101 protein-coding genes and 2 pseudogenes are annotated in these 111,708 nt (G+C 60.8%); 40 read left to right on the forward strand and 63 right to left on the reverse strand.

Annotated elements, in window-relative coordinates:
* Window positions 1–183 precede the first annotated feature (183 nt).
* A complete protein-coding gene (locus M0D64_RS30890; protein ID WP_266260574.1) occupies window positions 184–990 on the forward strand; it encodes a DUF72 domain-containing protein in 807 nt (268 codons plus the stop codon).
* Between the two features lie 114 nt (window positions 991–1,104).
* Window positions 1,105–2,223 carry a 3-deoxy-7-phosphoheptulonate synthase gene (locus M0D64_RS30895; RefSeq protein WP_301717698.1) on the forward strand — a complete coding sequence of 373 codons (1,119 nt, stop codon included), beginning with the start codon at window positions 1,105–1,107 and terminating at the stop codon, window positions 2,221–2,223.
* A 265-nt stretch (window positions 2,224–2,488) separates the two neighbouring features.
* Here M0D64_RS30895 and M0D64_RS30900 read toward each other — a convergent pair whose 3' ends face one another.
* Entirely contained in the window at window positions 2,489–2,767 is a 279-nt protein-coding gene (locus M0D64_RS30900; RefSeq protein WP_006049832.1) for an HU family DNA-binding protein, read from the reverse strand.
* Window positions 2,768–3,489: 722 nt separating this feature from the next.
* On the opposite strand from M0D64_RS30900, the gene M0D64_RS30905 reads away from it, so the two are divergent.
* The gene (locus M0D64_RS30905) at window positions 3,490–5,457 is read left to right on the forward strand and encodes a bifunctional diguanylate cyclase/phosphodiesterase (protein ID WP_266260575.1); all 1,968 of its coding nucleotides are present in this window, start codon (window positions 3,490–3,492) and stop codon (window positions 5,455–5,457) included.
* A gap of 70 nt (window positions 5,458–5,527) precedes the next feature.
* On the opposite strand, the gene M0D64_RS30910 is transcribed toward M0D64_RS30905, so the two are convergent.
* On the reverse strand, window positions 5,528–6,256 hold the full coding sequence (locus M0D64_RS30910) for a DUF899 family protein (RefSeq protein ID WP_266260576.1): 729 nt from the start codon (window positions 6,254–6,256) through the stop codon (window positions 5,528–5,530).
* 268 nt (window positions 6,257–6,524) lie between these two features.
* Between M0D64_RS30910 and M0D64_RS30915 the strand changes: the two genes are divergently transcribed.
* Both M0D64_RS30915 and M0D64_RS30920 read left to right on the forward strand, forming a co-directional pair.
* Window positions 6,525–7,487, forward strand: a complete 963-nt coding sequence (locus tag M0D64_RS30915) for a LysR substrate-binding domain-containing protein (protein WP_266260577.1) — start codon at window positions 6,525–6,527, stop codon at window positions 7,485–7,487.
* A 113-nt stretch (window positions 7,488–7,600) separates the two neighbouring features.
* Window positions 7,601–8,851: an MFS transporter gene (locus M0D64_RS30920; RefSeq protein WP_266260578.1), complete on the forward strand. Its 1,251-nt coding sequence runs from the start codon at window positions 7,601–7,603 to the stop codon at window positions 8,849–8,851.
* 70 nt (window positions 8,852–8,921) lie between these two features.
* On the opposite strand, the gene M0D64_RS30925 is transcribed toward M0D64_RS30920, so the two are convergent.
* Complete coding sequence (locus M0D64_RS30925) at window positions 8,922–9,527, reverse strand: peroxidase-related enzyme (protein ID WP_266260579.1); 606 nt, start codon at window positions 9,525–9,527, stop codon at window positions 8,922–8,924.
* Window positions 9,528–9,901: 374 nt separating this feature from the next.
* Between M0D64_RS30925 and M0D64_RS30930 the strand changes: the two genes are divergently transcribed.
* From M0D64_RS30930 to M0D64_RS30940, 3 genes are all read left to right on the forward strand, one after another.
* Window positions 9,902–10,921 (forward strand): VTT domain-containing protein, encoded by a 1,020-nt coding sequence (locus M0D64_RS30930; protein ID WP_266260580.1) that lies wholly within the window; start codon window positions 9,902–9,904, stop codon window positions 10,919–10,921.
* 119 nt (window positions 10,922–11,040) lie between these two features.
* Complete coding sequence (locus M0D64_RS30935) at window positions 11,041–11,574, forward strand: MarR family winged helix-turn-helix transcriptional regulator (protein WP_266260581.1); 534 nt, start codon at window positions 11,041–11,043, stop codon at window positions 11,572–11,574.
* Complete coding sequence (locus tag M0D64_RS30940) at window positions 11,571–12,785, forward strand: MFS transporter (protein ID WP_266260583.1); 1,215 nt, start codon at window positions 11,571–11,573, stop codon at window positions 12,783–12,785. Before M0D64_RS30935 ends, M0D64_RS30940 begins: the two co-directional genes overlap by 4 nt.
* Before the next feature lie 33 nt (window positions 12,786–12,818).
* On the opposite strand, the gene speB is transcribed toward M0D64_RS30940, so the two are convergent.
* From speB to M0D64_RS30955, 3 genes are all read right to left on the reverse strand, one after another.
* Window positions 12,819–13,781, reverse strand: a complete 963-nt coding sequence (gene speB, locus M0D64_RS30945; protein WP_266260584.1) for an agmatinase — start codon at window positions 13,779–13,781, stop codon at window positions 12,819–12,821.
* 136 nt (window positions 13,782–13,917) lie between these two features.
* Window positions 13,918–15,411 carry an aldehyde dehydrogenase gene (locus M0D64_RS30950; protein WP_266260585.1) on the reverse strand — a complete coding sequence of 498 codons (1,494 nt, stop codon included), beginning with the start codon at window positions 15,409–15,411 and terminating at the stop codon, window positions 13,918–13,920.
* Window positions 15,412–15,500: 89 nt separating this feature from the next.
* Window positions 15,501–16,052: a cupin domain-containing protein gene (locus tag M0D64_RS30955; protein ID WP_054042828.1), complete on the reverse strand. Its 552-nt coding sequence runs from the start codon at window positions 16,050–16,052 to the stop codon at window positions 15,501–15,503.
* Between the two features lie 940 nt (window positions 16,053–16,992).
* On the opposite strand from M0D64_RS30955, the gene M0D64_RS30960 reads away from it, so the two are divergent.
* The 10 genes from M0D64_RS30960 to M0D64_RS31005 all read left to right on the forward strand — a co-directional run bounded on the left by M0D64_RS30960 (window position 16,993) and on the right by M0D64_RS31005 (window position 29,407).
* Window positions 16,993–17,787: a gamma-glutamyl-gamma-aminobutyrate hydrolase family protein gene (locus M0D64_RS30960; protein ID WP_200620380.1), complete on the forward strand. Its 795-nt coding sequence runs from the start codon at window positions 16,993–16,995 to the stop codon at window positions 17,785–17,787.
* A gap of 32 nt (window positions 17,788–17,819) precedes the next feature.
* Window positions 17,820–19,154: a glutamine synthetase family protein gene (locus tag M0D64_RS30965; protein WP_154565606.1), complete on the forward strand. Its 1,335-nt coding sequence runs from the start codon at window positions 17,820–17,822 to the stop codon at window positions 19,152–19,154.
* Window positions 19,155–19,203: 49 nt separating this feature from the next.
* Complete coding sequence (locus M0D64_RS30970) at window positions 19,204–20,643, forward strand: aspartate aminotransferase family protein (protein WP_266240513.1); 1,440 nt, start codon at window positions 19,204–19,206, stop codon at window positions 20,641–20,643.
* 73 nt (window positions 20,644–20,716) lie between these two features.
* Entirely contained in the window at window positions 20,717–21,838 is a 1,122-nt protein-coding gene (locus tag M0D64_RS30975) for a polyamine ABC transporter substrate-binding protein (protein WP_266260586.1), read from the forward strand.
* 252 nt (window positions 21,839–22,090) lie between these two features.
* Window positions 22,091–23,212 (forward strand): ABC transporter ATP-binding protein, encoded by a 1,122-nt coding sequence (locus M0D64_RS30980; RefSeq protein ID WP_154565624.1) that lies wholly within the window; start codon window positions 22,091–22,093, stop codon window positions 23,210–23,212.
* The gene (locus tag M0D64_RS30985; RefSeq protein ID WP_154565609.1) at window positions 23,209–24,183 is read left to right on the forward strand and encodes an ABC transporter permease subunit; all 975 of its coding nucleotides are present in this window, start codon (window positions 23,209–23,211) and stop codon (window positions 24,181–24,183) included. Before M0D64_RS30980 ends, M0D64_RS30985 begins: the two co-directional genes overlap by 4 nt.
* Window positions 24,180–25,091 carry an ABC transporter permease subunit gene (locus M0D64_RS30990; RefSeq protein ID WP_097396186.1) on the forward strand — a complete coding sequence of 304 codons (912 nt, stop codon included), beginning with the start codon at window positions 24,180–24,182 and terminating at the stop codon, window positions 25,089–25,091. The genes M0D64_RS30985 and M0D64_RS30990 overlap by 4 nt, the downstream gene beginning before the upstream one ends.
* Window positions 25,092–25,129: 38 nt before the next feature.
* Window positions 25,130–26,719: a DUF3138 family protein gene (locus M0D64_RS30995; RefSeq protein WP_266260587.1), complete on the forward strand. Its 1,590-nt coding sequence runs from the start codon at window positions 25,130–25,132 to the stop codon at window positions 26,717–26,719.
* 73 nt (window positions 26,720–26,792) lie between these two features.
* Window positions 26,793–28,085 carry an FAD-binding oxidoreductase gene (locus M0D64_RS31000; protein ID WP_266260588.1) on the forward strand — a complete coding sequence of 431 codons (1,293 nt, stop codon included), beginning with the start codon at window positions 26,793–26,795 and terminating at the stop codon, window positions 28,083–28,085.
* On the forward strand, window positions 28,085–29,407 hold the full coding sequence (locus tag M0D64_RS31005) for an FAD-binding oxidoreductase (RefSeq protein ID WP_266260589.1): 1,323 nt from the start codon (window positions 28,085–28,087) through the stop codon (window positions 29,405–29,407). The genes M0D64_RS31000 and M0D64_RS31005 overlap by 1 nt, the downstream gene beginning before the upstream one ends.
* Window positions 29,408–29,444: 37 nt before the next feature.
* On the opposite strand, the gene M0D64_RS31010 is transcribed toward M0D64_RS31005, so the two are convergent.
* The 5 genes from M0D64_RS31010 to gabT form a co-directional block, all read right to left on the reverse strand.
* Window positions 29,445–30,434 carry a GTP-binding protein gene (locus M0D64_RS31010; RefSeq protein ID WP_266260590.1) on the reverse strand — a complete coding sequence of 330 codons (990 nt, stop codon included), beginning with the start codon at window positions 30,432–30,434 and terminating at the stop codon, window positions 29,445–29,447.
* 5 nt (window positions 30,435–30,439) lie between these two features.
* On the reverse strand, window positions 30,440–32,053 hold the full coding sequence (locus tag M0D64_RS31015; RefSeq protein WP_266260591.1) for an amidohydrolase family protein: 1,614 nt from the start codon (window positions 32,051–32,053) through the stop codon (window positions 30,440–30,442).
* Window positions 32,054–32,128: 75 nt separating this feature from the next.
* Window positions 32,129–32,467 carry a tRNA-binding protein gene (locus M0D64_RS31020; protein ID WP_171926156.1) on the reverse strand — a complete coding sequence of 113 codons (339 nt, stop codon included), beginning with the start codon at window positions 32,465–32,467 and terminating at the stop codon, window positions 32,129–32,131.
* Complete coding sequence (locus M0D64_RS31025; RefSeq protein WP_266260593.1) at window positions 32,467–33,915, reverse strand: aldehyde dehydrogenase family protein; 1,449 nt, start codon at window positions 33,913–33,915, stop codon at window positions 32,467–32,469. Before M0D64_RS31025 ends, M0D64_RS31020 begins: the two co-directional genes overlap by 1 nt.
* 12 nt (window positions 33,916–33,927) lie before the next feature.
* The gene (gabT, locus tag M0D64_RS31030) at window positions 33,928–35,229 is read right to left on the reverse strand and encodes a 4-aminobutyrate--2-oxoglutarate transaminase (protein ID WP_266240505.1); all 1,302 of its coding nucleotides are present in this window, start codon (window positions 35,227–35,229) and stop codon (window positions 33,928–33,930) included.
* Between the two features lie 263 nt (window positions 35,230–35,492).
* Between gabT and M0D64_RS31035 the strand changes: the two genes are divergently transcribed.
* Together M0D64_RS31035 and M0D64_RS31040 are read left to right on the forward strand one after the other, a co-directional pair.
* Window positions 35,493–36,782, forward strand: coding sequence for an MFS transporter (locus M0D64_RS31035; RefSeq protein WP_171926153.1), 1,290 nt, complete (start codon window positions 35,493–35,495; stop codon window positions 36,780–36,782).
* 49 nt (window positions 36,783–36,831) lie between these two features.
* Complete coding sequence (locus tag M0D64_RS31040) at window positions 36,832–38,403, forward strand: PucR family transcriptional regulator (RefSeq protein ID WP_266260594.1); 1,572 nt, start codon at window positions 36,832–36,834, stop codon at window positions 38,401–38,403.
* Window positions 38,404–38,500: 97 nt separating this feature from the next.
* On the opposite strand, the gene M0D64_RS31045 is transcribed toward M0D64_RS31040, so the two are convergent.
* The 5 genes from M0D64_RS31045 to M0D64_RS31065 all read right to left on the reverse strand — a co-directional run bounded on the left by M0D64_RS31045 (window position 38,501) and on the right by M0D64_RS31065 (window position 43,551).
* Window positions 38,501–38,995, reverse strand: a complete 495-nt coding sequence (locus tag M0D64_RS31045; RefSeq protein WP_266240503.1) for an Lrp/AsnC family transcriptional regulator — start codon at window positions 38,993–38,995, stop codon at window positions 38,501–38,503.
* Between the two features lie 41 nt (window positions 38,996–39,036).
* Window positions 39,037–39,762, reverse strand: coding sequence for a haloacid dehalogenase type II (locus M0D64_RS31050; RefSeq protein ID WP_266260595.1), 726 nt, complete (start codon window positions 39,760–39,762; stop codon window positions 39,037–39,039).
* A 104-nt stretch (window positions 39,763–39,866) separates the two neighbouring features.
* The gene (locus M0D64_RS31055; protein ID WP_266260596.1) at window positions 39,867–40,592 is read right to left on the reverse strand and encodes a haloacid dehalogenase type II; all 726 of its coding nucleotides are present in this window, start codon (window positions 40,590–40,592) and stop codon (window positions 39,867–39,869) included.
* 284 nt (window positions 40,593–40,876) lie between these two features.
* Window positions 40,877–41,998, reverse strand: a complete 1,122-nt coding sequence (locus M0D64_RS31060; protein ID WP_266240500.1) for a branched-chain amino acid ABC transporter substrate-binding protein — start codon at window positions 41,996–41,998, stop codon at window positions 40,877–40,879.
* A 305-nt stretch (window positions 41,999–42,303) separates the two neighbouring features.
* Window positions 42,304–43,551: a D-amino acid dehydrogenase gene (locus tag M0D64_RS31065; protein ID WP_266260597.1), complete on the reverse strand. Its 1,248-nt coding sequence runs from the start codon at window positions 43,549–43,551 to the stop codon at window positions 42,304–42,306.
* Between the two features lie 544 nt (window positions 43,552–44,095).
* Here M0D64_RS31065 and M0D64_RS31070 point away from each other — a divergent pair.
* The 3 genes from M0D64_RS31070 to M0D64_RS31080 all read left to right on the forward strand — a co-directional run bounded on the left by M0D64_RS31070 (window position 44,096) and on the right by M0D64_RS31080 (window position 45,887).
* The gene (locus tag M0D64_RS31070; protein WP_171926147.1) at window positions 44,096–44,458 is read left to right on the forward strand and encodes a RidA family protein; all 363 of its coding nucleotides are present in this window, start codon (window positions 44,096–44,098) and stop codon (window positions 44,456–44,458) included.
* An 84-nt stretch (window positions 44,459–44,542) separates the two neighbouring features.
* Window positions 44,543–45,451 (forward strand): NAD(P)-dependent oxidoreductase, encoded by a 909-nt coding sequence (locus tag M0D64_RS31075; RefSeq protein WP_266240498.1) that lies wholly within the window; start codon window positions 44,543–44,545, stop codon window positions 45,449–45,451.
* Window positions 45,452–45,464: 13 nt separating this feature from the next.
* Window positions 45,465–45,887 (forward strand): hypothetical protein, encoded by a 423-nt coding sequence (locus M0D64_RS31080; protein ID WP_266240497.1) that lies wholly within the window; start codon window positions 45,465–45,467, stop codon window positions 45,885–45,887.
* 1 nt (window position 45,888) lies between these two features.
* Here M0D64_RS31080 and M0D64_RS31085 read toward each other — a convergent pair.
* Window positions 45,889–46,029 (reverse strand): annotated as a pseudogene (locus tag M0D64_RS31085) (LysR family transcriptional regulator); the annotation flags it as partial.
* A 195-nt stretch (window positions 46,030–46,224) separates the two neighbouring features.
* Here M0D64_RS31085 and M0D64_RS31090 point away from each other — a divergent pair.
* A complete protein-coding gene (locus M0D64_RS31090) occupies window positions 46,225–47,448 on the forward strand; it encodes an amidohydrolase family protein (protein ID WP_266260642.1) in 1,224 nt (407 codons plus the stop codon).
* On the opposite strand, the gene M0D64_RS31095 is transcribed toward M0D64_RS31090, so the two are convergent.
* The gene (locus tag M0D64_RS31095; RefSeq protein ID WP_266260598.1) at window positions 47,417–48,634 is read right to left on the reverse strand and encodes an amidohydrolase family protein; all 1,218 of its coding nucleotides are present in this window, start codon (window positions 48,632–48,634) and stop codon (window positions 47,417–47,419) included. The genes M0D64_RS31090 and M0D64_RS31095 overlap by 32 nt on opposite strands.
* Window positions 48,635–48,836: 202 nt before the next feature.
* On the opposite strand from M0D64_RS31095, the gene M0D64_RS31100 reads away from it, so the two are divergent.
* The gene (locus M0D64_RS31100) at window positions 48,837–48,989 is read left to right on the forward strand and encodes a DUF979 family protein (protein ID WP_266240494.1); all 153 of its coding nucleotides are present in this window, start codon (window positions 48,837–48,839) and stop codon (window positions 48,987–48,989) included.
* 10 nt (window positions 48,990–48,999) lie between these two features.
* Window positions 49,000–50,010 (forward strand): DUF2891 domain-containing protein, encoded by a 1,011-nt coding sequence (locus M0D64_RS31105; protein ID WP_154565616.1) that lies wholly within the window; start codon window positions 49,000–49,002, stop codon window positions 50,008–50,010.
* A 194-nt stretch (window positions 50,011–50,204) separates the two neighbouring features.
* Here M0D64_RS31105 and M0D64_RS31110 read toward each other — a convergent pair whose 3' ends face one another.
* Window positions 50,205–50,630, reverse strand: coding sequence for a PRC-barrel domain-containing protein (locus M0D64_RS31110; RefSeq protein WP_266260599.1), 426 nt, complete (start codon window positions 50,628–50,630; stop codon window positions 50,205–50,207).
* Window positions 50,631–50,848: 218 nt separating this feature from the next.
* Here M0D64_RS31110 and M0D64_RS31115 point away from each other — a divergent pair, with 218 nt between their 5' ends.
* Together M0D64_RS31115 and M0D64_RS31120 are read left to right on the forward strand one after the other, a co-directional pair.
* Window positions 50,849–53,215, forward strand: coding sequence for a DNA polymerase II (locus M0D64_RS31115; protein ID WP_266260600.1), 2,367 nt, complete (start codon window positions 50,849–50,851; stop codon window positions 53,213–53,215).
* A 160-nt stretch (window positions 53,216–53,375) separates the two neighbouring features.
* On the forward strand, window positions 53,376–53,579 hold the full coding sequence (locus M0D64_RS31120) for a hypothetical protein (protein WP_266240491.1): 204 nt from the start codon (window positions 53,376–53,378) through the stop codon (window positions 53,577–53,579).
* A 24-nt stretch (window positions 53,580–53,603) separates the two neighbouring features.
* On the opposite strand, the gene M0D64_RS31125 is transcribed toward M0D64_RS31120, so the two are convergent.
* Window positions 53,604–54,701 carry an alpha/beta fold hydrolase gene (locus M0D64_RS31125; RefSeq protein WP_266260601.1) on the reverse strand — a complete coding sequence of 366 codons (1,098 nt, stop codon included), beginning with the start codon at window positions 54,699–54,701 and terminating at the stop codon, window positions 53,604–53,606.
* Between the two features lie 17 nt (window positions 54,702–54,718).
* Between M0D64_RS31125 and M0D64_RS31130 the strand changes: the two genes are divergently transcribed.
* The gene (locus M0D64_RS31130; protein ID WP_266260602.1) at window positions 54,719–55,585 is read left to right on the forward strand and encodes an AraC family transcriptional regulator; all 867 of its coding nucleotides are present in this window, start codon (window positions 54,719–54,721) and stop codon (window positions 55,583–55,585) included.
* Between the two features lie 65 nt (window positions 55,586–55,650).
* Here M0D64_RS31130 and M0D64_RS31135 read toward each other — a convergent pair whose 3' ends face one another.
* The 11 genes from M0D64_RS31135 to M0D64_RS31185 all read right to left on the reverse strand — a co-directional run bounded on the left by M0D64_RS31135 (window position 55,651) and on the right by M0D64_RS31185 (window position 68,073).
* Complete coding sequence (locus tag M0D64_RS31135; protein ID WP_266260603.1) at window positions 55,651–56,610, reverse strand: fumarylacetoacetate hydrolase family protein; 960 nt, start codon at window positions 56,608–56,610, stop codon at window positions 55,651–55,653.
* Between the two features lie 163 nt (window positions 56,611–56,773).
* The gene (locus M0D64_RS31140) at window positions 56,774–58,063 is read right to left on the reverse strand and encodes an MFS transporter (protein ID WP_266260604.1); all 1,290 of its coding nucleotides are present in this window, start codon (window positions 58,061–58,063) and stop codon (window positions 56,774–56,776) included.
* A gap of 102 nt (window positions 58,064–58,165) precedes the next feature.
* On the reverse strand, window positions 58,166–59,368 hold the full coding sequence (locus M0D64_RS31145; RefSeq protein WP_266260605.1) for an acetamidase/formamidase family protein: 1,203 nt from the start codon (window positions 59,366–59,368) through the stop codon (window positions 58,166–58,168).
* 39 nt (window positions 59,369–59,407) lie between these two features.
* Window positions 59,408–59,971 carry a heme-binding protein gene (locus M0D64_RS31150; protein ID WP_266260606.1) on the reverse strand — a complete coding sequence of 188 codons (564 nt, stop codon included), beginning with the start codon at window positions 59,969–59,971 and terminating at the stop codon, window positions 59,408–59,410.
* Window positions 59,972–60,144: 173 nt separating this feature from the next.
* Window positions 60,145–60,474, reverse strand: coding sequence for a hypothetical protein (locus M0D64_RS31155; RefSeq protein ID WP_266260607.1), 330 nt, complete (start codon window positions 60,472–60,474; stop codon window positions 60,145–60,147).
* A gap of 139 nt (window positions 60,475–60,613) precedes the next feature.
* Window positions 60,614–61,744 (reverse strand): YncE family protein, encoded by a 1,131-nt coding sequence (locus M0D64_RS31160; RefSeq protein ID WP_266260608.1) that lies wholly within the window; start codon window positions 61,742–61,744, stop codon window positions 60,614–60,616.
* 108 nt (window positions 61,745–61,852) lie between these two features.
* On the reverse strand, window positions 61,853–62,971 hold the full coding sequence (locus M0D64_RS31165; RefSeq protein ID WP_154566103.1) for a porin: 1,119 nt from the start codon (window positions 62,969–62,971) through the stop codon (window positions 61,853–61,855).
* 516 nt (window positions 62,972–63,487) lie between these two features.
* Complete coding sequence (locus tag M0D64_RS31170) at window positions 63,488–64,495, reverse strand: ABC transporter permease (RefSeq protein WP_171928604.1); 1,008 nt, start codon at window positions 64,493–64,495, stop codon at window positions 63,488–63,490.
* Entirely contained in the window at window positions 64,492–65,463 is a 972-nt protein-coding gene (locus M0D64_RS31175) for an ABC transporter permease (protein WP_266260609.1), read from the reverse strand. Before M0D64_RS31175 ends, M0D64_RS31170 begins: the two co-directional genes overlap by 4 nt.
* Before the next feature lie 3 nt (window positions 65,464–65,466).
* A complete protein-coding gene (locus tag M0D64_RS31180; protein ID WP_308102522.1) occupies window positions 65,467–66,978 on the reverse strand; it encodes a sugar ABC transporter ATP-binding protein in 1,512 nt (503 codons plus the stop codon).
* A 96-nt stretch (window positions 66,979–67,074) separates the two neighbouring features.
* A complete protein-coding gene (locus tag M0D64_RS31185; protein WP_154566107.1) occupies window positions 67,075–68,073 on the reverse strand; it encodes a sugar ABC transporter substrate-binding protein in 999 nt (332 codons plus the stop codon).
* Between the two features lie 327 nt (window positions 68,074–68,400).
* Between M0D64_RS31185 and M0D64_RS31190 the strand changes: the two genes are divergently transcribed.
* Window positions 68,401–69,489, forward strand: coding sequence for a LacI family DNA-binding transcriptional regulator (locus M0D64_RS31190; protein WP_154566108.1), 1,089 nt, complete (start codon window positions 68,401–68,403; stop codon window positions 69,487–69,489).
* 29 nt (window positions 69,490–69,518) lie between these two features.
* Here M0D64_RS31190 and M0D64_RS31195 read toward each other — a convergent pair whose 3' ends face one another.
* The 21 genes from M0D64_RS31195 to M0D64_RS31295 form a co-directional block, all read right to left on the reverse strand.
* Window positions 69,519–70,286, reverse strand: coding sequence for an AraC family transcriptional regulator (locus M0D64_RS31195; RefSeq protein WP_266260610.1), 768 nt, complete (start codon window positions 70,284–70,286; stop codon window positions 69,519–69,521).
* Window positions 70,287–70,343: 57 nt separating this feature from the next.
* Window positions 70,344–70,697 carry a cupin domain-containing protein gene (locus M0D64_RS31200; protein ID WP_154566110.1) on the reverse strand — a complete coding sequence of 118 codons (354 nt, stop codon included), beginning with the start codon at window positions 70,695–70,697 and terminating at the stop codon, window positions 70,344–70,346.
* Window positions 70,694–71,671, reverse strand: a complete 978-nt coding sequence (locus tag M0D64_RS31205) for a zinc-binding alcohol dehydrogenase family protein (protein WP_154566111.1) — start codon at window positions 71,669–71,671, stop codon at window positions 70,694–70,696. Before M0D64_RS31205 ends, M0D64_RS31200 begins: the two co-directional genes overlap by 4 nt.
* Before the next feature lie 65 nt (window positions 71,672–71,736).
* Window positions 71,737–72,618, reverse strand: a complete 882-nt coding sequence (locus M0D64_RS31210; protein ID WP_266260611.1) for a 3-keto-5-aminohexanoate cleavage protein — start codon at window positions 72,616–72,618, stop codon at window positions 71,737–71,739.
* A 17-nt stretch (window positions 72,619–72,635) separates the two neighbouring features.
* A complete protein-coding gene (locus tag M0D64_RS31215; protein ID WP_266260612.1) occupies window positions 72,636–73,385 on the reverse strand; it encodes an SDR family NAD(P)-dependent oxidoreductase in 750 nt (249 codons plus the stop codon).
* Between the two features lie 14 nt (window positions 73,386–73,399).
* The gene (locus M0D64_RS31220; RefSeq protein ID WP_266260613.1) at window positions 73,400–74,314 is read right to left on the reverse strand and encodes a dioxygenase; all 915 of its coding nucleotides are present in this window, start codon (window positions 74,312–74,314) and stop codon (window positions 73,400–73,402) included.
* Window positions 74,315–74,512: 198 nt separating this feature from the next.
* Window positions 74,513–75,634 carry a porin gene (locus M0D64_RS31225; protein WP_266260614.1) on the reverse strand — a complete coding sequence of 374 codons (1,122 nt, stop codon included), beginning with the start codon at window positions 75,632–75,634 and terminating at the stop codon, window positions 74,513–74,515.
* A gap of 11 nt (window positions 75,635–75,645) precedes the next feature.
* Window positions 75,646–75,999: a Rieske 2Fe-2S domain-containing protein gene (locus M0D64_RS31230; RefSeq protein ID WP_266260615.1), complete on the reverse strand. Its 354-nt coding sequence runs from the start codon at window positions 75,997–75,999 to the stop codon at window positions 75,646–75,648.
* A gap of 12 nt (window positions 76,000–76,011) precedes the next feature.
* Window positions 76,012–76,875 (reverse strand): intradiol ring-cleavage dioxygenase, encoded by an 864-nt coding sequence (locus M0D64_RS31235; RefSeq protein WP_266260616.1) that lies wholly within the window; start codon window positions 76,873–76,875, stop codon window positions 76,012–76,014.
* An 8-nt stretch (window positions 76,876–76,883) separates the two neighbouring features.
* On the reverse strand, window positions 76,884–77,990 hold the full coding sequence (locus M0D64_RS31240) for a branched-chain amino acid ABC transporter permease (RefSeq protein WP_266260617.1): 1,107 nt from the start codon (window positions 77,988–77,990) through the stop codon (window positions 76,884–76,886).
* Window positions 77,991–77,999: 9 nt separating this feature from the next.
* A complete protein-coding gene (locus tag M0D64_RS31245) occupies window positions 78,000–78,866 on the reverse strand; it encodes a branched-chain amino acid ABC transporter permease (protein WP_054041271.1) in 867 nt (288 codons plus the stop codon).
* Window positions 78,863–79,573, reverse strand: coding sequence for an ABC transporter ATP-binding protein (locus M0D64_RS31250; RefSeq protein WP_266260618.1), 711 nt, complete (start codon window positions 79,571–79,573; stop codon window positions 78,863–78,865). The genes M0D64_RS31245 and M0D64_RS31250 overlap by 4 nt, the downstream gene beginning before the upstream one ends.
* A gap of 2 nt (window positions 79,574–79,575) precedes the next feature.
* On the reverse strand, window positions 79,576–80,298 hold the full coding sequence (locus M0D64_RS31255) for an ABC transporter ATP-binding protein (protein ID WP_097396162.1): 723 nt from the start codon (window positions 80,296–80,298) through the stop codon (window positions 79,576–79,578).
* A gap of 20 nt (window positions 80,299–80,318) precedes the next feature.
* Window positions 80,319–81,608 carry an ABC transporter substrate-binding protein gene (locus M0D64_RS31260; RefSeq protein WP_266260620.1) on the reverse strand — a complete coding sequence of 430 codons (1,290 nt, stop codon included), beginning with the start codon at window positions 81,606–81,608 and terminating at the stop codon, window positions 80,319–80,321.
* A 43-nt stretch (window positions 81,609–81,651) separates the two neighbouring features.
* Entirely contained in the window at window positions 81,652–82,710 is a 1,059-nt protein-coding gene (locus M0D64_RS31265; RefSeq protein WP_266260621.1) for a maleylacetate reductase, read from the reverse strand.
* Between the two features lie 6 nt (window positions 82,711–82,716).
* Window positions 82,717–84,180, reverse strand: coding sequence for an aldehyde dehydrogenase family protein (locus tag M0D64_RS31270; protein WP_171928591.1), 1,464 nt, complete (start codon window positions 84,178–84,180; stop codon window positions 82,717–82,719).
* 96 nt (window positions 84,181–84,276) lie between these two features.
* Complete coding sequence (locus M0D64_RS31275) at window positions 84,277–85,269, reverse strand: hydroxyquinol 1,2-dioxygenase (protein ID WP_154566121.1); 993 nt, start codon at window positions 85,267–85,269, stop codon at window positions 84,277–84,279.
* 37 nt (window positions 85,270–85,306) lie between these two features.
* Entirely contained in the window at window positions 85,307–85,798 is a 492-nt protein-coding gene (locus M0D64_RS31280; protein WP_154566122.1) for a hydroxyquinol 1,2-dioxygenase, read from the reverse strand.
* Window positions 85,799–85,981: 183 nt separating this feature from the next.
* Complete coding sequence (locus M0D64_RS31285; RefSeq protein ID WP_093645125.1) at window positions 85,982–86,947, reverse strand: LysR family transcriptional regulator; 966 nt, start codon at window positions 86,945–86,947, stop codon at window positions 85,982–85,984.
* 14 nt (window positions 86,948–86,961) lie between these two features.
* Entirely contained in the window at window positions 86,962–88,017 is a 1,056-nt protein-coding gene (locus tag M0D64_RS31290) for a 3-hydroxybutyryl-CoA dehydrogenase (RefSeq protein WP_266260622.1), read from the reverse strand.
* Window positions 88,014–89,120 (reverse strand): NAD/NADP-dependent octopine/nopaline dehydrogenase family protein, encoded by a 1,107-nt coding sequence (locus M0D64_RS31295; RefSeq protein ID WP_266260623.1) that lies wholly within the window; start codon window positions 89,118–89,120, stop codon window positions 88,014–88,016. Before M0D64_RS31295 ends, M0D64_RS31290 begins: the two co-directional genes overlap by 4 nt.
* Before the next feature lie 215 nt (window positions 89,121–89,335).
* Between M0D64_RS31295 and M0D64_RS31300 the strand changes: the two genes are divergently transcribed.
* The gene (locus M0D64_RS31300) at window positions 89,336–90,319 is read left to right on the forward strand and encodes an AraC family transcriptional regulator (protein ID WP_266260624.1); all 984 of its coding nucleotides are present in this window, start codon (window positions 89,336–89,338) and stop codon (window positions 90,317–90,319) included.
* Window positions 90,320–90,324: 5 nt separating this feature from the next.
* Window positions 90,325–91,398, forward strand: a complete 1,074-nt coding sequence (locus M0D64_RS31305) for a LysR family transcriptional regulator (RefSeq protein ID WP_266260625.1) — start codon at window positions 90,325–90,327, stop codon at window positions 91,396–91,398.
* A gap of 52 nt (window positions 91,399–91,450) precedes the next feature.
* Here M0D64_RS31305 and M0D64_RS31310 read toward each other — a convergent pair whose 3' ends face one another.
* Complete coding sequence (locus M0D64_RS31310; RefSeq protein WP_266260626.1) at window positions 91,451–92,545, reverse strand: porin; 1,095 nt, start codon at window positions 92,543–92,545, stop codon at window positions 91,451–91,453.
* Window positions 92,546–92,940: 395 nt separating this feature from the next.
* On the opposite strand from M0D64_RS31310, the gene M0D64_RS31315 reads away from it, so the two are divergent.
* Window positions 92,941–94,365, forward strand: a complete 1,425-nt coding sequence (locus tag M0D64_RS31315) for an MFS transporter (protein ID WP_266260627.1) — start codon at window positions 92,941–92,943, stop codon at window positions 94,363–94,365.
* 125 nt (window positions 94,366–94,490) lie between these two features.
* Here the strand turns inward: M0D64_RS31315 and M0D64_RS31320 are convergent, their stop codons facing one another.
* From M0D64_RS31320 to M0D64_RS31345, 6 genes are all read right to left on the reverse strand, one after another.
* Window positions 94,491–94,964, reverse strand: coding sequence for a hypothetical protein (locus M0D64_RS31320; RefSeq protein WP_266260628.1), 474 nt, complete (start codon window positions 94,962–94,964; stop codon window positions 94,491–94,493).
* Between the two features lie 706 nt (window positions 94,965–95,670).
* Entirely contained in the window at window positions 95,671–97,242 is a 1,572-nt protein-coding gene (locus M0D64_RS31325) for a UxaA family hydrolase (RefSeq protein ID WP_266260629.1), read from the reverse strand.
* 101 nt (window positions 97,243–97,343) lie between these two features.
* On the reverse strand, window positions 97,344–98,039 hold the full coding sequence (locus M0D64_RS31330; protein ID WP_154562594.1) for a hypothetical protein: 696 nt from the start codon (window positions 98,037–98,039) through the stop codon (window positions 97,344–97,346).
* A gap of 29 nt (window positions 98,040–98,068) precedes the next feature.
* Window positions 98,069–98,962, reverse strand: coding sequence for a fumarylacetoacetate hydrolase family protein (locus M0D64_RS31335; RefSeq protein ID WP_266260630.1), 894 nt, complete (start codon window positions 98,960–98,962; stop codon window positions 98,069–98,071).
* A 12-nt stretch (window positions 98,963–98,974) separates the two neighbouring features.
* Window positions 98,975–99,778, reverse strand: a complete 804-nt coding sequence (locus M0D64_RS31340; RefSeq protein WP_154562590.1) for a 2-keto-4-pentenoate hydratase — start codon at window positions 99,776–99,778, stop codon at window positions 98,975–98,977.
* A 1-nt stretch (window position 99,779) separates the two neighbouring features.
* Window positions 99,780–100,586: an IclR family transcriptional regulator gene (locus tag M0D64_RS31345; RefSeq protein WP_171927816.1), complete on the reverse strand. Its 807-nt coding sequence runs from the start codon at window positions 100,584–100,586 to the stop codon at window positions 99,780–99,782.
* 86 nt (window positions 100,587–100,672) lie between these two features.
* On the opposite strand from M0D64_RS31345, the gene M0D64_RS31350 reads away from it, so the two are divergent.
* The 7 genes from M0D64_RS31350 to M0D64_RS31380 all read left to right on the forward strand — a co-directional run bounded on the left by M0D64_RS31350 (window position 100,673) and on the right by M0D64_RS31380 (window position 109,084).
* Window positions 100,673–102,106, forward strand: a complete 1,434-nt coding sequence (locus M0D64_RS31350) for an MFS transporter (RefSeq protein WP_266260631.1) — start codon at window positions 100,673–100,675, stop codon at window positions 102,104–102,106.
* Between the two features lie 120 nt (window positions 102,107–102,226).
* Window positions 102,227–102,679: a cupin domain-containing protein gene (locus M0D64_RS31355; RefSeq protein ID WP_266260632.1), complete on the forward strand. Its 453-nt coding sequence runs from the start codon at window positions 102,227–102,229 to the stop codon at window positions 102,677–102,679.
* A gap of 150 nt (window positions 102,680–102,829) precedes the next feature.
* A complete protein-coding gene (locus M0D64_RS31360; protein WP_266260633.1) occupies window positions 102,830–103,753 on the forward strand; it encodes a shikimate dehydrogenase in 924 nt (307 codons plus the stop codon).
* A gap of 21 nt (window positions 103,754–103,774) precedes the next feature.
* Window positions 103,775–104,791 (forward strand): Gfo/Idh/MocA family protein, encoded by a 1,017-nt coding sequence (locus M0D64_RS31365; protein WP_266260634.1) that lies wholly within the window; start codon window positions 103,775–103,777, stop codon window positions 104,789–104,791.
* A gap of 331 nt (window positions 104,792–105,122) precedes the next feature.
* Window positions 105,123–106,355: a porin gene (locus M0D64_RS31370; protein WP_266260635.1), complete on the forward strand. Its 1,233-nt coding sequence runs from the start codon at window positions 105,123–105,125 to the stop codon at window positions 106,353–106,355.
* Between the two features lie 68 nt (window positions 106,356–106,423).
* Entirely contained in the window at window positions 106,424–107,608 is a 1,185-nt protein-coding gene (locus M0D64_RS31375; RefSeq protein WP_266260637.1) for a fumarylacetoacetate hydrolase family protein, read from the forward strand.
* 33 nt (window positions 107,609–107,641) lie between these two features.
* Entirely contained in the window at window positions 107,642–109,084 is a 1,443-nt protein-coding gene (locus tag M0D64_RS31380; RefSeq protein WP_266260638.1) for an aldehyde dehydrogenase family protein, read from the forward strand.
* A gap of 412 nt (window positions 109,085–109,496) precedes the next feature.
* Here the strand turns inward: M0D64_RS31380 and M0D64_RS31385 are convergent, their stop codons facing one another.
* From M0D64_RS31385 to M0D64_RS31400, 4 genes and pseudogenes are all read right to left on the reverse strand, one after another.
* Complete coding sequence (locus M0D64_RS31385; protein WP_097391515.1) at window positions 109,497–109,748, reverse strand: hypothetical protein; 252 nt, start codon at window positions 109,746–109,748, stop codon at window positions 109,497–109,499.
* Between the two features lie 32 nt (window positions 109,749–109,780).
* A pseudogene (locus M0D64_RS31390) lies at window positions 109,781–109,980 on the reverse strand (DsbA family protein); the annotation flags it as partial.
* 356 nt (window positions 109,981–110,336) lie between these two features.
* Window positions 110,337–110,513, reverse strand: coding sequence for a hypothetical protein (locus M0D64_RS31395; protein ID WP_179839262.1), 177 nt, complete (start codon window positions 110,511–110,513; stop codon window positions 110,337–110,339).
* Between the two features lie 446 nt (window positions 110,514–110,959).
* Entirely contained in the window at window positions 110,960–111,574 is a 615-nt protein-coding gene (locus M0D64_RS31400; RefSeq protein WP_266260640.1) for a hypothetical protein, read from the reverse strand.
* Between the last annotated feature and the right edge of the window lie 134 nt (window positions 111,575–111,708).

Genomic DNA, 111,708 nt, shown 5'->3' on the forward strand with positions numbered 1-111,708 from the left:
TAGACCACTAACAATGCAAGGAAAGGCACGAAAGCCAGAACAAGGAAAGGCCAAAACCCCAGGCACACAGACAAACAAGCGCCGCGCAGGCAAAACAAAAAAACCGCCACGAAGGCAAAAAACCTCAGCCAGATGCGCTAACCTACCTCTCCCGGCGAAGCCGCCCAAACAGGCTCAAAAAAAATGCCATCCCCGAAACCCGGCAAAATCCGAATCGGCATAGGCGGCTGGACCTACGCCCCTTGGCGAGGCACGTTTTACCCGTCGGATCTGACACAAAGCCGCGAGCTCCAACACGCGAGCCAAAATCTCACATCGATAGAAATCAACGGCACCTTCTACGGCTTGCAAAAACCTTCAAGCTACGAAAAGTGGTATCAGGAAACCCCCGAAGATTTCGTCTTCTCGCTCAAAGCCCCCCGCTACGCAACAAACCGAAAAGTCCTGGCGGACGCCAACGAAACCATCGAACGCTTCTTCGCCAGCGGCGTGCTACTGCTAAAACAGAAGCTAGGCCCGATCAACTGGCAATTCGCCACTACCAAAAAGTTCGACCCGGAAGACTTCGAAGCCTTCCTGAAACTGCTGCCCGCGAGCATCGAAGGGCAAAAACTGAGGCACGCCATCGAAGTCCGTAACGACACCTTCAAGACCCCCGAATTCATCGCGCTAGCCAGAAAGTACAAAGTCGCCATCGTGCTGGCAGCCGACAGCGACTACCCGCAAATCGCCGACATCACCGCGCCATTCGTCTACGCCCGCATCATGGGTACAAGCGACAAGGAAGCCAAAGGCTATTCGACCAAGGCCCTCGACGCCTGGGTCGAACGCGCCCGCCAACTCGCTGCAGGCACAACGCCGGACGACCTGGAAACATCCGCCGCGGCCCCCGCAAAAACCGCGGCACACGACGTCTACCTCTACGTCATCAGCGGCTTCAAGGAACGCAATCCGGCCGCCGCCATGGCGCTGATCAAACGCCTCGAATGACGGTCATCCGGCCCGCACGCGCGAGTGTCATAATCCCGGCAGCGAATCAACGCACCGACACTCAGCCGCTCAGGCGGTGAGGCCACCCCAACATCCAAGGTCCGGGAGACTATTTTGAGCGCCATCGACAATCCTTTGCACGATCAGGAAGTCGGCTCGGCCGACGCCACCCAGGACACCACGCGCATCGACGACGTTCGCATCGGTGCGGTACGTCCGCTGATTTCCCCTGCCTTGCTGCAGGACGAATTGCCTGTGCCGCCGTCGGTGCAGACGCTCGTCGAGAAAACCCGCGCGGAAATCGCCGATATTCTGCACGGCCGTGACGACCGGCTCGTGATGATCGTCGGCCCGTGTTCGATTCACGACCACGACCAGGCCATCGAATACGCCCGCAAGCTCAAGGTCGCAGCGCAGACCTACAAGGACGATCTGCTGATCGTCATGCGGGTGTACTTCGAAAAGCCGCGCACAACGGTAGGCTGGAAAGGCTATATCAACGACCCGCGTCTCGATGGCAGCTTCCGTATCAACGAGGGGCTGCGTCTCGCACGGCAACTGCTGCTCGACATCAACGGTCTCGGCTTGCCCACGGCCACCGAATTTCTCGACTTGCTCAGCCCGCAATACATCGCGGATCTGGTCGCGTGGGGTGCGATCGGCGCGCGCACGACGGAGAGCCAGAGTCATCGGCAGCTTGCGTCGGGACTGAGCTGCCCGATCGGCTTCAAGAACGGCACGGATGGTGGCGTGCAGATCGCCGCGGACGCGATCGTTGCGGCGCACGCAAGCCATGCGTTCATGGGTATGACCAAGATGGGTATGGCCGCGATCTTCGAGACGCGTGGCAATGACGACGCGCACGTGATCTTGCGCGGTGGCAAGAAAGGTCCGAATTACGACAGCGCGTCCGTCGACGCAACTTGCGCAGTGCTCAAATCGGCAGGCCTGCGCGAGCAGGTCATGATCGACTGCTCACATGCGAACTCAGGCAAATCGCATTTGCGTCAACTGGAGGTGGTGGAGGATCTGGCGCAGCAACTCTCGCAGCGCGAGCGCCGCATTCTCGGCGTCATGCTCGAAAGTCATCTGGAAGAAGGTCGTCAGGATCTGAAGACCGGTGTGCCGCTGCGTTACGGCGTATCGATTACGGACGCCTGCGTGAGCTGGGCGCAAACCGAACCGGCGCTCGAGACGCTGGCCGAAGCGACCCGGAAACGACGCGCGGGCTGAATCCGCCGACGCGGCCTGCACGATCTCGCGCATCCAGTAACCGTCCGATGACCATCACGATGAGCATCAATAAAGGCTGGAACGCGAGCGTGCACGACGCAAACCTGAAGCAAACAACAGCAACATAAGCACCACACGCGCCGCACCAACCACCGATATAACACCCTCACCGGTGTTGGGCAGCGCGTGTTTCCTCACGCCCGATGCATCGGGCACCGCGCACTAAAACAGCGCGCGTGGATGCTCCAGCGCGAGGCGCGTTGCATTACGACGCGTTGACGGCTTCCTTGAATGCCTTGCCGGCGGTGAACTTCACCGTCTTGGCTGCGGCGATCTGGATTTCTGCACCGGTCGACGGATTGCGACCCACGCGTGCTGCGCGCGCGCCGGTCGAGAAAGAACCGAAACCGACCAGTTGCACCGTATCGCCACCCACCACGGCTTTGGTCACCGCTTCGACGATAGCGTCGATGGTTTGGCCGGTGGCCGCTTTGCTTTCGCCCGTCGCTGCGGCGACTGCATCAATCAGTTCCTGTTTGTTCATAGCACTTCCCGTATGGTAATCATGGAACCGGCGCCACATCTGTTGCGCCGGGACCGACACACTAACGCATAGGCGCGTATTCGCGCAAACCTTGGATGTAAGCCTTGTATCGCCCGCCCAGCGGCAATTTGACGTTTTTTTGTCCCAAAGTGCTATAAGAATCGCGCGCTTACGCATTTCTCCCGCTTTACGGCTCTCCGCGGCGTATCACAATCCGTTGCAATTTCAGTGATTTAGCGGCGGCAAATCGGCTGCCACCATGGTTTTTTACGATGTTATGGGGGATCGCAAAGATTCGCGATTCAGCACCGCGCCACGCTCAGCAATAAAAATCCGGGAAGAATAAAACAATGAAAATTCGCCATATTGCAACATGCCTGGCGCTCGCCGCCTGGTCTTGTGCGACCGCGGCAGCCGGCGATTTCGCCTGCGTGATGCGGGTCGGCGCGGCGCTGTAGCGCGAAAAATCACGCAAGACTCGCCAGCGGAACAGCCTGCGCCGCTGAAAAACAAGGACGTCATACAACATCTCTACGCCGCGAACCGGCGGACCTCGCGCAGGCTGACGCGGCACAAATGACTCATCGCCGACGATCTCCCAGGGCGTATTTACCGCTCGTTCAACACGCATGATTTTTTTCCACTGAGAATTCTCTCAAGGTCTCACCGACGTTGCCGATATACAAAGCTGCGTGTGCAGCGCAAACGTTACAAGGACGGGCATGGTTCGGTTAGCCAGATTGAGGGAAGCGCTATCGGTCGCGGAAGGCGACCCGGAACTCGTGCGCTCGCAACTCCAGGCATTCGGCCACCAGATACCGCTGCTTTATTTCATCCTGATCGTCAACACGATGGCGGTGGCCGTCACGCATCTGGGATCGGCGCCGGCCTGGTTGTCCATCTACTTCCCCGCGGCGCTCTGCGTGCTGTGCATCATCCGTTGCGTGCGCTGGTGGCGCGTCCGGCACCGGGTTCTGACGCACGACAAGGCCGTGCCCGAACTACGCAAGCTGATCTGGCTCGCGGGCATCTTCGCCGTCGCCTTCAGCACCTGGTCGCTCCTGCTGTTTCCGTACGGCTCCGCCTATGAGCAGGCCCAGGTCGCGTTTTATATGGCGACGACCCTGGTCGGCTGCGTGTTCTGCCTGATGCATCTGCGGGCGGCCGCCCTGCTTCTGCTATCGATCGTCATCCTGATCTTTTCGACGTTCATGGTCTCCACGCGCTCTCCTGTCTTCATCGCGATGGCCATCGACATGACGCTGGTCGGCGTCGCACTCGCCTTCATCATCGAGCTGTATTACCGGACGTTTGCCGGCGTGGTGCACGCGCAGCGCGAATTGCAGGTGAGCCAGCAGAAAACGCAAAAGCTCAGCGACGATAACTTCAGGCTCGCAAGCATCGATAGCCTGACCGACCTGCCCAACCGGCGCAGTTTCTTTGCGTCGCTGCGCGCGCTATCGGAACAGACGCCCGCCGCCGGTGGCGGATTCAATGTCGGCTTGATCGATCTCGACGGCTTCAAACAGGTCAACGATATCTACGGACATGCCAGCGGCGACCTCGTGCTGCAGGAAGTCGGTGTGCGCTTGCTGACGCTCGCGGAACCGGGCATCTTCTTCGCGCGCCTGGGCGGCGACGAATTCGGCGTGCTGGCCCAACACAAACTGCCGAACGAGACGCTCGTCGAGTTGGGAGAGCGCATCTGCGAAGCGCTCGGCCAGCCCTATCGGGTGGCCGGCAACGTCGCCGAACTGACGGGAACGATCGGCTGGGCCGCGTTTCCTGAAGCGGGTACGACAGTCCAGCAGGTTTTCGAACGCGCCGACGCCGCCTTGTACGTCGGCAAGGAAAGCCGTCGCGGCACACCGGTGATTTTCTCGACGGAACATGAGACGCGGATCCGGCGCTCAAGTCTCGTCGCCCAGGAACTCCGCCATGCGGACCTGGAGTCCGAACTGTTCCTCGAGTTTCAACCGATCTACGATGTGCTCACGCAACGCACCATCGGCATGGAGGCGCTCGGGCGATGGCACAACGCGCGGCTAGGCGCAGTGAGGCCAGAGGAATTCATTCGGATTGCCGAGCGTACCGACCTGATTCTGCGCGTCACTGAGGTGCTGCTGCGCAAAGCGCTCGATGAAGCATCGCGCTGGCCATCCGATCTCTATCTGTCGTTCAATCTCTCCGCGATCGATATTTCGACTTCGCCGCGCGCTCGCCGCCTGGTCGATATCGTGCTGGCGAGCGGCGTGCCCGCGCATCACGTCAACTTCGAGATCACGGAAACCGCGGTCACGCGCGATTTCGAGCAGGCCCACTGCTCGCTGACGATGATCAAGCAAGCCGGCTGCCGTGTCTCGCTCGACGATTTCGGCACCGGTTATTCGAGCCTCAGCTACGTGCATCGCCTGCCCTTCGATACGATCAAGATCGACCGCAGCTTCATGACCGACGTGGATTCCAATAGCGCGTCGAAGAAGATCGTCAAGTCGGTGCTCGATCTGTGCAGAAACCTCGGACTTGAATGCATCGTGGAAGGACTCGAGACGTCGTCGCAAGCCGACGTCGTCAAGGCGCTGGGCGCTCGCGCGCTGCAGGGCTATCTGTTCGGCAGGCCGATGCGGGCAAGCGCCGTCCCGGCCTATTTGCAGACCATGCTCGGGCAGAGTGACGTCGTCGAGACGTAGATGCTCACCTCCCCTGCCTCGTGCGAATCAGCACGACAGGCGCACCGCACACCTGCATGAAACCGCGCGACTAACGCGGCACAGTGTCGTACTCCAACTCCGGATACCAGTCGCTGCCGCGGCCGCCGGGTGTCATGTCGAGCACCGTCCAGATCGGCATCACATCGGGTGCGCCGCGCGGATCCTGACCCGGGTCCGCTGTCGACGGTCCCATCTCCTCGGCCCAGAAATGCCGCACCGTACCGCCCGAACGCGTGAACACGTTGAAGGCGGGATTGTCGCCGCCATCCGGAACTTCAGCGGCGTAGTCGCGGTTGAAAGTGTTGCCGCCCGACGAATACAGCCGCAGGTGCCGCCAGCCGCGCTCTTTCTTGAAGGCCACCAGCTTGTCGATCGGCGAGCGGCCGATCACCGCAAAGGCCACGCGTTGCAATATGTCGGGCATTTCGCCGTCGTAAGCGCTCAGGAGCGAAGTGCACATCGAACAGGGGCGCTCGCGCTGCGGGCCGAACATCCAGTTGTAGGTGACGAGGGTGTCATGCGCGCCGAACATTTCCGACAGCGTCACCGGGCCCGTCTCGCCCTCGAACAGATAGTCCTGCGGCACGATACCGCCAGGCGGCAGTGCGCGGCGCAGCGCGGCCACGCGTTCGATATGGCGGCGCAATTCGATTTCCTCGGCCAGCAGGTCGTTGCGCGCGCTGCGATATTCCGCGCTCTCGCCCGGAAAGCGAGCGGGCGATTCGGCCAGCTGCCGGGCCGGCTTCAACGTTTGTGCAGATGGGTCTACGTCATTCATCAGCCACCTCCTGTTGCGGTAACAAGGATTAAGGGCGCGATAGCGGCACGGCATGACATGACGCTGCCGCGAGCGCATCTTTTGCCCTTATATAGCCACGACGAACGGCATGCCGGCGAATCGACAACGTCGGCGAAATATTTTGCTGGCCTGTCCGCGGCGGTAATCGAAACCTCATTGCAAGGTATCCTTTCCCGAAACAGCATGCGCGCGCCGGCGCACTTTTGCACCGTCACGGCGCCCGCCGCGCCGCCTTTGAGGATGCCCCATGCCGCTTCGTCTGCCACCCCTGCCCGCGCTTCGTTTTTTCGAAGCGGCCGGCAGGCATCAGAGTTTCAAGCTCGCCGCCGCGGAGTTGAACGTCACGCCGAGCGCGATTAGCCACGGTATCGTCGGCCTCGAACAATCGCTCGGCGTCGAACTGTTCGTACGCGAGCCGCGTGGAATTTCGCTGACGACGGCAGGCGCCGACTATCTGTCGTACGTATCCGAAGCGTTTTCGTTGATCGCGATCGGCACGCAACGCCTGCCGAACCACCGTGCGAATCGCCCGATCGCGCTGAGTTGCGCGCCCACGCTCGCCTCGCGCTGGCTCTTGCCGCGCCTCGCCGCCTTTCGTGCGCGCTGGCCGGATGCGAACGTCACCGTCGATACCTCGCACCGTCAGGTCGGCTTTCCCGTCGACGGTTTCGATTTCGCCATTCGCCTGAGCCGCGCCCCGGTCGCGGGGACCGCGTGGACGCGTCTGTTCGGCGAACGCCTCGTGCCGGTGTGCAGCCCGGCGTACGTGAATAACCTGCGCGACGCGCATGGCAACATCGATCTGCGTCACGCGACGTTCATTCACGTGAACTCGGCGAGCGAGGACTGGCAGGCGTGGTTCGACGGGGTCGCCATCGATGGGACCGCCATCGATGGTATCGACCTGAACGACGGGTTGCGCGTCGACACGATACAACTCGCTTTCGAAGCCGCGAGCATGGGTCTCGGCGTCGCGCTCGGCAGACGGCCGCTGGTCGACCGCGATCTAGCAAGCGGTGCGCTCGTCGAGGCCAGTCCACAAACGATCGCCTCCTCCACGGCATATTGGCTGGTGAGCGCGCAAAACACCGATAGCGCGGAGAATCGCCCGGAACTGTCCGACTTCAAACGGTGGCTGCTCAGCGAGGCTGAACCGTTCGCCAATCCGTCCGATGCTGCCGACGCGGAATCGCGCGGCGCCAACCACTAAACCCTGCACGCCCTCTATCTGGTCAGGTGAGCCACACTCACCCGTCGTCAAAATCTTTTCTTTTGCCGCTTCTGACGCTCGCTGCGACCATGGTGTCCAAGGAGATCAGATCCATGTCCACGACAAATAGCAAACGCCTCGCCATCCCGTTGAGTCAGACGACGCTCGTGATCATCGCTGGCGCACTGATTCTGAGCGCCGCCATGGGCATCCGGCAGACCTTCGGCCTCTTCATTGGGCCGTTCTCGTTCGACCGCGGAATGCCCGTCACGCTGATCGCTTTCGCCATCGCGCTGCACAACCTGGTATGGGGTTTCGCGCAACCGTTCGCGGGCGCTGCCGCAGATCGCTATGGCTCGGCGCCGGTAGTCGCGTTCGGCGCGACGACGTTTGCCGCGGGCCTGGGCGTCGCGGCGGTCGCGCCGTCGGGCCCGCTGCTGATTGTCGGTATGGGTTTGCTGGTCGGCATCGGAGTGAGTTGCACGACGTTCGGCGTGGTGTTGCCGGCAGTCGGCCGCATCGCTTCCCCAGAAAAACGCAGCATGGCGATGGGTCTCGTCAGCGCAGGCGGCTCGGCAGGACAGGTGCTGATGATCCCGCTCGTGCAGAGCATTCGACTCAGCTCGGGTATCGCCACCTCGCTCTTCGTGCTGGCCTTCCTGATGCTGCTGATCGCGCCGCTCGGCATGGTGCTCGACCGGCGCGCGAGTGTCGGCATGCAGGTTCAGGAGCCGCCCGCTGCGCCTCTTCGCAAGGTATTCGCTCAGGCGATCCAGCATCGGGGATATCGACTGCTGACGCTCGGCTTCTTCACCTGTGGATTTCAGCTCGCGTTCATCGCCACCCATCTGCCTGAGTATCTGACGCTCTGCCATATGCCGGTTGGGCTGGGTGCCACCGCGCTCGCGCTGATCGGCCTGTTCAATATGGCGGGCAGTTGGGGATGCGGCTGGCTGGGCGGCCGGTTTCGGCAGCACCATGTACTTGGCTGGCTTTACCTCATTCGAAGCGTGACGATCGGCGCCTTCTTTCTGCTGCCGAAGACCTCCGCTTCGGTCGTGATCTTCGCGGCGGTGATGGGGCTAACCTGGCTCGGGACCGTACCGCTGACGAGCGGACTCGTGGCGAAAGTCTTCGGCACGCGGCACCTCGGCAGCCTCTTTGGCGTCTGCTTTCTGAGCCACCAGATCGGCTCGTTTCTCGGCGCATGGCTAGGCGGCCTGGTGTTCGATCTGACCGGGTCGTATTCGCTACTGTGGGAAGCCACGGTCGTCGCAGGACTCATCGCCGCGATGCTGCACTTCCCGATCGACGACAAGGCCGTCAGCACGCCCGCAATCCGGTCAGAGCCGGCGGCTGCGTGAGGGTTCGGGTGCGAGCAAGCGTGAGCACGTATCCGCACACACCGCGAGTCCGCTACTCGCGGCCCCGATGCTATTTTCGCGGCGCGTCCGCCGCCGCTTTCGGCACACGCCCCATCAGATAGAACTCGTCGTTCGGGCGCATTGAAATGACGTTGGCCATCCGGTTCGACAAACCGAAAAATGCGGTGATGGCCGCGATATCCCACACGTCTTCATCCGAAAAGCCGTGCTTACCGAGCGTCTGAAAATCGGCATCGTCGACCGTGCCGGATTCACGGCAAACCTTCAGCGCAAAGTCGAGCATCGCCTTCTGGCGCTCCGTGATATCCGCCTTGCGATGGTTGACTGCCACCTGATCCGCAAGCAACGGCGCCTTTTCGTAAATGCGCAGAATCGCCCCGTGCGCGACCACGCAATACAGGCACTGATTCACCGCGCTCGTCGCGACGACGATCATCTCGCGCTCGCCTTTGGTGAGGCCACCCTCTTTCAGCATCAACGCGTCGTGGTACGCAAAAAACGCGCGGAATTCATCCGGCCGGTGCGCCAGCGTCAGGAATACGTTCGGAACAAAACCGGCTTTCTCCTGCACTTTGAGGATGCGGGCGCGGATGTCGTCCGGCCACGCGTCAGGCTCAGGCACGGGATAGCGGCTGATCGGCTGAAGGTTTGCCATGTTGTGTCTCCGTTGTATCTGTATGTGCACGACGATTGTAGCGAACTTCGACTCGCTGCCGTCCCGGTCAATCTGGCGCTTTGCTCCGCGTTGAGCAGCGGCAGGGACAGGCTCCACAGAGGCACCGCAGCACGGTCAATCGCTCCATTCCCTTAATTTTTTTCAGGTACTCAGCCCGCCCCGCAGCGCCATTTCACCAACCTGTGCTTAAATCCGAAGTTCGTGCTGCTGCGTTCGTGCCACCGGCCAGCTGAACGAGCCATGCAGCGGGCCGCTGTCCGGCAAGAACAGGCCCTGCACGACGTGTTCGCAACGCACGCCGGCCAGGTACGGGCTGTTCCAGATCCCTTCATCGCATCAACAGGAGCGTGGTTGTGTGGCATTTTCCGGTTGCTATTCCACCCTCGCTGGGCGTGTGGGCCGTGTTCATGAGCGTGCTCGTCACGCAACTCGGCTTGCCGATTCCGGCGGCGCCGATGCTGATCCTCGGCGGAACGATGGCCGCCATGGGACAAACCTCTTATGCCAGCGTCATTGGGGCTGCCGTCTGCGCAACACTGCTGGCAGACTCGCTGTGGTTCTTCACTGGACGAACATACGGCCGGCGCTTGCTGAATCAGCTGGTGCGCTTCTCACTCTCGCTCGACACCACCGTCCGTGTCGCACGCAATACCTATGAACGGTACGGCGCGCCGATTTTGACTGTCGCCAAATTTCTGCCGGGACTCGGCCTGATCTCGGCGCCGCTGCTCGGCACCACGCCAATCAACGTCGGCGTGTTTCTGCTGTGGGATTTTGTCGGTGCGATGCTGTGGGCCAGCGTGTGGGTGATCGGCGGCGCGGCGCTTGACGATCAGATCGTGCAGCTCGTGCTGCTCGTGCGCCATCACGGCGGCACGATTTTCGACGCGTTCGCGGCGATCTTCCTTGCCGTGCTCCTCTATCGCTACGTGCGCCGCTGGCAGTTCCGCCGCTGGCTCGCGCATATACGCATCTCGCCGGACCAGCTCGACGAACTGATGAAGTCCAATGAGCCGCCGCTGATCCTCGATGCCCGGCCGCACAGCATCCGCGCGAAAGAATCGCACCGGATCGCGGGCGCGCAGTTGCTGGACCTCGATTCGCCCGAGCCCCTGCATCCCGACTTACTGAAGCGGCCGATTGTCGTCTACTGCGTCTGTCCTAACGAAGCGACGGCCAAGCGCATCGTCAATCAACTGCATCGAAAGAATATCCATCACGTCCGCGCGCTCAAGGGCGGCCTCGACGCATGGGAAAAACGCGGTTATCCAGTCGAGCCGCTGCCGCCCGACTTCGAGACGGCGATGGCCCATATGGCGGACGACGAGGGTAACGAGGGCGAATACACCGTGCGGGCGCGGTTGGCGAAGTGACGACGGGCGCTTGAACCCACCCCACCGAACACAATGGGGCGGCATTAAAAACCGCTTGCGCATCATCTTCAATGTGTGCACTATGCATATATGCACGTTGCACACATTGAGGTACCGCTATGACGCAGCGCACAGAAAACCTGCTTGGCGTGCTCGCCCTGCTGGTCACGGACGAGATGAACGCGCAGCCTACCGTGGCCGCGCTCGCGGGCCCCACTGCCCGTGCCATGCTCAACGCGGTCGGTCAATATCCCGATTCATCCATTGAAGTATTGCGCGAGGCGGTCGATCTTTCGCATCCGGCCGCGGTCCGCGCCGTTGCGGGTCTGGTGGACGCGGGCCTCGTCGAAAAGAAATCCGGCACGGATAGACGTTCCGTCGCGCTTGCCTTGACCGCTTCCGGCAAGCGTGAAGCCAAACGCCTGCAAACGGCACGTGACCAGATGCTCCAACGCATCGTCGGGCAGCTCGACGAGCACGAACGTGAGGTGTTCGAAAGCCTGCTGATCAAGATCCTGTGGAACGAGACCCGCGATCCGGCGCACGCCATGCAACTGTGCCGCCTTTGCGACGACGGCCCCTGCCTGAAAGCCGGCTGCCCGGTCGAATGCCGCGAACAGGGTCTGCCCATGCCCGCGCGGAGCGGCACATGAATGCCGCCGCGCCGGTGCGCTGGCCGGCGATCGCCGCGCTGACCGCGGTCTCGGCGCTCTCGCAGATCGGCCAGTTCGGCATCGGCTTCATGGTGCTGCCGGTGTGGCTGGCGCAGCGTGGCCTCGACGCACCGCGCGCCGGCCTCTTCTCCGCTTCGCAATGGACCGGCATGCTGGCCGGCTTGTTGATCGCGCCGTGGCTGGTGGAGCGGATCGGTGCGAAGCGCACGGTATCGCTCGGTCTCGCCGCCACAGTGGTTGCGTTCGCAACGATGAACGCGCTGTGGTGGCCGTTATGGCTCGTGCCTGGCTTGTTGACCGGACTCGGCATCGGTTTGCGCTGGATCGCCAATGAAACGTGGCTCTATCGGCTTGTGCCGGCCGAATCCAGCGGACGTGTAGTGGGCGTGCACGAAGCGCTGATTGCCACCGCCGGCGTCATCGGCCCGGCGTTCGCGGTGTGGTGCGCAGTCGACGGACGGATTACGTTCGCGACTGGCGCAGCCTTCACGTTTGTGGCGGCCCTTCCCCTGTGGCTGACTGCGTCGGACGACAAGCACCCTGTTGTCAAACCAGCACGGCCTGCGCGAGCGGACAGCGCCGCGAAAAGCGCCCCGGTCGTCCCTATCGGCCCTATCGCCCCAATGGTCAGCCTCGGCATGGTGGTCGTCGCGGCAGGCGGCATCGGCGATGGCGCGCTCTACGGGCTCTTCCCGCTCTTTGCCGACGCCCACGGTCTCAGCACCACACAGACGGCCACGCTACTCACGTTATTCGGTGTCGGCGGCATGGCGCTGCAATTTCCGGTCGGCTGGTTCGCCGATCGCGCGGGCCTGGCGGCCACGGTGATCGTCTGCGCCGCGCTCAGCACGCTGGCGATCTGCGGGTTCGCGCTCGCCGCGCCCGCCTCATGGCTCGCCGGCGCGAGCGCCTTGCTGCTCGGCGGCATGAACAGCGCGTACATCACACTCGGCATGGTCGCGGCGGCATGCAGCGACAAAGCCGCGCTTACGCGCAACATGCGGCTGGTGTCGCTCACCTTTACCGCGAGTTCGATCGTGGGGCCGCTCATTGCCGGTTTCGCCATGAAAGCACGCGGCAGCGACATGCTGTTGTGGCAACTGGCGATCATGAGCGGCGCGCTTGTTGTCTACACGCTCGGCTTGCGCGAAGGCCGGCGTCAGCCCGATCGATCGTCGTCGATGGGCTGAGCCTGGATTGCGCTTCAAGACGATTGAACGTGCCTAGCGTTCAGCGACCTTCTTCTGCCGCCAAAGACACAACAGATCGCACGCAATATGCGCGGCGGCAATCGCCGTGATCTCGCTCTGGTCATAAGCGGGCGCCACTTCCACCACATCCGCGCCCACCAGGTTCAACGCACCCAGTCCGCGCACGATGGCCAGCCCCTGTGCCGACGACAAACCGCCCGCCACCGGCGTACCCGTGCCCGGCGCGAACGCCGGATCGAGACAGTCGATATCGAAGGTCAGATACGCGGGCCGCTGGCCGACAATGGACGTGATCCGCTCCACCGCCGCTCGCGTGCCATGTTCGTGGACCCATGCGGCGTCGAGGATATTGATCCCCATGAAGTCGTCGTTCCAGGTGCGAATGCCGACCTGCACCGAAGTCTTCGGATCGATCAAGCCGTCTTTCACCGCTTTGTAGAACATCGAGCCGTGATTCAGGCTGTCCGGGCTATCGTCGGCCCAGGTATCGCAGTGGGCGTCGAAATGGATCAGCGAGAGCGGCTTGCCGTACTTCTCCGCATGCGCGATCAGCAGCGGATACGTAATGTAGTGATCGCCGCCGAGCGTCAGCATCTTCGCGTCCGAACGCAGAATCGTGCGCGCATGCTCGACGATCGATTCCTTGATCGTCATGGGATTGTGCGCGTCGAACCAGCAGTCGCCGTAGTCCGTCACGGCGAGATCGTCGAACGGATTGAAGCCCCACGGATACGGATGCAGCTCCGACAATTGCACGCTCGCCGCGCGCACCGCCGCCGGGCCAAGACGCGCGCCCGAACGGAACGTGGTGGCGAGATCGAGCGGTACGCCGGAGACCACGACGTCGACGCCGTCGAGTTCACGGGTGTACTTGCGGCGCATGAACGACAACACACCCGCATAGGTGTTTTCGATCGACGAGCCATAAAGCGACGGGCGACGGATCGCGCCGTCGCCATAAACGAGTTCAGTCATGGATGACCTGATACCTGATAAACATGCCGGAGCCGCACGCGGGGCTTCCAGGTAATGCGTGCAACGTCCGGCCTCGGATTCATTGGGAACGCGACGGCGTTTCTTTCAAACGCCGCCGCGCTGGCTTGCGAATCCTTTAGCGCAGCCGAACGAGCGTGGACTTCAGCTCGGTGTACTTCTCCAGCGCGTGCAACGACTTGTCACGGCCGTTGCCCGATTGTTTGTAGCCGCCGAACGGGAAATTCATGTCCCCGCCTTCGTCGTAGCAATTGACCCATACCGTCCCGGCACGCAGCTTGCGCGACACTTCATGCGCGGTGGTGAGGTTCGAAGTCCACACGGCGGCGGCAAGACCATACTCGCTGTCATTAGCGATCCTGATCGCATCTTCAACCGTGTCGAACGTAATCACCGACAACACCGGCCCGAAGATTTCCTCGCGCGCAACCTTCGCGCCGGTCGCCGGGATCTCGAAGATGGTCGGTTCGATATAGAAGCCGCCGGTCTCCTGCTTGACGCGCGAACCACCCAGCAGCAGCTTCGCTTCGGCGCGGCCCGCTTCGATATAACCGAGCACGCGTTCGAGTTGCACGTTATCGACAATCGCGCCCATCGAGGTTTGCGGGTCGAGCGGATTGCCCGGCGTATAGCTGCGCGCGGCGGCGATCAGCTTGTCGAGGAACACGTCCTTGATGTCTTTGTGCACGAGCAGGCGCGAACCTGCGGTGCACATTTCGCCCATGTTGTAGAAAATCGCGCCAGCCGCTGCGTTTGCCGCGCGGTCGAGGTCGGGGCAATCGGGCATCACGATGTTCGGCGACTTGCCGCCGAGTTCGAGCCACACGCGTTTCAGGTTCGATTGACCGGCGTATTGCATGATCAGCTTGCCGACGTTGGTCGAGCCGGTGAAGGCGAGACAGTCCACGTCCTGATGCAGCGCCAGCAGCTTGCCCGGTTCGCCCGCGCCGGGCACCACGTTGAACACGCCGGCAGGGATGCCGGCGTCCAACGCGAGTTGAGCGAGGCGAATCGCGGTAAGCGGCGACTTCTCCGAAGGCTTGAGCACGACGCTGTTACCCGCGGCGAGCGCCGGGCCGAACTTCCACGACGCCATCAGAATCGGGAAATTCCACGGCACAACAGCCGCTACGACGCCGATCGGCTCGCGCGTGACGAGCCCCACCAGATGATGATCGGCCGGCGCGACTTCGCCGCCGACCTTGTCGATGGCTTCAGCGAACCACTCGACGCAATAGGCGGCGCCCGGCACGTCCACCGAGGTGGTGTCGGCGATCGGCTTGCCTGCGTCCAGCGTTTCGAGCAGCGCGAGTTCGTCCATATGTTCACGGATCGACGCGGCCCAGCGCAGGAGGATCGCCTTGCGCTTGCGCGGATTGAGGCCCGACCACACGCCGGAATCGAACGCGCGGCGCGCGGCTGCCACGGCGGCGTCGACATCCGTCGCCCCGCTGTCAGCCACTTTGGCAAGCAGCTTGCCGTCGATCGGGCTCAGGCAGTCGAACGTGCGGCCGCCTGCGGCGTCACGGTACTCGCCGTCGATAAACGCACGGCCTTCGATCGAAAGCGTAGAGGCTTTGTCTTGCCAGAAAGCGAGAGATTTCTTGTCCATCAGGATGCCTCATTGTTATGCGCTCGACGCACGCCGGCTCCGACTTCGAGCGGCCTGGAACTGCGTCGCGGCGCGTTGGCGCGGAGTCTTTAGAACGTGGGCGGCGAATTGGCCGACACGATCTCGCAGAGATGCTCCGCGCTGGGATTGCGAAAACGATGCGGTAGACGGCTTTCGAAGTAATAGCTGTCACCGGGGTCGAGCAGCCACGTGACGCCGTCGACCGTCAGTTCGATCTGACCGCTGACCACCACCCCGCCCTCGTGCCCCTCGTGCTCCAGCATTTCCGGCCCGGTATCCGAGAGCGGCTGATAGACCTCGCGCAGAATGCCCATATTGCGGTCTTTCACACTGGAGCCGGCGAGATAGAACTCGATCGACTCATTGCCGAGATTCGGCATGTCGGCGCGGCGCGACACGACCGAGCGTTCCACCTCGACTTCAAAAGTGAAGAACTCGGCGAGACTCATTGGTATGCATTCAAGCAGTTTCTTCAGTGACCCCACCGACGGACTTACGCGGTTCTGCTCGATCAGCGAGATCGTGCCGTTGGTGACCCCCGCCCGTTTCGCCAGCTCACGCTGGGACAGACCATTCTTCTTACGGATGTACTGCAGGCGGGTCGCAACTTCTATGGACATCGCTAGGTTCTCTGACATGGGAGACGATCGGGCGCGTGGGCTCGGGCAATGTGTGCCCGCGAGTGTTGAATATTCTAATCACTTTAATCGTTGCGCCGCTGGGGAAAACCCTGAAAGGATTCCGAAATATGATTTGCGCAACGAATGTTCCCGCTGACCGGGATTCCGCGGACACCCTCGGGAAAGCCCTGATAAATCTTTTATAAAAATGATTTGACGGCATTATTGGCTCGTATACGATGGTTCTCAGGCGATCGTCATGCCGACGTCACGAAACACGAACATGTGTTTTTGACGCAGCGAACCTGGTTCGCAACGGTCAGAGACGGTCATCCCAGCGTCATGTTTCTTTAAACGCCCTGTGCGTTTTTCGAGCAAGCGTTCAATACTTTCAACGTCGCTAGTCGAGTGTAATCGTGAGAGTCCGAGGCCCTTTGGTGAGATGGAATCGAAGTCAGGCGAGTTGTCCTCGCGCTGACGGCGCCATCGCCGACGGCAGCAACGGCAGCCTTGCGTTCCGCCGCTTTCTGTCCGTCTTCACGATCCTGTCCCGCCGTTCAGTTCGACGTCACAACTCCATCTCCGCGCGCGCCTTCATTGCTGTGCGCACGGACGAAGTCGCCTCGCTGCTGCCGTAGCGCCTCCCCCTTTTCCGTCGTTCGATTCGTCCGTTTGCGTGAGCGCGCTCTCTCGAGCCATGCGTTCGTGCGTGTGCGGTGCCGTCTGCCGCGCAGCGCCTCATGCGGATCAGATCAGTTGCGCACCGCAACGGACCGAATCGAACGGCACATCTAATTATCACGCGCGGCGCGTCCCGCTGACGACGACCGCCTGCACTACCCGGTGGCCTGACGCCTTGCGTCCGGCTGCGGAATGTTGCCGCGCCGTGTTTAACGTTGTTCATGCCGCGTCCCGCGGGGAACATACACGTCTATCTGATATGCGAAACAAACCCCTCGTCGGCATCAGCGCCGACAGAACGATGATGGGAGTCCACCCGTCGCACGTCACCGGCGAGAAGTACATCGCCGCGATCGTGGACGGCTCGCAGGCACTGGCCATGTTGCTGCCGGCGCTCGGCGAGCGTCAGTCCACCGAGGACGTGCTGGCTACTGTCGACGGCTTACTGTTCACCGGCAGCTATTCGAATGTCGAGCCGCACCGCTACGGCGGCCATCCCAGCGCGCCGGGCACGCTGCACGACGCCGCACGCGATGCGACGACGCTGCCGCTGCTGCGCGCCGCGATCGCCGCAGGCGTGCCGGTGCTGGCGGTATGCCGGGGCTTTCAGGAAATGAACGTGGTGTTCGGCGGGACGTTGCATCAAAGCGTTCACGCGGTGGCCGGGTTGAACGACCATCGCGAGAACAAGGAAGACGACCTCGACGTGCAATACGCACCGTCGCATTCGATCACGCTGACGCAGGGCGGCTTGTTGCAGCGCCTCGCGGGCGGCACGAATGAAGCGCGTGTGAATTCATTGCACGGTCAGGGCGTCGAGCGGCTGGGCGTGGGTCTGGTGGCAGAAGCCACCGCGCCGGACGGATTGATCGAAGCGGTGAGCGTGAAAGATGCGCGTGCCTTCGCGCTGGGTGTGCAGTGGCACCCGGAATGGAAGCATGCCAACGACGCGCTTTCCACCGCGATCTTCCGCGCCTTCGGCGAAGCCTGCCGCGATCGAATGCGCACCAAGGCCGGCTATGGCGCGGCATCCGCCGCTGCCACGCATGCCTGAGCCGGTCGCGCACCAAAACTGAGAGAATAACCATGCATGAAATCGACGACTTCCTGAAGAAGAACCGCGTCACCGAAATCGAAGCGATCATTCCGGATATGGCCGGGATCGCACGCGGCAAGATCATTCCGCGCAGCAAGTTCGAATCCGGCGAATCCATGCGCTTGCCGCAGGCGGTGATGATCCAGACCGTCACAGGGGACTATCCGGAAGACGGCACGCTCACCGGCGTCACCGACCCGGACATGGTCTGCGTTCCCGACGCCAGCACCATCCGCATGATTCCGTGGGCCGTCGATCCGACCGCCCAGGTGATCCACGATTGCGTTCACTTCGACGGCACGCCCGTCGCCATCTCGCCGCGCCGTGTGCTGCGCCGCGTGCTCGAACTGTATAAGGCCAAAGGCTGGAAGCCGGTTATCGCGCCCGAGCTCGAGTTCTACCTGGTCGACATGAACAAGGACCCGGACCTGCCGCTGCAACCGCCGATCGGCCGTACGGGCCGTCCGGAGACCGGCCGTCAGGCGTACTCGATCGAAGCCGTGAACGAATTCGATCCGCTGTTCGAAGACATCTATGAATACTGCGAAGTGCAGGAACTGGAAGTCGATACGCTGATTCACGAAGTCGGCGCCGCGCAGATGGAAATCAACTTCATGCACGGCGATCCGCTGAAACTCGCCGACAGCGTGTTCCTGTTCAAGCGCACGGTGCGTGAAGCCGCGCTGCGTCACAAGATGTACGCGACTTTCATGGCCAAGCCGATGGAAGGCGAACCGGGCTCGGCAATGCACATGCACCAGAGCCTCGTTGACGAAGAAACCGGCCACAACCTGTTCACCGGTCCGGACGGCAAGCCCACGTCGCTTTTCACGGGCTATATCGCAGGCCTGCAGAAATACACGCCGGCACTGATGCCGATTTTCGCGCCGTACATCAACTCGTATCGCCGCCTGTCGCGCTTCATGGCTGCGCCGATCAACGTGGCATGGGGTTACGACAACCGCACGGTGGGTTTCCGGATTCCGCATTCGGGCCCGGCTGCGCGCCGCATCGAAAACCGCATTCCGGGCGTGGACTGCAATCCGTATCTCGCGATCGCAGCAACGCTGGCTGCCGGGTATCTTGGCATGACGCAAAATCTGGAACCGACCGAGCCGCTGCTCAGCGACGGTTACGAGCTGCCCTACCAGTTGCCGCGCAATCTGGAAGAGGGGCTGACGCTGATGGGCGCGTGCGAACCGATGGCCGAGATTCTCGGCGAAAAATTCGTCAAGGCCTACCTCGCACTGAAAGAAACCGAATACGAAGCGTTTTTCCGCGTGATCAGTTCGTGGGAACGCCGGCATTTGCTGCTGCACGTCTAAGGCCCTTGCTAACGACGTCACCCGCAAACGCAAAAAAATTGGAGGCAGTATGAGCTACAGAACAGAAGAAGTCGCTTACGTGCAGACGGCCCAACCCGCGGCCAGCGTACAAGCCGCACAACAGCAACGCAGCACCGCCGAATACCGCGCGCTCGACGCCGCGCACCACATCCATCCGTTTTCGGATATGGGTTCGCTCAATCGCAGCGGCAGCCGCGTAATCGTCAAGGCACAGGGCGTGTACCTGTGGGATTCAGACGACAACAAGATCATCGACGGCATGGCCGGTTTGTGGTGCGTGAACGTCGGTTATGGCCGTAAGGAACTGGCTGACGCAGCGTACCGCCAGATGCAGGAACTGCCCTTCTACAACACCTTCTTCAAGACGACGCACCCGCCGGTGATCGAACTGTCGGCCTTGCTCGCGGAGCTGGCGCCGGAACCGTTCAACCACTTCTTCTATTGCAACAGCGGCTCGGAAGGCAACGACACCGTGCTGCGCATCGTTCACCAATACTGGGCGACGCAAGGCAAGCACTCGAAGAAGTTCGTCATCTCGCGCAAAAACGGCTATCACGGTTCGACAATCGCGGGCGGTACGCTGGGCGGCATGGGCTACATGCACGAACAGATGCCCTCGAAGGTCGAGAACATCGTGCATATCGACCAGCCGTATTTCTTCGGCGAAGCACAAGGCAATCTGACGCCGGAAGAATTCGCTCTGGCCCGCGCGCAGCAACTGGAAGCCAAGATTCTCGAAATCGGCGCGGACAACGTGGCCGCGTTTATCGGTGAGCCTTTCCAGGGCGCGGGCGGCGTGATCTTCCCGGCTTCGACGTACTGGCCGGAAATCCAGCGCATCTGCCGCAAATACGACATCCTGCTGGTCGCCGACGAAGTGATCGGCGGCTTCGGCCGGACCGGCGAATGGTTCGCGCATCAGCACTTCGGTTTCGAGCCGGATCTGATCACGCTGGCCAAGGGCCTGACAAGCGGCTATGTGCCGATGGGCGCAGTCGGCCTGCACGATCGTGTTGCCAAGGCGATCATCGAGAACGGCGACTTCAATCACGGCCTCACGTACTCCGGTCACCCGGTGGCCGCGGCCGTGGCGATCGCCAATCTGAAGCTGCTGCGCGATGAGAAGATCGTCGAGCGCGTCAAGACCGACACGGGTCCGTACTTCCAGAAAAAGTTGCGCGACACCTTCGCCAATCACCCGATCATCGGCGAAATCTCCGGTGCGGGTCTGGTGGCCGGTCTGCAACTCGCAGAAGACCCGAAAGCGCGCAAGCGCTTCGCCAATGGCGGTGAAGTCGGCACGATCTGCCGTGACTTCTGCTTCAACGGCAACCTGATCATGCGCGCCACCGGCGACCGGATGCTGCTCTCGCCGCCGCTCGTGATCAACAAGCTGGAAATCGACGAGATCGTTTCGAAGGCGAAAAAAGCCGTCGACGCGACCGCACAACAACTCGGAATTTCGTAACGGCAGTTCGTTCCGGCATGGGCACACCCACGATACGCGCTCATGCCGGTTCTTCACATCAAGGGAAAAAACCATGAGCGTTTGTCATCTTCGTCATGCGGTCGCGGGGGCCGCGCTTCTCGCCTTCACGGGTTTTGCGGCGTTGTCGGTTACGCCGGCCCTTGCGGCCGACACGGAACTGAATGTGTACAACTGGTCGGATTACATCGCGAAGGACACGATTCCGAACTTCGAGAAGCTGGACGGCATTCACGTCAAATACGACAACTACGATAGCGACGATACGTTGCAGGCCAAACTGCTCGCGGGCAGCTCCGGTTACGATATCGTGGTGCCGACGTCGAACTACATGGCCAAGCAGATTCAGGCCGGCGTGTATCAGAAGCTCGACAAGTCAAAGCTGCCGAACCTGTCGAACCTCGACCCTGTGCTGATGAAGATGATCTCCGATGCCGATCCGGGCAACCAGTACGGTGTGCCCTGGGCCTACGGTACTGACGGCATCGGCTACAACGTGCAAGCCGTGCAGAAGGCGCTCGGTGCCAATGCGCCGGTGGATAGCTGGGCACTCGTGTTCGATCCGGCCAATCTGTCGAAGCTGAAAGGCTGCGGCGTGTCGTTCCTCGATCAGGCAGTCGACGTGTTCGCCGCCACCTTGCAATACATGCATAAGGATCCGAACAGCACGAACCCCGCCGATTATCAGGCCGCGTTCGAAGTGCTGAAGAAAGTCCGCCCGTATATCACCCAATTCAATTCGTCGGGTTACATCAACGACCTCGCAAACAACGACATCTGCGTCGCGGTGGCATGGTCCGGCGACGTCGGCATCGCCAGCCGCCGCACCGCAGAAGCCAAGCGTTCGTATCAGGTGAAATTCTCGAACGTCAAGGAAGGCGGTTTGCTGTGGTTCGACGTGATGGTGATCCCGAAAGACGCACCGCATCCCGAAGCCGCGCTGAAGTGGATCAACTACATCGAAGATCCGAAGGTCAACGCAGCGATTACCAATGAAGTGTTCTACCCGACCGCGAACAAGGCCGCGCGCCAGTTCGTCATTCCGGGTGTCGCACAGGACACGACCGTTTATCCGGGCGACGAAGTGCTGAGCAAAATGACACTGATGAAACCGATGCCCACCGACATTCTGCGCCTTGAAAATCGACTTTGGGCGCAGCTTAAAACCGGCCATTGATTTAAGCCAAACTAAAAATATCGATCCCGCGCTCAGGGATCGCTCGAACCCTGAGCGCATGAATGGCAGTAACGGTAGTCAGCCTGCGTGCTATTAGCGTCCCACTGGCGCGCAGTCCCATGTTTTCCGATCGCAGCGCATCTTGCGAGCCGCTTCCCGCGACTCGTATGGAGACACTTGCGCTCGCGATCCGCAAGGAATGGTTACATCATGAACTCGACGACATCACATAGCGTAGCCGGCGCCACCCAGATGGCCCGCCCCGCCCCGACGACAAAATCGAAATCGGACGAATTCGTTCGCATCGAAAATGTCGTGAAGAAATTCGGCGACAGCACCGCTGTCGACAACGTCAACCTGAGCATTGCGAAGAACGAATTGTTCGCGCTGCTCGGCAGCTCCGGCTGCGGCAAGTCCACGCTCCTGCGCATGCTCGCAGGGCTCGAGTCGGTCACGTCCGGCCGCATTTTCGTCGACGGCGAAGACCTTGCCGCGATGCCGCCGTACAAGCGGCCGGTCAACATGATGTTCCAGTCGTATGCGCTGTTCCCGCACATGAGCGTCGAAGCGAATATCGCCTTCGGCCTCAAGCAGGAAGGCACGCCGAAGAACGAGATCAAGGAGCGTGTTGCCGACGCGCTGCATCTCGTGCAGATGAGCAAATACGCGCAACGCAAGCCGCACCAGTTGTCCGGCGGACAGCAGCAGCGTGTGGCGCTGGCCCGCTCGCTCGTCAAGCGCCCCAAGCTGCTGCTGCTCGACGAGCCGATGTCGGCGCTCGACAAGAAGATCCGTCAGAAGACCCAGCTCGAACTGGTGAACATCATCGAGAAGGTCGATGTGACCTGCGTGATGGTGACGCACGATCAGGAAGAAGCCATGACGATGGCCGGGCGCCTCGCCGTGATGAGCGAAGGCCGCATCGTGCAGATCGGCTCGCCCAGCCAGGTGTATGAGTTTCCGAATAGCCGCTTCTCGGCAGAGTTCATCGGCTCGACCAACCTGTTCGAAGGCACCGTGGTCGCGGATGAGCCGGACCATATCTTCGTGGAAAGCGAAGACCTCGAATCGCGCATCTACGTGAGCCACGGCATTACCGGCCCGCTCGGCATGCCGGTGGGCATCTCCGTGCGCCCGGAACGCGTGAAGGTCTCGCTCGACAAGCCCTCGACGCCGCACAACTGGGCGCGCGGCGTGGTCTCGGACGTCGCGTACATGGGCAGCTATTCGCTGTATCACGTGCGCCTGCCGAGCGGTAAGACGGTCGTGTCGAATCTCTCCAGCTCGCACCTGATGAGCGAAGGTGCGCCGTCCTATAACGACGACGTGTTCGTCTACTGGTCGCCGGCTAGCGGCGTGGTGCTGACGCAATGAGCAATCCCACTACCTCCTCCCCCGCGGTGCTGGGCGCGCCGTCCGGCAGCCGTCTGCTCGGCTCGCTGAAAAAACGCCTCTCGATACTGGTGCCGTCGGGCCGTACGACCGTGATCGGCGTGCCGTTCATGTGGCTCTTCGTGTTCTTCGCGTTGCCGTTCGTGCTGGTGCTGAAAATCAGCTTCGCCGATCTGCGCCTTGGCATTCCGCCGTACACGGATCTCGTGACGGTCAAGGACGGCATGGTGCACTTCGCCATGCAGCTCAGCCATTACGCCTTCCTGCTGCAGGACGATCTGTACGTTGCCACGTACATCAGCTCGCTGAAAATGGCCGGAGTCTCGACCTTCTTCTGCCTGTTGATCGGCTACCCGATTGCGTACTACATCGCCCGCTCGGAACCCACCAAGCGCAACCTGCTGATGATGGGCGTGATGCTGCCGTTCTGGACGTCGTTCCTGATCCGCGTCTATGCATGGATCGGCATTCTGAAGGACGACGGCCTGCTCAATCACACGCTGATGGCCATCGGCATGATCCATTCGCCGTTGCGCCTCTACCACACGGATATTGGCGTCTATATCGGCATGGTTTATTCGTACCTGCCGTTCATGGTGATGCCGCTGTATGCACACCTGGTGAAGATGGATCTGACGCTGCTCGAAGCAGCCTACGACCTCGGTTGCAAACCGTGGACCGCGTTCACGCGCATCACCTTGCCGCTGTCTAAGAACGGCATTATCGCCGGCAGCCTGCTGGTGTTCATTCCGGCGGTCGGCGAGTACGTGATTCCTGAACTGCTGGGCGGCGCCGACACGCTGATGATCGGCCGTGTGATGTGGGATGAATTCTTCAACGATATGGACTGGCCGATGGCGTCCGCTGTCACCGTCGCGATGGTTCTACTGCTGCTCGTGCCGATGGCCGTGTTCCAGTACTACCAGGTCAAGGAACTGGAAGGTGCGAAATGATCAAGCCTAATAGAACGCTTTCCAATAGCGTGCTGACGTTCGGATTTCTGTTTCTGTATATCCCGATCATCAGCCTGGTGGTGTATTCGTTCAACGAGTCGAAGCTCGTCACGGTCTGGTCCGGCTTCTCGCTCAAGTGGTATGGCGCGCTGCTGCAAGACGGGGAACTGCTCAGTGCAGCGTGGTTGTCGCTGAAAATCGGTCTGCTGACCGCGTGTGCATCGGTAGTGATCGGTACGTGGGCAGGCTTCGTGCTGGCCCGGTTCGGTCGCTTTCGCGGCTTCACGCTGTTCGCCGGCATGATCAACGCGCCGCTCGTGATTCCTGAAGTGATTCAGGGCATCTCGCTGCTGTTGCTGTTCGTCGCGCTCGAACAGATGCTCGGCTGGCCGAAGGGCCGTGGCCTCTTCACGATCTGGATCGGCCACGTGATGCTCTGCGTGTCGTACGTGGCGATCATCGTGCAATCACGGGTGAAGGAGCTCAACAAGTCGCTCGAAGAAGCCGCACTCGATCTCGGCGCGACGCCCTTCAAGGTGTTCTTCCTGATCACACTGCCGCTGATCTCGCAGGCCCTGATGTCCGGCTGGCTGCTGTCGTTTACGCTGTCGTTCGACGACCTCGTGCTTTCCGCGTTCCTGTCCGGTCCTGGTTCGACCACGCTGCCGCTCGTCGTGTTCTCGCGTGTACGTCTCGGCCTGAATCCGGAAATGAACGCGCTCGCCACGATCTTCATCACTACGGTGACGATCGGCGTGATCGCCGTCAACCGCTGGATGCAAGTGCGTGAGCGCAAGCGCAACCGCGACATGCAGATGGCTTTCGCACTTGCCGAAGCCGCCGACCCCTTGCCGTCAGCACCACAACAAGCCGCCGTACGGAAGTCGCTCGATACGGCACGCGCATAAGAAGTCCTTTTGCAATACGACCAATAAGGAGAATTTGCATGAGAAAGAAGCTCATCTGTCTGTTGGTGGCGGGGAGTTTGCCAGGCTTTGCGATGGCAGACGCCACCAGCGACCAGATCAAGGCGCTACAGGCCCAGCTCAACGCACTGCAAAAGGAGGTGAAGCAGTTGCGTTCCGAGGTAGCGTCCAAGCCGAAGGCGGCGGCAGCAGCAGCGACCGCGGCACCGGCTCCGGCTCCCGCTGTGGTGGCGGCGCCGGTCGACATCTCCTCGCCGGATTACGGCAAGGCGCAGGCGACGCTGACCAACGATCAGGTCGATTCGATGAAGCAGCAGATCGCCAATCAGCAGTTGAAGGTCGACTCGCTGGTGGACGCGGCGAACACGGGGCCGATCGCCGGCTTGTCGGTGACTGGCTATATCGATCCGACCTACCTGTATAACCGCGCGCAGAGCAGCTCGTCGTTCCTGTTCGCGAACCACGAAAGTAGCTACAACTACTTCAACAGCACGTTCGGCGATCTGTACTTAGACATCAAGAAGACCTTCGGTGTCGGCCCGATGGCGCCGTCGGCCGAAATCACCTTGATGCCGAACCGCGGCAACGGTATTACGCTGCTTGCGAACGAGCATGGCAATATCGGCAACAACATCCTGAACACGGCGGTCATCAATGTGCCGTTGACGGCGACGACGACGCTCGTTGCCGGTTTGATTCCGAGCTTCGGCGGTTACGAAGTGCAGCAATCGAACCAGATGCTGACGCTGACGCACAACCTGCTGTATGACTTCTCGGATCCGGGCAGCTACATCGGTATCGGCGCGAACTATACGACGGGTAACTGGGCGTGGAAGTTCTTCCTCGGCAACGAGCAGTACCGCACGTACGGCGCGACGACGCAGGTCGGCACCAACGCGCTGGGCGATCCGATCACGACCAGCAACAAGATCCCGACCTTCACGTCACGGGTCGACTACACGTGGTCTAGCGCACTGGATGTGGGCGGCTCGTTCAACATCGGCCGTCAGACTTTGCCTAGCGCGCAGGCACTCGATGCCAACGGCAACCCGATTCCGGGTTCGTTCGTCTACGGCGTAGGCGGCCAGTCGCCGAGCTCGGGCGGTACGTTCTTCTTCACCGAAGCCGACCTGACCTACACGCTCGCCGACGTGCAGTACAACGCCGAACTCGACTACGGCCAGCAGCAGAACGCCGCGTACAACGGCGGCCAGGCGCAGTGGTACGGCCTCTCGCTGCTCGCGCACCGCAAGTTCAGCATGCCGGTGGTGGGCCGTATGGGCGTGACGGCACGCTATGACCTGCTCGTCGACAGCAAGAACGGCGGCGGCGGCGGTGGCATCGCGCTGAATGGCAACGGCATGGATACGGCTGACGGCTTCGGCATCGGCGCAGACTGCTTCGCGAACTCGTCGAATCACGGTTTCGAGTGCAAGGGCGCCACCCGTCAGGACGTCGCACTCGACCTGTTGTTCTTCCCGACCCAGCAGATCACGGTCAAGGTGGAATATCGTCACGACTGGGCGAACAAACAGGTGTTCCTGAAGAACGACGGCTCGTACGGCAAGTCCAACGACCTGCTCGCGACGCAGTTCATCTACTCGTTCTAACACGACCCGCCTCATCGCGTGGCCCGGCTTCACTGCGGGCCACGCGCCAAGGCCTCTTCTGCATGCTCTGCCTATGCTCCAATTCTCGAACCAGCCTCACGTCGCCTCGTATTACGCAGCAACCGCAAACGACACCACCCGCCACCCTCCCCTCGAAGAAACGCTCAACGTCGACGTCTGTGTGATCGGCGCAGGCCTCACCGGCATCTCGACTGCGTTGAACCTCGCCGAGCGCGGTCATTCTGTCGCGGTGCTCGAAGCATCGAAAGTCGGATGGGCCGCGAGCGGCCGCAATGGTGGCCAGTTGATCGGCGGCTTTGCCTGCGATATCGACACATTCGCGAAGTTCATGCCCGCGGATGACGTGAAGCGTGTTTGGGACATGGGGCTCGAAACCCTGGATATCGTCAAGGAACGCGTCGCGAAGCATCAGATCGACTGCGACCTGACCATCGGTTACCTGACCGCGGCGAACAAGCCGCGCGATACAGACGCGCTCCAGAAATGGCGCGACGAAGCGCAACGGCGCTTCGGCTATGACCGCTTCAGGTATGTCGACGCCGATGGCGTCGGCGATTATGTTCAATCGCAACGCTACCTCGGCGGATTGTTCGATGCGGACAGCGGCCATCTGCATCCGCTGAATTACACACTCGGTCTGGCGCGCGCGGCACGCGCGGCCGGCGTACAGATTTTCGAAGACAGTTGCGTCACCGCGTTGCGCCAGGAAAACGGCCGGCATGTGGCCGAAACCGCGCGCGGCAAGGTAAATGCGCAATTCGTCGTGCTCGCCTGCAACACCTATCTCGGCCAACTCGCGCCGGATCTCGCCAGCAAGATCATGCCGGTGGGCACCTACGTGATCGCCACCGAACCGCTCGACCCCGATCGCGCGGAAGCGCTGATGCCGGCGAAAGCGGCCGTGTGCGACAGCCGCTTCGTGCTGGACTATTTCCGCCCTGCCCCGGACAATCGCTTGCTGTGGGGCGGCAAAGTCAGCTATTCGACGTTCGCGCCGCGCAACCTCGGTGAAGCGATGCGCCGCGATATGCTGAAGACTTTCCCGCAACTCGACGATGTCAAAATCGACTATGCGTGGGGCGGCTTCGTCGACATTACGATGAATCGCGCGCCGCATTTCGGCCGGCTATCGCCTACGGTGTATTTCGCGCAGGGTTTCTCCGGCCACGGCGTGAACACCACCGGGCTCGCGGGCAAGCTGATCGCCGAAGCGATCGACGGTCAGGCCTCGCGCTTCGATCTGTTCGGCAAGATTCGTCACCGCGACTTCCCCGGCGGCGCTACACTGCGCACCCCTGCCCTCGTGCTTGCGATGGCCTGGTATCGAATGAAGGACCTGCTTTGATGAATGCACCGACTCCTGGCTTCAACACCCTCGACCACCGCGCCGATGCGCTGATCGCCAACTCCTACTACGAGGCGAGCGCCGCGCGTCCGCTTACCGACGATCCGATGCTCGATGGCACGCTGGAGGCCGACGTCTGCGTGATCGGTGCGGGCTTCTCCGGTTTGTCGGTGGCGTTGGAATGCCGGGCGCGCGGATTGTCGGTGGTTGTACTCGACGCGCATCGTCCCGGTTGGGGCGCGTCGGGTCGCAACGGCGGGCAGACGTTAGTCGGTTTCGCGAAAGACGAGATCATCGAACGGCAACTCGGGCTCGACGGCGCACGCGCCGCGTGGGCGATGTCGGTGGAAGGCGTGGCTCTCGTGCGCGAGCGCATCGAACGCTACGGCATCGATTGCGATTTCACCTCCGGCTATCTGACGGTGGCCACCAAACCGAAGCGTGTGCCAGATTTGCGTTCGTGGATGGAATCGGCGTCGCAACGCTGGGGCTATACGAAACTCTCGTGGCTCGATACCGATGAAGTGCGTTCACGCGTCGCTTCGCAACGTTATCTGGCGGGCGTCTACGACCCGTTTTCCGGTCATCTGCATCCGCTCAAATACTGCCTCGGTCTCGCCGATGCGGCACGTCGTGAAGGTGCGCAACTGTTCGCGCATTCGCCAGTGATCGAAGTCGTGCGTGGTGCACGGCCCGTCGTGCGGACCGCTAATGGCGAGGTACGCTGCCGCTTCGTCGCGGCATGCGGCAATGCCACGATCGGCGACGTGTTGCCGGCGCCGGTGGCCGCACGCATCGCGCCGATCGCGTCCTATATCGTTGCGACGGAACCGCTCGGTCAGGCGCGCGCCGACGCACTGATCAAAGGACGTGAGGCGATTTGCGACAACAACTTCTTCCTCGATTACTTCCGTCTGTCGGCTGATCATCGCGTGCTGTTCGGTGGCCGCGCTAGTTCGACCGGCGCGTCGCCCGTGCAACTCGGCGAGGAAATCCGCAAGCGCATGATCGGCGTGTTCCCGCAGCTAGGCGATGTGCGAATCGACTATGCGTGGGGCGGTTTTGTCGACGTGACGCGCAATCGTGCGCCCGATTTCGGCTCGATCGATCCGAACTACTTCTACGTGCAGGGCTTTTCAGGTCACGGCGTGGCGTTGACCGGGATTGCTGGGCGCGTGATTGCTAAAGCCATGGCCGGTGATACCGCGGCCTTCGATCTGTTCGCGCAGTTGCGGCATGCGCGCTTTCCGGGTGGGCCGGCATTGCGCGGGCCGGCGCTGGAACTCGGGATGATGTATCACCGGATTCTGGAGTTGTTCTAGGCAGGTTTTCAGGCGCCGGTTGTTGTCCTCTCGTGGTCTAGCTGCGTAGAGCGCTCCACGCCACTTCAAACGTCGACTCGATGCCCTGGATATCTTCGAGTGCGAAATCGCGAACAATGAAGATCGCCGTCGTCTCTGATGCGCTGCCCGGCGCCAGCCTGCGCGGCGCCGCGAACGTCGTGCCAACGCTCTGCAAGAGAACTCGATCGGAAGACGACGCTCCCGCGACAATCGCCTTCATCCTCAACAGGCGCTCCCCCGTCGCGCCGGCAATGTTCTCGAGCCAGTCGAGCACATCCTGCCAGTCTGCCTGCGAAACGAACCGCGCTCGAAACACCTGCACGCGAGGGTGAATTAACGCTCGCGGTCTGAACACTCGCTCGTCGACGAGGGATGAGCCAGCGGCGAACACATCCCCGAAATCGCGAAACGCCTCCCGCGCGCGCGCCGAAAGCGAAAATTCGTCAATCACACGAGCGAGCGGATTCAGCGTTCGCGCGGTGTCTCCCGCAAGTGTCCGGAGGGACGGAATGACAATGTCGGTCTTGGTCAGTACGATCGTATGGGCGGCAACAAGCTGCGCCACCGCATCATCAGAGTCGCCATAGTCGGCAGGTGGACGACTGCAGTCGTAAGTGACGACAACATGAACGCGAAGCTTTAATTCCGCTAGCTGATTCAACGCGAGCATCACTTGCCCAGGCTTCGATAATCCACTGCATTCGAGCACTATTCGTTCAAACGGTGGCAGTAACAACTGCTCACGTGTGGCGGCCAGATCGCTAATCGTCGTCACCAGGTCGTCGGTCAACGAGCAGCATACGCACCCGTTGCTCAGCGTCGCCACCGTGGCGCCATGCGCGGATTCCGACAATACAGCCCCGTCAATGTTGACTGCGCCGACCTCGTTGACAATCACCGCTGTCGCCGTGTCAACGCTCGTGCCGTCTAGAAAGGCCTCAACGAGCGACGTCTTCCCGCTCCCAAGCAGGCCCGCGAGAATCACCAGTTGCGTCGGCGCACCCATCCCTTTCACTCCGCCCTGCTGTCGAATGGCCCCTCGCCATTCGGCCAGGTTGCCGCAACCATCACCCGGACATCCGCCAGCAATTCCGCAACGTCGAACACCATGCCGCCTTTGATCGTGAACCGCAACGCGCGCTGCTGCTCAAGAGCGCCACGCCCGTCGTTCAACCGCAGTGCACCCGTACCGTACAGCAACTTGAAATCGGACAATGGATTCTGGTCGTGCACAAGCAGGTCAGCACGACTACCGACTTCGAGCGTGCCGGTATCATGGTCGATGCCGAGCAGTTCCGCACCATGCAGCGTCGCTGCACGCAACACCTCCAGCGGTGAGAAGCCTGCCTCCTGCAAGAGTTCGAGCTCGCGCACGAAGCCGAAACCGTAGATCTGGAACATGAAACCCGAGTCGCTTCCAATACATACGCGACCGCCGCGATTCTTGTAGTCGTTGAGGAATGTCATCCAGATGCGGAAGCTTTCGCGCCATTCAACCTCGTTCTTTACCGACCAGCGATAGAAATAGGCGCCATGACCGCCACGCTGCGGCTGGAAGTACTTCCATGTCGTGCTATCCGTGTAGGCTTCATGCCATTCGGCGCGGCGCGCGCGCATGAGATCGCGGTTGCTGTCGTAGACGTTCATTGTCGGCACGAACGTATGGCCAGCCTCGAGAAACGAAGCGAGCGCGTCGTCCCACTTGCGACTGCCTGGGCGCGCGGCCTGCAGGAATGTCTGTCCAGCCGTCGCGAAACGCAAATACTCGTCGTTATAGTTGTAGTTGTCGTCGATGTCCTGCAACGTACGGCCGTCGAACAACGCTTCGGGCAAGCCATACGAGTGCTCGGTGCTCGTCAGCCCCCACTGCGCTGTCCTCAGCGCATTCATCCGCCCCACGGACAATTGCGCGTGGTGACAGCATGTCCGCAAGCCGAGTTTTGCGCATTCGTCGAGCGCAGCCTGCATGATCGCCGGTGGGGCACCGAAGAACTTCACACCTTCAGCACCTTTGTCCCGCACCTGCCTGAGCCATTCACGGCCCTCGTCGGGGTTGTAGATCGTCTTCAGGTAGTCGTTGACAGCCGGGAAATAGACATAAGGATGCAGATGCGGCGCCGCAATCCGGTTCGCTTCCGACGCGTCTTCCTGCTCACGCGTCCACGCAAGTCCGTTCATGCAGCCAGCCTCGCGAACGGAGGTAACGCCGTGTGCGAGCCAGAGTTTGTAGACATAGTCCGCAGGCATCATCTCGCCACTTTCCGCATGGAACGGCGTGCCGATGTGTGCATGGCTGTCAATGAAGCCGGGGGTAAGGAACTTGCCGGCGCAGTCGATTTCGCGGTCCCCCTCGGCTGGCCGGCGAGTATCGTTGATCGGCAAACCAGGCACGCCGACCGCGGCGATCGTGACGATCCGGTCGCCCTCGATGACAATGTCGGCCGGTCCCCACGGCGGCGCACCCGTTCCGTCGATGACCATCGCGCCGCGCAGCACGAGCCGTCCGAACGGCCCTTCGCCGCGATCCCTCGTAGTCGACGGCCGGAGTTGCCCCAGTCCCTTGCGGCCGAAACCCGCGACCATCTCCTCGCCCACCTCGATCGCGGCCTTTGAGGGGTTCGTCATGTCACCTCCAGATATCTCGTCACGTGCCATGCGGCACGTGTGATGCGATTTCAGATAGCGCGGCGTGTGCCGACGTCAGAAAACTTTTGTGCCAGGTGCGACGTCACGCTCGGTTGTCAGATACACGACGGCGCCTTCGGACCGCTCGACGCCGAGCGTCAACACCTCAGACTTGAAGCCGGCGATCCGGCGCGTGCCGAGATTGACCGCGCAGACGACCGACCTCCCGACGAGCTGCTCCGGCTGGTACAACTCCGTATATTGCGCACTCGTCGTGCGCTCGCCCAGTTCGCCGAAATCAATCCAGAGCTTGTACGCCGGCTTCTTCGCTTCGTGGTTGAGTTCCACACGCACGACCTTGCCGACACGCAGGTCGACCTGATTGAACGCTTCATACGCACTGCCTTCACTCATCATCTCTCTCGATTAGTTTCCATTGCACACAAGTTCGATGCGATCATCATGGATCTGACGTAACGCGCGACCTCGCCGGTTTCAGACCAGACGACGCTGGAACCGGCTCGGTCGGCATGAGCTTCTCCGGCATCATTAATCCATACGTCGTCGTATCCAAGTTCGGTTGCCAGGCGGCGTGCGGCCACATGGTCCCCGGACCAGATCCATGCCGCCCGCCCCCTTCCGGTCGACGTCGCCATCTCGGCCATCTCTTCTGTCTCGGCAAACCGCAGTACCGGCAGCAGCGGCCCCGCGTGTGCGTCCTCGACAATTCGCATGCCGGGCCGCACGTGATCAATCACGGTCGGCGCAAAGTACAAACCGCCCAGGCGCCTGCCCCCAATCACGACCCGCGCGCCGTCGCATACCGCGTCCTCAATCTGTTCGTCGATGATGTTCAAAGTCAGGCTGTCGACCAATGGCCCAACCTGGGTCCGCGCATCGAGCGAGTCACCGCAGCGCAATTCGGCCGTACGCACGACCACCGCGCGAACCAGATGCTCCGCAACACGCTCGTCGACATAGAGCCGGTTCGCGCTCGTACAATCCTGTCCCGCATTACGCAGAAACGTGACGGCGACGAGCGCATCCGCCGCGCGTTCGAGATCGGCATCCGCCAGCACGACGAACGGCATCTGGCCGTCTACTTCAAGCAACACGTCCTTGCATGCGTCAGCGCATTTGCGCGCCAGGTGCTGGCCAACATCTCGGCCTCCGATGAACGAAACCATGCCGATGCGTGCGTCGGCCATGAACTCATCAGCCGCGGTAACGGAGTCGTCTGTCGTCAACACTTGCAGCGTGCCAGTCGGGCCGCCGACGGCATCCCACAGGCTCGCCACTGTCAACGCGCCCAGCGGCGCGCGGGACGACGGCTTCAGGATCACGGGGCAACCTGCGGCGAGCGCAGGCGCGACCCGGCGCACCGTCGTCAGCACTGGTTGGCACCAGTTGGTGATCGCGGCTACCGGGCCAATAGGCCGCAACCGGTGCTCGAGCCTCCGCTCACCAAGGTGTTCCGTGACAGCCGCCACCTCCGTCAGCCTGCTCTGCTCGGCATAACACTCGATCGCGCGGATCGCGTCGCTGACCTCTCGCCGCGCCTCGCCGATCGGCTTGCCGGTCTCGAGTGTCACCGTCGTTGCGACGCGACCGGCGTCGTCGACGAGCCGTGCCGCCCATTTCCTCAGCAGAGTGCTGCGAACCCCGGAAGTGGTTTCACGCCATGGACTCGCGGCGCAACACGCCGCCTCGATCGCCAGTAGCGCCTGCTGTCTCCCGCATGCCGACACCTGTGCGATGACGAGTCCTGTAGCCGGGTTGACGACTGGAAATGTCGCCGGAATGCGATCGAGCACACCCGCCAGACGCGCATGCCATTGCGGGACGACCTCGTGGGCGTGCATCGCGTGCATCGTTCAAGCTGCGCGCTTCGCGGTAGTGACTGCGCGCCCGAACATAGCCAGCGCGTCTGTCACATCCTGCGCCGACGTCGTGAGCGGCGCGAGGAAACGGACAACGTTGCGTTCGACGCCGCACTTGATCAGCAGCAAGCCTTCGTCGCGCGCTGCATCGAGCACGCGCTGCACGAGTGCAGCCGCGGGAGTCTTCGTGCGTCGATCCGTCACGAACTCGACCGCCACCATCGAACCCGTCTGGCGAACTTCGCCCATCTCGTCGTGCGCCTCGGCGAGTACCAGGAGTCCTTCGCGGAGCTGCGCGCCGATCTCGCGGCTGCGTTCGATAACGTTCTCACGCTCGAATAGGTCGAGTACCGCGTTCGCCGCCGCGCAAGCGAGCGGATTGCCGCCATACGTACCGCCGAGCCCACCCGGCAGTGGGGCGTCGACCATGTCCGCCCGGCCGACGACGCCTGAAAGCGGCAGTCCCCCCGCGAGGCTCTTTGCGACCGTCACAAGGTCGGGCTGGATACCGGAATGTTGGAAACCGAACATCTGCCCGGTACGGCCGAAGCCCGTCTGGATCTCGTCCGCGATCAGCACGATCCCGTGACGCTGAGTAAGCGCGCGCAACGCCTGCATGAATTCCGGCGGCGCTGCGAGAAAACCACCGTCACCCTGCACCGGCTCGAGGATGATCGCCGCGACGCGCTCTGCGGCAATCTGCGTCGTGAAGATCTGCTCGAGCGCGGCAAGCGCGTCGTCCGACGACACGCCGTGGTACGCGTTCGGATACGGAGCGTGATAGACATCCGGCGCGAACGGCCCGAAGTTCTGCTTGTACGGGGCACTCATTCCGGTCAGCGTCATCCCCATCAGCGTACGGCCGTGGAAGCCACCGCGGAACGCGATGATGCCAGGCCGATTCGTGTAAGCACGTGCGATCTTGATCGCATTCTCGACAGCCTCAGCGCCCGTCGTGAAGAATGCCGACTTGTAACCCTGCCCGGGTGCAACAAGTTCTGACAGTCGCGCAGCAAGACGAACGTACGGCTCGTAAGCGACCACCTGAAAGCACACGTGGGAGAACGACTCCAGTTGCTGCTGGACGGCTGCGACGACCGCCGGGTGGTTGTGCCCGACGTTCAGGACACCAATGCCTCCGACGAAATCCAGATACTTCAGGCCGTCCTCGTCCCACAAGTACGAGCCGGTCGCACGCTGCGCAAAAATCGGATGCGCGGTCGCCACGCCGCGTGCCACATACGTTTGCCGCATTGCGGCCAGCTGGCTGGTCGTATTCAGTTCTCTACTGCTCATGAGGTTCACCTCCATAGAATGTCCCCATGGTAGGAAACCAGAACGGCCGAGAATACCTACTTAAAATAGGAAAATCTGCGTATTCCTTCCCCTCTTTCAAAGATTCTTCTATCTTTCATGGGAAGGTAGGCTTCGTTTTTCCTCTCTCTGGTGGGTAGTTATGCGATTTGTGGCTAAGTCCAATGGCTGTGAACGGGTGCGCCGCGCTGCCCCGTCCCCCGGCTCGACGCCGTCGCAGATATTACAAATCAGGAGTGGTGGAAATGAATACCGTGCAACTGTCCGCAGGCTACGAAGAGGACCGCACTGCGCGACGACGCGCTATCGTCGCGACCGTGCTCGGCAACGGATTCGAATGGTTCGACTTCATGGTCTATGGCTTCTTCGCCATCATTATCGCGAAGCTGTTCTTTCCAACGGGCAACGAACTGACGTCGTTGATGCTGTCGGTTGCAACGTTCGGCGTCGGGTTTCTTGTGCGGCCGTTTGGCGGCATCCTGATCGGGATCTACGCGGATCGCGCCGGCCGGAAGGCCGCGCTTTCGCTGACAATTTTGCTGATGTGCGCCGGCACCGCGTTGATTGGCCTTGCGCCGACCTATTCGCAAATCGGCGTTGCAGCCCCCTGTCTCATCGTGCTGGCGCGGCTGCTGCAGGGCTTCTCCGCGGGCGGCGAGATGGGTACGGCAACGGCCTTCCTCACCGAGCACGCACCGCCTGGCAAGAAAGCGTACTACTCGAGCTGGATCCAGACGAGCATCGGCTTCGCGGTGCTGCTCGGCGCGTGCTTTGGCACCGGCATTACGCTTGGCCTGTCGGCGGCCGACGTCGAGAACTGGGGCTGGCGTATTCCCTTCCTCTGCGGCCTGCTGATCGGGCCGATAGGCTTTTTCATCCGGCGCAACCTCGAAGAAACGCCGGTGTTCCTGCAAACGACAGACAAGTCGAAGACACCGCTCGCGGATGTGCTGCGCGATTATCCGTGGCAAGCATTCGCGAGTTTCGCGATGGTCGTATTGTGGACTGTATGTATCTACGTGATTCTGTTCTACATGCCGACCTTCTCGGTCAGAGTGCTGAAGCTGCCGGCGTCCGCGTCATTCATCGCCGCAATGGTCGGTGGAGGCGTGATCACCGTGTGTTCGCCCATCACCGGCTGGTGGTCGGATCGAATCGGGCGGAAATGGCTGCTCGGGGGGGCGTCGGCCGCGATGCTCATCCTCGCATGGCCGCTGTTCGCGATGATTGTGTCGGCGCCGTCGCTTGCCACGCTGTGCGTATTCCAGGCTGTGTTCGGCGTGCTGATTGCGGTGTACACCGGCCCGATTCTCGCCGCGCTTTCCGAAACGTTCCCGGCCAAGGTGCTGTCGACCGGGCTGTCGGTCGCGTACAACCTCGCCGTGATGACGTTCGGCGGTTTCGCGTCGCTGATCCTGACCTGGCTGATCAGCAGAACCGGCACCGCGATGGCGCCCGCGTTCTACGTGATGTTCGCAGCCGCATTCAGCTTGCTCGGCGTGCTGTTCGGCTACCGCCAGCCGCGCGGCACCTGATCTTGCTAGACTTCGCGGCGCCCCGCCGCGTCGTTCCCGGGGAGCCGCGATGAAACTCGAGACCGCAATTCGCGAAACCGTACTGCGGGACGCCCAGGTCGTCGCCGGCGGCAAGAATCTTCAGCGCGAGATCACCTGGGTGCATATGGTCGATCACCCGGACATTGCGAACTGGGTGAAATCGGGCGAGCTTCTACTATCGACGGGCTATAACTGGCCCGGAGACGAGACCGCTTCGCGCCAACTCGTCCGGGATCTGAGCGCGATCGGACTCGCCGGGGTCGTACTCGCAGTGCCGAATTTCCGCGAGCATTTCCCAACCGAGGCGCTCGAAGAAGCGAATCGCGTCGGGTTGCCTCTGCTGGAGTTGCCATGGGCGGTGCAGTTTAGCGATGTCACGCATGAGATCCTCGCGAAGATCATCAACTTCCAGGGCGCGATCATAGAACGCTCAGAGCAGTTGCACCGTGCGCTCACGAATGCAGCAGTGTCCGCGACGAGCCTGTCTGATATTGCGCGCGCATTGAGCAGTCTGCTCGGGCGAGCGGTGACTTTCACCGATCCTGCAGGCCATGTGCTCGGCAGTTCCATTAGCGACGTCGGCGCGCTGGTGGCTCTCGAGCCGCAGTTCCTCGACGCAACGCGTGTGGACCTCCCTTCCCATTACCGTGGGCCCGCGAATCGCCCGACAAAGCTTGCATTCGCAACGGCGGACGGCGACGCACAACGGCTCTGCCACCCGGTGCGTCTGCAGGACACGGTGGTCGCGCTCATTTGGCTCGATCTCGCCGACGACGAGACCGATGAACTGGACGCACGCGCTATCGAGCACGCGAGTGTCGTGGCGGCGCTTCACATGATGCACCAGCGAGCGCTCGCACAGCAGGAAGACCGGCTCGGCTATGCGCTCGTCGCGAGCCTGCTCGACGGCGAATTCACCACGTCGGCGAGCGCCCTCGAACGGGCTCGCGTATTCGGCTGGAGCGAAGCCGCCCCGTATCGAATTGGACTCGTGCTGATTGACGAGCCGATCCCGTTGACGACCGAAGGACTCGAACGCCGCGAACGCTGGGTCAATGCACTGAAGCGCCAGTTGCGTGCGAAGGGAATGCCGGAATTGCTCGGAATCTGGCTGAACCAGATCCGGTTAATCTTGCCAGCAGACGCATCGGTGGCGGCACTTTGGGAAGCCGTAACCGACCGGCGCGCAGCGATGGCGGTGAGTCGCGTACACAGCGGCGTGAAAGGCATGGCCCTCGGCGCGAAGGACGTCGAGGCGCTAGTTCCGACGCTGCGGGCCGGCCGGCTGCATCACTTCGACGAGATCCTCTTCCCGCGCGCACTGATGGGCGAAGCGGACGCGCGCGATTTGCTAGTCGAGCGGCTCGTGTTGCCACTGGCGGAGAAGCGGCGCGGCGAACCGCTACTCGATACGCTCGGCACGCTTGCCGACGAGGGCTTCCAACTTGCGAACACAGCAAAGGCACTCGGCATCCACATTAGCACGCTGCGCTACCGTGTCGAGCGAATCGAGAGCACGCTCGGCGTATCGCTTGAGGATCCTCGTATTCGTTTTCAGTTGCAGTTCGCCATTGAGCTGTATCGGCTTCGCGAGGAATAGACGCTGATTTCATACATTGCGCAGGAAGATTTCAGGGCAACGCCACGCTTTAATACGGGAGATTGGCCAGTGTTCCAACCACGACCACTGCGCAGCTTCAGTCGTTATCTGTCAGCAACTTGTCGAGAGGCACTCCGTGCTTGACGAACGGCGAACGGATCACGATGTAACTGAAATACTTCTCGATGCCGAGATTGCGGTCGAGCAGGCGTTCAATCACTTCCTGGTAGTGACCGATGTCCTTGACGACGAACTTAAGCAGGTAGTCGTACCCACCGCTCACCAGGTGACATTCGGTAATCTCGTCGAAATCGCGCACGTTCGCTTCGAAGCGCACAAAATCCTCGCGCCGATGGTCATGCAGCATGATTTCCGTGAACACTGACACGATGCTGGTCACTTTCGCGACATTCACGTGAGCACCGTAGCCCGAAATCACACCGGCTGATTCAAGACGCTTGACGCGCTGCAGGCACGGGCTCGCAGAAAGGCCAACCGCGGCCGCGAGATTCGCGTTGGTGATGTTGCCGTTCCTCTGCAATTCGGCAAGGATCTTGATGTCGATCCGGTCGAGTTTTGGTCGGTTGCTCATATCGTTCTGTTCTCGAATCGGCGGGCGAACCGGCGTCCCCGCTACACGCGGGAAAGCTCCTCGTGATGTGCCTTGACGAACTGCGCCATGCTGGTGAACCTGAAATCGACAGACGGCTCCGCGAATGTGCGCATCGTCGCACCGAGCCCGCGCTGCTCGAAGCGCCGATGAATCCAGCATGAACGAATGTCCAACCGGTTGGCTGGCTCATGATCGTGGTACATGCTGTCCGCGACGTGCAGGATTTCGTCCTTACGCACACCGAGTGTCGACAGCACGTCGAGCATATATTCAAAATTACGGCTCGATGGCTTGTAGCTTCCCACATCCTCAGCCGTGACGACGACGTCAAAGGGCACATGCAGCTTGGCGCGGCTGTATGTGAAATTCTCGTTATCCACGTTCGATATGATGACCAGCTTGAAGTACTTCTTCAAATACTGCAGCGTACTTGCCGAATCCGGGAAGGCGGGCCAATCGCGCACCGAACGACCATAAGCCTCCGCCTGCTCGCGCGTGTAGCTGACGCCCCACTCCTCCGCGAGCCGCTTGTAGACTACCTCGAGCAGCCGGTTGTACGGCATGTCGGGCGTCGCGTTCTGCTGACATGACTCGTGACGGGCGTGCGCTTCCAGCACCTGGTCGCGCGTCGATGGCGGGTCAAGCGATGAGACCAATGCTGACAGGCCCGCGACGATGCCCGATTCCCAGTCGATCAGGGTGCCGTAGCAGTCGAATGTCAGGGCCTTAAAATCCGTCAGCCGCATGAAGGGCTCCTTAACTGGGGTGTTCCGGCTTGCGCGGAACTCGCCGCGCCGGCACTGGCGCGGCAAATCAAACCGGCACAAGGGCCGGTAAATTTATCGACTACTTACTTCTGCAGCAGCGCTTCCTGGTGAGCCTTCGCGAATTCGGCCATGCTGTTGAAACGGAAGTTCACGGTGGGTTGCTCACCGGGGTTCATCGTCGCACCGAAACCGGTTTGCGAATGGCGGCGATAGATCCAGCACGATGCAAGCCCGAACGCGTTCGCGGGCTTGTGATCGTGGAACAGACTCTCGGCGGTGTGGAGGATCTTCTCCTTCCGGATACCGCGGGCGCCCAGCTTGTCCAGCATGTACTCGAAGTTTCGCGGCGACGGTTTATAGGAGCCGACGTCCTCTGCGGTGATGATCGCGTCGAATTCGACCTGAAGCTTCGCGTTGCTGTACGTGAAGCTGTCATTGTCGATGTTCGACAAGATGACCAGTTTGTAGTACTTCTTCAGATACTGCAGCGCGCTCGCCGAGTCCTCAAACGCCGGCCAATTGCGTACGGACTTGCCGTAGGCGAGGCACTCCTCGTACGTGAAAGGCACCTGCCATTCCTCGGCGAGTCGCTTGTACACGATCGGCAGCAGTTCCTGGTAACGCTTCGCCGGCGTGTAGGCCTGCTGCGACGACTCATGACGTGCGTGTGCTTCAAGAACCTGATCCCGCGTCAGCGGCGGGTTGACGCGTTCGAGCAGAGGACGCAACCCCTCGAAAATACCCGTTTCCCAGTCGATGAGCGTGCCGTAGCAATCGAAAGTCAGTGTATCGAAGTCGGTCAGTTTCACAGTAACTCCTCCTGTTGGTTGGTGAGCTAGACATAGTCTATTGGGCACGCTCAGCAACCGTTACTTATGTTGCCCACCGCATCGGCAATCTCTGTTGCTCGTCCGCACACCAGCAGCAGAATCTGCTGCTGGCTTCTGCCTGGCATGTTAGCAAAAGGCGATCGCTGGATACCTTACTGTGGGTACCCCCTGGTTGTCGGGGACCCGACACGAACCGGACCCTCGCGTCGCTCCTCCGCCGGAACCCGTCAATCGCTTATCCCGCCCGGTATCGCGGGATAACCCTATTGCCGGATCTGGTTCAACTTCCCGTCAGCAATCTTGTACAGCGTAACCGGCGCGTTAGCCCATTCTCCCGAAGCATCAAAGCGGACCGCCCCGACCAAGGTCGAGAACGCGTCTTTCTTCAACAAGGGGACAAACTTCTCGGGATCGGTTGAGTTAGCCCGCTTCATGGCATCGCTCACAAGTATGGTCGCCGAATAGAAGGCGGGCGAATAGATGTCAGGTTTGCTGCCAAACTCCTTGGTATAGCGAGCGGCGAATTCGGGCCCCTTCTCCAGTTGCTCCAGCGGCAAACCACCCTGGGCGCAATAGCCTCGCCCGTCAAGCGCTCCTCCGGCAAGCTTGGGAAGCTCGACAGAGCAGATTCCGTCACCGCCAAGAATCGGAACGGTCAGCGCAAGTTGACGGGATTGACGGCCGACAGTCGCTGCTTGAGCGTAGTAACCGCCATAAAAGATCACGTCAGGTTTCGTGGCTTTGATCTTGTTCAGGATCGCGGTGAAGTCAACTGACTTGTCCGTCGCGAACTCGCGAGTCGTAATCGACATCCCCAGTTTCTTCGCGGTCTCCACGAAGACGTCGGCCACACCGGCACCATAAGCCGTGCGATCGTCAATCACAGCGACTTTGTCAGCCTTGAGTTCTTTCCGGGCGAATTCCGCCATCCGGGCACCCATGACGTTATCGTTGGCCGCCAACCGAAATACGTACGGAAGGCCAGCCGCCGTGACCGCTGGATTGGAGGCGGCCCCGGTAATCACTGGGATGCGCGCATTATTGTAAATTTGGTCGGCGGGAATCATCACACCAGAGTTGTAGTGGCCGATCACTGCCTTTACACCAGAATCCACAAGTTTTTGCGCAATTGACATTCCTGTCTTCGGGTCCGCCTGATCATCTTCCGAGATCAGTTCAAACTTAACGAGTTGTCCGTTGATCTTCAGATTTGATGCATTCAGATCGTCGATCGCCAACCTTACGCCGCGCTCATTGTCCTTCCCGAAGAGCGCCTGCGCCCCGGTAAGTGGGCCGGCCACGCCGATCTTAACCACCTCGGCGTGAGCAACGATAGCGGAAAAAAACACGGCCAATGCAAATGCGGAATTGAATTGCGTTTTCATTTGTTACCTCATGGATGGGAAACTGGCTCGTGCGTCTCATTCGATGGTGAAGTCGACACGACATCGTCCAGCGATTCCGAGCATAGGCAGCCAAATTCGACGAACCATCCTGCTCAACGTACGAAAACGCAAGGCTCTTTCACTGCTATTTACGTTAATGTCCACCGGTAGGCCTATGCACGAAGATTCGTGCACCCGGATGAACCGGACCGGTTCTATCTCCCGTGCGCGCAACGCAGTGCTCGATAGGCAGAGGCTCATGGGGCTGTTGCATCTGCCGAAGCAACGGGCAACCGCCGTACTCGTCAGTTCCGCCAGGCCATCTCGCGAATGTCGATGGAGGGCTTTCGTCCCGCAACGAGGTCAGCCGTTATCCGGCCGCTGCCGCATGCCATTGTCCAACCCATGGACCCCTGCCCCGTGTTGAGAATCAGGTTCTGGTATTTCGCCGAGCCGAATCGGGTATTGCCGTCGGGCGTAGCGGGTCTCAATCCGGCCCAGTATTTCGCCTTTGAATAATTTCCGATGGTCGGATACAGACTTATCGCGGCCTGAGTCATATGCCGGAAATCGCTCTCCGCATGCGATGTGTCGTAGCCGACAAATTGCGCCGTCGCGGTGAGCCGAAGCTTGTCGCCGAGACAGGAGAACGCCAGGAGGTTGTCCTCATCGAGTCCGCCAATCACGGGCGCCTGGTCCAGATTCTCGATAGGGACGGTCATGGAGTAGCCCTTCACTGGAAAGACGTCCAGCTTGATACCATGCGGTCTGAGCAAAAGCGGAGAGTAGGAACCCATTGCAACGACGAACGTTTCCGCCTCGATCGGGCCGCGAGACGTTTCGACTGAAACGACGCGATCGCTCGCCACGTTGAGACCTTTAACGTCGGTGTTATAGAGAAATTTGACGCCCCGTCCCTCAAGTACCTTCGCCAGTTCGACCGTGAACAGTCTGGCGTCCCCAGTGCCATCGCTGGGAACGTAGACTGCGCCGACGAACTCGTTCTTGACCGGTTCGAGCGACGGCTCGATAGCTGCGACCTCCGTCGGATTGACTATCCTGATCGGAAGCCCGTTGTTTTCGAGTACGCGCATTTGCTCGACACCGTGCTTCATCGTCGACTCATTGCGATAGATGTACAGCAGTCCCCGATCGGCATGGTGGAACTGCAGCTTCGCGTCGTCGACGACTTCGCCCATAAGCGACTGCGAATAGGACGCGAGTCTCAGGCGCGACGCAGCGTGACGGTCGGCGCGGCTACGTGGACATTCAAGCAGGAACTTGAAAAGCCACGCCCACATGCGCGGCGAAAACTTGAGGCTCAATCGCAACGCCTGGTCATCACGTATGAGGGATTTGAGCAGAATCCCCGGCGCTGCGGGGGAAGCCCACGGATACGAGTGTCCGAGGCAAATGAGACTACCGTTCGCATGGCTGGTTTCGTTCGCCGCTACAGGCTGCCGGTCGACCACCGTGACGTCGAAGCCGTCCTTATTCAAATAGTAGGCGGAGAGTACGCCCGAGAGTCCCGCTCCTAGTACAACGACTTTCATCAGTTTCTTCCACGTAGTTTGCAGGCGAACAGCGGCACCAGTTGTAGTGAAGCCTCGGTCGTCCAGGAATGGTGTTCCCACAATCGACTTTGCCGTGGCGTGAATAGTGAAGTGCTCAGCCACCGCTGACTTGATCGTAGCGAGGTGGCGCGGCAAAAAGTATCGAAATTGCGTGGTATATCGCTAGAAAATACCGGACAAGTCCAGCTCAGTTAGACAGGGGGCGGCCGAGCCAATCCACAAAAGAAAATGCTGCAAATAGGGCAAATTTAGCGCGGCCTGCGCCACAAAGGTCCTGATCTCGGTATTGGCTTCTGTGCAAGTCCAATACACTGAAACTCGCCTCTCGCAACCGCACACGGCCCGCCAAACCTTTAACGCGGCGATGCACTCCGTCGACATACCGGGTCGAAATATCAACGGACCTGATGAAGACCATCGTGAGCGTTTGCACAGAGGAAAAAAGAGGTGCGGAGGCAATGGCGCTCCCCGTCTTCAGTGCTGTGTGTAAGCGACACGCACGATGTCAACTTGAGAGGACACGATGACGATTCAACGAACGGAAACATCCAGGCGCATGAGCCAGGCTGTACGCGCGGGCAATACGATTTATATCGCGGGCCAATTGGCGTACGACAATCAGTTCGCCGATGCGAAGACCCAGACGACGGAGATTCTGGATCGCATCGACCGGCTGCTAGCAGTCCACGGCGCGAACCGAGAAAATCTGGTGTCTGCGACCGTATGGCTCAGCGATATTCGCTATTTCCACGAGATCAACGAGGTCTGGGATGCATGGGTTCCTGAAGGCCATGCACCGGGCCGCGCCTGTATTGAATCGAAGATCGCCTTCGATGGTTACAAGATTGAAATCCAGGCAATAGCCTATCTGTCATCCGACGCGTGATCGCAATGGCGAGGGCAACGGCAGGTACTCGCAGTTGCGCCGATAGATCACCGCAATCATTCGAAAGCGGGACAACCAACAGCGATGAGAACGATTTTCGTAGACTGCACCCCGGAGCTGCATGAAGTGATCTCCCGACGACGCCTGCCGGTTCCCGCGGGTCTGGACATTCACGTGGGCAGTCCTGATGGCGAAGAGATGCTGCAGTTGTGCCAAGGTGCAGATGTGGTCCTGGTCGAACATAGTTTCGTTCCAGATGCCCTGTTTCGTGAAAACGCCGGGCTTCGCGAAATTGTGTTCATGGGTACGGGAGCGAGTTCATACATTAACCTGACGGCCGCAGAAAGTGCTGACGTTCCTGTGTCGACCGTCTCGCGCTATGGTGACCGGGCCGTGGCCGAACATACAGTCGCCCTGATGTTTGCGGGGGCAAGACAGATTGCCAGAATGGATCGCGACGTGCGCGGTGGAATCTGGATGCCATTGTCAGGCCAGCAGCTCGAGGGGCGCAAGCTTGCGGTGCTTGGTCTCGGTGGCGTAGGGACAGCCGTGGCCGAACTTGGGCAAGCACTTGGTATGGATGTGCACGGATGGAGTGCTACTCCCCGTTCAGCTCCCTTCTTTGAACCCGATCTACGCAAAGCGCTTCAAACGGCGGACGTGGTCTCCATCCATCTGGCTCTTACGAAGGAAACGCAGGGATTGTTGACTGAGGAATTGTTGCAGCTTCCCAGGAGAGGATTTCTGCTCGTTAACACCGCTCGTGCGGCACTGATCGACAGGAAAGCGATGATCGCGGCACTTGACTCCGGGCAAATGGGCCACGCCGCTCTGGACGTATTTGACGCAGAGCCATTGCCACGCGACGACACGCTTACAGGACGATCCAACACAACCCTGACGTCACACGCAGCATATATGACGGAGGACGCATATTGTTCGTTGTGGAGTAAGGCGCTCGATCATTTAAGGCGTATCGCCGCAGCCGGTTAGGCCTGAAGGAGGGGTGACCTTCCTCGAATCTTGCACACACGGAGATGAGACCAGCCGTGGCATCGTCACCTTGCGAGTCGTTGAAATGAGTCAGTTTGAAAAAATCGTCTACGTATGCCGAGTGAGCGGTCAGCGCTTGCATGTTCGACATGATGGCAACGCGTTGTGGATGCCCCTCGGCGACGCAGCGCGGCTCCTTGGCAAGAGGCCCGCACAACTCGCAAAGTCGCTAAAGTATTTGCGGCTCAATCGCGAAATTGACGAGGCCGCCGATATCAAGGAAACGAACTCCGAACCAGCGACAGCCGATCTGTTACTCAATCACCGTGCAGTGATCTCGCTTGGGTATCACCTGAATTTCGGGCGCGTTGCTCCCTTCAGGGACTGGTGTTCCGAAACGTTGCAGGCACGTCAGCGGATTCTGGCGTTGTTCTAGCTCACCGGCGCTGCGGCCCAAACATCCGTGACAACGCACGCGCGAGCTCCTTAACAGCGGCATCAGCCGTCGGACGGTGCAGCAGCGCGATATCCATGGTTTCGATCGAAGGCAGCCCGCTCTTCGGTGTCAGCACGGCGTGATCCGCCAGCGGCCTCGCAGCGCCTGATAACGGCATATATCTAACCAATGCTATCCAATTTCCAACTAATATGCATTTGAACATTTAATTTTCGAATGCCGGGTGAGACGGATAACATCAAGCAATTCCTCGGCAGCCGCGACGAAGCGGCTCGCGGGCCCGTATCGCCACTTCCGTCGAATCGGCATGACCACCATGACTCGCTATCTTCTTCTCTCCAACGTCCGGCTGGCTGACGGCCAACCGGTTTCCGTAGGCATCGCCGACGGCCGCATCGCGGCGCTCGGCCCGCATGTCGAAGCGCAACCTGGCGCGCTGACTGAAGACGGCGGCGACGCTTTGCTGCTGCCGGGTTTCGTAGAAGGGCACACGCACATCGACAAAAGCCACTGGGGCCGCGCGTGGTATCGCAACGAGGTCGGACCCGCACTAACCGACCGGATCAGCAACGAGCGCGAATGGCGTAAGACATCGGGACACGATGCGGCCAGCCAGTCGCTCGCTCTGGCGCGAGCATTCGTGCAGGCAGGCACGACGCGTCTGCGTACCCATGTCGACGTGGATACCGACGCCGGGCTGCGTTATATCGAAGGCGTGCTCAGCACGCGGCAGACGATGCGCGAGGTGCTGGACATGCAGATCGTCGCGTTTCCCCAGTCAGGCATGTTGATCCGTCCCGGCACGGTCGAATTGCTCGGCAGCGCGCTCGACGCAGGCGCCGACGTACTCGGCGCACTCGATCCTGCCTTGATCGACGGCGATCCCGTCGCGTCGCTGAACGCGACCTTTGAGCTGGCGGAGCGCTACCGCAAGCCGATCGATATCCATCTGCACGAACCCGGTGAGGTCGGCGCATTCACGCTGAAACTGCTGCTCGATCGCGTCGAGGCGATGGGCATGCAGGGTCAGGTGGTCGTCAGCCACGCATTCTGCCTCGGCGCACTACCGGAACGTGAGCGTGACACGCTGCTCGAACGGATCGCGCATCTGCGCGTGGCGCTTCTCACCAGCGCGCCGCCGTCTCGCCCCGTTCCGCCGCTCAAGGTTTGCAGGGACAAAGGCATCACGATCTTCGGCGGCAACGATGGTATTCGCGACACCTGGTCGCCGTATGGCGTGCCGGACATGCTTGAGCGCGCGATGCTGATCGGCATGCGCTACGACTTGCGGCGCGATGACGACCTCGCGATTGCCTTCGACTGCGTGAGCGACGCTGCCGCTCGAGGTTGCGGTTTTGCCGACTATGGCCTGCGTGTCGGCGCACGCGCGGACCTCGTGCTGGTCGATGCGGAATGCGTCGCGCATGCCGTGGTTGCCCGGCCCAGGCGCCGCCTGGTTATCGCGAACGGACGCATCGTTGTGCGCGACGGCGAGCTGATTGACGCACTCAGTCAACAAAGCCCTGTCCGGCCGTCGTGACCTTGAACAGCAAACGGGACGAATCGCCCCAGAATTGCCCGCTTCGAACAATGGCCCGATCAGCCCGCGCCGCAGCAACGGCAGCGGCGGCGTTCGGCGCTTTCACAACGACGAAGGTCGCCTCATTGCCGACCTTCAGTCCGTAGCTGCTTTTCTCCAGCACGGCCGCGCCCGCTTCCGTCGCCATGTGGAGCGCAACGCGCAGTTCTTCATCGGTATAAAAACCGGAGCGATAACCAACCAGCATGGCTCGTTGCAACATGTCGCCGTTGCCATACGGCCACCATGCGTCCTGAATGTTGTCGTTACCGGCGAACACGCGCACACCGGCTGCGCGGAGTTGCAGGATCGGCGGGAACGCGCGGTCGCCCGGCGCATTCGTCATGATCGATACCCCGGCTTCCGCAAGCGCGGCGGCGACACGATCCACCACCTCGGGCGCGACGTCGCCGAGCCCGTAGGCGTGGCTCACCGATACACGGCCGTTCAACCCCGATGCATGGGTACGCGCGGCAATGCGGTGTAGCTGCTCGATCCCCTGCTGCCCCGGCTCATGGAGGTGAATATCGATCTTCACGCCGCGCTTTTCAGCAATGCCGAAGACAATATCGAGCTGGCCTTCGGCGTCGCCATCCAGCGTTGTCGGATCGATTCCGCCCACCACCTGCGCGCCTTCACGGGCGGCTGCATCGAGCACTTCCGCCGTGCCCGGACACGACACGACGCCCGCCTGCGGGAACGCAACGAGTTCGATATCCACCACACCGAGCCATTTTTCGCGTGCTTCCATCACGGCATGCAGGTTGGTCAGACCCGTCGTCGCGTCGACGTCGACATGACTGCGCATCGCAATGGTGCCGTACGACGCGGCCTGGCGGATCAGCGCATCGGCGCGCTCGACGATAGGCGCGGCGCTTGCCAGTTCCTGCTTTTCGATAGCGAGACGCTCACGCAGGCTCGCGACATGACGATGAGGACGCCAGCGATCGCCAACGAAGCTTTTATCGAGGTGAATATGTCCGTCGACGAACCCGGGCAACACTAGGTGGCCTGCCAGATCGACGACCTCCGCGCCGCCGATCGCGGAACGTTCCGGACCGATGGCGACAAAGCGCCTCTCACGCACGGCGAGGTTGAGCGGGTTGCCGTCGGCGTCTACGGCATTGACGAATACGCGGTCGAACATGGTTCTGGCCTCTGCAAATCAGGACTCAAGGACTCATCCAGCGCGCCCTGATCGGGTTGCGTTCGTTGCGCCGCATGGTCCTGTGTGGAATGGATCGTTGAACCATATCGGACCCCCGACATATCCCCAAATTAAATGTTGGAATGGTCTGTATTCATTTTCTGGATAGATCGGCATACTGTGCGGCTTCTGCGGCACTTTGATGGCGCCGACGGCGCCGAACTTCAATATCGTGCCGGCCGTGCTGCTGGAACTGAAGGGCCAGAATGGCCTGATCAAGGCGCGGCGACCGGCTGCTTTACTATTCTCGGTCGTCAATATCATACTGTCGTACCTATCTGTATTCCGCTTTTGAGGAGGCGCCGATGATTGTCCAACTCACGCCCGAATTCGCGTCCAAATTCGCCAATCTTGCGCTCGCCCACCTCACGCGCGAGTATCCGAACAAGCTGACCCACTCGCTCGCCGGTCCGCAAGACGTGCAAGGTCCGCGCGCATTGCATCCGATTTTTTACGGCAGCTACGACTGGCATTCATGCGTGCACGGCTACTGGCTGATCCTGCATCTGCTCGACCGCTTTCCCGATCTGCCTGAAGCAGCGCGCATCGTCGCGGTGGTCGACGAGCATTTCACCGAAGCGAATGTGGCCGGTGAGCTGGCGTATCTCGACCTGCCGCACAATCGCGGTTTCGAGCGCCCCTATGGATGGGCATGGTTGCTCGCGCTGAGCGCGCAACTCCATTCGCTGAAGCTGTCGGAGGCCGCACGCTGGTCCAAGGTCTTTGCGCCGCTTACGGAGACTTTTGTCGGCCGCTTCGAGGAATTTCTGCCGAAAGCGACCTACCCGCTGCGCGTCGGCACGCACTTCAACATGGCATTCGCGCTAGCGCTCACGCTCGATTTCGCGCGCCAGACTTCGCGTGAATCGCTCGAGGCGCTGCTGGTGAATACGGCAGAGCGCTGGTTCCTGAACGATGTCGCCTGTCAGGCATGGGAGCCCGCCGGCGACGAGTTTTTGTCGCCTTCCCTGATGGAAGCGGAATTGATGCGGCGCGTGTTGCCGCCCGCGCAATTCGTCGAATGGTTCAGGCGCTTTCTGCCCGATCTCGGCGCGAAGAAGCCCGCCACGCTGTTCGAACCCGTCACCGTGACCGACCGTACCGATGGCAAGATCGCCCACCTGGATGGTCTGAATCTGAGCCGCGCATGGTGCCAGCGGTCGCTGGCGCGCGCACTGCCCGCCGGCGACGTGCGCCGGACGGCATTGTTCGATTCGGCCGAGCGGCATCTTCAGAGCGCCCTGCCGCATGTGGCGGGCGACTATATGGGCGAACACTGGCTGGGCACGTTCGCCACGCTCGCATTGGAAGCGTGAGCAGTGGCCCGACGGGGCCCGCATCAAAGGCAAAACGGCGCTGCAAGCGTGAAGCGGTTTGGGCCAACTACCGATTCGCGCCGCGAGCGCCGTTTTCTTTTGCCGCGGGATTCAGAAGCGGCGCAGCAGCCGCGCAGAAGCCGTTCAGAAGCCACCTGGTGCGGCCCAGCCGCTGAATCCGCCGGCTTGAGGCATTATTGGCCGGTCAGCTTTTTAGGCTTCGGCGGTGCCTGAACCTTGTTGTACTGAAACTCGGGCGTCGCCTTCAAGGCGTCCTTGGTCGCGCCGGCCAGATAGAAATTCCCCCCGCGAATATCCAGCGCAGCGATCGGCACCGCTACGTCATGCGATGCCACGCCGAGAAATCCGCCGGCGGCGACGATGGCAGCGGACAGCGAGCCGTCGGGCGCGATCACCAGATCGCGGATCGCACCGATCTTCTCGTTCTGATCGTTGTAGACGGCTTTGCCAAGAATGCTCTTCTTCACGCTCCAGCCGCTCAGCAGCGCATTGGACTGCTCGACCGTGACGCTCAAGGGTTGTGTGCCGGCGACTTGCGCCTGCGCACCAAAGCTAGTTGCAGCTACCGCGACCACGACAACAAGTTTGCTCAACGTCATATCGCTCACTCCGTTCTTAGTAGACTTAACCGGCGCATGGCCTGCGCCGAAGGAATCGCTGCAAAACGATGATACAGACTACGCCGCGCGTCTGCATCCAGACGTGCCATGCGGACGAACCCAGCCCCCTTCGCTGCCACGGAAACCGCGGGGGCACGGCCCAAAGCGCATAACGGTAAAATCGAGCCAGGCGATGACGCCCGTTTAGAGGTGGAAGTTTGACTGAGCTTGAACAGGGTTTCATTTTGACCCGACACTGGCGGGATACGCCCGCCGGTACGGAGGTAGATTTCTGGCTGGCAACAGACGGCGGGCCCCGTCACGTGCGCCTGCGTCCTCAGCCTTCGGTGGCTTTTATTCCGGCCGACCACCGCGAGCGAGCGGAAACCATCCTGCGCCGCGAGGCGCCGCTCGATCTGCGTCCGCTCGAACTGTGCGACTTCCAGCAGCGGCCGGTGATGGGGCTTTACTGCCCGCAGTACCGTCAATTGACGGGCTTCGAGAAACGCCTGAAACAAGGCGGCGTCGATGTGTACGAGGCCGACATCTTCCCGCCCGAGCGCTACATGATGGAGCGCTCCATTACCGCGCCGGTGTGGTTCGCCGGCGACGCGCAGCATGGCGGTCCGCTTCTGAACGGCGAATTGAAGCCCGCCACGAACTACCGCCCGTCATTGAAGCTGGTGTCGCTCGATATCGAAACCAGTGCGCACGCCGAACTCTATTCGATCGCGCTCGAAGGTTGCGGGCAGCGCCAGGTCTATATGCTGGGGCCGCCGAACGGCGAGCCCAGCGGTGTCGACTTCGACCTCGAATACTGCGAAACCCGCGCACAGTTGCTCGAAAAACTGAACGCGTGGCTGGAACGGCACGACCCCGACGCGATCATCGGCTGGAACCTCGTGCAGTTCGATTTGCGTGTGCTGCAGCAGCACGCGGAACAATATCGCGTGCCGCTACGGCTCGGCCGCGGTGGCGCGGTCATGGAATGGCGCGAGCACGGCCACAAACAGAACCATTTCTTCGCGGGTGCCGCGGGAAGATTGATCATCGACGGTATCGAAGCGCTGCGCTCGGCCACGTGGAGTTTCCCTTCGTTCAGCCTCGAATACGTCTCGCGCACGGTGTTGGGCGAAGGCAAATCCATCGACAATCCGTATCAGCGCATGGATGAAATCCAGCGTCGCTTCGATGAGGACAAGCCCGCGCTCGCGCAGTACAACCTGAAAGACTGCGAGCTGGTCACGCGTATCTTTGCGAAGACCGAGTTGCTGCCGTTTCTGCTGGAACGCGCGACGGTCACCGGCCTGCCTGCGGATCGCAGCGGCGGATCGGTCGCGGCGTTCACGCATCTGTATATGCCGCGGATGCATCGGCAAGGCTACGTCGCGCCGAATCTCGGTGACGTGGCCGGCGCCGCGAGCCCTGGTGGCTTCGTGATGGATTCACGGCCCGGCCTCTACGACTCGGTCCTGGTGCTCGACTACAAGAGCCTTTACCCGTCGATCATCCGCACGTTTCTGATCGATCCGGTGGGTCTCGTCGAAGGCATGCTCAATCCCGGCGACGATCAATCAGTGCCGGGTTTTCTCGGTGCACGCTTCTCGCGCACCCGCCATTGTTTGCCGTCGATTGTCGGCCAGGTGTGGCAGGGGCGCGAAACCGCCAAGCGTGAGCACAACAAGCCGCTTTCGCAAGCGTTGAAGATCATCATGAACGCCTTTTACGGCGTGCTCGGATCCACCGGCTGCCGGTTCTTCGATCCGCGTCTTGCGTCGTCGATCACCATGCGCGGCCATGAAATCATGCACACCACGCGTGAACTGATTCAGGCGCAAGGCTACGAGGTCATTTACGGCGACACGGATTCGACCTTCGTGTGGCTGAAGCACGCGCATAGCGAGGAAGACGCGAGTCGCATCGGCCAAGCGCTTGTCGAGCATATCAACGCGCGGTGGCGGCAGAATCTGCAGGAGCGTTTTGGACTCGAGAGCGCACTCGAGTTGCAATTCGAGCGGCACTACAAGCGCTTCTTCATGCCGACGATTCGCGGCGCCGAAGAAGGCAGCAAGAAACGCTATGCCGGGCTGACTGTTTTGCCGGACGGCAGCGAGGACATCGTCTACAAGGGACTCGAAACGGTGCGGACCGATTGGACGCCGCTCGCCCAGCAGTTCCAGCAGGAGCTCTATCGGCGAATCTTCAAACAATTGCCGTATCAGGACTATGTGCGCGACTACGTGCGCGATACGCTGGCAGGAAAACTCGACGATCAACTCGTGTACCGCAAGCGGCTACGCCGCTCGCTCGGCGACTACGAGCGCAACGTGCCGCCGCATGTGCGCGCGGCGCGTGTGGCCGACGAGTTCAACCGGCAACAGGGGCGCCCGCTGCAATACCAGGACGGCGGCTGGATCAGCTATGTGATGACAACCGCCGGACCGGAACCGCTCGAAACGTTGCGCTCGGCGATCGACTACGAACACTATCTGACACGGCAGTTGCAACCGGTCGCCGACGCGATCCTGCCGCTATTGCGGGACGACTTTACGACCTTGATGTCCGGGCAGAAACAGTTGTTCTGACGGGTGGTCACGATGTCGATCAACTTGTTGTCCATAAAACGAATGATTTAAATGCGATCGTTCAGATCGAGCCAAACCCGACCTTCCACTGACTCGCGCTGCGAATAGAATGTAAACGGCGCTAACCCAACGCGCTTCAGATCAAGTGGAGAGGATCATCATGAAAGTCACTGCGTTTTGTGCGGTCGTGGTTTTAAGCATGCCCTTTTTTACTCCGGCTTCTGCCAGCGAGCATATGCATGTCAATCACGACCACGAACACACCCGCTATCAACCGTCCAGCGCGAACCAGGCCGGCGCGGATCAGAATACAGCGGCTCAGGCGCCACAAGACAACAATCAGACCGTACCGGGCAGCAAGTAAGCTGCGATAGGCGGGTGGCTCGTTTTAGCGTGCGTAGCGAAGCAGGAAATCCCGTAACGGCGGATTCACGATCTCGGCATGCGTTAAATTCGGCGTGTGCCCCGCCCGGTCGACCAATATAAGATCCTTGCAGTTCGGCAACCGGGCGGCGAGCGCCTCTGCGCAGTCAGGGCTGATGGCGGCATCGTCGCGTCCATGAAATACGATCGACGTATGGGTAATCTCGCCAAGGCGCGGCGTGATGTCGTCCCTCGAGACAAGGGCATTGACGGGATGTTCGAAGTGATCCGAGCCAGCGTTCATCCATTTCTGGATCCATACCGATGCCGCGTACTCGGGACCGAACAGAAACGACGACAGATTCTGTGCGACGTTCTTCGCGCCATTACGTGCCCATTCCGCCTTCAGTTCCTCGAAAGACTGCTGGACCGCTTCGGAGTCGACATCACTTCTTGTCGATATCAGGGCGATCGCCCGAAAGCGGTCCGGTTCCAGCAACGCCGCACGCATCGATATGAATCCGCCCTGAGACATGCCGACAAGCGATGCCGAGGCAACCTCCAGATGATCGAGCAAGGCAATGAGATCCTGCGCGGAGTCCCAATAGCTAAAGGCCCGGGTCGTGGCTCCGGTTGCACCGAAACCTCGCTGGTCCCAAACGACGCAACGGAATTCATTCGCCAGCTCCGCAATGTTCGACTGGAACATATCGCCGTCCATCAGGAAGCCATGGCTGAATACAACGACAGGCGCCCCCGCAGGGCCGAACTCATCGTATGCGAAGCGTATCCCTTCTCGTTCAAAAAACGGCATGCCTATCCCTACTTTCGAATAATACGGTGGAATCAATATAAGCTGACCTTCACCGGAACACCTGACCGAAAGTACCGATTGCTTGCCAAATCGTCCTGACTTTCTGAAATCCGCTCTGAAATTCTCACTGAAACCACCACGCGTGTCGGAGCACGTTTCTACCCATTGACTGCACTCCTTACTTTTGATTAAGTGACGTCTGTGCGAGTTATCAATCTCCTGGCCTTCCGCAGGATCTCGCCGCTTACCGAAGCGTCTTTTTTTGTATTCATGGAACCCGGCAAAGCGTCGTGCGCTGCCTCGTTCCAAGTGGAGAAATGTTGGGTATGACAACAGTACCAATTGATGGAGACAAGCCCGTCTGGATTCTGCAAGGAGGTTTCGGGCGAGCAACGGTGAACTTCATTAGCCGTCCGCTTGTCGCGCACGCTCACTCCCAATACCAGTTCCTTTTCAAGCTTGGTGGAAGCAACTGCAATTTCCGCATCGGCGCAGACGATTGCACGCTTACAGCGGCGCGGGCAATCTGCCTGAACCCTTGGGTCGAACACTCAAAAAGCTGCAGCGACGACGAGCCTTCCCTGATCCTTTCCCTCGTCGTCGAAGCCCCCTGGTTGCGCCAGCAATTGAAACTCGCCGAAAGCGGCACTGCAAGCATCTTCCCGAAGGCGAAGGTCGTCGTCACACCGGACGTGCAGCACCACGTGGATCGCATCGCCGCCGCGATCACCAACCACCTGGTCGCCCAGGATGACAATTGCATGCCGATTCTTGCAGATCTGGTGACCGCACTCGGTCGGGACTTTGCCGATCCCGCATTGACGGCCGGCATCATCCCGTCAGGCAGACCGGTCGATTTTCGCATCCGCAAAGCATTGGATTTCATCAAGCACGCGTCGCTGACGAATCCCACCGTTGCCCAAGTGGCGGCTCAAGTCGGCTTGTCCAGGTCGAGATTCTTCCAGCAGTTCCGACTGTGCATGGGCATTTCACCGCAGCACTATATAGATTGGGTCCGCATGTCTCATGCGATCCAGCTGCTTGGAGCTAGCGATAAACCGCTTTCCGAAGTCGCCGAAGAGTTGGGGTTCGAAGAACACAGCCACTTCACCCGTTTCTTCGCACAACACATGGGTGTTCCACCCAGTGAGTTTCGCAGGCATTCGGTGACGCTGGACAATCAGCGCGGCTGAACGAGGGTGTGGGGGCTTCGAATGATCCCCACACCCTCTGAAAGCCAGGATTGCGTTAACCGGAATCAGGCCGCGGACTTCCGCACTGCGTAACCACTTTCGCTGACGGACGCATCGGCGGCTACTGGATTGCCAAGCACACCCAGTCCGTCGATCTCCACCTCGACCCAGTCTCCCGCCCGCATATGCACCAGCCCCGATGTGGGAAAGGGACCGTATTGACGCGAGAGGTCATTGCCCTCGACATCATCCGGCTGAGCCTTCAACGCACCAGGCGTACCCATCGCAATCAGATCACCTGGCCGCAAACGATAACCCTGACTCAGATAGCTGATGACTTGCGCAACACTCAACAGCATATCGTCGAGAGGTGCGCTCTGACGAACGACACCGTTGATGCGAGTCTTGATGGAGTGCGTGGCAGGATCGCCAAATTCGTCGCGGGTCATCAACCACGGCCCATAGGACCCCGATGCTTCGAAATTCTTGCCGAGGCCGAATTGACGATTGTGCATCTGGAACTCGCGAACCGATCCTTCGTTGAGGCAGGTGTAACCCGCAACATGTTCCAGCGCTCGCTCCACCGGAATGTAACGACCAGGCGTGCCTATGACAACACCTAGTTCGCACTCGTAGTCGAACGCGCGTGCAATGGATTCCGGCGGTGCCAGAATCGGCTCGCCGGCGCCGACATAGGATGCAGCCGTGCGCATGAAAAGGTGGGGAAATTCCATCGACGTTTGAAGTCCCGTCTCCGCGATATGGCTCTTGAAGTTCAACGCCAAAGCCCACATCGCGTTTGGGCGGTCCAGGAAGGGCTTGAGTGTGACGTCAGCGAGCGCCCGGTCGCCTTGCCGTCCTTCTGCCGCTAACCGCAACCGCGTGAGTCCATCCTCCTGCTCCAGGATTGAAATGAGGCTTGATGGCAGGTCCGGGGCGATGTCGGAGACAGCAACAAAATGGGTCGGGCTGGTGACGACTCCTAGTGCGATGCGGCCACCGTCTGAGTAAGCAATAATTTTCATGATCTAGTGTGTCTTTGGGTTGGATTAAATAGCTGGATTTGCAGTCTGAATGTGGGAGCGCTGTCCCATGTGTGTCGATAGTGCCGGCGGCACGCCGGCGTTTTCGAGCGTTCATGAGTTCGATTGACGACTCGTCAATCAGCGGAGCATGACGTGGCGAGTCTCAGTTCTCCACCATGGCGTTATCGGGAAACTTTTGAACCGCTCTACGACCGACCAGCGACAGGGCGCCGAGAGCAAGGATCGCCGCGCCGGCCGGCACAACGGCGGTGAGGAGAATCTCGCGCACCGGCCAACCGAGCGACAGCAAGCCTCCGCCAATCGCAGGCCCAACGAAGGAACCGACCCGCCCGATTGCATGCCCCCAGCCCACCCCGGTTGCACGAATCTCCGGCGGATAGAAGGCGACTGCGAGCGCGGTTTGGCCCATGATGCCGTTGACCAGACCTGCGCCGATCACACCGATGAACAGCAGCACGATGGCCGGCGTCACCGCCACCTGGCTAAGGCTGCCGACGCTGATAATCACCAGCAACAATCCCACAACCAGCGCCGATTTCACCCTGAGCCTGCCGGCAAGCGTCATCATCGTGACCGCCACCGTCATCAGGACGTTGCCGCTCAGACCACCGATACTGAAGGCCGCCATGCCGACCGACGCATGGTCCGCTGAGAAGCCGAAATCCACCAGCAACGTCGGCACCCAGAACAGCAGTGCGTAGACGTCCATGAAGATCAGGAATGAGAACAGCCACAGCAGGCACGTATAGGCGCCCAGACCATTTTCGAACAGCGCCTTGAGCGGGTTAGACACACGCACGGCGGCGGCATCGGCTATCACCGGGCTGCGCGCCGGGAGGATGCGAAAGAACGCAACAACCAGCAGGAAAGGCAGGACACCACCTGTCACAAAGATCGACTGCCAGCCGAAGTGACTCATCAGAGGACCACCTGCCACGCCGCCCGTGACGGCGCCGACGGACATGCCAGTCGTAACGAGCAGGGACGCCGCCACCTTATGCTTCGTGCCAATGATGCCGGCCGCCGCCGTAATGGCGATCGGCAACGCCGCGCCCAAACCGATGGCCGCCGCAAGGCGCATGACGGACATGCTGGCGATATTGGTCGCGTACGCCGTCACGAGCGTGCTCCCGGCAAATAGCACAACACTCGCGACACCCATGGAACGGTGTCCGAAACGTTGAGCGAGCGGACCGGAAATCATGAAGCCAATCGCCGCGCCAATGTTCGTCGCCACAAAAACGGTGGTGAAGAGCGCCGGCGCCAGATGCCACTCATGAGCGAGCCTCGGCACGACAAAGGAGATCGACGTGGTGTTGAATCCGTCCAGAACGATCACCAGGAAGCACACCAGCAGGGCCAGCACGGGCCCCACGCGGCGTGTTTTGGCCAGGCCGCCTTCCATGGACGGGTTCGGGTCTTTCGCAATCATCGAATCATCTCCTTTGCAACTCGTGCACGGGTACGCGACCCGGCTGACATGCTGTAGCAAGGCGCGAGCACACGCCTGTTGAACTGACGCACCACCATGGACTCAAGCCCGGATAGACGCTGCGATGCGCTGCTGCAGCGCGGGGGTAAAAATGCGCTTGGGAAGCATGCAATGAATGCCTTTGGGCGGAATGGTCGAGTAAACCGTTCCGGTCTGATTGGCGTATTGCGTCACACGGAAGCTGCCTGCCACGCTATAGATTCCATAGCAATCTTCCGGGGCAATGCCACTGGCGGCAGACAGCCAGCTAATCATCTGGCGCAGACAGGCAACCAGTGAATTCTCGAGAGAGTCGGAAAACCCGAAACCGATCCAGTGGTCAGGCGTCTCCGCCATGGGCACATTCAGCGCAGCGCCTTTGTGCAGGATGTACTGGATACGCATCTCTTCGAAAGCCGTCTCAATCGAGGTCTGATCGACGTTGCCTTCACCCGAGGCGCCCATGGAGCCACCCGTCCACACCCGCGCACCGGTGACCTGTACAGGCAGGAAGATCGACGTGTCCACCCCCAGCACGGCACAGTCCAGATTGCCGCCGTAGTTGCCGGCCAGATTCGCGCTGATGGGTTTCTCGCCGGCCGGCTGCGTGGCGATATACGCCTGAAATGGCTGCAGAGGAATATTGACGCCCGGCACATATGCCGCGGCGGTCCTGTCCTTGTCGAATTTCAGATAGCGCAGGTAAGGCTTGAAATCGTGCGGCAATGCGCCGACACCGGGAGGCGCGGAGTTCCAGCCCCAGTCGATCGGCCGCATCTTCAACATACGGCATTCAACCAGATCGCCCGCTTCGGCACCGATGATCGAAACGGGCCCAATCAGCGAGAAGGGACCGTTGGGGTACTTCTTGCGGATCGGCTCGCGCTCCTTGAAGGTCAGCCCATACTTGGCCTCATTGCCCCAATTGGTCCACGTGCCGTCATACCAGACGGTATCGCCCGACTTGATCGTGACTGCCGTCGGCGCGCTTGGCTCGATCTGCCCGACCTTGACCGTTTCCAGCGACGGCACCAGTTTGATGGTCTGACCTTCGCGCGAGGCGGTCGCGGCCTTCGCCGCTTGCGACGAGCCGCTCTGCGCGCGAGCGGCGCCGGACAAACCTAAAGCGCCCGCCGCAAACGCACCGAAACCAAGCTTCAGAATCGATCGGCGGCAAGCGTCGGTGGCGTCACATGTCGAGGCATGCCTGTCGTCCGTGGCGCCTGTTACGCCCACTGCATCGCGTTGTTCTGTTTCGCGTTTCATGAAAATCTTCCCAATATCGTTTCAATAGGACACGACGTGTCATCGCACCGTCGTTGCGCCGATTGCTTCAATTGCACCCTTGACGACCTGATCATCGATCTCCGAGGGCGCACCACTCGCGCCAACGGCGCCTAACAGATGCCCGTCGACAAAAACAGGAAACACACCCCGTGCCGGCAGAAACGGGGCGAAATACCCAGCGCCGGAAACATTGCTGTACTCCGAAGGATCGTCCTTGAAGCGCTGCTCCAGCGTCGCACCGGACTGGCCGCCGAGCGCCACGGAGGCGAAGGCTTTGCCGCGGGCGAAATCAACGCTAACAAATGGCGCGCCGTCCATGCGTACAGCCATGATGAGGTGCCCTCCCGGGTCGAGCACGGCGAAACTCATCGCGAGATGGCGGCTCTGCGCAGTTGCCATTGCGATGTCGACAAGCTTCATTGCCTGCTTGATACTCAGCGAATAGCTTGCAAGCGGAGGCGCTGTCTGCTGCGCTTGAGTTGTGTCGGCGGCGCAAACGTTGCTCAGGAAAACGAGGCACGCCGAACCCAGCAATGTGGCGAATACAGCCTTGTTTGACGGAGCTGAACGACGGAATCTCAAGCTAGTCTCCTCTTCATGACACCTCGAGCACCGCTCGATAGATGAAGCTTATGCTGGGGAGCGCGCGTCCCTATAACCAGAAAGATTGCGCGCTTACCAGCGAGTCCGATAATTTTCGATCGGGCCTATCGCTGAGAACGCAGCCCCCAGCGCCACCCTTAAAGTCGAGCGTGTTATTGACCCGATGCGGACGCCGGTGTAGCGGGTTTCGATGCAGCGGCCTTACGCTCCGCGTCCATGAGATTCTGCGGATAGTTATCCTGATTGCCTGACTCTCGATAGCCGTTCTTCTCGAGGGCCTTCAACTCGGCGTTCTTCTTTTCCCGCCGGGCCTTGCTAGCAGCCTTCCGTTGGGCCTTGGCGATCTGCTTTGGCGTTGACGCGCCCATGGAGGAGGACGCCTGCTCGCCACTAGCCGGTTGAGCCGTCGCCACAGGCGCCTCGATAAGCACCAAACCAAGCGATACGACGAGTGCAGCTGAAACTGCACGAAACTGGACCATGATTGAGTCTTTTTGAAAGTTGAACTACTGAGGGCAGCGGGACAGTGCTGCACGGCGCCCCAGGACCACTCGACGAAGTCCTGGGGACATGACAACGGTCCGACTGCGAGTCACACGCGGCAAACAGCTATAGGGGCGCTTACTCGGTCGCGAATACCGCTACGCCCGCACCTGCAAACTGCTCCGAGTGCCCCGGTCCGTGCGGCACGAAGACACGATGAGACTCACCGTCCACCGCCACTGAGTGCGCGCCCATCGTGGTCGGAACAATCGCGACGATGCTGCGCGTAGCGGCGTCGATAATGCCGAGTGCCGGGTCGAACTTCGCCGTCTTGCTGCCGACCTGGGAGACGTTGTCGGCCGAACGGTGACCGGCGGCGAGGAAGTAACGATTGGACACCGGGTCGTACACGACTTCGTCCGCACCGCCGAACGGCAACTCGGCGACGGTTTTGCCGTTCGTACGGTCGATGATCACCGTAGTCTGCTTGCCACCCTCGTCCGGATCGCATCCGATCAGTGCATCGTTGCCCGGGCCCATCGCGAGGCCGGTCGGGCCTTCACAACCCTTCAGCGAGAAAACGTTCGCAACCACAGGCTTGCCTTCGAGAACCGACGTGACCGGAATTACATCGACCTCCCCTTTCGGGTTGGCTTTCGTACCATCGTTGTTCAACACGAAGTTCTTGCCCTTCGGGTCATAGGCGCACGCTTCAAGACCAGTCGAGTCCTTCAACGAGAGTTTCCCGATCACTTCCTGGCTCTCGGTATTGATGAAGGTGGCAAAAGGCGGTTCCTCTGCGCCGCTCGAGAACATCACGACATGATGCTCAGGGTCCAGGCAGCTCTCGTCGGCGCGAATACCGGACGTGCTGACGGCAATGGTTTTAACCAGCTTTTTGGTTGCGACGTCGATCACCTTGACCGAGTTGACGTCGCCGACGTACACCAGCGACGTGCCCGGCACCGGCGTGACCCCCGATGGTCCCGATTTGTCATGGCTGGGTCCGATGCCGGCGAAGTTCGCCGAAATCTGGTCGAGCAGTGTGGCCGTTTTTGCGTCGAACACGTCCAACGTGGCGTTCGCGCCGTCAGCCAGGTAGTACTTGCCATCCGCCGACGCACTGATGTCGAAGCCGAACGGCTTGGCGCTCGTCACCGGAATATTCGCAACCCATTTGGGCGCGGTCTCCGCCGCGTTGCTCGCCCATGTATAAGCGCCGACCGCGCAAGTACCCGCTAAAGCCAGGCCAAGGTATGTACGTTTCATGTGTTGACTCCTCCAATCAATCGTTAAAATTTCCAGCCGCGGCTGGGACGGGGAGCACTTCCCCAATTTGGTTATCGCAGCGCGGACAAACCTGCGAAATAAGGGTGCTTAGAAAGCGTGATACATGCCGATTCGCACGTCAGCCTGCTGACGTGCCAGCGAGGGCGCGAAACTCCCGCCGATGACGGGGTCCACGCCGGATGACGCCTTCAGGTAATCCGAGGAGATATAAACCTGGGTCCGTTTCGACAGCGAATAAAGCGCCGCTGCAGTCACCTGATTCCACGTGTGACCTTCGAAGCCGGTGTGCTGATAACCCAGAACCAGTTGCGTGGCCGGCGTGACCTGATACGTCGCCCCGGTTTCATAGACATGCATGACCGAGGTCTGGGCCTGGTACTTCAGGACGGTGTCGCTGAAGTCGCCGTAGAGCGTAAAGTCTCCAATCGCGTACGATGCGCCGATCCCGAACGTTCCCAGAGAGCTGATCTGGAACTCGGGCATCAGATCGGTCGCGGTATTGCCCGACACAGAGGCGACAGGCACATTGAAGAACGTGTGGACACCAATTTGCGCATAAGGGTCCAGCGTGGGCTTGGCCTCGTACGTGTACGCTGCCCCCACAATCAGAGGTCCATTGGCGTATTGCAAGCCGGCACTCCAACCGCTTCCGTCATGAAAACTTCCCGGCGTATTGCTAAAGCCGTACATCGCGCCAAACGTGAAGCCGCCCCACACAGGACTCGTGTACTTGATGGAGTTGTTCAGGCGGTCATTGTTGGTGTGGTCGAAGTCGCCCTGATGGATCGCGTAACCACTGCCGGAGGCGCCCACGTTGAACTGCCCAAAGAAATCCGCGCTGAAGTCGAACTGCCTGCCCATTGTCAGCGTGCCGTAGTCGGTCTGCAGACCCACCCATGCCTGCTGGCCAAATAGCGTGTTCGCCTGATTGAGCTGACCGTTGTTCAGGTTAAACAGCGACGACAACTTGAACACGGTCTTGATGCCGCCGCCCAAATCCTCGGTGCCCGTCAATATCCATAGATTTGGAAAGAGCACGCCGCTATCGGCCTTGTAATTGTGGTGACCGCCTTCGTTGTCGACGAACGTGATACCGTCGTCCAGTTTGCCCGCCATCGTGATGCTGCTCTGCGCAAAGCTCGCACAGCTCAAACCAGCGCTGCACAGCCCCGCGCCAATGACCGCGGCAATCAGCCTTCGTTTCATGTCTTCCTCACTCGCTCTTAGTAATGGATTCACTGCCAGCCGTTTCCGACTTCACAGCTCGCATTTATATATTCGTTGTACGAATCGTTCAGGAAAGAAAGACAAGCTAAAAGAAACACGCGACGCACCTGCACGACAGCCAGATTGCCTCGGTCATCGCCTTAGCCGGCTTTCCGCCCCACCACCACGCCAAATCCTTCCTAAAGATCTACTTCTGCAATACTGATGCAATCGATTGCCTGAAGACTCGTATTGAAGATCCGTTGGCCGCCCTATTCTTCCGGTGCGTTCTCAACTGATCTCGTTAGCGATTACGTTTGTGTCGGCCGGATCGTTATTCAGATAATACGGAACATCCGGTTAAAGTCCTTGACCTCGAAGTCTCGCCGCTTATCAAAGCGTCCGTTTTCGTGACTAACGTCAGGTGGAAATAGCGACAACAACGGCAAAGGGCATACAGGACTAACAACACAATGAGCGACAAACAACCGTGAGGTCATGTATCGCCTGGCAGAGTCAGCCGATCCGCTCGTTTCTGCCCCGTCCGAGCACGTCCGCGAGTACGGCAACGAGCAGAACGGCGCCAATGATCAATGGTTGCCAGTTTGAGTTGAGGTTCAGGAGGTTCATCCCGTCGATCACGAGTGCAAGAATGAGGCACCCGGACAACGTGCCGAGCAAGCTCCCTGCGCCACCGAACAGGGACGTGCCGCCGATCAATATGGCCGCGATGACGGGAAGCAGAAGCGGCTCGCCCATGGCTGAATCTGCTGCATTGACCCGCGCGAGATAGATGAGCGCGGCAATCCCGGACATCAAGCCGCTTATCGTATAAACGGCAATTTTGCGCCGGCGCACCGGTATGCCTGAGAGCCTCGCAACCTCGCTATTGGCGCCGATCGCATAGATTTCCCGGCCGAAGTTGAGTCCTCCCGTGACGATCGTCGCACCAATCAGCACGAATACCATCATGTAGACGGGCAACGGTATGCCGCCGAGGAATCCTGTGCCCAGTGTTCTGAACCCCGTCGGAAAGCCGTAGATTTCGTTGCCGCCCATGTAATGGAACGCGAGCCCCTGAACGACCCAAAGCATCCCATAGGTGGCGAGAAACGGCGGAAGCCGCAGCAACGTCACAGCGAGACCATTGAGCAGGCCGATCAGCGTGCTGCATGAAAGCGCGGTGGCGGCCGCCAGAATCGGCGACCCGCCTGTCTTCATGACACCCGCCGCCAGACAGGCAGACAGCGTAAGATTGGCCGCGATCGAGAGATCAAAGCCGCCGGACAGGATCACCAGCGTAAGCCCGGAAGCGAGCAGGAACATCAGGCTCGCCTGACGCAGAACGTTGAGCAGATTGGGGGCGGTAGAAAACGCCGACGTCGTGAAAGCCAATGCCATCGCAATCAGAACGATGAGTACGGCGCGATAGATCAGCGTGGCCGTTTCCTCGCGAACATGATGACGCACATCCAACTGGCTGACACGGGACCATACGAAGCGGGAGTTGTTCAGAATACTCATGCTTTCGCTCCATTGACTCTGGACTTGCGCACACTATCGATAACAACGACAAGGAGCACCAGCATCCCGACGGAAACAACCTGAAGAGAGGACTCAATGCCAAGGAGATTCAAGGCATTGCGCAAAACGCCGATCGTCACGACGCCCATGACCGTGCCGAACAGCCATCCTTCGCCACGCTCGAAAGACGTGCCACCGAGGACTACGGCCGCAATGGCATCGAACTCCATGCCGATTGCCGAATTGGGCTCTGCAGAATTCATTCGACCAACCAGCACCAGTGCTGCCAGGCCGACCATCAATCCACCGAAGACATAGATCGCAATGTGAAAGGCTTTGGCCTTGATGCCGGCGAGAAGCAGCGCGTCCCGATTACCGCCGATGGCGAACACATAGGTGCCAAACCGGGTGTGATACAACAGGAGATGGGTAAGCGCATACGCGAGGAGCGCAAAGATCACCGGAAACGGAATGCCGAGAAGGGTCCACGCGTAGAGCTGGGCCACGTTGGGGTTCCCGACGACAACCGCATTGCCGTCCGTCAGCACTAGCGCGATACCGTGGGCAATGCCGAGCGTACCGAGTGTGACAACAAAGGGAGGAAGCCCCAGCCTCGCGATGAGGGCGCCGTTGAAGAGACCCGTCAGCATCCCTACCGCCACCGAAGCACATAACGCCAGCGCGATGCCCCACCCCAACCCAAGAGTCTGAGCGAAAACGACCGCACAGAGACTGAGGAGCGCACCCACGGAGAGGTCGAGCCCCTCGCTCAGGATGACGAGCGTCATCGGCATGGCAATCATGAGCAGGATCGAAACCTGCAGTCCAATGTTGGTGATGTTGCCACTCGATGCAAAGCCGGGCACGCCGAACATCGCCGCCACCGTAAGTACACCGCTCGCCGCGACAATCGACGGCACTGGCCGCCGCTTTCGTATCACACTGATTCTTTCAGCGCTTGCGTCCATGATTTAACTCCCATGCATTGCCAGGCGAAGAATGTTCTGTTCGCTCAAGCTTTCTCTGGGCAATTCACCCGAGACCACGCCTTCGCGCATGACGTATGCGCGATCGCAAACGTGAACAATCTCCGACAATTCGGAACTGATGAGAAGAACGGCGGCACCGTCTTTAATCAGTTTCTCGATCAGATTGAAAATTTCCGTCTTTGCGCCTATGTCAATGCCGCGCGTCGGTTCATCGAATATGAACAGCCGGCAGCCGGCGCTGAGCCATTTGCCGATCACGATCTTCTGCTGATTTCCGCCGCTGAGGACACGAGCGCTCTTGCCGGGGTCGCCGGGAGCGATCCGCAAGGAATCGATGAGCGCTTTAGTCGCACTCCTTGCTTTCTCCGCTTGATACCATCCTCTCGGAAAGAGTTTCCACAGGCTGGCGGTGAGCAGGTTTTCGTGCACGGAGCGCTTCAGCGCCAGCCCTTCCTGCTTCCGGTTCTCAGGAATCAGACCCACGCCCATCGCCGCGACCTTGTGAGGACCGCCGGTCACAGCCTCACCAAAGACGGTGACCTGGCCGGTTTCGATCGGGTCTGCGCCAAAGACCGCCCGCACGACTTCCGTGCGCCCGGCACCGACAAGTCCCGAGAGTCCGACGATCTCGCCGCACCGGACCTGCAGATCGACACCTCGGACGCCTGTTGTGGTGGTCAGTTGGCGCACGTCGAGCGCGACCTTGCCCGGCTCGCCGAAATATTGGCGCTTGTACACCGTTCCGACTGACCGGCCAACCATCAACGCGATCAGTTCATCGGGTGTCGCCGCGGTGGCCGGCATCGACCGCACCAGACGGCCGTCACGCAATACCGTGACGCGATCGCCCAGGTCGAACACCTCCTTCATGCGATGAGAGATATAGACAATCGCAGCACCGGACTCGCGCAGCTTCCTGACGACATTGAACAGCGCCTCGGCCTCACGGTCGGAAATCGCTGCCGTCGGCTCGTCCATGACCACTACGCGGGCATTGTGCGAGAGCGCCTTCGCGATCTCCACCATCTGCTGCTGCGCGACGCCCAGGTCGGCCGCATAAGCATGAGTATCGTAGGCAAGGCCAAGTTCTTCGAGCGCGGCTCTCGCGTCGAGATGCATCTTGCGATGATCGATCAGGCCAAAGCGATTGCGCGGTTCGCGCCCAAGATAAATGTTCTGCGCGATGTTCAGGTGCGGTACGAGAGAGAACTCCTGGAAGATCACCGCGATGCCGAGTCGTTTGGCGTCGGCAGGCGACTCGATTGTTATCGGTCGGCCGTCGCTGAAGAACTCGCCGGAGTCCGCTCTGTACGCGCCGAACAGTACTTTCATCAAGGACGACTTTCCTGCACCGTTCTCCCCGAGAAGCATATGCACTTCACCGGCATACAACTGAAGGTCGACGTCAGTCAGGGCGCGCACACCCGGGAAGCTTTTGCAGATCTTGCGCAATTCCAGAAGAGGCACGCCATCGGTCGGAATCGTTGTTTCCATGTTTGCCTTCGTTTTGTGGCTTGAGCAGTCACTGGCGGTGCCGGCGTATCGTTCGAGCGATAATCCGGCGTCGCGACTGCACGAACTCCTGGCTCGTTAGTTACTCACGACATCGCCCCATTTCGGACACTGCCGTTTGTCGCCGGGCACTTCGAATGGCGCATAGTTCGTCTTGTCGATGACGATGCCTTTGATCAGAATGGTCTGCGGAACGGACTCCTTACGCACCGTCTTCACGGCCGCCATCGTGGCAATGCAGCCCATCTTGTAGCCGTTGAATTCGGCCGTCGCCAGCAGTCGACCGTCCTTGATGGCTTTGACCGACTCCGGCACGCCCCCGATACCCACCACCTTGACCTGCTTCTGCCCGGCCGCCTCCAATGCCTCAATGGCACCCATCGCCATCACGTCCGCTGCCGCGAGAACACCGTCGATCTTTGGATTTGACTGAATCAGGTTTTCCATCACCTGAAGCGCCTGCAAACGCTGATAGTTCGCAGGCTGGGAGGCAAGGAGCTTGACGTTCGGAAATTCCTCCAGCGCCTTGTGAAACCCGCGGACCCGTTCGTCACTCGTGGTGGAGCCCTTCACACCTTCAAGAATGACGACATTGCCTTTCCCGCCCAGGCTCTTCAGCAGATAGCGGCCGACGTCCAGCCCCAGATTGAAGTCATCGGCAACGACGACGGAGGCGAATTTTCCGCCTGCCACTCGATCGTTGTAGTTGATGATCGGGATACCGATCGCGTTGACCTTCTCGATCTCCGGAACGACGCCATGAGGATTGACGCCCATGAACAGCACAACGCTGGGCTTCTTGACACTGACGTCCTCGAGCTCGCTGAGCTGCTCGCCGAGATCATTGGGCCGCGTCGGCGCATAGTGGGTCACCGAAACGCCGAGATCCTTTGCTGCCGCGTCGACGCCGGCGTGGACGAGCGCAAAATGCGGGTCGACCTGATTCTTGTAGAAAGCCGCAACGCTCTCGCCAGTCGCAAATGCGTTTGGCCCCGCGGCAATGCCCAGTGCAAACGCACAGGCGCTGAGAATGCGTTTTTTCGCCAGTCGGCTCGTCAGTTCTGTCGTCAGTTTCAAGGTCGTCTCCGTTTAACTGTTTTTTGGCGGCCCTCAAGCGAGTGCCGGAATCCGGTACGCCAGCCCGGTTGCGGGAATGCATCCCGGGAAGCACCTCCAATCTTGCGCACAGTCGATGCAATCGTTTGCTTAAAAGCAAATCAATTATTAAGCTTTTACTGCATCGCGCCTGCCATTTTCACTTTTCTTTCATGCAACAAACTTTATGCAAACGTATGCACATACTAGCCAGGCAGATACCTTTGTCAATTCATTTATGACGCTCAGCGCATAGGGTTTGTACTTGCAACATTGAGAGCAACCCTTTGCACCTATACAATGACTTCCATGGCCAAAACATCAGAATCCCGGGCAACGATCCGCGTCACCATTCGCGAAGTCGCGCTGCATGCGTCTGTCAACGCGTCGACGGTTTCGCGCGCCCTCAATCCTGCAACCCGTCACCTGATTGGGGACGAAGTCGTCCGCAGAGTGTTGGCGTCCGCGAAATCGCTCGGTTACCGTCAGAACAAGCTCGCGTCCGCGCTTCGCGGCGGGCAGTCAAGGGTGATCGGGGTGTGCTTGCCCGATATCGAGAATCCGGTATTTCCGCCAATTGTCTGTGGCATCGAGGAAGAACTCGCGGCCGTTGGCTATGGCGTCCTGATCGCCAACACCGTTGGCACGTTGAAAGACCAGGAGCGCATGCTCGAGCAGATGCTCGAGCGCCAGGTCGACGGCCTCGTTCTCGCAACCGCTGCCCGTCACGACCCGTTAGTACGGCGTTGCATTCTCGACGGCATACCCGTCGTGCTGGTGAATCGCGCGGAGGAAGGCGGACAGGTGCCGGAAGTGATCAACGACGACTTCCTCTCCATGAAGCTTGCGGTCGATCACCTGGTGGAGCTAGGGCACAAGCGGATTGCGCATCTCGCCGGTCCTGAGCGCCTCGCAACCGGGCTCTCGCGAATCCAGGGCTTCCAGATGGCGACGCAGCAGCATCGCCTGACTGGGACGGTTATCCTCGAGGCCGCCGAATTCACGCGCGAAGCGGGCCAGGTGGCCTGCGACCAGTTGCTGAAGGAGCACAAAGGCGTAACGGCGATCATTGCCGCAAATGACCTGATCGCGCTGGGGTGCTATGACGTTTTCGCAGAACAACGTCTGATTTGCCCGAAAGATATTTCGCTCATCGGTCACAACGACATGCCGCTTCTCGACATGCTCCATCCGCCATTAACCACGCTGCGTATCCAGCACCGGGAAATGGGCAGGCAGGCCGCGAGACTGCTGCTCGGGATGATCGCGACACCTGGCGCGGCTCCGCACCGCATTACGCTCCCCCCCGAACTGATGGTGCGCGGCTCGACCGCCATGCCACGCAACACGCCGCTGCGAGCGAGAACGCCGAAAACCGCGCCTGCTTCTGCTGAGTGAGTGCCGAATGAGCACAGAAGCGCCAAGCATCAACCTGAAGCGCTTCGTTCAGGCGGTCTGGTGCGCTGACGCGCGAGCCATTCGCGCGGTGCGTTACCGATCCGTGATTTAAAGAGCGTCGAAAACGCGCTCGACGTGAACCCAAGAACACGGGCCGTCTCCGCTACGGAAATCCCGTGAACAAGTGCGCACATCGCCGCCCCTACCTGCACCTCCCGGCGCCATTGGCCGACACTGGCGCCCAGTTCTTTGGTAAAAATCCGGCTCAACGTACGGCTGCTGACTTTCGCCCGGCTTGCCGCGTCCGCAATCGCCATATCCTTGGTTGGATGGATGAGCAGCGCCTCGCATAGCGCCGCGACACGGCTTCCCGATGACGGCATGCGGACAGCAAAATGCCCGGCGATTTCAGGCACCGCACGCAGTTCGTCGGCTAACAGAGCCACGACCGCTGCAAATGAGCGTTCGATAGTCGATCGTTGCGTGGCCGCGAAAATCGCGATCAATACGTCAGAGCAGTTCAGAACGCGCGCCGCCGGTACGAAATCGGCGCTTAGCCCGGCATCGATTCGAAGCGCGCAAATATCGGCTCCGTACACCGCACAGACGCTATGTGCGACGGCCGGCGGAAGCCAGACGCCGTTGCCCTCTGTCACACAGTACGCGCGCCGTTCAGCCGTTATCCACACGCCGCCTCGCCGCACATAGAGAAAGCAGCCGACCGCGGCGGATTGGGCATGCCGCTGATCACGCGCGCCAAGCCGCACATCCGTCACCACACAAGTGGAATATGTCATGTGCAGCTTTTGCAGATCGCCATGGAAAGCACGCGGGTGGTTAGCACTGCCGTCGCCTCATCCGCAGTGCTCAGGCCGCAGAAACGGCATCGCCAGCAGAATCTTCGCCGGGCGGCGGGACCGATTGTGCAATGCTCGCCGTTCGCCCGGCGCAATGCGGCACGAATCGAAGGTCGCGAGAATAGCCTCGCCCTCATCGGTCATGACGACGACTTCACCTTCCAGCACCACATAATGTTTTTCAACGGGCGACGCATCCGAGGTGGTGTAGCCGCCCGGCTCGATCGCCGAAATGCCTAGCCACAGCGACTCCGCCGGTCCGGCTTCATGGCCTTGAAGCCGGACGCACCGCATCGAAAAGTGATTGGGCGGAAAATATTCCGGCGCATCTTCGAAGCGGGTTACGTTCATGGCTTGAGCAGGACCCGGTTAGCCGCGCCGCGGAAAACGGCCTGATACGCGAGCGCCGCGTCGGAGAGATCGAAGACAAAATCCTCAACGATGGGAAACGGTTTTAACGTGCCACGCTCGAAATCCGGCAACAACGCATCGAGAATGAGCGCACCTTCCGTGCTGTCGAGCGCGAGCGTATCGATGCCGACATAGGTGTGCTGCCCTCGATAGAACGTAAAGATGTCAAATGGCACCGGACGTTCGACGGTAGAGATGAAAATCTGCTTCCCGCGCACCGCCATGGCCTTGTTGGCCTTTTCGAAGTATGGACTGCCAACCGTGTTGTAGACGATGTCAGCGCCATGGCCGTCTGTCAATTCTCGAACCACCTCGTCGAGGTTTTGCGACGAGGCGTCGATCATGGTGACGTCGGCGTTCGCATGGCCGATGTACGGTGCATTCGTGCGTTCGACACCCAGCACCTTGGCCCCTGCCTGGGTCGCAAGTTGTATCGCTGCCTGCCCCACCTTCCCGTTTGCGCCCAGCACGAGGACGACGTCCCCTTGTTCCACGCCACCCGCCCGTTGCAGTCCTTCGAAGGCGGTCACGAAGGGGACGCCGATCGCGCCCGCCTCCTCCATGGTCAGATTGGCCGGTTTGACGCGCACGCTGCCCACGGGCACGGCGAGATACCCGGCATGCGTGCCGTTGCGCCGGATACCCAGCTCGCCGCCGCTACCCCACACCTCCTTGCCGAGCATCTCCTGCGGCCCCTCGACAACTATGCCGGCGTAATCCCGACCCGGCGTGCGCGGCCACACCGCGTGCGGCATGAAGCCCAGCACAGCCTTCACGTCGCTCGGATTCACCGCGGCACTCACCACGCGCACGAGACACTCGGCAAACTCGACGTCCGGCGCATCTTGCGCGCCAATGTGCAGATCGAGCGAGTCGATATCGACGCTCTTTTCCAATACACGAACTGTTTTCATTTTTTATTTTCCTAAAAGGTCAAGATGGCGGGTCGAGCCGAATACCGACGCGTCCTGAAGCGCGCTCATCGGTTCAGCCCCAGAAGCTCGCGAGCCTCCTGACTGGTCGCCAGTTCGCCGCCCAGCGAGTGCACGATGTCGCGCGCACGCGCGACCAGCTCCGCATTGCTGTAAGCGAGCACACCCTTGGCAATGTAAATGTTGTCTTCCAGGCCGACCCGGACATGGCCGCCCGCCAACCATGACTGGGCGACGATCGGGAATTCGGAACGGCCGACACCGAAGGCCGACCAGGTGGCCTGACGGGGTAGCAGGTTACGCGCGTAGAGAAGCGTTTCCGGACTGGCCGAGAAACCGTATTTGACGCCCATCACCAGGGTCCACAGCCCCGGACCGTCAAGAACGCCCTCCTTGATCAGGTCCAACGCCAGGTGCAAGTCACCTGAGTCGAAAATCTCCAGCTCCGGCTTGACGCCCGCCTCCCGGATGACGCGGGCCATGCGCGTGACATTCTTAGGTGTATTGATGACAACGTCGCCGCCGGAGTTCATCGTGTTCAGGTCGAGACTGCAAATGTCCGGCTTGAGCTCGAGAATATGCTCGACGCGCCTCTCCGGCGGCAGCAAGGTGGTGCCTGGCGCCGCAACTCTGGGATCGTCGTCGCTCGGAATAAAGCGGCCGCCCGGGCCTGTGGTCAGATTGATGATGAGATCGGCGTTCACCGCGCGGATGCGCTCGATGACTTCCCGGTAGAGCGCCACATCCATCGAGGGCCGCCCCGTCTCGGGATCACGCACGTGGATGTGAACGGCTGCCGCGCCGGCGCGTGCGGCCTCGAGCGAGGCGGTTGCGATCTGCGCGGGTGTGATCGGCAGCCCCGGATGTTGCTCCGGTTTGGTGATATTGCCTGTTACAGCGCAGGTGATGATGGTCTTGCGGGAATGCATATCAGGCCTCGCTGCAACTAGTTCAGACGACGGCCACCGTCCACGACGATGGTCACCCCAGTGCTGAATTTCAGATGAGTGGCGCAGGCCTCGATGGCCGCTGCAATATCGTCCGGCATCCCGATGCGGCCTAGCGGCGTGGTGGCCGCAACCTTGTCGTTGAAATCGTCGCCACGGCCGGGAACGAACGACGTGTCGACCACCCCCGGGGACACGTTCAGGACACGAATGCGAGGTGCAAGTGCACGGCCAAGCGATGCGGCCATCACGTCAAGCCCGGCTTTGGCCGCGCAGTAGGCGATGCTGCTGCCAACACCCGTCGTGCCGGAAATCGATGAAACATTGACGACCAGACCGTCCCCCGACGCATCGAGCAGTTCGCGGAAAGCACGGATGGCGGCAAATTGCCCGCGCCAGTTGACCTTCAGAATCTCATCGATCAATTCGTCGGTAAGCGCATTCAGGTCGGAATGCTTGACGGGCTGGGTGAAGCCCGCCGTGTTCACGAGGATATCCGCGCGGCCATACCGGTCACGCACCAACCCGGCCAGCGCGTTCAGAGTCTCGCTCGCGGTAATGGACGCGAGCGCCGCGGTGTGGCCCTCGCCCGGCAGATCGTCGGCCACGCGCTGAGCTTTGGTCAGGTCATGCTGACCGACGACAACGACGCGGGCGCCAGCTTGCCCAAGACGGCGGGCCGCAGCAGCGCCGATACCTCCGGTTCCGCCCAAAATAACCGCGACCTTCCCTGAAAGTGTGTTGGACACGTGAGACCTCCTCTTTACTTGATGGGGGGCGTGGGATAGGTCGGCGTTCCTTCGGCAAGAACGAAGTCGTAGTCGAGCGTGTAGTACAGCCTGTCTACGTCTCGCTTCGGACCCGTGCCGGAATCGTGGCGCTGGAACGTGCCCACGAGACGGCGATTAACACCGAACACGACGTCGGAATTCAGGTGCTCCGAGTCGTCGGCGAACACCTGCGAGACGAGGGTCGCGTAGCCTTCCGCGATGATGACGAAATGCAGATGCGCTGGCCGGAACGGGTGGCGATTCTGCATTTCAAGCAGCACGCCTACCGGCCCGTCGGTGGGCACAGGGTAGCCGGCAGGGCGCACGCTCTTGCAGGTAAACCGCCCTTCGCTGTCGGTGTAGAAGTGACCGCGCAGATTCTTGTCGGGCTGGCTCGAGTCCTGGTTTTCGTACAAACCGACTGGCGAGGCCTGCCAGACGTCGACCTTGGCGTTGGCAATGGGCTCGCCTTTGGTGTTGAGCACGCGTCCGTTCACGAAGAGCGGGGAGCCGGGTGAGTTCTCGCGTGCGATGCATTCGCCATTCGCATACTGCGGCGAGTCACCCCGGTAGAACGGTCCCAACAAGGCGCCTGGCGTGCGACCGCTTGCGTCCGAATTGTTCAGCAACGTAACCAGGGTTGAGAGACCCAGCACGTCGGCGAGTAGAACGACCTCATTGTGCTTGTCGTTGCAAGCCAGGCCGACCGCCCTCACGAAATCAAGACCCTTCTCGAATTCCTCGTCGGTCAGCTTCACCTGCTTAAGGAACGCGTGGCCGTGGTCCACTAGCGCGTCGAGCAGTTCCTTGAGCCGAGGATTGTCGGTCTGGCTCATTGCCGCCTTGACAACCGAGGTTATCGAAGCGGCGTCGTCGACGATGTTCTTCAGATGGTTCGAATTTTCCACAGGGCATCTCCATCAGTGCAATCGTTTGCATAGTAAATTGCAAAAATGCCGATGTCAAAGCTTAAAGATGCCATAGTTAACCCTGAGTACGCGTGTAGACAGGGTGATGTAGGAATTTGCGAACCACGCAACCGATTGCGATTGAATGGCTGCGGCTGCGCCGCAGCCAGTTAGCGTCTCGCCTTTAGCCGGACGCGCTCAAAAGCTCGTGCGCAAACCAATCCGCGCAAGCGTCTGCGACCGGTTGCTCGCCGCGCCGTCCGGCTGCAACAAGCCGTTGATCCACGCTCGCGTCACTGCCGCATCGCCGCCCGCGCGTTGATAAATCGCTTCGACGTAACCAGTGGTGCGCTTCGAAAAGTTGTATTGCAGCGCCGTGGTGATCTGCTGCGCCTTGTTGTCCAGCAGCACGTCGTTGCCTTTCATATAGGCATAGTCGAGGCCGAGGGTCCATGCCCCGGAGATCGTCCACGACGCGCCGCCCTTGTAGACATCGATCTTCGCGCCGCTCGCGGTATTTTTCGTGTTCGTGTACAGCAGCATGGCTAGCACACTGCCGAAGTTATAGTGCGCACCCACGCCGAAATTGCGGATACCGTCGTGACCGTTGCCCAGTTGCGGATACTTCACTTCGATGTACGCCGCCCCCACGCCCAGTGGACCGTTCGCATAGTTCGCGCCGAAACTCATCGTCGAGTCCGAGGAGAACGAGCCGGGCACGCCGCCGAATCCGTAGAGCGCGCCGAAAGTGAAGCCCGAGATATCCGGGCTGCGATACTTGACCGAGTTCGGCACGCGCGTTGCGCCGGCCATCCGGTCAAAGTCGAACGAGCCGGTCGGATTGTTCGGCACGCCCAACGCAGTGAACGGCCCCTGGCGAAAATCGTAAATACCGCCGAACAGGAACGCGCCGTCATACAGTCCGAGCGTCAACGTTTCGAACATGAAGTCATACTGATTGCCGAAGGTCAGCGAGCCGAAGCGGTCGTTGGTGAGTCCAACCAGGGCCGTGCGGTTGAAAAGCTGCCCTGCGCCGGGAATCGTCGCGCCGCTGCCCAGATCGAACTGCGACGTGAGTTCGAAGATCGCCTTATTGCCGCCGCCCAGGTCCTCGCTGCCTTTGAAGGTCAGCAGATCCGGCGACAGCACGCCGCTGTCGAACAGCGTCGCGGCGCCGCCATGCTGGTTGTTCACATACGTGACGCCCGCATCGATCACGCCTTGCAGTGTCACACTGCTTTGCGCGCCTGCGAAACCCGGCGCCATCAACGCGACCGTGCAGCCTGCTATCGAAAAGCGCTTCGACTTCGTCCTCTTCATGCCCGCCTCCTTCATTCGTTGTTGAATATATTTCGCTGCTCGATACGAATGGCAACGCGCGTGAGTGCCGCCCCGTGACACGGACCGTCGATGCACTGACCGTCTTCGAAGCGGAACATCGCGCTGTGGTGCGCGCACATCAGCAATTCGGCGTCGTAGGCCCAGAACGTGTTCGGCTCGTAGTTCAGCGGAATCGAAAAGTGCGGGCAGACGTTGCGATAGGCCCAGGCGTCGTCACCCCGGCGCACCACGACGATGCCAGGGGCACCGGCTTGATCAGCTGCAATTTCCAGCGCGCCGCCGTCCGGAATATCGTCGAGCGCGCACAGAAAGCCCGCTTGAGCTTCGGGACTCGCCGCATTCATGACGTGCCCTCCTCACGCGAGTCGCCGACTCATTACGAAGTCGCGCTGGACTTCGAAGAATGGGCTCGGCAAGTCCCATTCCCTCGCGGCCGCCACGCTGTCGTTCGACACGTAGTCGATTACGAGCGACGGCTTCGCGCCGAATACCGCGTCGGAGTCGACATACGGGTCACCGGCGGAATACAGCGCGGTGGTGAGCGTCTCGTAGCCGGGCGCCTCGATCAGGAAGTGAATATGAGCAGGCCGCATCGGATGACGTCCGGTCGCGAGCAGCATCTGTCCGACCGGGCCATCGGTCGGAATCGGATAGCTGGTCGGTTTGATGGTTCTGAATGCGTATTCGCCGTTCGGTCCAGAACGGAATTTGCCGCGCAGATTGCTCTCGGGCTGATCGGGGTCCTGGCCTTCGTACATGCCGTTATTGGCGGTTTCCCACACCTCGATCAACGCTCCGGGCACCGGCGCGCCACGCTCGTCGACGAGACGGCCGTGGATTAGCGTCGGCTCGCCTTCGGTGCGCGCGATGTTGGCGCCGAAGTCCTCATCCCGGGCTCCCTCACGGTAGAACGGGCCGAGCAAGCTGCTCTCGGTCGTGTCGCCGGTGCGTTCGTGATTGATCGCGTCGACCATGATAGACAGGCCGAGTGTGTCCGACAGCAGGATGAACTCCTGGCGAATGCCGCTGCACTTGTTGCCGGTCGCAGTCAGGAATTCAATGCCGCGACGCCACTCCTCGCCGGTCAGTTCAACCTCGCTGGCAAACGCATGCAGATGCTTGACCAGCGCGGTCATGATCTGCTTGAGTCGCGGATCGGTGCAGTCGGCAAACGTCCTGAGCACGTTCTGCGTCAAGGGGTGAATGGTTTCGTCGTTCATTGTCGACCTCATGCGCGATGGGGAGCCGACGGTGTCTCGACTGAATCGGTCGATGCATCGCGCGGCGAGGCTTGCTGTGAATCTTGCTGTGAAGCGCCGGCGTCGACGAATACAACGCGGCGTCCCACGGGGAACAATTGCAATCCGTAGCGGCGCGATACGAAGCCCCACAGCCCTTGCGGAAAGAACATCGTCACGACGATCGCCAGCGCGCCGAGCCCGATCAGATACCAGGTGCCGAAGTCGGACAGGAACTGGTTCAGCACAAAGAAAATCAGCGCGCCGACAATCGGTCCTTCGAGCGTGCCCAGGCCGCCAATCATCACGATGAAAATGCCGAACGCGGTCCAGTTCACGGAGAACGCAGCGTCGGGAGAGATACGCAGGTTGCCGACGAAATACAGGCCACCGGCCAACGCCGTACCGCACGCGGATACCAGATAGACGAGCAGCCGTGCACGCTTCACGTCGACACCCTGACTGCTGGCCGCCACGGCGTTGTCGCGCATCGCGGTCAATGCGAGACCGGCTTTGGAACGCAGAAACAAATACAGCAGACCGATCGCCGCCGCGACGATAACGAGCGCAAGCCACAGCGTCAGCGATTCACGCAGCGCACGCGGCACGTCTTGCAACGCGGTGAGGCTGGTGCCCGAACCGCCGCCGAGCACCGACACGTTCGCCACCGTCAACCGGAACACTTCGGCGATCACCCACGTGCCGATTGCGAAGTAACCGCCTTCCAGCCGGAACGCCACCATCGATACCGGAATTGCGATGACCGTTGCGATTGCCGCCGCGATCGGCACAGCAACGAACGGCGAGATCCCGCAGTAGTTGGCGAGAATCAGCATCCCATAGCCGCCGATGCCGAAGAACGCCTGCTGCCCGATCGACACCATCCCGCCATAGCCCGCCAGCAGATTCCACATCAACGCGAACACCAGATACGACGCGAGCTGGACGAAGTCGCGCATCGCATCGCGCCCGGCCCACCATGGCGCGCTCGCCACCGCCAGCGCGACGATCAGCAGCACGATCATCGCCACGCGGCTCGCACGGGTCGCGCGCCGCACTTCGAAGCCCCCTGCGGGCCGGTTCATATGCATCGTCATGTCGAGCCTCTATGCGGTTTTGGGCAGCAAGCCCTGCGGCCGGGCCACCAGCACGCCGAGAAACACCACGTGGCCAAGCCAGATACCCCAGCCGGGATCGAAATAAAAGCCCACCTGTTGCGCAATACCGAGCGCCATGCCGCCGACGAAGGTGCCCCAGAACGAGCCCATCCCGCCGATGATCACTGCTTCGAACGCGTACAGCAGCAACGCCGGGCCATCGGTCGGCGACACCGCGGTGCGCATCGAATACAGCGCGGCAGCGACCGCAATCAGCACGAACGCGATGCCCATTGCGAGCGCATAGGTGCGGCGATAGGAGACGCCCATCAGTTGCACGATCTCGCGATCATCCGAGGTGGCGCGAAACGCGCGGCCAAGCGGCGTGCGGCCGAACAGCCACTGCATGGCAAAAGCCAAAGCGGTGGTGACGACCAAAGTGACGAGCGGCAGATAGCCCAGCGTGATGCCGCCCGCGAGCGTGAGGCTCTTCGACTCGAAGCTGCCCGTCGCGATCGAACGCGGATCGGCGGAGAACACCTGTTGCAACACGTTCTGGATCACGATCGACAATCCGAACGTGACAATCAGCGAAGGCAGCGGATCGCGGCTGCTTACCCGGTTGAGGATCGTGTACTGCACCGCATAACCCGCGCCAAACGCAATCACGAGCAGCAGAACCAGCGACACGGCGAGCGGCAGATGCGCGTAGTTCGTCAGGGCGAACAGCACGAACACCAGCAGCACGATGAAGTCGCCGTGCGCAGTGTTGGTGAGCCGCATCACGCCGAACACCAGCGATTGACCCATCGCGAAGAGCCCATACAGCGCGCCCAGCAGCACACCCTGCACGACGATATTGATGAACGTGTTCATGCGACCGCTCCAAAATATGCCTGCGTGATCGCCTCGTCCGACACCTCGGCCGATACACCCGCAAGCGACACGCGCCCTTCCTGGAAGCAATAGAAACGCGACGACACGCGGCGCGCCAGTTGCACGTCCTGCTCGACGACGATCGCACTCATGCCGCCGGCGACGATCTCGGGCAACGCCGCATAGATCTCGCGCACGATCACCGGCGCGAGGCCGAGCGAAAGTTCGTCGCACATCAGCAGATCGGGATTGCTCATCAGCGCACGGCCGATTGCGACCATCTGCTGCTGACCACCCGACAAGGCAGTGCCCGCATGGTGACGACGCTCCCGCAATGCCGGAAACAGCGAGTAGACGCTTTGCAGGTTCCAGCGGCCGGGCCGTTTGGAAAATGCGCCGAGCAGCAGGTTTTCTTCGACGCTCAAGCTCGCAAACAGACGTCGCCCTTCCGGCACCAGCGCGATGCCCTTGCCGACAATGCTCGCCACAGCCGCACTGCCGACCGGCTCGCCGCGATACAGGATCTGCCCGGCGGAACGGGGACGCAGCAGGCCCGCCACCGATTTCAAAAAGGTCGACTTGCCCGCGCCGTTCGAGCCGATCAGCGCAATCACCTCGCCTTGCGCCACCGTTACATCGATGCCGAACAGCGCCTGGAAGTCGCCGTAAAACGCGCTCAGCGCGCGAGTCTCCAGTAATGCCGACATGGTCATGCCTCCAGTCCGAGGTACACGCGCCGCACTTCGGGGTCGTCCATCACGGCGCCGGGCAGGCCTTCGGCGAGCCGTTTGCCGAAGTTGATGACGAGCAGCCGGTCGGCCACCGCGAGCAATGCATGCACGACGTGTTCGATCCACACGATCGTCACGCCCGCCTCTTTCACGCGGCGAATCTCGTCGACGAGTTCGTGCGTTTCGGGTTCGGTCAGGCCGCCTGCAATTTCATCCAGCAGCAACAACTGCGGTTGCGTGGCCAATGCGCGGGCCAATTCGAGGCGCTTGCGATCCAACAGCCCCAGCGTGCCGGCCAACTGGTTGGCACGCGCTTTGAGACCCGTGCGTTCGAGTACATCCATGCAGACGTCGTAGGCGGCATGCTCGGCCAGTTCGCCGCCGAAGGTCGCGCCGACCAGCAGGTTTTCGAATACCGTCATGCCACCGAACGGACGCGGCACCTGATACGAGCGGCCGATCCCCGCCGCGCACCGGCGATGAGGCGGCAAGTGGTTCACATCCGCCCCGTCGAATTCGACGCTGCCCTGATCGGGCCGCACGTCACCGCTGACGAGGTTGAACAGCGTGGTCTTGCCGGCGCCGTTCGGGCCGAGAATGCCGTACGTCTCGCCGCGTTCGACAGCGAAACTTATGTCATCGGTCACCTGTAGCGCGCCATAACGCTTCGACACGCCGGTTAGTCTGAGAACTGGGTTCATCACCGCTCTCCGCTATAAAGTCACGCGATCAGCTTGAGCGGGCCGGACAGCGGCACGTTCGGCGCGAGCTGGTTGTTGACGATGGCGAGATCGAAGCGATGCTTCTGTCCCTTCACCCATTGGCCGCCTACCAACGGAGTTTTCGCGACGTTCTTCACCGGCCCGCTGCCCCACGCGACATGACCGACCAGCGTATCGAGCTTCGTCGTTGCCACTGCGTCGCGGATCGCTTCATTCGAGTCAACATCTTTCGCGCGCTTCAACGCATCAACGGCGATTTCGAACAGCGCATGCGCGAAGCCGATCGGTTGCGTCCATTGCTTCGACGTGATGCGCTCATAGTCGTCCGCGACTTGCCGTGCGCTTTGTCCCGTCAACGAGGACTTGAACGGATGCGACGGTGACCACCACACCTCGGTGGAGAGTCCATCGCCGAGATCGCCGAGCGCTTCGATCGAAGTGGGAAACAGCAGTGCCTTGCCGATAGAAATGACTTTGGGCTTCAGGCCTTGCTGACGCGCCTGCACGAGGAAGTTCTTCGCGTCGGGCGGAATCACGACGCCGGTGACGATCTGCGCATTCGCCTGCTTGAACGACGAAATCTGTGCGGAGAAGTCCTGCGTCATGCTCTGGAAGCGGCCCGGGTCCTTCAGCGTGAAGCCCTTTTGTGCGAGCACGGGCGGGAAGCCGAGTTTTGCGTCGCCCCAGGCGTTACCATCGCCATCGTTCGGGAACAATCCACCGACGCTGTGATTGGTCTGCACCGATTGCCACATGCCGGTGAAGACCGAGATCACGTCCTCGAGTCCCCAGAAGAAGTGATAGGTGAAGCGGAAGCCTTTCTTCGGATCGCCCTTTCTGCCGAAGAACCACGGCTGCCATGGCACCACCGTCGACACGCAGGGCATTTCGTTCAGCTCGCATGCATCGCTGACCGGATTAGCGGTCTCGGGCGTACCGGAGACGAGCATGATGTCGACCTTGTCCTTCAGGATCAGATCGTTGGCGACTTCGCCGGCGCGATTCGGATTCGACTGGCTGTCCTTGACGACGATCGATACCGGATAGGTTTTGCCGCCGATCACGATGCCGCTTTTCAGCGCCGTCTGCATCTGCTGGATCGTGAAGCGGTCGGCTTCACCGAACGGCGCGAGCGGGCCGGTTTGCGGCGATACGTAGCCGATTTTCAGCGTGCGCGGGCCGGCGGCGAAGACGAGCGGCGAGAACGCCGACGTTGACGCGGCGAGCGCGCCGCCTGCGGCGAGTGTGACGAAGCGGCGGCGCTTCGCATCGAAGGAATATGCGTCCATGGTTGTCTCCTGAATTTTTTTGTATGAGTGGGGGGCGTTCGTGCTAATCCGGCCGTCTGCCTTCGAACGCAGCTTCCAGCAGCGCGCGTAGCGGCGTTCGTTCAACCGGCCGCGGATTCCAGTACGGATTCTTCAGCGCGAGATCGAGCGCGATGTCGAGATCGCTTGCGCTCACACCGATGTCTTTCAGAGCGGTAGGCGCGCCGTTATCGCGTGCGAGGTCGAATACGCCTTGCGCGGCGTCGTCGGCGTGCAGCGCGTGTGCGATACGCTTCATCGCCCCCGGTGCGGCCTCGCGGTTATAGGCGAGCACGTGCGGCAACACGATCGTGTGCGTTTCCGCGTGCGGCAGATTGAACGTGCCGCCGAGCGTATGGCATAGCTTGTGATGCAGCGCCATGCCGACGCTGCCGAGCACCGCGCCACACAGCCATGCACCGTAGAGACAGTCACCACGTGCAGCGAGATCGCCGGGCTGCAGCATTACCCGAGGCAGACCTTGGCCGAGTGCGCGAATACCCTCTTCCGCCATCAGATCGATGATCGGATTCGTGTCCCGCGCGTAGAGCCCTTCGGCCGCGTGGGCGATTGCGTTGATACCGCTTGTCAGCGATAACGCGGGCGGCAGCGACGTGGTCAACGACGGGTCGTAGATCACCGTCTTCGGCAGCACTTTCAGATCGCGACCGGTCTTTTTGACGCCAGCTTCGGTGAGGCCGTAGATCGGCGTCATTTCGGAGCCTGCATAGGTAGTCGGAATCGCGATGATCGGCAGTGAGGTTTCGAGCGCGATCGCCTTGCCGAGTCCGGTCGTCGATCCGCCGCCTATCGCGATCGCGCAATCGGCGCCGACCTGCATGGCAAAGTCACGGGCCGCGCGAGCGGTTTCGATCGGTACGTGCATCACGGCTTCGGCGTAGACGCCCGCCGCCCGCGAGCCAAGACTTGCCGCCAGCGCTTCGGCCTGAGCACGCTGCTGCGGCGTGGACAGCACGATCGCGCGCGTGGCGCCAAGCAAGCCAATCTCACGATCCAACTGGTCGAGACTGCCCGCACCGAAGATCACGCGTGAGGCCAGGCCGTTATAGACGAACGATTCCATGGCGGTTCAGCGCGGGTAGTAAGGCGGAATCTGCGCATCCACGTTGACCCAGACCGACTTGGGTTGCGTGTACTCGCGCATCGCTTCGAAACCCATCTCGCGTCCATAGCCGCTCGCGCCGACACCGCCGAACGGGGACGCGGGGCTCACGCGCTTGTAGCAATTGATCCACACCATGCCGGCGCGAATCTCGCGGGCCACCAGGTGCGCGCGTTGCAGATCGCGTGTCCAGAGACCCGCGCCGAGACCGTACTCGGTGCCGTTCGCGATCGCGAGTGCTTCTTCGTCCGTGCGGAATGTCGTGACCGTCATGAACGGACCGAACACTTCTTCCTGCGAGACCCGATGCTCCGGCTTCGCTTCGACGATGGTCGGCTCGACATAGCAGCCATTCGCGAGCGCGGCATCGTCCGGCGCCTTGCCGCCCGCCAGCACGCGGCCACCCTGTTCCCGTGCGACGTCGACGAACGACAGCACGCGGTCGCGATGCTGACGCGAGGTCAGCGGGCCCATTTCGGTCAGTGGATCGAGCGGATTGCCGATCCGGATCGTGCGGCTCAATGCGGCGAACTTCTCCAGCACTTCGTCAGCGATCGATTCATGGACGATCATCCGTGAACCGGCGATACACGCTTGCCCCTGGTTGTGGAAGATCGCGAACGCGGAGCCTTGCACAACGGCATCGATATTCGCGTCGCCGAATACGATGTTCGCGCCTTTGCCGCCGAGTTCGAGCTGCACCTTCTTCAGATTGCCGCTCGACGCCTGCACGATCTTGCGCCCGATCGCCGTCGACCCGGTGAAGGCGACCTTGCTGATCTCCGGATGCTCGGCGATGTACTGACCCGCGACATGACCCAGGCCCGGCAAGATATTGACGACACCGTCCGGAAATCCAACCTCGGCCATCAGTTCTGCGATCGCGAGACTCGACAGCGGCGTGAGTTCAGCGGGCTTCATGATCACGCAGTTGCCCGCGGCAAGCGCCGGCGCCATCTTCCAGCTCGTGAACATCAGCGGAAAGTTCCACGGCACCACCTGCCCGACGATGCCGACCGGCTCGCGCGTCATGTAGTTCAGAAAGCCCTGCTCGACCGGAATCACCGAGCCCTCAAACTTGTCGGCCATGCCGCCGAAATAGCGGAACGTAGCCGCCGTGCGCGGTACATCGAGATTGCGTGTGTCGCGAATCGGATGCCCGGTATCGAGCGATTCGAGGCGCGCCAGCGCGTCGGCATTCGCTTCGATCGCGTCGGCGAGTTTGAGCAGCAAACGCCCCCGCTCCATCGCGGCGAGATTGCTCCACTTCGGAAACGCCGCCTTCGCCGCCGCCACGGCGCGGTCGACATCGGCGGGTCCGGCCATCGCGACTTCGGCGATCACCGAGTTGTCGTGCGGATTAAGGGAGGCGAGCGTTTCGCCGTTTGCAGCCGGCACGAAGCGGCCGCCGATGAAGAGTTGCGTTTGCATGTCAATCCCGCGCAAGTAAAACTTTGGACGTGACAGTCCCCGCGGCGCCAGCGGTCTGGCGCCGTTCGATCGACGATCGGAGGGAATGTCTGAGAGTTAGATCTGGATCGGATACGGCGGCAGTTCACCGCTTTCGTAGCGCTTCGGCAGATCGGGGGTGGCGTTCTCCCACACCAGCAGCATCGAACGCTTCTGCGAGTAGCCCTTGTGGCGGATGTCGGCCGGCATCGCAGCGATATCGCCCGCGTTCATCGTGATGCGCGCACGCGGCTCACCGCTGTCTTTATCGGCGACGTCCCAGATGATCTGGTCGGACAGTTGCAGGAACCATTCGACGCGGTCGTTGCCATGAAACACCGGCAGCACGAATTCCTCAGTGGTCGGACAGAACAGGCTCTGCTGGCAGACCGACGTGACCGACGGATTCCACGTCACGTCCGAGCGCGACAGGTACTTGAAGAGGCTGAACGCATGCAACGCGCTCTCGAATCCTGGCTCCGCATGAATCTCAGGTTCGTCCTGGACCACATCGGCGAACTGGCGATTGACCGGCAAGTCGTCGCGCAACGGCGAATCGCCTTCGAGACCCGGCATGCGCTTCGTGGCGATCCGCGTGCGCTCGATCGCGGCGATGTTGTCGCCATGTTTCGTGCCGAACGCGGAGCCGGTTTCTTCGGGCGCGGCGAACGGGTCGAAGCCTTCGTTGACCCAGTCCCGCAGAATCGCCTTGAAGGTGGCCATGATCAGCGGCGTATCGAACTGCTGCGTGTGATCGATACCCGCTTCCTTGAAACTTGCGTTGTACGCACCGGCGTACATGTCGACCTTGCCGTAGTGATTGCGCGTGCCGATCACTTCGTCGAAATTGACCCAGCCGTAGAAGAAGCCCCAGGCCACGTCGCGCATCATCGCGCGCAGGAAGTCGTCGGCGTGCATCTGGTGCGAGCGGGTCTCGCCTTTGGCGGGCCATTTGACGGTAGCGAAATAAGCATCGCGGCTGAATTCGAAATCACCGAGGCGGAACGTGCGATAACCGGACACCGCGTCGGCCTCGCTCGCGGTGACGTTTTGCAGGGTGCTTTTGTCCATGATGGGCTCCAGGAGAAGATCGATCGTGTAGAGGGAATCAGTGGATGCAGATGTCGGCCCACTTCTCGACCGAATAGCGCCCGAGGATCGTCTGCACGAGCAGCACGCCCTTCGTCCTCGCTTCGAAGCGATACGCGGCGCCCGCAGGCAGCAGCGCCTGATGGCCCCGACGCAGCCGCACATAACCCATCGACTGGCCCGACGGTTGGCCCTCGAGTCGCACGCTGCCTTCGGTCTGCGCGTCGACCAGCGGGCCGTCCGACGGCTTGATGAAATAGATATCGATCTCGCCGTCGAGCACGACCGCGAATTCATCGTGCGACGCAGCAAACCACGGCGACGCGCCTTCCGCGCGTAGTGTCTCGATCACGTACTTGAGATTCTTGCCGACGACGACTTTCTCGTAGGGCGCGGCGCGGCTCGCGACCTCGAACACGTTCGACATCGCGTAGTGCTCCGGTTTGCCATTGATGATTTCGATGGAGCCTTTGCGGAAATTGTCCAGGCTACCGAACCAGGTCTGTTGCATGTCTGCCTCCAGTTGATCTAAGAATCCGCGAATGCGTTGCATGGATCGAAGATTAAGTGGCGGCAGGCGCAACAGCAATGTTCTGAGGGTCGGGAAACGCGAACCATGGGTGCTTCAAAATCGCGCCAGGGAAACTACCTGGTGGAGAACCCGGGCGGTTCTCCGCTGGTTCGCCGGTGGTTCTCAGTCTTCGGCCAGCTCCTCGCCGACGCTTTTGGTCTCGTCGTCCGGCGGTGAAATGCCGAGCGCCTTGTCCCACTGCGGTTCGCGCAGATAGCGGGCGCGCAGGAAGTCGACGAAAGCCTTGACCTTGGTGGTCGAGCGGTGCGAGGCGGGATAGACCGCCGACAGCCACAACGGCGGCGCCGCGTACTCCGGCAGCACCCGTTCGAGGCGCCGTTCGAGCAGATCGGCCGCAGCGACCATCGTCGGCAGATAGACGACGCCCGCACCGGCTCGCGCGAACTCGAGCAGCAGGTGCACGCTATTGGTTTTGAGCACCGGATTCAGCGCGATTTCGAAGCACTCGTTGCCTCGCATCAGCGGCCACTTGTCGCCCCATGGGTAGTACGAATAGCGGGCGAAATCGTGCCGCAGCAGGTCGAGCGGCGTTTCGATCACCGGCTCTTCCTTCAGATAACCCGGCGCCGCACACAGCACGCCACGCACGGGAAAGAGACGCCGCTCCACCAGCAGGTTGGAGGCCGGCGGATAGATCTGCAAAGCCAGGTCGAAGCCTTCCTGCACCGGATCGATCACCCGGTCGTTGACGGTCACGACGAACTCGACGCGTGGGTAAGCGGCGCGGAATTCGATCAGTGTTTGCGAAAAATGGCCAAGCGCGAAGCCCGGCAGAACGTGGATATTGAGCGTGCCGGCGAGCGCCTGGGGATCGCCGCGCGAGCGTCCGGACAGATCGTGAACCTTGTTGACCAGTTCGGCGCACTCGCGGTAGTACGTTTCGCCGAGTTCAGACAGGCGCACCGCCCGCGTCGAACGATGAAATAGCGGCACGCCGAAGTGATCTTCGAGCTGCTTGACGCGCGAGGTCACCACCGATTTGGCGACGCCCAGTTGGCGCGCGGCACCGGCGAAGCTTTGCGCTTCCGCCGCCCGCACGAACGCTTCCATCGACATGAACAGGTCCATCTTGTCTCCTCCGGTCACCGTGGCCCGTAGTCCTCCTTGCTTACGGCAAGTGTAGTCTGCTTCGCCACACTGGACGCGGAAACGGCATTAAACACCGGCGCAAGCCCCATGCTGTCGAGCAAACGGCTGAATTCACCGAACCGTTTGTGCAGATACGCCGGCACATCGACATCCGCGTAATCGTAGAAGCCACGCGCATCGCGCAGGCCATCGCGGCCTTCCCGCATGTTGTCGCTGACGATCGCGGCGGGCAGGAAGCGTGGATCGATCGCCCTCGCCAGATAGTGCGACGCATAGTAGAGAATGTCGCAGCCGCCCCAGTCGATAAATTCGAGCAGACCGAGCACGGAAAACCGTAGACCGAAACCGGTACGGATAGCCGTATCGATGTCTTCCGCGCTGGCAACGCCCTCCTCGACCATGCGCGCGGCCTCGTTCATCGCCAGCGCCTGGATGCGCGGCACGATGTATCCCGCCGACGGCGCGCACACCACCGGCACCTTGCCGACCCGGCGCAGCAAGGCGACCACGCGCTCAACGGTCTCTTTCGCCGTGGCATCGCTACGGCTGATCTCGACGAGCGGCATCAGATGAGCCGGGTTGAGCCAGTGCGCGTTGAGAAGCCGCCGGGGATGCACGACCACTTGCTGAAGCTCGGTCACAAGAAACGTCGACGTAGTCGATGCAAACAGCACCTCTGCTCCGGCGTGTTCACATAACCAGGCGAACGCGGTCTGCTTGGCCTCCATCACTTCGGGCACGGCCTCGAAGACGATCTCGCCTTCGGCAAGCCCTTCCAGCGCGCGTTCACGATCCACGATGACGATACGCGCCATCGTCTCCGCTGCCTGTGCCTCGGTGATGCGACCGAACACCACCTGCGTCTGCAACTGCCGCACGATCTCGCCACGCGCGGCAGCCGCAAAAGCGCTACGGGCTGCCGGGTCGCGCTCCTTGAAGTCGATCAGCGTCACGCGCAAGCCCGCATAAGCGAAGGCAAGCGCGATGCCTTGCCCCATCCGCCCCGCACCGAGGATATGAACGTGCTGGATCTCGATGGCCGCGCTCATTGGTCGAAACCCCGTTCGAGAAAGGCCGTCATCGCCGCGCGCGAAAGCGACGCGAGGCCCAGTCGCTCAAGCGTGCGGCCTTCGCCGTACAGGTCGCGCTCCGACACTGCGCTCGCCAGATTCAGCAGACCCTCGGCGACGGGCGTCGGCACCCCGGCCCAGCGTCCCGCCGAAACGAGAAACGACAAACCGAGCCGCGTATCTTCAAGCATATAGCGGTGCGTCTTCAGATCGATGTCCTCGCGCCAGTCGCCGCTATCGGTCAACTTGCCGTGCGCGCCGCGGCCATACATCCACTCGTCGCCCTCGCTCGCGTAGTGGTCGGCGAGCGGAAAATGCGGCGCGCCGTAGCCGAGCGCCTCGCGTACCGCCATACGCTCGCCGTCGAGCACATTCGTTACGCGGCGGATCGACGGTTGCGTGCCTTCGTTGTGGATGTCCCAGGCATCGAAGTGCTCGAGCGGTCCGGCGTTCATCATGATCAATGGCGGGTGGATCACCGGTCCGGCGTTCATCAGGGCGCCGCTCAATGCATCCTCGATCGGTTCGATCGATGGATAGGCCGCCTGCAGCACCGGAACCGCCCACGTCGCAAACCGTGCGGGAAAGACGCCGCTCGGCAGGCGCGTGGCGTACGCGCTCACCACCACATTGTCTTCGCCATGTTTGCGTGCAAGGTACGGCAACGTGCCGGTCTCCGCGAAGGCCACCTCGTGCGCATTGCCCGCCTCGTGCATCGCCTTCGCGAACACATAGCTGCCGAACGTGCCGGGCGGCAGGAATACCACCTGATGGTCCGCGAGAAATGGTGCCAGTTGAGCCGCCAGCGCTTCGTGCGTCGTTGAAGGCAGCGGGATCACGATGAGCCGTGCGCCCTCCACCGCTTCCGCGAGGTCGTCGACGAGACGGATCGCGCCCGGCTGCCCTCCGATCGGCACCCGCCGCTCGCCGCGAAAGTCCTTGACCTTGAGCGCGCCGAGTTCACGCAGCCGCGCCGCGGCGACCGTATCGCGGCGCCACCACGTCACGTTATGGCCTTTTTCCAGCATGTCGATCACGGCCGCATAGCAGCCATGGCCCCCGCCCAGTACGCTGACATTCATCACACTTCTCCTTGTTCGATGATCGTCAGACTACGGGGTCGCCGGCACAAAGACGCTTCACAACACGCAAGCCGCATTCAAATCCGGCAACTCAATGCAAGCGCCGTCGCGCGCCTGATGAACAATCGCGCTATCCGGGTCGATCCGTTCTTGCGCGAAAAAAATGGCCATCGCATGATGAGCGCGCTGCCCGCTCCCCGCTTCGAGGCCCATGAATGGAAATCGCGATTTCACGCAGAAACCGTAACCGTCTGATCGCATCGCACGCCCGCGAGGATATCGAGCGGGAAGTGTCACAGGTGCTCTGTCCGCACCGGATGGAAGTCCCGCACCGCGGCCCGCTCAACGCCGAGCTATACGGCGTCGCGCTCCATCAGGCAATGCTCCTCGAACTCCACTACGGCAGCGAAACCCATATCGATGCCGGCGACATCGGCAATCACTACCTGTTTCGCACCACACTCAGCGGTCAATGCGCGCTGGAATCGGGCGGCGAACGCGTTTCGCTGCGGGCCGGGAGCCTGAGCGTGTCGTCGCCTGCACGCATGAGCCGCATCGTCACGGACCGCGAATGCCGCAACCTGCTCTTGCGGATCGACCGGCAGGCGCTCGAGGTCAAGCTTGCCGAAATGCTGAACGACAGCGTCAAACAACCGCTCGTGTTCGATCTCGCTTTCGACAATGCACACACGGGCACCACGGTTTTTTTGTCGACCCTGCGCTACCTGTGCAATCTGTGCGACCAGTTCGACGAGCCCGCGCAAGAACGGATCTTCGGCCGCGATCTCACGCAGTGGCTGATGACCGTTCTGCTCAGCCAGTTGCCGCATTCGTACAGCGCGACGCTGGCCCGTGCCTCCTCGTCGCCACTGCCGGTCCACGTGCGCCGCGCGCGCGACTATATCGACGCCCACCTCGACGAGCCGCTGCGGATGGACGCCTTGGCGCGCGCCGCCGGTGTGTCGACGCGCACGCTGCAGAACGGTTTCAGCCAGTTCCTCAATAGGTCGCCCGGCGGCTATATCCGCGAACGGCGGCTCGAGGCCGTGCACCGCGCACTACAGACGCAGCCTGAACGCTCAGTGACCGATATTTTCGTCGAGCACGGCGTGCACAGCTTTGGGCATTTCGCCAAGGCATACGCGCGGCGCTTCGGCTGCCTGCCATCGGCCACCGCGAAGCGCATGGTGCGCAACTGACTCTCATGCAGACCGATCCCGCCAATTCTGCCGATCCCGCCGATTCCACCGCTTCCGATCCGCACGAACATGACCCGTTGGCCTTCACAGAGACCACCGGGGCCCCGCGCGTGCGGGACCTCGATCTGAACCTGCTGAAGGCATTTCACGCGGTGTACATCGAGAAAAATGTCGGCCGTGCGGCGTTGCGGCTGGGGATCACACAACCTTCCGTGAGTCACGCGCTTGCCCGCCTGCGGCTCGTGTTTCGCGACGCGCTGTTCGTGCGTACGCCCGGCGGTGTCGAAGCGACGCCGCGTGCGCAGCGCCTCGCGATTTCCATCGATCGCGTGCTGGACATTCTCCAGGACATGCTCGATGAAGGCGCGCAGTTCCGCGCGGCCACGTCGCGCCGCGTGTTCCGCCTGCATATGAGCGACTTTGCCGAAGCCGCGTTTCTGCCGACGCTGATGCGCGAACTCGATACGCGAGCGCCCGGCGTGGTGATCGAAACCCATCAGATCGACGACAGCCAGTTCAACGTCGCGCTCGAATCGGGCCGCATCGACTTTGCGCTCGGGCATTTCCCGCATGCGTCGAGCCACTTTCACCATAGCGAACTGCTGCAGGAGCGTTATGTGCTGCTGATGGCGCGGCGCGTGGCGGAGCAGTTCGAACTGCGGGAAGGCTATACGCTGAATGCAAACGTGCCCGCGGGACTGCACTTCATCGCGGTCACTTCACACCCGCAATCGGTCGAACTGCTCGAACGCTATGGGCTCACCTCGCGCGTGCGGATTGCGGTGCCGAACTTCATGGTGGTGCCGGCCATCCTGAGCCGCTGCGATTACGCGCTGATTCTGCCGCGCACCGTTGCGCGCGCGTTCTCCACGCTCGGTGAATCGGCCGTGTTCGAACTCGAAGATGCGCTCACGTGGCCCGTGAACGCCTACTGGCATCGCCGTTTCGATGCCGATCCCGGCCACCGGTGGCTGCGCGGTGTGCTCATGGAGCTGTTCCGGATCGGCGCCCGCGAGCCTTTCGACAGTTGGCTCAGCGCGCCGCTCGATCTCAATCCGGAAGGCGTACGTAGCGCCTGAACGCGTCAAAAGGGACGCGCCGGTTCATCAGCGCGTCCGCTTGATCGGCCGCCTAGAAGGCCGTCATGATGCCGGCCACCACCGAGCTTGCGGTCGCGCCAGCCTTCGCCACCGATACCCCGCCACCCGCCGCGCCGTTGACCGTGAAGTTCGCGTGCGCACCGTTGCGGATCATCGCCGCGCCCGTATAGAGCACGGTGCGCTTCGAAAGCGGATAGTCGCAGCGCACGCCGAACGAATCTGCATTGCCTTCGCTGTCGGCCACTTTGCGGTAATGGCCGTAGCTCAGCAATACCAGCGAACGGCCAACCGGCACGGTGGCGTCGAGCTCGAACAGATCGTTGTGCGGATTCGAACTGGCGGCGTTCACGCTCGTCGCGACGTCCGGCCCGCCGCGATGACGTAGATAGATGAAAGCCGGTTTGACGAAGCCGAAATCGTACGAGATTGCCCCAAGGGCGTAATTGCCGGCAGCCGTCCGACTGTTCACGTTCAGTGCCGCCGCGCTCGCCGGACTGAAGGTCTGCTGCATGTAGTCGGCGTCGACCGACAGACTGCCGTTCACATAGTTAACCGACGCGCCATAGGTATCGCCCAGCGTCGAAGGAACGTTCGATGCGCCATTCGCTCCGCGCGCGGCGATAGCCCGCACCAGCACGCCACCCATACGGGGCGAGGAATAGCGTATCGAGTTGTTCACGCGCAAAAAGGCCGGCCCGACGAAGTTATTCGCCGCATTGCCCCATGCAAGACCGGCGCCGTCTCCCGGCAAGCTGTAGGTCACGAATGACGTATGCAGCACCGTGTAATTGACGCCGGCCTGCATCGCGCCAAACGGACCCGCCAGCCCGACCCACGCTTCGCGTCCGAACAGCGCGCCGTTGTTGCCGAGCGTGCCGTTGGCCGAGTTGAAGCCGTTTTCGAGCTTGAAGATCGCGCGATAACCGCCGCCGAGATCTTCACTGCCCTTCAAGCCGAATTGCGTCGCGGAGATATCGCCGCTTCCCATCCGCACCACGTGGTCGGGGCCGAAATTCGCGTATTCGATCGACGTGTCGATCCGTCCGTACAAAGTCACGCTCGATTGCGCAAGCGCGGGTGCCGCTGCGAGGCTCAGCAGCGACACGCACCACATCCGTTTGGTCATTCCTTTAGTCCCGGCGAAAGTCTGGTTCTAACTGCCGCGCGGATTTGCCGTCGCGACGCTCGTGTTCTCCGCCTTCCCCAAAGCCTTTCGTTTGATGGAGCGGAAAACGAGGCGAGTCTAGGAACACCAATTTCGAGCGTCGATGAATGCGCACATATAACACTTATAGACAGCGCGAATGAGGTGCGCCGCGCACCGCACAACGGCCTCTCGCGCCTTATGGGACAAGCCTTTCCGGCCGCCCCCTGGGGAAAACTTTAGTGACCCAGGGGAATCTCGCCGTGTGTGCGCAGGCCTTGCGTATATGTTTCAGAAATTTGTTTACATACGCTGCTTCGCAACCTCATTGCAACCTCATCGCAACTTCGTCGAATATCAGGCACAGGAGAACCGGCATGGCCGTATCAACGAGCAATAACCCTGCACGCAGGCGCTATACGTACGAGTGGTACGTCGTCCTGATCTGCATGCTTGCGTATGTATTTTCCTTTGTCGACCGGCAGGTTCTCGCGCTGATGATCGAGCCGATCAAGAAGGATCTGCATCTGACCGACACGCAGTTCAGCCTGCTGCAAGGCTTCGCGTTTTCGCTCTTCTATGCGGTGATGGGCATGCCGCTCGCGTATCTCGCCGACCGCTTCGCCCGCCCTCGCATCATCGCGACAGGTATTGCGTTATGGAGCCTCGCCACCGCGGCCTGCGGCGTCAGCCAGAGCTTCATCCACATGTTCCTTTCCCGCATGAGTGTCGGCGTGGGCGAAGCCGCGCTGTCGCCCGGAACGTATTCAATGTTGAGCGACTACTTCCCGAAGGAGAAACTGGGACGCGCGGTGGGCGTGTACTCGCTGGGTTCATTCATCGGCGGCGGGATGGCATTCCTGATCGGCGGATACGTGATCCATCTGCTCAAGCAGATGACGACGATCAGCGTGCCGCTTCTCGGCGACGTGCGTTCATGGCAACTCACGTTCTTTATCGTCGGATTGCCGGGTTTTCTCGTCGCGCTGCTTTTTATCCTCACCGTGCGCGATCCGGCGCGTCGAGGACTCGTGCGGGACGGCGCCGGCCACGCAAAGCGCGTGTCGATGGGCGACTCGCTGCGCTTCATCGGTACGCATGGCAAGACGTTCACCTGCCACTACCTTGGCTTCTCGTTCTATGCGATGACGCTGTTCTGCCTGATGAGCTGGACGCCCGCGTTCTATATCCGCCACTTCGGACTCACGCCGGCTGAAGCCGGTTACACGCTCGGCACGATCCTGCTGGTCGCGAACACCATCGGCGTGTTCTGCGGCGGGTGGCTCAACGACTGGCTCATGAAGAAAGGCCGCACGGACGGCCCGATGCTCGCGGGTTTCATCGGCGCGGTTGGGATGCTGGTGCCGGCTGTTGCTTTCACACAGGTCGATAGTCTGAACGTGTCGCTTGCGCTGCTGGTCGTTGCGATGTTCTTCGCGTCGTTCCCGATGCCCACTTCGACCGCCGCGATGCAGACGCTCGCGCCGAACCAGATGCGTGCGCAGATTTCGGCGGTGTTTCTGCTGGTTTCCAATCTCATCGCACTTGGGATCGGCACGACGCTCGTTGCGTTGCTGACCGACAAGGTGTTCGGTTCGCCGAAAGTGGTTGGCGACTCGATGTCGATCGTTAATCTTGTTGCCACGCTGCTGGCTGCAGGGTTGTTGTGGTTGGGGTGCAAGCAGTTCCGACTCAGCCTTGCGCGTGAGCAAGGGCAAACGGGTTCGACGGCGGTCACGGCACATCACGACGCCGCAGACGCCGCGCATGCCGGCGGCGTTGCGCCACTCGTGGGACAGTAAGCCTATTCCTGCTTCGGTCTTAACCCGTATCTTTGCACTATCCGCTGATGGAAGAGCCGCCCGCTTTCGGGCGGTTCAGCATTGGACGGCAGTCGGCGAACTGAAGCCGTCCGCCTTCTCGGTGCTTAATGTTGCACGGGAGCCGGCTGTTGGTCCGCGTCTTCTTCTTCGTTTGTCGCGGATTTGGCTGGCGTTTGTTTGGCCGGGCTGGGCTTCGTGGCTGCCGGTGTTTCCGTCGTCGCTATTTGTGATGCCTCTGCGAGAAGGCGCGCTGCACGGCTCGCGGTGATGCGGCTTTGAGGGATGCCCTTCGCGTCGAGCGCGATCACCTGGTATAGCTCACGGTCGCACTCGAGCTCCCGATGATATTGCTCTGCTGTGTCGACAAGCAATTCAAGCATGGTCTGCTGGCGTCGTCTTTCGTCGCTCGTGATGGCAGGATTCCTACACATTGAGGACGCAAGTGTGATCAATGTGTTGAGTTGGCTCAACTGCCGGTTGCAGAGGGCGAAGGTGGAAAGCGCGAGCTTTTCGTACTGGAGCGCGTCGACTGGCGGGCGTGAAGCGGGTTGGGTTTGTTTTGTAGGTTTGTTGCTCATGGTGCGACCTCCCTGGTACTTCCTGGATCGCCCGACACTCGCTTGAGGAAGTGGGTGAGCGGGCACGTGGCGGGTTTGGAAGACCGGGTCAGAAACATGCCGGCGAGCCTCGCGGCTCCCCCACCACAGCCCGCCCATAGAAAACAACAGACGTGCAGGGGTAGACGCACGACCCGCGCGAGCGGGTGTGCGGTTTCTGACTTCAGGCTTCCACACCTGGCCGCCGGGTGTTTCCCGACGGCTTGATGATTATAAATCAAGGCAGCGGCGTAGCGATCAACCAGGCAGGCTAAGTGTTTGCGTTTGGCCGATTGGATTAGGTTTCGTCGGCGGTGGTTGGCGTGTTGTTGTGAATTCGGAGGCCGCAGAGGACGCGGGCGGCTGGTCGTCTCTGCGTCGACAGTCTGCGCGCAGGTGTATCTGGGCTTCGTCAGTGTCTGAACTTGGCGGTCGATGACAGTCCGATCGGCCTTAACGGACGTTCGACTTCCATCTGATTGCAACCGGTCGAATGACTGCTCTCCGAGAACGCGGAGGACTGAAGTCGACCCGAAGCAGACCGTCATACCGCCGAGTGCCCAGAGGCAGAAGTGCGATGCAAAGCAGCCTTTCAGGCTCGCTTACACCCTCCGCCTAGGGAAAGCCAGCGCGGGGAAGTCACTGTCTGCGCAGCAGTATTGGAGGCTGGAACGGTATTGAGGTGCGCTCACATGATCGCGCTAATTTGCCAAGGTACGAATTCGTTTTGTCCGTAACCGTGCTGCTCACTGCGAGAACGGGTTCCCGAGGCGACATCTAGCAGCAATTCGAAAAGAACGCGGCCTAGTTGCTCGATCGTCGCTCGTCCTTCCAACAGTTCTCCGCAGTTCAGGTCTATATCATCAGACTGTCGTTGCCATAGTGCTGTGTTCGTCGCAAGTTTGACGGATGGCGCCGGCGCGCAGCCGTAAGCTGAACCACGTCCCGTCGTGAAGCAGATCAGGTTCGCACCGCCGGCCACCTGGCCCGTAGCCGACACCGGGTCGTAGCCGGGCGTGTCCATAAACACCAGACCGCGCGCCGTGACCGGCTGAGCATATTCGTACACCTCGGTCAGATTGGTAGAGCCGGCTTTCGCAATGCCTCCCAGCGATTTTTCAAGGACGGTCGTCAAGCCACCTGCCTTGTTGCCCGCAGACGGATTGTTGTTCATTTGCGCCCCTTGCCGATGCGCATACGCTTCCCACCACTTGATGCGATCAATCAGCTTCCGACCCACCTCGGGCGTTTCGGCGCGGCGCGTAAGTAAGTGCTCCGCGCCATAGATTTCGGGCGTCTCCGAGAGAATCGCGGTGCCTCCGTGTTGCACGAGTAGATCAACGGCTGCACCAAGCACGGGATTGGCGGTGATGCCGGAATACCCGTCCGACCCTCCGCATTGAAGACCGACCGTGAGATGACTTGCACCGACCGGCTTCCGCCTCACGTTGTTCGCTTCGGGCAACATGCGCCGAACCAGTTCAATACCCTTCGCGATCGTCAGTGTCGTACCACCGCTATCCTGGATCGTGAACGTTCGCAAGCGGTCGTGTTCCCGGAGTCCCTGTGTCTCAAGAAGTCGCGGGATCTGGTTCGTTTCACACCCGAGACCGATGAGCAGCACGCTTGCGAAGTTCGGATGACATGCATAGCCGCCAATCGTGCGCTGCAAGATCGCTAGACCATCGCCTTCAGAGTCGATAGCGCAACCGGACCCGTGTGTGAGTGCCACGACGCCATCGACATTCGGGAACGCGGCCAGTTCTTCGGGATGGAAGTCGCGGCGGAAATGATCAGCAATGGCTCGTGCAACCGTGGCCGAGCAGTTCACCGAGGTGAGGATCCCGATATAGTTCCGTGTGGCGACTTGCCCGTCTGCGCGGACAATGCCCTGAAATGTTGCCGGCTCATTCGACGGAACAGTCGGACGCGCGGCCTGACCGAACGCGTAGTCGCGCGCAAAATCGCCCATCGCAAGATTATGGGTATGAACATGCTGCCCCGCGCGAATTGGCTGGCTTGCAAAGCCGATTACCTGGCCGTAGCGGTGCACCGCCTCACCCTGACCGATGTCATGTGTCGCCACTTTGTGCCCGGGTGGAATCAGTCCCGACACGGTCACTGCTTCCTTGCCGAGCACCATGCCCGACACAAGCTGTTCGAGCGCGATAACAACATCGTCGGCAGGATTGAGCCGTATGACACGAGCAGACATCGACGCGGTGGATGGCTCTGAAGTGTCGGCGATATTCAACGACATGGCACTACTCCTACGTTTCTCAGGGTAAAGGCCGGTCGCGCTTAGCCGCGTGGGATTCGCGCGAAGGGCCATGCAGCGGTCCTCAGATGACGCTTAACCGCTCAGCCAGCGCTCCAGGGCGTTTTGCAGCGCGTGTACTCAAGTTGATAGAGGGTCGTGTCCGGTGCTGTCGCGCCGGCCTGGGGCAATGCCGCGAGTCCCGAAACGAAACGGTCCACCGCTGAACGGACATAGTCTGCCCGGCACCCTTCGACTAACACGATCCATGTCGGTACCTGGGTGCCTTCTGAACGCGCCTTCTTCTCCGCCGTTTCCACCTTGCTGATCTCCTCGTCGGCAAGGCAAAGGTGCACGCCCGTGATACCCGGTAGGTCGACGAGGGGCGGTAGGACGCGCTGACGCACACCCTTCACGACCTCCGCCCGTGCATCCGATGCAACGTCGAAGCGCACAGTCATGAGATTGGCACCCTGCCCAACACCGTCCGAATAGGCCACGTGACAGATTGAGCGTGCGACGCTCCGGAAAGAGGCGACCACCTGCTTGGTCCACGGCGTCGGCGTATTCAGCCGAGAAAGGTAGTCTTGCGCGCCAAGCACCTCGACCGTGTCAGCCTCGTAAAGATTGAAGTACTCGGGACCTGCATCCAATGCTATAAAGCGCCGACCGCGCCTGAACCCTGGAATCCCGGCGCGTTCGGGCATGTGCTCGCGATTGTGCCACTCGTAAAATTCGTCCTTCGCTTCCGGCAGCAGGTCATGCCAGATTGCGACGACGCCCGTTCCAGCAAGGCTCATATCTCCTCCCTTTGACAAATCGAATCGTCTTAAAGTGCCGACGGATACTCGCCGCGGCCCCACGCTGCGCCAAGCGTATCCACGTACTGCACAACCTTTTGTACCTGCTCGCCGAGCCCGCTGCCACCGAGCGTCATGGTGTCGCCTGCTTTCAGGAAGACAGGCGGCTTCTGACCGAGGCCTACGCCAGGAGGCGTGCCAGTAATAATCACGTCGCCCGCCATTAAAGGCATGAAGCGGCTGAGATACGCCACGATGTGCGCGACGTTGAAAATCATCGTGCGTGTGTTGCCCGTCTGACGGCGCGTACCGTTCACGTCCAGCCACAGGTCGAGCACCTGCGGATCGGGAACTTCGTCGCGTGTCAGCAGCCACGGACCAAGCGGAGCGAATGAGAATCCGCTTTTGCCCTTGGTCCACTGGCCTTCGCGTTCGAGCTGATACGCACGTTCCGAAACATCATTCGCAAGACAGTAACCCGCCACATGGTCCAGCGCGTTGGCTTCGTCGATCTGCCACGCGGGTTTGCCGATCACCACGCCGAGTTCCACCTCCCAATCGAGCTTGCGCGCGTCTGCAGGCAAGACGACCGGATCGTTCGGGCCGCTGATGGAGCCCGTGTGTTTGTTGAACACCACAGGTTCGCGTGGGATCGGCGTGTCGGTTTCAGCAGCATGATCGGAGTAGTTCAGGCCAATGCACACGAGGTTACGGACATTGCCGACGCAGGCGCCAAGACGCGTCCCCGCCTCAACGACGGGTAGGCGATCCAGATCAAGTTCGCTCAGCTTTGCAAGGGCGGCTGGCGTTATGGTCGTTCCATCAATGTCGCTCACGATGCCGGTCAGATCGCGGATCGCGCCGCTCGAATCGATGATACCGGGGTGCTCCTGACCAGGCTGGCCAAAACGGACGAGACGCATCTAGTACTCCTATCAAGACAGAAAAGTAATCGGCAATGTGCCGAGATCGCCGAAGCCGATATGCAACTCGCGACCAACTGGCAACTCCAGAACGCCCGCGTAGGACCCGGTGATCACAGCTTGGCCGGCATGCAGCCCGAGGCCGCGGACGCGAAGGAAATTGACGAGCCACACAATCGGCTGGAGCGCACCCCGGTCAGGGTGGCGTCCCGCACACATGACTGGTTCTTCGCCGACGCTGGCCAGACTGACGTCGAATTCGACGGGGAGATCGGCCAGCGTCGCGCCCTCCCGAGATTTAACGCGGGGGCCGATGACAAGGCCGGCATTGAACAGGCCGTCTGCCAGTAGTTCAGGGAACGACAGCGTTTCGGGATGCGAATAACGACTGCCTAGCAATTCGAGCGCGAGGTGCGTGTGCCCGAGAGCGTCGAGCGCTTCAGCTTCGCTGTAGGTTTCGCGCCGCGGCGGCAGGTCGCGGTTCAGCAGGCAGGCCAGTTCCGGCTCCGCCCTTACAGAGACACGCGGAGACCCACTCATGCGACATACATCGCCTCGATGAATATCCGCGTCGTAGATCGGCGCAGCGATGACCTTGCCCGGCTGCGGAAGCGCGCATTTCCATGCGCCGGTTCTACTCTCAAGGGCATCACTCACCTTTCGCTGGATCGCGAAGCCCTCGTCAACCGTTGAAGGCCGCAGTTCAACGGGGAGGCGCTCCACTTGCGTGCCTTGACGGCGCGCTGCGACGAGAATGCTTGCTGCCTTCTCATGCCAAAGGGCGACTCGCTGAGAAGCATGAACTGCGTCCGGCATCTCAGGCCGCCTCGTTGACGTGCCGATCGACGCTCTGTCGCGGCCAGACAGCTCCCAACTTCGCGGATGCTTCGCGCAGTAGCGCGTAAAAGGCGTCGTAACGCTCCGGCGGTATGCGTAAGACCGGCCCAGCAATGCTCATCGTCCCGACTACCGCCCCGTCAATCAGCGAGCGCACGGTCACGGCCATCGCGACGACACCTGGCTCGGCTTCCTCGACGACCAGACCATAGCCACGTTGCCTCGTCAGTTCGAGCTCCGGTATCAATCGGTCGACACTATTAATCGCCTTCGATGTCCCTGCGCCGTTGGGCTGGCCGAGCCCCCCGCGCAGTGCGAGCCCGATTGCTTCGTCGTTTGACATTGTCGCCAACCACACTTTTCCGACCGATGTGGCATGCAATGCGATGGGACTATGCATGGACGGCGAATACATGAGACCGGGCGCCGCGCCTTGAGACGCAGCGAACCACGCGAGTGTCCCTTCATTGACGACCGTCAGCCGAACTAGCTCGTGACATTGCGCTGCGAGTTCGTCGAGAATCGGCTGCACCAGGCCCGGCAACCCGAGCCCGTGCAGGAACCGCTGACCAAGCAAAGAAAGCTTCAAGGTCAAGCGGTACTGGGAGGTCTGTTCATCTTGTTCAGCCCAGCCCTGCTCGCACAGCTGCGCAAGCACGCGATGGGCGGGGCCTTTCTCCAGCTCGAGTTCAGCGGCGATATCGGACATACGCATCCAGCGCGCTTCACGTGCGAGCAACTCGATCGCCTGAAGCGAACGGTCAACTGCTCCCTTGACAACTCTCATAATATGGGTAACATTGTTCTTACTGGAACGGTGTTACAACAATAACGGAACGGCGCCGAAAAGCCAATCCACGACGGAGACAAGTCATGAACGGAAGCACCCAAGCTGAGGCCCATCGTCAGCGCCAGTCGAAGATAGCCGCGGCCAGCGGCTGGATCGGCTCAGCGCTCGAGTACTACGACTTCTTTATTTACGCGACCGCAGCGTCATTACTCTTTCCGCAGCTCTTCTTTCCCTCTGGCAACCCGACGGTTGCCATCATCGCATCACTGGCGACTTTCGGCGTCGGCTATGTCGCCCGACCAATAGGCGCGATGGTGCTTGGCCACGTCGGCGACCGACACGGCCGGAAGACGGTGCTGATTTTCTGCATGTTTTTAATGGGCATTTCGACGATGGGCGTGGGACTCTTGCCCACGTATCAGCAGGCCGGCATCTGGGCTCCGGTGATGCTTGTCACCCTCCGGCTCATTCAGGGGTTCGCCGTCGCGGGAGAGGTCTCCGGCGCCAGTTCCATGATTCTTGAGCATGCACCGTTCGGCCGGCGTGGCTACTTTGCGAGCTTCACGCTCCAAGGGGTGCAAGCTGGGCAGCTCCTAGCGGCAGCGGTCTTCCTGCCCCTCGCGCATTACATGCCGAAGGACCAGTTCGCTTCCTGGGGATGGCGAATTCCGTTCCTCCTCAGTTTTGTCGTTATCATCGTCGGCTACGTCATTCGCCGCCAGGTCGAGGAAACTCCGGCTTTCTCCGAGGAGCAGGCCCATGGCGAAGTTCCTGCCTCACCGGTCGTCGAAGTCCTCCGGCAGAGTTGGGACGATGTCTTGCGCGTAATCTGCATGGCGCTCACCGCCGTCATCGCGCTTCTCGCTACAGTTTTCGGCGCCGCGTATGCGGTCCAGCCGGCCTACGGTATCGGCTTTTCTGCCGGCGTCTTTCTTTTGATTCCGGTTCTTGGCAACATCTGCTCGGTCATACTGATTCCCTTCGTCGGCAATCTCTCTGACAGAATTGGCCGCAGGCCGCCCGTTCTCGCAGGCGTCCTCAGCGCCGGGCTGCTCTCGTTCGCATACCTCTACGCCATCAGCATCCATAACCTCTGGCTCTCGCTGATTCTTTCGATGCTGATGTGGGGCGTTGCCTACCAAGGCTTTAACGGTGTCTTCCCGAGCCTTTTCCCAGAATTATTCCGCACGCGGGTGCGCGTGACGGGAATGGCCATCGGACAAAACGTTGGGACGACGCTTGCTGCACTGACGCCAACACTCTTCGTAGCTGTCGCGCCCCCCGGCTCCACCAATATTCCGCTGAAGATCGGTTTGCTGACGTTCGGCATTTGTCTTGTCGCCGCGTTCGCTGCTTTTACTACGCGGGAGACGTATCGGATCCGCCTCAACAATCTCGGCGACCGCGATGCGGTCCCGGTACCCAAAGTCGAGTACGAGCGCTTGCGCGGCGAAGCGATGGCCGGAGGAATCAAAACTGCCGATGCCCAGGATCTTGCAAATCAGATTCGCTCGTAGCCGTTCTGGCCGGCCCTACTCGTTGCGACCACTGTGTTGGTGCAACTTGGCATGAGCCGAACATAAACGATGCGACTGCGGCGCTTGCAAATCGATTGACACCGCACAAAGGGAACGCACATGCACAACGAAGACACACCCCGTTACGACGGCCCGCGCGAGCTCGCGCAATCTCTAAGCGCGTTTGCGCGCATCAGCGCGGCCGAGTCGCCCTGGAACCAAGAGGGCCTGCGCGCCGACTCTGAGTATCGCGACCTCGGACTCGCCGCGGTGACCAACGGTCGCATCGGAGCGAAACACATTCGTGCGCTGAAGCCGTTCACCGATCCCACTGGCTGGCACTGGCACGACATGACTGCGCACTACCTGTATGTGCTGCGCGGATCCGTGACGTTCCGTTTCGCCGGAGTGGAGGGCGACGTGACGCTTAACGCTGGTGACGGCCTGTCGCAGCCTGCCGGCGTGCCGCACAACGTGATAGGGCGCTCCGACGACCTCGAGGTCATCGAGATTAACGAGCCCGCTGTCTACGGGACTTGGGATCTGGACGTACCGCCGGCGCCTTGGAAGTGACTGTTTATACCCTTGGGGCCTTCTCGAGTGTCATGAGATCGCCAGTTCTCGGCGCATCCGACAGCCGCAGACGGCCCAAAGTCGAATTGAGCGCGTTGCGTCAAAGAGATGCGGTCTTCGTCATCAAAGCGGCTCGGTCGGAGATTGTATGTGTCCGACACGCGCTTGGTACGCCACATTTCCGAGCAGTCACGCAAGACTGCGCCTTCAGCCAACATCGAACACCAAACAGCCATGGATCCACATATCACAGGTAAATCGCGACTTTATGGATTAGTGGGCGATCCACTGACGGCAGCCAAGTCGCCACAATTGTTGAACCAGCTTTTTGCTGAACAGCGCGTGGACGCGGCTTGCGTTCCGTTCTGGGTGAAGGCGGAAAACCTGTTCGAGTTCGTCAGCGGTGCACGAGCGATGGGCAATCTCTCCGGCCTGCTCGTTACCATGCCTCATAAGCAACGGATGCTGGAATTTGTCGATGAACTAGATCCAACTGCCCGTCAGGTCGGCGCGCTCAACGTCATCCGTTGTGAAGCAGATGGACGTTGGGTCGGCGCGATATTTGATGGCGTCGGTTGCGTTCTTGGGATGCAGTGGGAAGGCAACCACCCGGCGAATAAGTCCGTGCTTCTCTTAGGCGCCGGAGGTGCGGGGAGCGCCATCGCATTTGCGGTTGCGTCCGCAGGCGCTAGCAAGCTAACCGTATCCGATGTCGACAGGCATCGGGCTGGCGACCTTGCGGCATCTGTTGCTGCTGAAACCGGCTGCGACGTACGTTCGGGGCCACCCGATCCGCAAGGCTTCGACATCGTTATCAATGCCACGCCGCTTGGCATGAAAGCGAACGATGCCATGCCAGTTAATCCTGAGCGGCTCGCGCCTGGCGCCATCGTCGTCGACATCATCAATGCGTCCGAGCCAACGCCGCTTCGCCGCGCCGCGCAGGCGCGTGGATGCCGTACCCAGGACGGGGGCCCGATGCATCAGGGGCAGGCTGTCTATGCACTTAAGTTTCTGGGATTCGATTACCGCCCCGATGGACGATCAGCACCGGACACGGCCCGCGATGAGTAAAAATTTCAAAGGAGAATACGCATGAGAGTTGCTTTACTGGAAGTCAGTCATTGGCATGTGCCACTCTATCTCGATGCGCTGGACGCTCCCGGGATTGAAGTGGTTGCCGTGTCAGATGCGGAGGATGTCAAGGGCGAGGCAATTGCCGCACGATTCGGAAGCAAGCTGTACTCGTCGGCCTATGAACTGCTCGAGCGTGAGGAAGTCGATTTCGCATTCGTGTTCGGGCGGCATTCTGAGATGCCGGCGCTCGCTGAGGCCGTGATCGCGCGTAACATTCCCTTTGCGCTGGAGAAACCGTGCGGCGTCAACATGTCGCAGATCACCCGACTTCGCAAACTGACCGAGGAAGCCAATCTTTATTGCGCAGTGCCATTGATCTTCCGGATGAGCGAGTTGCTCAGCTCGCTCGAAGATGCGGAGGGGCGCATACCGTCGGACTTCAACTACATGTCGTTCCGTTTCATTGTGGGACCGCCCAGTCGATACGAAGCGGCCGGTGCCGGCTGGGCGCTCGATCCTGTGTATTCCGGAGGCGGATCGACAATCAATGTGGCGACTCACTTCATCGACCTGTTCAGATTGCTCACTGGCAAGGAGATCGTCCGAGTCTCTGCCACGATGAACTCAAGAACGCATCAAACGGCCGTTGAGGACTATTCGCTGCTGACAATGCAAACCGAAGACGGCGTGATCGGCCTGGTGGAGACGGGATACAGCTTTCCCAGTACCGCCGACGAGCAGCGCGAATTTTCTTTCACTCTTGCTTCGAACCGCATGTACGCGAAGTCTGGTCCGGACCGGATCGAGATCCGCGACAGAAATAATCTTTCTGCCGGCACGCGAAGCCGCCGCCTCCAGCTTGAGACCGACGTCTATTACCCCTTGTTTGTCAAGCGTGTGCTCGCCGAAAGTCGGACTGGCGCAAAGCCGATCGCATCGTTGCGGGATGCGGAGCTGATGATGCAAGTCATGGACGCGGCCTACGCCTCGGCCAAACAGGGCGGAGTGTCTATTGAACTGGATCCCGTTTCCTAGTCAGAAATCCGTAGCGTAGGAAAAATGCGAGACAGCCGACCTGCATGCGCCTAAGGATCGGTGTCAATCGTCGCAGCATGGGTAGCTGCTCGCAACCTGATGGATCTAGCGCATTAACGAGGAATTTCCCGCAGGTCCAGTTGTTCTAGTTTCATCTGGAAGCGGTGCGCCGCACACCTACGTTAGTTGTCCGTAATTGATATGACACGCGAGCCGAAGAATGTAGTTGCAAGTAATCCGACGACACCAAGGGTCGATATGAGCGTACTCAAGGCGCTCGTACCGATCCGATAGGGCAAAAGCAATTCACGTGGACATAGAGGAGAATTTAATGAAGGGTTTCTACTTGAACAAGGCCGCCGTTGCCGCAGCAACGGCACTCGCGGCAGTTGCGCCGGCGTTCGCTCAAAGCAGCGTGACGCTCTACGGTATCGTCGATGATTCGATCGTTTATCAGAGCAGCCAGACGTCGCTCGGTTCGACGAGCGGTGGTCGCTCGAACGTCAAGATGGCATCGGGCATCTGGGCGGGAAGCCGCTTCGGCCTGAAGGGCGCAGAAGATGTGGGCGGCGGCACCAAGGCCATCTTCCAGTTGGAGTCGGGCTTCAACATCAACAGCGGCGCGCAGCAATACGCGAGCGCGATGTTCGGCCGTCAAGCCTGGGTCGGTCTGACGAATCAGACCTTCGGTACGCTGACATTGGGTCGTCAGTACACGTCTTACTACACACTGATGGCGCCGTACAGCCCGACGAACTGGCTGACCGGCTACTTCGGCGCGCACCCGGGCGATCTGGACGCATTGGACACGATCTACCGCGCGAACAACTCGATCGTATATACCTCTCCGAAGCTCTACGGCGTGACGGTCAGCGGCTCGTACTCGCTCGCAGGCGTGCCGGACAGCGTGTATCGCGGTTCGACGTGGTCGGCGGCGATCCAGTATCAGCAAGGCCCGATCGGCGGTACGGTTGCGTTCTCGCGCATCAACAACTCGACCGTCGGCGGCGGCGTCTACGGTACGGATTCGACGATGAATACGGCTGGCCAGTCGGGTGTGTCGGCGGTGACGAACGGCTATCAGGGCGCGCAGGCGCAGAATCGCTTCGCGGTCGGCGTCGGCTACGTGTTCAACAGCGCGTGGGATATCTCGGCGACGTACACGAACGTTCAGTACATCCCGGGCGTGCTGTCGAAGTTCACTGACGAGCAGGTTTTCAACACCGCCGGCACCGTGCTGCACTGGAAGCCCACGACGGCATGGGACTTCGCTGCAGGCTACAGCTACACGTGGGCGAGCAAGGCGAACGGAATCGACGACGCAGCGTCGTACCACCAGTTCAACCTGTCCCAGTACTACGCGTTGTCCAAACGTACCGGGTTCTACGCACTTCAAGCGTTCCAGCGTGCGAACGGCCGTACGCTCGCCACGCCGACGTTCCCGGGTGGCCCGACCAACCACTCGATCGCCGCAACGGCATCGATCGGCGACGGCTTCCAGTCGACTCCGTCGTCGTCGCGCAGCATGTTCGCAGCAGGCGTGGGTATCGTCCACCGCTTCTAGCGTCACCAGAGTTTTATCCTTATTGCGGCTACGGTTGCCACCACTTTCAATGCACATTGGATCCGTTCATGACCTCATATTCCAGCTATCTGCCTCACGATCTCGACGGTGCCCTGCTCGTTGGCCGCGTGTGGCGTCAAACGAAAAACGGCGCGGGACCGTGCGTCGTTGCGGTTCGCGGCGGGGAAGTATTCGATATCTCCCGCATCGCACCAACAGTGTCCGATCTTTTCGATCGCCAGGATCTCGTAGAACTCGTCCGGCAGGCTTCCGGCGAATCTCTGGGTCATGTCGGCAATCTGATCGAAGCCACCGTCGCCGCACAACGGAAAGACGATCAACCCTACCTGCTGGCTCCCTGCGATCTGCAAGCCATCAAAGCCTGTGGCGTAACGTTCGCCGTTAGCCTTCTTGAGCGCGTCATTGAAGAGCAGGCAGGCGGTGAAGCTGCGAAGGCTGAGGAAGTGCGCGCTGCGATCACGCGTCTGATCGGCACCGATCTGTCGAAAATCAAGCCCGGCTCAGAAGCTGCCGCCAAGCTTAAGGAAGAGCTGCAGCGACTCGGTGCATGGTCGCAGTACATGGAAGTCGGAATCGGTCCCGATGCAGAGGTATTTTCGAAGTCGCAGCCTATGTCTTCAGTCGGACTCGGTGCCGATATCGGCTTGTTGCCTGCTTCGAAGTGGAACAACCCAGAGCCGGAGATCGTCCTCGCAGTCAACAGCAGGGGCGAGGCGGTGGGCGCCACACTGGGTAACGACGTCAATCTGCGCGACATCGAAGGCCGCTCCGCCCTGCTGCTGGGCAAATGTAAGGATAACAACGGCTCATGCGCGATCGGCCCGTTCATTCGCCTGTTCGACGGACGGTTCACACTGGACACGATTCGAGAAACGAGTGTTTCGTTGCGCGTGGAAGGTACCGACGACGGCTTCGTGCTTGAAGGCATCAGCCATATGCGGGAGATCAGCCGTGACCCTCTTGACCTGGTGAGTCAGACCTGGGGCAAGCACCATCAGTATCCCGACGGCTTCATGTTGTTCCTCGGCACGATGTTCTCTCCGATCAAGGATCGCGATGCGCCGGGTGGCGGCTTTACGCATCACCTCGGCGACCGCGTGACGATCAGCGCCCCTCCGCTTGGCGCGCTCGTCAACACCGTGTGGCTGTCGACCCAAATCGCTCCGTGGACATTCGGCGTGCGTGCGCTGTACGCCAATCTCGCCGAGCGCTCGCTGCTGAACCTCGGTTGATCAAGCAGATATATACTCACTGACGGATTTACGATGACGCAATTCAAGAACTTCATTGGCGGCGAATGGGTCGATGGCAACGACTTCGCTCCTAATGTGAACCCTTCGGACACGAGCGACGTGATCGGCCATTTCGCACGGGCCAGCGCAGATCAGACACAGAAAGCAATCGCGTCTGCACGCTCAGCCTTTCGCACGTGGTCGCTCAGTACCCCACAACAGCGCTTTGACTTGCTCGACCAGGTCGGCAGCACCATCCTTGCGCGCAAAAACGAACTCGGTAAGCTGCTGGCACGCGAGGAAGGGAAAACGCTCGCCGAAGCAGTCGGCGAAGTGGGACGCGCCGGACAGATTTTCAAATTCTTCGCGGGCGAGGCATTGCGGGTCGGCGGCGAGATTTTGCCGTCCGTCCGCCCGGGACTGACGGTCGAAGTCACACGCGAACCGCTAGGCGTCATCGGTCTGATCACGCCGTGGAACTTCCCGATCGCTATTCCCGCCTGGAAGATCGCGCCTGCGCTCGCGTATGGAAACTGCGTGGTCATCAAGCCGGCGGAACTCGTGCCGGGGAGCGTATGGGAACTCGTCAAGATCATCGCCGAAGGCGGTGCACCGGCGGGCGTAATCAATCTCGTCATGGGCACGGGTTCGATCGTCGGCGAAACACTCGTCAAATCAGCTGACGTGGATGCCATCAGCTTCACGGGCTCGGTTGGGACCGGCCAGGCGATCGCCGCGAAATGCGTCGCCACCGGTAAGAAATTCCAGCTCGAGATGGGTGGCAAGAACCCGATGGTCGTGCTCGACGATGCCGATCTGGACGTCGCGGTCGAGGCCTGCATCAACGGCGCTTTCTACTCCACCGGCCAGCGTTGTACCGCATCTAGCCGCCTGATCGTGACGAGCGGCATCCACGACCGTTTTGTCGAGGCCATGCAGGCGCGCATGCGCAGTCTCAAGATTGGTAACGCGCTGGATGCATCGACGCAGATCGGTCCCGTTGTCGACGCCAAACAGCTAGAACAGGACGAGCGTTATATCGAACTCGCACGTGCCGAAGGTGGTTCGGTGTTTGGCGGTGACCGTGTTCCCTCGGCGACCGAAGGATTTTTCCTGGCACCTGCTCTCGTAACCAACACGACCTCGGCGATGACGATCAACAGGGAGGAAGTGTTCGGCCCTGTCGCTTCCGTCATCAAGGTCGCGGATTACGAGGAAGCGCTTGCCGTAGCCAACGACTCGCCATTCGGCCTTTCCGCTGGCATCTGCACCATGTCGCTGGCCCATGCGAGCCATTTCAAGCGTCACGTACAGGCCGGTATGGTAATGATCAATACGCCGACAGCGGGCGTCGATTACCACGTTCCGTTCGGCGGGCGCAAAGGTTCGAGCCTGGGTCCCCGTGAACAAGGCACCTATGCGCGCGAGTTCTATACGATAGTGAAAACCGCTTACATCGCTCCCGGGAACGTTTGACCAAGCGATAAAAATCCGCGATAAATCGCCGATCCCTATGACATGCGCGAGTTTCCGCGAGTTCGACACCCCCGCACGGGCGGCGTGAACGGTAACCGGCTACCCGGCAGCCGGTTACACGGCAGCCGATCACATGGCGGTTGAATGCTTATACAGTCAGCTGTATCGAGGAAACGTTCGACGGCCGCAGATCACCGAGAGGATGGCCACGTTCGAAGGTCCGCTGATCGGTTTGTAGCAGCCGCTCGAATGACAATCTTTGCGCGACTGCGAAAGGCTGTTAATGGCCGGCTTCTGCCCGATGACGCCACACGCAAACTGCCGGGAGTCGAACCTCACGTGACGTAGCTGCAGGCCCCCTGGTTCCACGACAGTTGGATACGGTCGGGCGGTCGTGGCCGCGAAGCGACCTTTATGCGTGCCCCGTCACGAACTTTTTCGTCGCGTGATAGCCGTGCTTTGTTGCACCGGCAACGGCATGGCCGGTCGTCTTCGCACCGCGGCCGACCGCGTGCGTGGCATCGCGCACAGCATGCCCGCTCGTCTTTCCGGCCGTCTTGACATCGTTCTTGAACTCATGGGCACCTGTAGCCAGGCTCGCATGCGCCAGCGGGCTGAGCACGGCCAGTACGAACAGGAAGATCGAAATTCCCGTCTTCTTCATCACTCTGATTCTCCCATGCAAGAGATGCCACTCTACGCTTCGGCCAGAATCTGTTGGATAACTTGCTCGAAGGCTCCGACGGGTTGTCCGCCGCTCACCAGATAGTGACGATTTAAATGATCGCCGGCTCTGACTGGATGCCCATCGCCTGGTATCGCCGTTCTTCCGCACGACCCTCATCGGCATAGTCTCCGCTTTGCAGTACGGCACGTCCCTCCGCGGCGTCGAGTCCCCGCAAGTGATGGAAGACCACTTGCGTCCGTCGCGATGATCATCTCACTCTTCCATTCACCACGCGGACCCGGTTTGAAACACATCCACCACAACACGGGTATAAGGACGAGGCCTTAGAATATGACCTGGCCCGCTATCACCCTTGTTGCGTGAATCCTTGCCGCCGAGCGGAAAACGTTGTGCGTCGGGAAGATCTGGACTGCCGATCGAAACTGTTCATTGCGGCGCCGATCTTTCGGTTCTCAACAATAGGTGCCCCGGTCAGGGCAGTGGATTGGAACCGTCTTAAAGAATGCCGTGCCTGTATTCGACTAGAGCGACGCGTTCGTCAACGGAGCCGGTGCCGCAACAAAGCTATCTTCGCCAGCCGTGCCCGTAACCGCCGAAACCGATGCCGACATCGACGGAAGGCGCTGCGTAGTACGCTGGCGCATATCCATAGGCCGGCGCAGGCGCATAGCCGTACGGCGGAGCGACAATGCAGCCTGACAGGCTAGCCGCAAGCGCAACGACACACAAAAGTCTGATCATGGTTTTTCTCCGTGCGCAGATTGTAGATGGCGGGCGCATTCTGATTCGCAACGAAGTGTGTCCGAACGTAACCGGTCGGGCACAGACATTTGATCTGTTTGCCAATTGGCGTTTGCGTGTTCGCCTGGTTGTGACAGTTGGCATTCGTCGTGAACGCGGCATGAACTACATCACTGGGTAGACGACGCGTTCTCAGCAATGCGGAATGACCAGTAAGGTCTGGACAGCTGCCGCTCAGGTCGGGGCGCCGGTTGGTCCCTTGTGGCCGACCCGGGACGAATGGCGACCGTCTCAGGTCGACCCACTACGGCCTGTCAGCTTCCTCGATAACGGACGGTCGCGCGCCTCTTGAATGAAACGAGAGATTGTTGTCGTCGAATAAACTGAGGGACGCCCCAAATGCTGTGCGGCCCTGCGGAAACGTGCCACCGAAGTCTTCCTCGCGGCTATTCGTCAGTCACCGATTGCCCCGTTCTTCGAACGGCACAAACCTTCTCCGCATCTAGCGTTGGAGTCATGCGATAGGCAACTATTTGCCTGTAGCGTTCATCTTGGTCCCAGAGGACTGCATAAGTGGTGCCCCGCCAAGTCCCGAAGTAAACGAATGCGCCCGCGCAGTACCCTGCTTCCTGAGAGAAGCTGTCGAGGGTTGGATTGCTTACTAGCCTATAGCCATCCGCAGCGCGGTCCAAATAGGTATCGCGCACGCAAGTGGCGGTGCCCACGTAACGGGCCATTCTTACAATGGGATTCGCTCTTCCGCGGATTGCTATGTCGGTCACGTACCCCGTCCAATCCGCATATTCAACCAGTTTGGTTCGGATGGCGTCGGCGGAGCCCGGCGCAGCGTTCTCCCAAAACTGGTCAGCCCGAATCTGCTTTGCGGTGCAGTCATGAAAACACAGTACCCGCGAGCCCAAAATCGAAATATCGACATGTGGATGCTGCCGTTTCAACTGGGACAATGACTTTTCAAAGTGCTCGCACACTGCTTGCGCATGAACAATCGCGCTGTAATTTCCGAGGCATGCCAGCGACGCTGAAGCAATTATGGCCTTCATGAATATGCGCATGTGCGGAGTACCCGTTCGAATGTTCAGTTTCGTAGCCCCACGCCGATTCCTGAGGCGAGTTGAACAGATTGAAAATCATCTAGCGGACCTCCTGCCGCCGCCCTGCCGGGCGACGGGGTTAA

The sequence above is a fragment of the Paraburkholderia sp. WS6 genome, from assembly GCF_030464835.1.
GTDB classification, from domain to species: Bacteria; Pseudomonadota; Gammaproteobacteria; order Burkholderiales; family Burkholderiaceae; genus Paraburkholderia; species Paraburkholderia madseniana.

What these genes read in the sequence shown, in the direction of transcription:
- M0D64_RS30890 (WP_266260574.1), top strand. Translation starts at nt 184, where the DNA reads ATGCCATCCCCGAAACCCGGCAAAATCCGAATCGGCATAGGCGGCTGG.
- M0D64_RS30900 (WP_006049832.1), bottom strand. Translation starts at nt 2,767, where the DNA reads ATGAACAAACAGGAACTGATTGATGCAGTCGCCGCAGCGACGGGCGAA.
- M0D64_RS30905 (WP_266260575.1), top strand. Translation starts at nt 3,490, where the DNA reads ATGGTTCGGTTAGCCAGATTGAGGGAAGCGCTATCGGTCGCGGAAGGC.
- M0D64_RS30910 (WP_266260576.1), bottom strand. Translation starts at nt 6,256, where the DNA reads ATGAATGACGTAGACCCATCTGCACAAACGTTGAAGCCGGCCCGGCAG.
- M0D64_RS30915 (WP_266260577.1), top strand. Translation starts at nt 6,525, where the DNA reads ATGCCGCTTCGTCTGCCACCCCTGCCCGCGCTTCGTTTTTTCGAAGCG.
- M0D64_RS30920 (WP_266260578.1), top strand. Translation starts at nt 7,601, where the DNA reads ATGTCCACGACAAATAGCAAACGCCTCGCCATCCCGTTGAGTCAGACG.
- M0D64_RS30925 (WP_266260579.1), bottom strand. Translation starts at nt 9,527, where the DNA reads ATGGCAAACCTTCAGCCGATCAGCCGCTATCCCGTGCCTGAGCCTGAC.
- M0D64_RS30935 (WP_266260581.1), top strand. Translation starts at nt 11,041, where the DNA reads ATGACGCAGCGCACAGAAAACCTGCTTGGCGTGCTCGCCCTGCTGGTC.
- M0D64_RS30940 (WP_266260583.1), top strand. Translation starts at nt 11,571, where the DNA reads ATGAATGCCGCCGCGCCGGTGCGCTGGCCGGCGATCGCCGCGCTGACC.
- speB (WP_266260584.1), bottom strand. Translation starts at nt 13,781, where the DNA reads ATGACTGAACTCGTTTATGGCGACGGCGCGATCCGTCGCCCGTCGCTT.
- M0D64_RS30950 (WP_266260585.1), bottom strand. Translation starts at nt 15,411, where the DNA reads ATGGACAAGAAATCTCTCGCTTTCTGGCAAGACAAAGCCTCTACGCTT.
- M0D64_RS30955 (WP_054042828.1), bottom strand. Translation starts at nt 16,052, where the DNA reads ATGTCCATAGAAGTTGCGACCCGCCTGCAGTACATCCGTAAGAAGAAT.
- M0D64_RS30960 (WP_200620380.1), top strand. Translation starts at nt 16,993, where the DNA reads ATGCGAAACAAACCCCTCGTCGGCATCAGCGCCGACAGAACGATGATG.
- M0D64_RS30965 (WP_154565606.1), top strand. Translation starts at nt 17,820, where the DNA reads ATGCATGAAATCGACGACTTCCTGAAGAAGAACCGCGTCACCGAAATC.
- M0D64_RS30970 (WP_266240513.1), top strand. Translation starts at nt 19,204, where the DNA reads ATGAGCTACAGAACAGAAGAAGTCGCTTACGTGCAGACGGCCCAACCC.
- M0D64_RS30975 (WP_266260586.1), top strand. Translation starts at nt 20,717, where the DNA reads ATGAGCGTTTGTCATCTTCGTCATGCGGTCGCGGGGGCCGCGCTTCTC.
- M0D64_RS30980 (WP_154565624.1), top strand. Translation starts at nt 22,091, where the DNA reads ATGGCCCGCCCCGCCCCGACGACAAAATCGAAATCGGACGAATTCGTT.
- M0D64_RS30985 (WP_154565609.1), top strand. Translation starts at nt 23,209, where the DNA reads ATGAGCAATCCCACTACCTCCTCCCCCGCGGTGCTGGGCGCGCCGTCC.
- M0D64_RS30990 (WP_097396186.1), top strand. Translation starts at nt 24,180, where the DNA reads ATGATCAAGCCTAATAGAACGCTTTCCAATAGCGTGCTGACGTTCGGA.
- M0D64_RS30995 (WP_266260587.1), top strand. Translation starts at nt 25,130, where the DNA reads ATGAGAAAGAAGCTCATCTGTCTGTTGGTGGCGGGGAGTTTGCCAGGC.
- M0D64_RS31000 (WP_266260588.1), top strand. Translation starts at nt 26,793, where the DNA reads ATGCTCCAATTCTCGAACCAGCCTCACGTCGCCTCGTATTACGCAGCA.
- M0D64_RS31005 (WP_266260589.1), top strand. Translation starts at nt 28,085, where the DNA reads ATGAATGCACCGACTCCTGGCTTCAACACCCTCGACCACCGCGCCGAT.
- M0D64_RS31010 (WP_266260590.1), bottom strand. Translation starts at nt 30,434, where the DNA reads ATGGGTGCGCCGACGCAACTGGTGATTCTCGCGGGCCTGCTTGGGAGC.
- M0D64_RS31015 (WP_266260591.1), bottom strand. Translation starts at nt 32,053, where the DNA reads ATGACGAACCCCTCAAAGGCCGCGATCGAGGTGGGCGAGGAGATGGTC.
- M0D64_RS31020 (WP_171926156.1), bottom strand. Translation starts at nt 32,467, where the DNA reads ATGAGTGAAGGCAGTGCGTATGAAGCGTTCAATCAGGTCGACCTGCGT.
- M0D64_RS31025 (WP_266260593.1), bottom strand. Translation starts at nt 33,915, where the DNA reads ATGCACGCCCACGAGGTCGTCCCGCAATGGCATGCGCGTCTGGCGGGT.
- gabT (WP_266240505.1), bottom strand. Translation starts at nt 35,229, where the DNA reads ATGAGCAGTAGAGAACTGAATACGACCAGCCAGCTGGCCGCAATGCGG.
- M0D64_RS31035 (WP_171926153.1), top strand. Translation starts at nt 35,493, where the DNA reads ATGAATACCGTGCAACTGTCCGCAGGCTACGAAGAGGACCGCACTGCG.
- M0D64_RS31040 (WP_266260594.1), top strand. Translation starts at nt 36,832, where the DNA reads ATGAAACTCGAGACCGCAATTCGCGAAACCGTACTGCGGGACGCCCAG.
- M0D64_RS31045 (WP_266240503.1), bottom strand. Translation starts at nt 38,995, where the DNA reads ATGAGCAACCGACCAAAACTCGACCGGATCGACATCAAGATCCTTGCC.
- M0D64_RS31050 (WP_266260595.1), bottom strand. Translation starts at nt 39,762, where the DNA reads ATGCGGCTGACGGATTTTAAGGCCCTGACATTCGACTGCTACGGCACC.
- M0D64_RS31060 (WP_266240500.1), bottom strand. Translation starts at nt 41,998, where the DNA reads ATGAAAACGCAATTCAATTCCGCATTTGCATTGGCCGTGTTTTTTTCC.
- M0D64_RS31065 (WP_266260597.1), bottom strand. Translation starts at nt 43,551, where the DNA reads ATGAAAGTCGTTGTACTAGGAGCGGGACTCTCGGGCGTACTCTCCGCC.
- M0D64_RS31070 (WP_171926147.1), top strand. Translation starts at nt 44,096, where the DNA reads ATGACGATTCAACGAACGGAAACATCCAGGCGCATGAGCCAGGCTGTA.
- M0D64_RS31075 (WP_266240498.1), top strand. Translation starts at nt 44,543, where the DNA reads ATGAGAACGATTTTCGTAGACTGCACCCCGGAGCTGCATGAAGTGATC.
- M0D64_RS31090 (WP_266260642.1), top strand. Translation starts at nt 46,225, where the DNA reads ATGACTCGCTATCTTCTTCTCTCCAACGTCCGGCTGGCTGACGGCCAA.
- M0D64_RS31095 (WP_266260598.1), bottom strand. Translation starts at nt 48,634, where the DNA reads ATGTTCGACCGCGTATTCGTCAATGCCGTAGACGCCGACGGCAACCCG.
- M0D64_RS31100 (WP_266240494.1), top strand. Translation starts at nt 48,837, where the DNA reads ATGGCGCCGACGGCGCCGAACTTCAATATCGTGCCGGCCGTGCTGCTG.
- M0D64_RS31105 (WP_154565616.1), top strand. Translation starts at nt 49,000, where the DNA reads ATGATTGTCCAACTCACGCCCGAATTCGCGTCCAAATTCGCCAATCTT.
- M0D64_RS31110 (WP_266260599.1), bottom strand. Translation starts at nt 50,630, where the DNA reads ATGACGTTGAGCAAACTTGTTGTCGTGGTCGCGGTAGCTGCAACTAGC.
- M0D64_RS31120 (WP_266240491.1), top strand. Translation starts at nt 53,376, where the DNA reads ATGAAAGTCACTGCGTTTTGTGCGGTCGTGGTTTTAAGCATGCCCTTT.
- M0D64_RS31130 (WP_266260602.1), top strand. Translation starts at nt 54,719, where the DNA reads ATGACAACAGTACCAATTGATGGAGACAAGCCCGTCTGGATTCTGCAA.
- M0D64_RS31135 (WP_266260603.1), bottom strand. Translation starts at nt 56,610, where the DNA reads ATGAAAATTATTGCTTACTCAGACGGTGGCCGCATCGCACTAGGAGTC.
- M0D64_RS31140 (WP_266260604.1), bottom strand. Translation starts at nt 58,063, where the DNA reads ATGATTGCGAAAGACCCGAACCCGTCCATGGAAGGCGGCCTGGCCAAA.
- M0D64_RS31145 (WP_266260605.1), bottom strand. Translation starts at nt 59,368, where the DNA reads ATGAAACGCGAAACAGAACAACGCGATGCAGTGGGCGTAACAGGCGCC.
- M0D64_RS31155 (WP_266260607.1), bottom strand. Translation starts at nt 60,474, where the DNA reads ATGGTCCAGTTTCGTGCAGTTTCAGCTGCACTCGTCGTATCGCTTGGT.
- M0D64_RS31160 (WP_266260608.1), bottom strand. Translation starts at nt 61,744, where the DNA reads ATGAAACGTACATACCTTGGCCTGGCTTTAGCGGGTACTTGCGCGGTC.
- M0D64_RS31165 (WP_154566103.1), bottom strand. Translation starts at nt 62,971, where the DNA reads ATGAAACGAAGGCTGATTGCCGCGGTCATTGGCGCGGGGCTGTGCAGC.
- M0D64_RS31170 (WP_171928604.1), bottom strand. Translation starts at nt 64,495, where the DNA reads ATGAGTATTCTGAACAACTCCCGCTTCGTATGGTCCCGTGTCAGCCAG.
- M0D64_RS31175 (WP_266260609.1), bottom strand. Translation starts at nt 65,463, where the DNA reads ATGGACGCAAGCGCTGAAAGAATCAGTGTGATACGAAAGCGGCGGCCA.
- M0D64_RS31180 (WP_308102522.1), bottom strand. Translation starts at nt 66,978, where the DNA reads ATGGAAACAACGATTCCGACCGATGGCGTGCCTCTTCTGGAATTGCGC.
- M0D64_RS31190 (WP_154566108.1), top strand. Translation starts at nt 68,401, where the DNA reads ATGGCCAAAACATCAGAATCCCGGGCAACGATCCGCGTCACCATTCGC.
- M0D64_RS31195 (WP_266260610.1), bottom strand. Translation starts at nt 70,286, where the DNA reads ATGACATATTCCACTTGTGTGGTGACGGATGTGCGGCTTGGCGCGCGT.
- M0D64_RS31200 (WP_154566110.1), bottom strand. Translation starts at nt 70,697, where the DNA reads ATGAACGTAACCCGCTTCGAAGATGCGCCGGAATATTTTCCGCCCAAT.
- M0D64_RS31205 (WP_154566111.1), bottom strand. Translation starts at nt 71,671, where the DNA reads ATGAAAACAGTTCGTGTATTGGAAAAGAGCGTCGATATCGACTCGCTC.
- M0D64_RS31210 (WP_266260611.1), bottom strand. Translation starts at nt 72,618, where the DNA reads ATGCATTCCCGCAAGACCATCATCACCTGCGCTGTAACAGGCAATATC.
- M0D64_RS31225 (WP_266260614.1), bottom strand. Translation starts at nt 75,634, where the DNA reads ATGAAGAGGACGAAGTCGAAGCGCTTTTCGATAGCAGGCTGCACGGTC.
- M0D64_RS31230 (WP_266260615.1), bottom strand. Translation starts at nt 75,999, where the DNA reads ATGAATGCGGCGAGTCCCGAAGCTCAAGCGGGCTTTCTGTGCGCGCTC.
- M0D64_RS31235 (WP_266260616.1), bottom strand. Translation starts at nt 76,875, where the DNA reads ATGAACGACGAAACCATTCACCCCTTGACGCAGAACGTGCTCAGGACG.
- M0D64_RS31240 (WP_266260617.1), bottom strand. Translation starts at nt 77,990, where the DNA reads ATGACGATGCATATGAACCGGCCCGCAGGGGGCTTCGAAGTGCGGCGC.
- M0D64_RS31245 (WP_054041271.1), bottom strand. Translation starts at nt 78,866, where the DNA reads ATGAACACGTTCATCAATATCGTCGTGCAGGGTGTGCTGCTGGGCGCG.
- M0D64_RS31250 (WP_266260618.1), bottom strand. Translation starts at nt 79,573, where the DNA reads ATGTCGGCATTACTGGAGACTCGCGCGCTGAGCGCGTTTTACGGCGAC.
- M0D64_RS31255 (WP_097396162.1), bottom strand. Translation starts at nt 80,298, where the DNA reads ATGAACCCAGTTCTCAGACTAACCGGCGTGTCGAAGCGTTATGGCGCG.
- M0D64_RS31260 (WP_266260620.1), bottom strand. Translation starts at nt 81,608, where the DNA reads ATGGACGCATATTCCTTCGATGCGAAGCGCCGCCGCTTCGTCACACTC.
- M0D64_RS31265 (WP_266260621.1), bottom strand. Translation starts at nt 82,710, where the DNA reads ATGGAATCGTTCGTCTATAACGGCCTGGCCTCACGCGTGATCTTCGGT.
- M0D64_RS31270 (WP_171928591.1), bottom strand. Translation starts at nt 84,180, where the DNA reads ATGCAAACGCAACTCTTCATCGGCGGCCGCTTCGTGCCGGCTGCAAAC.
- M0D64_RS31275 (WP_154566121.1), bottom strand. Translation starts at nt 85,269, where the DNA reads ATGGACAAAAGCACCCTGCAAAACGTCACCGCGAGCGAGGCCGACGCG.
- M0D64_RS31280 (WP_154566122.1), bottom strand. Translation starts at nt 85,798, where the DNA reads ATGCAACAGACCTGGTTCGGTAGCCTGGACAATTTCCGCAAAGGCTCC.
- M0D64_RS31285 (WP_093645125.1), bottom strand. Translation starts at nt 86,947, where the DNA reads ATGGACCTGTTCATGTCGATGGAAGCGTTCGTGCGGGCGGCGGAAGCG.
- M0D64_RS31290 (WP_266260622.1), bottom strand. Translation starts at nt 88,017, where the DNA reads ATGAGCGCGGCCATCGAGATCCAGCACGTTCATATCCTCGGTGCGGGG.
- M0D64_RS31295 (WP_266260623.1), bottom strand. Translation starts at nt 89,120, where the DNA reads ATGAATGTCAGCGTACTGGGCGGGGGCCATGGCTGCTATGCGGCCGTG.
- M0D64_RS31300 (WP_266260624.1), top strand. Translation starts at nt 89,336, where the DNA reads ATGGAAATCGCGATTTCACGCAGAAACCGTAACCGTCTGATCGCATCG.
- M0D64_RS31305 (WP_266260625.1), top strand. Translation starts at nt 90,325, where the DNA reads ATGCAGACCGATCCCGCCAATTCTGCCGATCCCGCCGATTCCACCGCT.
- M0D64_RS31310 (WP_266260626.1), bottom strand. Translation starts at nt 92,545, where the DNA reads ATGACCAAACGGATGTGGTGCGTGTCGCTGCTGAGCCTCGCAGCGGCA.
- M0D64_RS31315 (WP_266260627.1), top strand. Translation starts at nt 92,941, where the DNA reads ATGGCCGTATCAACGAGCAATAACCCTGCACGCAGGCGCTATACGTAC.
- M0D64_RS31320 (WP_266260628.1), bottom strand. Translation starts at nt 94,964, where the DNA reads ATGAGCAACAAACCTACAAAACAAACCCAACCCGCTTCACGCCCGCCA.
- M0D64_RS31325 (WP_266260629.1), bottom strand. Translation starts at nt 97,242, where the DNA reads ATGTCGTTGAATATCGCCGACACTTCAGAGCCATCCACCGCGTCGATG.
- M0D64_RS31330 (WP_154562594.1), bottom strand. Translation starts at nt 98,039, where the DNA reads ATGAGCCTTGCTGGAACGGGCGTCGTCGCAATCTGGCATGACCTGCTG.
- M0D64_RS31335 (WP_266260630.1), bottom strand. Translation starts at nt 98,962, where the DNA reads ATGCGTCTCGTCCGTTTTGGCCAGCCTGGTCAGGAGCACCCCGGTATC.
- M0D64_RS31340 (WP_154562590.1), bottom strand. Translation starts at nt 99,778, where the DNA reads ATGCCGGACGCAGTTCATGCTTCTCAGCGAGTCGCCCTTTGGCATGAG.
- M0D64_RS31345 (WP_171927816.1), bottom strand. Translation starts at nt 100,586, where the DNA reads ATGAGAGTTGTCAAGGGAGCAGTTGACCGTTCGCTTCAGGCGATCGAG.
- M0D64_RS31350 (WP_266260631.1), top strand. Translation starts at nt 100,673, where the DNA reads ATGAACGGAAGCACCCAAGCTGAGGCCCATCGTCAGCGCCAGTCGAAG.
- M0D64_RS31355 (WP_266260632.1), top strand. Translation starts at nt 102,227, where the DNA reads ATGCACAACGAAGACACACCCCGTTACGACGGCCCGCGCGAGCTCGCG.
- M0D64_RS31365 (WP_266260634.1), top strand. Translation starts at nt 103,775, where the DNA reads ATGAGAGTTGCTTTACTGGAAGTCAGTCATTGGCATGTGCCACTCTAT.
- M0D64_RS31370 (WP_266260635.1), top strand. Translation starts at nt 105,123, where the DNA reads ATGAAGGGTTTCTACTTGAACAAGGCCGCCGTTGCCGCAGCAACGGCA.
- M0D64_RS31375 (WP_266260637.1), top strand. Translation starts at nt 106,424, where the DNA reads ATGACCTCATATTCCAGCTATCTGCCTCACGATCTCGACGGTGCCCTG.
- M0D64_RS31380 (WP_266260638.1), top strand. Translation starts at nt 107,642, where the DNA reads ATGACGCAATTCAAGAACTTCATTGGCGGCGAATGGGTCGATGGCAAC.
- M0D64_RS31385 (WP_097391515.1), bottom strand. Translation starts at nt 109,748, where the DNA reads ATGAAGAAGACGGGAATTTCGATCTTCCTGTTCGTACTGGCCGTGCTC.
- M0D64_RS31395 (WP_179839262.1), bottom strand. Translation starts at nt 110,513, where the DNA reads ATGATCAGACTTTTGTGTGTCGTTGCGCTTGCGGCTAGCCTGTCAGGC.
- M0D64_RS31400 (WP_266260640.1), bottom strand. Translation starts at nt 111,574, where the DNA reads ATGAAGGCCATAATTGCTTCAGCGTCGCTGGCATGCCTCGGAAATTAC.